106 protein-coding genes and 5 pseudogenes (1 of these 111 cut by a window edge) are annotated in these 113,878 nt (G+C 59.5%); 60 read left to right on the top strand and 51 right to left on the bottom strand.

The annotated features are described in order from the left end of the window. Window positions 1-504 carry the end of a zinc-dependent alcohol dehydrogenase family protein gene (locus DM373_RS06520; RefSeq protein WP_110992746.1) on the top strand. 507 nt of this gene lie to the left of the window's left edge, so only the last 504 of its 1,011 coding nucleotides appear in the window; its start codon lies off the left edge, out of view; its stop codon occupies window positions 502-504. A gap of 189 nt (window positions 505-693) precedes the next feature. Here the strand turns inward: DM373_RS06520 and DM373_RS06515 are convergent, their stop codons facing one another. Beyond that, complete coding sequence (locus tag DM373_RS06515; protein ID WP_110992745.1) at window positions 694-2,067, bottom strand: ATP-binding protein; 1,374 nt, start codon at window positions 2,065-2,067, stop codon at window positions 694-696. Continuing rightward, complete coding sequence (locus DM373_RS06510) at window positions 2,064-2,786, bottom strand: response regulator (protein ID WP_110992744.1); 723 nt, start codon at window positions 2,784-2,786, stop codon at window positions 2,064-2,066. The genes DM373_RS06515 and DM373_RS06510 overlap by 4 nt, the downstream gene beginning before the upstream one ends. Window positions 2,787-2,968: 182 nt before the next feature. Between DM373_RS06510 and DM373_RS06505 the strand changes: the two genes are divergently transcribed. Genes DM373_RS06505 through DM373_RS06485 form a run of 5 tightly spaced genes read left to right on the top strand, consistent with a single transcriptional unit; the run spans window position 2,969 to window position 8,921 of the window. Continuing rightward, window positions 2,969-5,296 carry a TonB-dependent receptor gene (locus DM373_RS06505; RefSeq protein WP_110992743.1) on the top strand — a complete coding sequence of 776 codons (2,328 nt, stop codon included), beginning with the start codon at window positions 2,969-2,971 and terminating at the stop codon, window positions 5,294-5,296. Next, window positions 5,296-5,976 carry a Fe2+-dependent dioxygenase gene (locus tag DM373_RS06500; RefSeq protein ID WP_110992742.1) on the top strand — a complete coding sequence of 227 codons (681 nt, stop codon included), beginning with the start codon at window positions 5,296-5,298 and terminating at the stop codon, window positions 5,974-5,976. Before DM373_RS06505 ends, DM373_RS06500 begins: the two co-directional genes overlap by 1 nt. Before the next feature lie 16 nt (window positions 5,977-5,992). Beyond that, complete coding sequence (locus DM373_RS06495) at window positions 5,993-7,105, top strand: ABC transporter substrate-binding protein (protein WP_110992741.1); 1,113 nt, start codon at window positions 5,993-5,995, stop codon at window positions 7,103-7,105. Then, a complete protein-coding gene (locus tag DM373_RS06490) occupies window positions 7,102-8,163 on the top strand; it encodes a FecCD family ABC transporter permease (protein ID WP_110992740.1) in 1,062 nt (353 codons plus the stop codon). The genes DM373_RS06495 and DM373_RS06490 overlap by 4 nt, the downstream gene beginning before the upstream one ends. Continuing rightward, window positions 8,160-8,921: an ABC transporter ATP-binding protein gene (locus DM373_RS06485; RefSeq protein ID WP_110992739.1), complete on the top strand. Its 762-nt coding sequence runs from the start codon at window positions 8,160-8,162 to the stop codon at window positions 8,919-8,921. Before DM373_RS06490 ends, DM373_RS06485 begins: the two co-directional genes overlap by 4 nt. A gap of 119 nt (window positions 8,922-9,040) precedes the next feature. Here the strand turns inward: DM373_RS06485 and DM373_RS06480 are convergent, their stop codons facing one another. Further along, the gene (locus DM373_RS06480; RefSeq protein WP_110992738.1) at window positions 9,041-9,757 is read right to left on the bottom strand and encodes a FadR/GntR family transcriptional regulator; all 717 of its coding nucleotides are present in this window, start codon (window positions 9,755-9,757) and stop codon (window positions 9,041-9,043) included. Window positions 9,758-10,083: 326 nt separating this feature from the next. Between DM373_RS06480 and DM373_RS06475 the strand changes: the two genes are divergently transcribed. The 5 genes from DM373_RS06475 (at window position 10,084) to DM373_RS06450 (ending at window position 15,828) form a co-directional block, all read left to right on the top strand. Then, window positions 10,084-11,421 carry an MFS transporter gene (locus DM373_RS06475; protein ID WP_110992737.1) on the top strand — a complete coding sequence of 446 codons (1,338 nt, stop codon included), beginning with the start codon at window positions 10,084-10,086 and terminating at the stop codon, window positions 11,419-11,421. Window positions 11,422-11,437: 16 nt separating this feature from the next. Further along, complete coding sequence (gudD, locus tag DM373_RS06470) at window positions 11,438-12,793, top strand: glucarate dehydratase (RefSeq protein ID WP_110992736.1); 1,356 nt, start codon at window positions 11,438-11,440, stop codon at window positions 12,791-12,793. A gap of 262 nt (window positions 12,794-13,055) precedes the next feature. Then, window positions 13,056-13,292 (top strand): hypothetical protein, encoded by a 237-nt coding sequence (locus DM373_RS06460; RefSeq protein ID WP_110992735.1) that lies wholly within the window; start codon window positions 13,056-13,058, stop codon window positions 13,290-13,292. Next, entirely contained in the window at window positions 13,273-14,664 is a 1,392-nt protein-coding gene (gene gabP, locus DM373_RS06455; RefSeq protein ID WP_110992734.1) for a GABA permease, read from the top strand. The genes DM373_RS06460 and gabP overlap by 20 nt, the downstream gene beginning before the upstream one ends. A gap of 129 nt (window positions 14,665-14,793) precedes the next feature. Further along, a complete protein-coding gene (locus DM373_RS06450; protein WP_110992733.1) occupies window positions 14,794-15,828 on the top strand; it encodes a PDDEXK nuclease domain-containing protein in 1,035 nt (344 codons plus the stop codon). On the opposite strand, the gene DM373_RS06445 is transcribed toward DM373_RS06450, so the two are convergent. Next, window positions 15,792-16,667, bottom strand: a complete 876-nt coding sequence (locus tag DM373_RS06445; RefSeq protein WP_110992732.1) for a LysR family transcriptional regulator — start codon at window positions 16,665-16,667, stop codon at window positions 15,792-15,794. The two genes, DM373_RS06450 and DM373_RS06445, sit on opposite strands and share 37 nt — an antisense overlap. Window positions 16,668-16,855: 188 nt before the next feature. On the opposite strand from DM373_RS06445, the gene DM373_RS06440 reads away from it, so the two are divergent. The 9 genes from DM373_RS06440 (at window position 16,856) to DM373_RS06405 (ending at window position 28,514) form a co-directional block, all read left to right on the top strand. Beyond that, window positions 16,856-18,394: an MFS transporter gene (locus DM373_RS06440; protein ID WP_110992731.1), complete on the top strand. Its 1,539-nt coding sequence runs from the start codon at window positions 16,856-16,858 to the stop codon at window positions 18,392-18,394. A gap of 11 nt (window positions 18,395-18,405) precedes the next feature. Further along, window positions 18,406-18,753: a hypothetical protein gene (locus DM373_RS28675; protein ID WP_157966813.1), complete on the top strand. Its 348-nt coding sequence runs from the start codon at window positions 18,406-18,408 to the stop codon at window positions 18,751-18,753. Between the two features lie 277 nt (window positions 18,754-19,030). Further along, window positions 19,031-20,080 carry a hypothetical protein gene (locus DM373_RS06435; protein WP_110992730.1) on the top strand — a complete coding sequence of 350 codons (1,050 nt, stop codon included), beginning with the start codon at window positions 19,031-19,033 and terminating at the stop codon, window positions 20,078-20,080. 112 nt (window positions 20,081-20,192) lie between these two features. Beyond that, window positions 20,193-22,298: an iron-containing redox enzyme family protein gene (locus DM373_RS06430; RefSeq protein ID WP_244215045.1), complete on the top strand. Its 2,106-nt coding sequence runs from the start codon at window positions 20,193-20,195 to the stop codon at window positions 22,296-22,298. Further along, window positions 22,295-24,133 carry a carbamoyltransferase family protein gene (locus DM373_RS06425; protein ID WP_110992729.1) on the top strand — a complete coding sequence of 613 codons (1,839 nt, stop codon included), beginning with the start codon at window positions 22,295-22,297 and terminating at the stop codon, window positions 24,131-24,133. Before DM373_RS06430 ends, DM373_RS06425 begins: the two co-directional genes overlap by 4 nt. 141 nt (window positions 24,134-24,274) lie before the next feature. Beyond that, complete coding sequence (locus DM373_RS06420; protein WP_110992728.1) at window positions 24,275-25,231, top strand: TauD/TfdA family dioxygenase; 957 nt, start codon at window positions 24,275-24,277, stop codon at window positions 25,229-25,231. Between the two features lie 39 nt (window positions 25,232-25,270). Next, the gene (locus tag DM373_RS06415) at window positions 25,271-26,527 is read left to right on the top strand and encodes an ATP-grasp domain-containing protein (protein ID WP_110992727.1); all 1,257 of its coding nucleotides are present in this window, start codon (window positions 25,271-25,273) and stop codon (window positions 26,525-26,527) included. Next, entirely contained in the window at window positions 26,524-27,723 is a 1,200-nt protein-coding gene (locus DM373_RS06410; protein WP_110992726.1) for an ATP-grasp domain-containing protein, read from the top strand. The genes DM373_RS06415 and DM373_RS06410 overlap by 4 nt, the downstream gene beginning before the upstream one ends. Before the next feature lie 164 nt (window positions 27,724-27,887). Continuing rightward, window positions 27,888-28,514, top strand: a complete 627-nt coding sequence (locus DM373_RS06405) for a LysE family translocator (RefSeq protein ID WP_110992725.1) — start codon at window positions 27,888-27,890, stop codon at window positions 28,512-28,514. 359 nt (window positions 28,515-28,873) lie between these two features. Here DM373_RS06405 and DM373_RS06400 read toward each other — a convergent pair whose 3' ends face one another. Both DM373_RS06400 and DM373_RS06395 read right to left on the bottom strand, forming a co-directional pair. After that, the gene (locus DM373_RS06400; protein WP_110992724.1) at window positions 28,874-30,742 is read right to left on the bottom strand and encodes a DUF2075 domain-containing protein; all 1,869 of its coding nucleotides are present in this window, start codon (window positions 30,740-30,742) and stop codon (window positions 28,874-28,876) included. A gap of 24 nt (window positions 30,743-30,766) precedes the next feature. After that, a complete protein-coding gene (locus DM373_RS06395; RefSeq protein WP_110992723.1) occupies window positions 30,767-31,150 on the bottom strand; it encodes a nucleotide pyrophosphohydrolase in 384 nt (127 codons plus the stop codon). Window positions 31,151-31,762: 612 nt separating this feature from the next. Between DM373_RS06395 and DM373_RS06390 the strand changes: the two genes are divergently transcribed. The 6 genes from DM373_RS06390 (at window position 31,763) to DM373_RS06370 (ending at window position 39,781) form a co-directional block, all read left to right on the top strand. Then, complete coding sequence (locus DM373_RS06390; protein WP_110992722.1) at window positions 31,763-33,277, top strand: DNA sulfur modification protein DndB; 1,515 nt, start codon at window positions 31,763-31,765, stop codon at window positions 33,275-33,277. A 546-nt stretch (window positions 33,278-33,823) separates the two neighbouring features. Next, complete coding sequence (locus tag DM373_RS06385; RefSeq protein ID WP_110992721.1) at window positions 33,824-35,626, top strand: KAP family P-loop NTPase fold protein; 1,803 nt, start codon at window positions 33,824-33,826, stop codon at window positions 35,624-35,626. Further along, window positions 35,626-36,381, top strand: coding sequence for a hypothetical protein (locus DM373_RS06380; protein ID WP_244215044.1), 756 nt, complete (start codon window positions 35,626-35,628; stop codon window positions 36,379-36,381). Before DM373_RS06385 ends, DM373_RS06380 begins: the two co-directional genes overlap by 1 nt. After that, window positions 36,351-37,688: a Qat anti-phage system QueC-like protein QatC gene (qatC, locus tag DM373_RS06375; protein WP_341866377.1), complete on the top strand. Its 1,338-nt coding sequence runs from the start codon at window positions 36,351-36,353 to the stop codon at window positions 37,686-37,688. Before DM373_RS06380 ends, qatC begins: the two co-directional genes overlap by 31 nt. Before the next feature lie 546 nt (window positions 37,689-38,234). Beyond that, on the top strand, window positions 38,235-38,903 hold the full coding sequence (locus DM373_RS28670) for a hypothetical protein (RefSeq protein WP_157966812.1): 669 nt from the start codon (window positions 38,235-38,237) through the stop codon (window positions 38,901-38,903). 56 nt (window positions 38,904-38,959) lie between these two features. Then, the gene (locus DM373_RS06370) at window positions 38,960-39,781 is read left to right on the top strand and encodes a hypothetical protein (RefSeq protein WP_110992719.1); all 822 of its coding nucleotides are present in this window, start codon (window positions 38,960-38,962) and stop codon (window positions 39,779-39,781) included. Window positions 39,782-39,952: 171 nt separating this feature from the next. Here DM373_RS06370 and DM373_RS06365 read toward each other — a convergent pair whose 3' ends face one another. The 3 genes and pseudogenes from DM373_RS06365 to DM373_RS06350 all read right to left on the bottom strand — a co-directional run. Beyond that, window positions 39,953-40,228, bottom strand: coding sequence for a hypothetical protein (locus DM373_RS06365; protein WP_110992718.1), 276 nt, complete (start codon window positions 40,226-40,228; stop codon window positions 39,953-39,955). Next, a pseudogene (locus DM373_RS06360) lies at window positions 40,225-40,920 on the bottom strand (integrase domain-containing protein); the annotation flags it as partial. The pseudogene DM373_RS06360 and the gene DM373_RS06365, both read right to left, overlap by 4 nt. 766 nt (window positions 40,921-41,686) lie before the next feature. Further along, a pseudogene (locus DM373_RS06350) lies at window positions 41,687-42,925 on the bottom strand (integrase domain-containing protein); the annotation flags it as partial. A 567-nt stretch (window positions 42,926-43,492) separates the two neighbouring features. Here DM373_RS06350 and DM373_RS06345 point away from each other — a divergent pair. Then, a complete protein-coding gene (locus DM373_RS06345; RefSeq protein WP_244215043.1) occupies window positions 43,493-43,882 on the top strand; it encodes an ATP-binding protein in 390 nt (129 codons plus the stop codon). Between the two features lie 298 nt (window positions 43,883-44,180). After that, window positions 44,181-47,294, top strand: a complete 3,114-nt coding sequence (locus DM373_RS06340) for a type I restriction endonuclease subunit R (RefSeq protein ID WP_244215042.1) — start codon at window positions 44,181-44,183, stop codon at window positions 47,292-47,294. A gap of 197 nt (window positions 47,295-47,491) precedes the next feature. Here the strand turns inward: DM373_RS06340 and DM373_RS06335 are convergent, their stop codons facing one another. Continuing rightward, window positions 47,492-48,409: a LysR substrate-binding domain-containing protein gene (locus tag DM373_RS06335; RefSeq protein WP_054882017.1), complete on the bottom strand. Its 918-nt coding sequence runs from the start codon at window positions 48,407-48,409 to the stop codon at window positions 47,492-47,494. Window positions 48,410-48,552: 143 nt separating this feature from the next. Here DM373_RS06335 and DM373_RS29590 point away from each other — a divergent pair. The 3 genes and pseudogenes from DM373_RS29590 to DM373_RS06320 all read left to right on the top strand — a co-directional run. Next, a pseudogene (locus DM373_RS29590) lies at window positions 48,553-48,669 on the top strand (hypothetical protein); the annotation flags it as partial. After that, the gene (locus DM373_RS06325) at window positions 48,635-50,200 is read left to right on the top strand and encodes a class I adenylate-forming enzyme family protein (protein WP_110992716.1); all 1,566 of its coding nucleotides are present in this window, start codon (window positions 48,635-48,637) and stop codon (window positions 50,198-50,200) included. The pseudogene DM373_RS29590 and the gene DM373_RS06325, both read left to right, overlap by 35 nt. Further along, on the top strand, window positions 50,197-51,189 hold the full coding sequence (locus tag DM373_RS06320) for a thioesterase, FlK family (RefSeq protein WP_054882014.1): 993 nt from the start codon (window positions 50,197-50,199) through the stop codon (window positions 51,187-51,189). Before DM373_RS06325 ends, DM373_RS06320 begins: the two co-directional genes overlap by 4 nt. A gap of 722 nt (window positions 51,190-51,911) precedes the next feature. Here the strand turns inward: DM373_RS06320 and DM373_RS06315 are convergent. Further along, complete coding sequence (locus DM373_RS06315) at window positions 51,912-52,730, bottom strand: hypothetical protein (protein WP_054882013.1); 819 nt, start codon at window positions 52,728-52,730, stop codon at window positions 51,912-51,914. Between the two features lie 109 nt (window positions 52,731-52,839). Beyond that, entirely contained in the window at window positions 52,840-53,193 is a 354-nt protein-coding gene (locus DM373_RS06310; protein WP_054882012.1) for a hypothetical protein, read from the bottom strand. A gap of 139 nt (window positions 53,194-53,332) precedes the next feature. Here DM373_RS06310 and DM373_RS06305 point away from each other — a divergent pair, with 139 nt between their 5' ends. After that, the gene (locus DM373_RS06305) at window positions 53,333-53,680 is read left to right on the top strand and encodes a helix-turn-helix domain-containing protein (protein ID WP_054882011.1); all 348 of its coding nucleotides are present in this window, start codon (window positions 53,333-53,335) and stop codon (window positions 53,678-53,680) included. Between the two features lie 9 nt (window positions 53,681-53,689). On the opposite strand, the gene DM373_RS06300 is transcribed toward DM373_RS06305, so the two are convergent. The 6 genes from DM373_RS06300 to DM373_RS29180 form a co-directional block, all read right to left on the bottom strand. Continuing rightward, window positions 53,690-54,013, bottom strand: a complete 324-nt coding sequence (locus DM373_RS06300) for a hypothetical protein (RefSeq protein WP_054882010.1) — start codon at window positions 54,011-54,013, stop codon at window positions 53,690-53,692. 66 nt (window positions 54,014-54,079) lie between these two features. Continuing rightward, window positions 54,080-54,292, bottom strand: coding sequence for a hypothetical protein (locus DM373_RS06295; RefSeq protein WP_054882009.1), 213 nt, complete (start codon window positions 54,290-54,292; stop codon window positions 54,080-54,082). 57 nt (window positions 54,293-54,349) lie between these two features. Beyond that, on the bottom strand, window positions 54,350-55,246 hold the full coding sequence (locus tag DM373_RS06290) for a recombination directionality factor (protein WP_054882008.1): 897 nt from the start codon (window positions 55,244-55,246) through the stop codon (window positions 54,350-54,352). A 90-nt stretch (window positions 55,247-55,336) separates the two neighbouring features. Next, window positions 55,337-56,338 (bottom strand): YqaJ viral recombinase family nuclease, encoded by a 1,002-nt coding sequence (locus DM373_RS06285; protein ID WP_054882007.1) that lies wholly within the window; start codon window positions 56,336-56,338, stop codon window positions 55,337-55,339. Between the two features lie 79 nt (window positions 56,339-56,417). Next, window positions 56,418-57,386: a DUF932 domain-containing protein gene (locus DM373_RS06280; protein WP_054882006.1), complete on the bottom strand. Its 969-nt coding sequence runs from the start codon at window positions 57,384-57,386 to the stop codon at window positions 56,418-56,420. A gap of 92 nt (window positions 57,387-57,478) precedes the next feature. Beyond that, complete coding sequence (locus DM373_RS29180; protein ID WP_174446962.1) at window positions 57,479-57,751, bottom strand: hypothetical protein; 273 nt, start codon at window positions 57,749-57,751, stop codon at window positions 57,479-57,481. Between the two features lie 277 nt (window positions 57,752-58,028). Here DM373_RS29180 and DM373_RS06270 point away from each other — a divergent pair, with 277 nt between their 5' ends. The 3 genes from DM373_RS06270 to DM373_RS06260 are packed head-to-tail and all read left to right on the top strand — an operon-like array spanning window position 58,029 to window position 60,771. Further along, window positions 58,029-59,021, top strand: a complete 993-nt coding sequence (locus tag DM373_RS06270) for a PD-(D/E)XK nuclease domain-containing protein (protein WP_054882004.1) — start codon at window positions 58,029-58,031, stop codon at window positions 59,019-59,021. Then, complete coding sequence (locus tag DM373_RS06265) at window positions 59,009-60,100, top strand: hypothetical protein (RefSeq protein ID WP_207939749.1); 1,092 nt, start codon at window positions 59,009-59,011, stop codon at window positions 60,098-60,100. Before DM373_RS06270 ends, DM373_RS06265 begins: the two co-directional genes overlap by 13 nt. Window positions 60,101-60,102: 2 nt before the next feature. After that, window positions 60,103-60,771 (top strand): hypothetical protein, encoded by a 669-nt coding sequence (locus DM373_RS06260; RefSeq protein ID WP_054882003.1) that lies wholly within the window; start codon window positions 60,103-60,105, stop codon window positions 60,769-60,771. A 198-nt stretch (window positions 60,772-60,969) separates the two neighbouring features. On the opposite strand, the gene DM373_RS06255 is transcribed toward DM373_RS06260, so the two are convergent. Beyond that, a complete protein-coding gene (locus tag DM373_RS06255) occupies window positions 60,970-62,226 on the bottom strand; it encodes an integrase domain-containing protein (protein WP_110992715.1) in 1,257 nt (418 codons plus the stop codon). Between the two features lie 1,064 nt (window positions 62,227-63,290). Between DM373_RS06255 and DM373_RS06250 the strand changes: the two genes are divergently transcribed. Next, window positions 63,291-65,864, top strand: a complete 2,574-nt coding sequence (locus DM373_RS06250; RefSeq protein WP_244215041.1) for a DEAD/DEAH box helicase — start codon at window positions 63,291-63,293, stop codon at window positions 65,862-65,864. Here DM373_RS06250 and DM373_RS29175 read toward each other — a convergent pair. Continuing rightward, window positions 65,773-66,354, bottom strand: a complete 582-nt coding sequence (locus DM373_RS29175) for a hypothetical protein (RefSeq protein ID WP_244215040.1) — start codon at window positions 66,352-66,354, stop codon at window positions 65,773-65,775. The two genes, DM373_RS06250 and DM373_RS29175, sit on opposite strands and share 92 nt — an antisense overlap. A 435-nt stretch (window positions 66,355-66,789) precedes the next feature. Here DM373_RS29175 and DM373_RS06240 point away from each other — a divergent pair, with 435 nt between their 5' ends. The 3 genes and pseudogenes from DM373_RS06240 to DM373_RS06225 form a co-directional block, all read left to right on the top strand. Continuing rightward, on the top strand, window positions 66,790-68,112 hold the full coding sequence (locus DM373_RS06240; RefSeq protein ID WP_049277574.1) for a methyl-accepting chemotaxis protein: 1,323 nt from the start codon (window positions 66,790-66,792) through the stop codon (window positions 68,110-68,112). A 74-nt stretch (window positions 68,113-68,186) separates the two neighbouring features. Beyond that, complete coding sequence (locus DM373_RS06235; protein WP_049277576.1) at window positions 68,187-69,431, top strand: cyclic di-GMP phosphodiesterase; 1,245 nt, start codon at window positions 68,187-68,189, stop codon at window positions 69,429-69,431. 150 nt (window positions 69,432-69,581) lie between these two features. Next, window positions 69,582-69,857: pseudogene (locus DM373_RS06225) on the top strand (putative ATP-dependent zinc protease); the annotation flags it as partial. On the opposite strand, the gene DM373_RS06220 reads toward DM373_RS06225, so the two are convergent. Continuing rightward, window positions 69,772-70,389 (bottom strand): recombinase family protein, encoded by a 618-nt coding sequence (locus DM373_RS06220; protein ID WP_049277571.1) that lies wholly within the window; start codon window positions 70,387-70,389, stop codon window positions 69,772-69,774. The pseudogene DM373_RS06225 and the gene DM373_RS06220 overlap by 86 nt on opposite strands. Before the next feature lie 193 nt (window positions 70,390-70,582). Here DM373_RS06220 and DM373_RS06215 point away from each other — a divergent pair, with 193 nt between their 5' ends. From DM373_RS06215 to DM373_RS06200, 4 genes are read left to right on the top strand one after another with little or no spacing between them, the layout of a single operon-like run. Then, window positions 70,583-72,265, top strand: a complete 1,683-nt coding sequence (locus tag DM373_RS06215; RefSeq protein ID WP_011494284.1) for a Mu transposase C-terminal domain-containing protein — start codon at window positions 70,583-70,585, stop codon at window positions 72,263-72,265. A 2-nt stretch (window positions 72,266-72,267) separates the two neighbouring features. Then, window positions 72,268-73,176, top strand: coding sequence for a TniB family NTP-binding protein (locus DM373_RS06210; protein WP_013741668.1), 909 nt, complete (start codon window positions 72,268-72,270; stop codon window positions 73,174-73,176). A 20-nt stretch (window positions 73,177-73,196) separates the two neighbouring features. After that, window positions 73,197-74,390: a TniQ family protein gene (locus tag DM373_RS06205; protein ID WP_176601418.1), complete on the top strand. Its 1,194-nt coding sequence runs from the start codon at window positions 73,197-73,199 to the stop codon at window positions 74,388-74,390. A 60-nt stretch (window positions 74,391-74,450) separates the two neighbouring features. Next, window positions 74,451-75,065 carry a recombinase family protein gene (locus tag DM373_RS06200; protein WP_000904941.1) on the top strand — a complete coding sequence of 205 codons (615 nt, stop codon included), beginning with the start codon at window positions 74,451-74,453 and terminating at the stop codon, window positions 75,063-75,065. A gap of 52 nt (window positions 75,066-75,117) precedes the next feature. Here DM373_RS06200 and merE (DM373_RS06195) read toward each other — a convergent pair whose 3' ends face one another. The 6 genes from merE (DM373_RS06195) to merT (DM373_RS06170) are packed head-to-tail and all read right to left on the bottom strand — an operon-like array spanning window position 75,118 to window position 78,265. After that, window positions 75,118-75,354: a broad-spectrum mercury transporter MerE gene (merE, locus tag DM373_RS06195; RefSeq protein WP_001087809.1), complete on the bottom strand. Its 237-nt coding sequence runs from the start codon at window positions 75,352-75,354 to the stop codon at window positions 75,118-75,120. After that, entirely contained in the window at window positions 75,351-75,716 is a 366-nt protein-coding gene (merD, locus tag DM373_RS06190; protein ID WP_003465059.1) for a mercury resistance co-regulator MerD, read from the bottom strand. The genes merE (DM373_RS06195) and merD (DM373_RS06190) overlap by 4 nt, the downstream gene beginning before the upstream one ends. 16 nt (window positions 75,717-75,732) lie before the next feature. Further along, window positions 75,733-77,379, bottom strand: coding sequence for a mercury(II) reductase (gene merA, locus DM373_RS06185; protein WP_000136268.1), 1,647 nt, complete (start codon window positions 77,377-77,379; stop codon window positions 75,733-75,735). Continuing rightward, on the bottom strand, window positions 77,376-77,621 hold the full coding sequence (merF, locus tag DM373_RS06180) for a mercury resistance system transport protein MerF (RefSeq protein ID WP_000654684.1): 246 nt from the start codon (window positions 77,619-77,621) through the stop codon (window positions 77,376-77,378). The genes merA (DM373_RS06185) and merF overlap by 4 nt, the downstream gene beginning before the upstream one ends. Before the next feature lie 2 nt (window positions 77,622-77,623). Next, the gene (merP, locus tag DM373_RS06175) at window positions 77,624-77,899 is read right to left on the bottom strand and encodes a mercury resistance system periplasmic binding protein MerP (RefSeq protein WP_000735441.1); all 276 of its coding nucleotides are present in this window, start codon (window positions 77,897-77,899) and stop codon (window positions 77,624-77,626) included. A gap of 15 nt (window positions 77,900-77,914) precedes the next feature. Then, on the bottom strand, window positions 77,915-78,265 hold the full coding sequence (merT, locus tag DM373_RS06170; protein WP_001294667.1) for a mercuric ion transporter MerT: 351 nt from the start codon (window positions 78,263-78,265) through the stop codon (window positions 77,915-77,917). Window positions 78,266-78,336: 71 nt separating this feature from the next. Here merT (DM373_RS06170) and merR (DM373_RS06165) point away from each other — a divergent pair, with 71 nt between their 5' ends. Both merR (DM373_RS06165) and DM373_RS06160 read left to right on the top strand, forming a co-directional pair. Then, window positions 78,337-78,771 (top strand): Hg(II)-responsive transcriptional regulator, encoded by a 435-nt coding sequence (gene merR, locus DM373_RS06165; protein ID WP_000429838.1) that lies wholly within the window; start codon window positions 78,337-78,339, stop codon window positions 78,769-78,771. 274 nt (window positions 78,772-79,045) lie between these two features. Then, window positions 79,046-79,564, top strand: coding sequence for a YkgB family protein (locus DM373_RS06160; RefSeq protein ID WP_003464991.1), 519 nt, complete (start codon window positions 79,046-79,048; stop codon window positions 79,562-79,564). Between the two features lie 29 nt (window positions 79,565-79,593). Here the strand turns inward: DM373_RS06160 and DM373_RS06155 are convergent, their stop codons facing one another. From DM373_RS06155 to DM373_RS06145, 3 genes are all read right to left on the bottom strand, one after another. Next, a complete protein-coding gene (locus tag DM373_RS06155) occupies window positions 79,594-80,439 on the bottom strand; it encodes an AraC family transcriptional regulator (RefSeq protein ID WP_003464995.1) in 846 nt (281 codons plus the stop codon). Window positions 80,440-80,675: 236 nt separating this feature from the next. Next, window positions 80,676-83,705 carry a Tn3 family transposase gene (locus DM373_RS06150; protein WP_024015041.1) on the bottom strand — a complete coding sequence of 1,010 codons (3,030 nt, stop codon included), beginning with the start codon at window positions 83,703-83,705 and terminating at the stop codon, window positions 80,676-80,678. Next, complete coding sequence (locus tag DM373_RS06145; RefSeq protein WP_010465829.1) at window positions 83,689-84,291, bottom strand: recombinase family protein; 603 nt, start codon at window positions 84,289-84,291, stop codon at window positions 83,689-83,691. The genes DM373_RS06150 and DM373_RS06145 overlap by 17 nt, the downstream gene beginning before the upstream one ends. A gap of 185 nt (window positions 84,292-84,476) precedes the next feature. Here DM373_RS06145 and DM373_RS06140 point away from each other — a divergent pair, with 185 nt between their 5' ends. Continuing rightward, entirely contained in the window at window positions 84,477-84,695 is a 219-nt protein-coding gene (locus DM373_RS06140; protein WP_004574529.1) for a co-regulatory protein PtrA N-terminal domain-containing protein, read from the top strand. A 152-nt stretch (window positions 84,696-84,847) separates the two neighbouring features. Here DM373_RS06140 and merR (DM373_RS06135) read toward each other — a convergent pair whose 3' ends face one another. Beyond that, window positions 84,848-85,267, bottom strand: a complete 420-nt coding sequence (gene merR, locus DM373_RS06135; protein WP_004574528.1) for an Hg(II)-responsive transcriptional regulator — start codon at window positions 85,265-85,267, stop codon at window positions 84,848-84,850. Between the two features lie 71 nt (window positions 85,268-85,338). On the opposite strand from merR (DM373_RS06135), the gene merT (DM373_RS06130) reads away from it, so the two are divergent. The 8 genes from merT (DM373_RS06130) to DM373_RS06095 all read left to right on the top strand — a co-directional run bounded on the left by merT (DM373_RS06130) (window position 85,339) and on the right by DM373_RS06095 (window position 89,484). Beyond that, window positions 85,339-85,689: a mercuric ion transporter MerT gene (merT, locus tag DM373_RS06130; protein ID WP_004574527.1), complete on the top strand. Its 351-nt coding sequence runs from the start codon at window positions 85,339-85,341 to the stop codon at window positions 85,687-85,689. A 13-nt stretch (window positions 85,690-85,702) separates the two neighbouring features. Next, complete coding sequence (merP, locus tag DM373_RS06125) at window positions 85,703-85,981, top strand: mercury resistance system periplasmic binding protein MerP (protein WP_004574526.1); 279 nt, start codon at window positions 85,703-85,705, stop codon at window positions 85,979-85,981. A 12-nt stretch (window positions 85,982-85,993) separates the two neighbouring features. Beyond that, a complete protein-coding gene (gene merC, locus DM373_RS06120) occupies window positions 85,994-86,425 on the top strand; it encodes an organomercurial transporter MerC (protein WP_004574525.1) in 432 nt (143 codons plus the stop codon). A 12-nt stretch (window positions 86,426-86,437) separates the two neighbouring features. Then, the gene (merA, locus tag DM373_RS06115; protein ID WP_004574524.1) at window positions 86,438-88,120 is read left to right on the top strand and encodes a mercury(II) reductase; all 1,683 of its coding nucleotides are present in this window, start codon (window positions 86,438-86,440) and stop codon (window positions 88,118-88,120) included. A 20-nt stretch (window positions 88,121-88,140) separates the two neighbouring features. Continuing rightward, entirely contained in the window at window positions 88,141-88,557 is a 417-nt protein-coding gene (locus DM373_RS06110; protein WP_004574523.1) for a hypothetical protein, read from the top strand. After that, the gene (gene merD, locus DM373_RS06105) at window positions 88,557-88,919 is read left to right on the top strand and encodes a mercuric resistance transcriptional repressor MerD (protein WP_004574522.1); all 363 of its coding nucleotides are present in this window, start codon (window positions 88,557-88,559) and stop codon (window positions 88,917-88,919) included. The genes DM373_RS06110 and merD (DM373_RS06105) overlap by 1 nt, the downstream gene beginning before the upstream one ends. Further along, entirely contained in the window at window positions 88,912-89,148 is a 237-nt protein-coding gene (merE, locus tag DM373_RS06100) for a broad-spectrum mercury transporter MerE (RefSeq protein ID WP_004574521.1), read from the top strand. The genes merD (DM373_RS06105) and merE (DM373_RS06100) overlap by 8 nt, the downstream gene beginning before the upstream one ends. Before the next feature lie 123 nt (window positions 89,149-89,271). Next, entirely contained in the window at window positions 89,272-89,484 is a 213-nt protein-coding gene (locus tag DM373_RS06095; RefSeq protein ID WP_004574520.1) for a DUF3330 domain-containing protein, read from the top strand. Window positions 89,485-89,621: 137 nt separating this feature from the next. Here the strand turns inward: DM373_RS06095 and DM373_RS06090 are convergent, their stop codons facing one another. The 3 genes from DM373_RS06090 to DM373_RS06080 are packed head-to-tail and all read right to left on the bottom strand — an operon-like array spanning window position 89,622 to window position 93,271. After that, complete coding sequence (locus DM373_RS06090; RefSeq protein ID WP_004574519.1) at window positions 89,622-92,618, bottom strand: Tn3 family transposase; 2,997 nt, start codon at window positions 92,616-92,618, stop codon at window positions 89,622-89,624. Between the two features lie 3 nt (window positions 92,619-92,621). After that, entirely contained in the window at window positions 92,622-93,032 is a 411-nt protein-coding gene (locus DM373_RS06085; RefSeq protein WP_110992714.1) for a putative toxin-antitoxin system toxin component, PIN family, read from the bottom strand. Beyond that, on the bottom strand, window positions 93,032-93,271 hold the full coding sequence (locus DM373_RS06080; protein WP_004574517.1) for a ribbon-helix-helix domain-containing protein: 240 nt from the start codon (window positions 93,269-93,271) through the stop codon (window positions 93,032-93,034). Before DM373_RS06080 ends, DM373_RS06085 begins: the two co-directional genes overlap by 1 nt. 201 nt (window positions 93,272-93,472) lie before the next feature. Between DM373_RS06080 and DM373_RS06075 the strand changes: the two genes are divergently transcribed. After that, entirely contained in the window at window positions 93,473-94,399 is a 927-nt protein-coding gene (locus DM373_RS06075) for a recombinase family protein (RefSeq protein ID WP_004574516.1), read from the top strand. A 110-nt stretch (window positions 94,400-94,509) separates the two neighbouring features. Continuing rightward, entirely contained in the window at window positions 94,510-94,884 is a 375-nt protein-coding gene (gene sdhC / locus DM373_RS06070; protein WP_005005993.1) for a succinate dehydrogenase, cytochrome b556 subunit, read from the top strand. A gap of 860 nt (window positions 94,885-95,744) precedes the next feature. Here the strand turns inward: sdhC and DM373_RS06060 are convergent. The 5 genes from DM373_RS06060 to DM373_RS06040 all read right to left on the bottom strand — a co-directional run bounded on the left by DM373_RS06060 (window position 95,745) and on the right by DM373_RS06040 (window position 98,642). Further along, window positions 95,745-96,011, bottom strand: a complete 267-nt coding sequence (locus DM373_RS06060; RefSeq protein ID WP_003464988.1) for a hypothetical protein — start codon at window positions 96,009-96,011, stop codon at window positions 95,745-95,747. 169 nt (window positions 96,012-96,180) lie between these two features. Then, on the bottom strand, window positions 96,181-96,462 hold the full coding sequence (locus tag DM373_RS06055) for a DUF427 domain-containing protein (RefSeq protein WP_003464986.1): 282 nt from the start codon (window positions 96,460-96,462) through the stop codon (window positions 96,181-96,183). Between the two features lie 67 nt (window positions 96,463-96,529). Continuing rightward, entirely contained in the window at window positions 96,530-96,802 is a 273-nt protein-coding gene (grxC, locus tag DM373_RS06050) for a glutaredoxin 3 (RefSeq protein WP_005005995.1), read from the bottom strand. Between the two features lie 453 nt (window positions 96,803-97,255). Next, window positions 97,256-98,002 (bottom strand): ferredoxin reductase, encoded by a 747-nt coding sequence (locus DM373_RS06045; protein ID WP_002118292.1) that lies wholly within the window; start codon window positions 98,000-98,002, stop codon window positions 97,256-97,258. Further along, window positions 97,995-98,642: a sulfite oxidase-like oxidoreductase gene (locus tag DM373_RS06040; protein ID WP_002118288.1), complete on the bottom strand. Its 648-nt coding sequence runs from the start codon at window positions 98,640-98,642 to the stop codon at window positions 97,995-97,997. The genes DM373_RS06045 and DM373_RS06040 overlap by 8 nt, the downstream gene beginning before the upstream one ends. A 422-nt stretch (window positions 98,643-99,064) precedes the next feature. Between DM373_RS06040 and DM373_RS06035 the strand changes: the two genes are divergently transcribed. Next, window positions 99,065-99,535 carry a TlpA family protein disulfide reductase gene (locus DM373_RS06035; RefSeq protein ID WP_003464979.1) on the top strand — a complete coding sequence of 157 codons (471 nt, stop codon included), beginning with the start codon at window positions 99,065-99,067 and terminating at the stop codon, window positions 99,533-99,535. Window positions 99,536-99,860: 325 nt separating this feature from the next. Here DM373_RS06035 and DM373_RS06025 read toward each other — a convergent pair whose 3' ends face one another. From DM373_RS06025 to DM373_RS06015, 3 genes are all read right to left on the bottom strand, one after another. Next, complete coding sequence (locus DM373_RS06025; RefSeq protein ID WP_010591688.1) at window positions 99,861-100,154, bottom strand: DUF1330 domain-containing protein; 294 nt, start codon at window positions 100,152-100,154, stop codon at window positions 99,861-99,863. A gap of 58 nt (window positions 100,155-100,212) precedes the next feature. Further along, a complete protein-coding gene (locus DM373_RS06020) occupies window positions 100,213-100,644 on the bottom strand; it encodes a GlcG/HbpS family heme-binding protein (protein ID WP_005006001.1) in 432 nt (143 codons plus the stop codon). Between the two features lie 72 nt (window positions 100,645-100,716). Further along, window positions 100,717-101,730, bottom strand: coding sequence for a zinc-binding alcohol dehydrogenase family protein (locus DM373_RS06015; RefSeq protein WP_002118279.1), 1,014 nt, complete (start codon window positions 101,728-101,730; stop codon window positions 100,717-100,719). A gap of 75 nt (window positions 101,731-101,805) precedes the next feature. On the opposite strand from DM373_RS06015, the gene DM373_RS29050 reads away from it, so the two are divergent. Further along, the gene (locus DM373_RS29050; RefSeq protein WP_016487060.1) at window positions 101,806-101,973 is read left to right on the top strand and encodes a hypothetical protein; all 168 of its coding nucleotides are present in this window, start codon (window positions 101,806-101,808) and stop codon (window positions 101,971-101,973) included. Window positions 101,974-102,177: 204 nt separating this feature from the next. On the opposite strand, the gene DM373_RS06010 is transcribed toward DM373_RS29050, so the two are convergent. The 7 genes from DM373_RS06010 to istA all read right to left on the bottom strand — a co-directional run bounded on the left by DM373_RS06010 (window position 102,178) and on the right by istA (window position 109,026). Continuing rightward, a complete protein-coding gene (locus DM373_RS06010) occupies window positions 102,178-103,146 on the bottom strand; it encodes a magnesium and cobalt transport protein CorA (protein ID WP_003464971.1) in 969 nt (322 codons plus the stop codon). Next, window positions 103,143-103,847 (bottom strand): glutathione S-transferase N-terminal domain-containing protein, encoded by a 705-nt coding sequence (locus DM373_RS06005; protein WP_003464969.1) that lies wholly within the window; start codon window positions 103,845-103,847, stop codon window positions 103,143-103,145. The genes DM373_RS06010 and DM373_RS06005 overlap by 4 nt, the downstream gene beginning before the upstream one ends. Window positions 103,848-103,987: 140 nt before the next feature. After that, window positions 103,988-104,527 carry a peptide-methionine (S)-S-oxide reductase MsrA gene (msrA, locus tag DM373_RS06000; protein ID WP_003464967.1) on the bottom strand — a complete coding sequence of 180 codons (540 nt, stop codon included), beginning with the start codon at window positions 104,525-104,527 and terminating at the stop codon, window positions 103,988-103,990. Window position 104,528: 1 nt separating this feature from the next. After that, the gene (gene msrB / locus DM373_RS05995) at window positions 104,529-104,972 is read right to left on the bottom strand and encodes a peptide-methionine (R)-S-oxide reductase MsrB (RefSeq protein ID WP_003464965.1); all 444 of its coding nucleotides are present in this window, start codon (window positions 104,970-104,972) and stop codon (window positions 104,529-104,531) included. A 282-nt stretch (window positions 104,973-105,254) separates the two neighbouring features. Continuing rightward, window positions 105,255-106,376, bottom strand: coding sequence for an ISAs1-like element ISPa60 family transposase (locus DM373_RS05990; protein WP_076611919.1), 1,122 nt, complete (start codon window positions 106,374-106,376; stop codon window positions 105,255-105,257). A 354-nt stretch (window positions 106,377-106,730) separates the two neighbouring features. Continuing rightward, a complete protein-coding gene (gene istB / locus DM373_RS05985; RefSeq protein WP_071890699.1) occupies window positions 106,731-107,534 on the bottom strand; it encodes an IS21-like element ISPst3 family helper ATPase IstB in 804 nt (267 codons plus the stop codon). Further along, complete coding sequence (gene istA, locus DM373_RS05980) at window positions 107,527-109,026, bottom strand: IS21-like element ISPst3 family transposase (protein ID WP_110992713.1); 1,500 nt, start codon at window positions 109,024-109,026, stop codon at window positions 107,527-107,529. The genes istB and istA overlap by 8 nt, the downstream gene beginning before the upstream one ends. A 117-nt stretch (window positions 109,027-109,143) precedes the next feature. Between istA and DM373_RS05975 the strand changes: the two are divergent. Continuing rightward, window positions 109,144-110,040 (top strand): annotated as a pseudogene (locus tag DM373_RS05975) (DEAD/DEAH box helicase); the annotation flags it as partial. 363 nt (window positions 110,041-110,403) lie between these two features. On the opposite strand, the gene DM373_RS05970 reads toward DM373_RS05975, so the two are convergent. Together DM373_RS05970 and DM373_RS05965 are read right to left on the bottom strand one after the other, a co-directional pair. Then, complete coding sequence (locus DM373_RS05970; RefSeq protein ID WP_003464945.1) at window positions 110,404-111,333, bottom strand: carbon-nitrogen hydrolase family protein; 930 nt, start codon at window positions 111,331-111,333, stop codon at window positions 110,404-110,406. A 26-nt stretch (window positions 111,334-111,359) separates the two neighbouring features. Further along, window positions 111,360-112,682, bottom strand: coding sequence for an MFS transporter (locus DM373_RS05965; RefSeq protein WP_049273832.1), 1,323 nt, complete (start codon window positions 112,680-112,682; stop codon window positions 111,360-111,362). An 80-nt stretch (window positions 112,683-112,762) separates the two neighbouring features. Between DM373_RS05965 and DM373_RS05960 the strand changes: the two genes are divergently transcribed. After that, entirely contained in the window at window positions 112,763-113,689 is a 927-nt protein-coding gene (locus tag DM373_RS05960) for a LysR family transcriptional regulator (RefSeq protein WP_003464940.1), read from the top strand. Window positions 113,690-113,878: the final 189 nt, after the last annotated feature.

Below are 113,878 nucleotides of genomic sequence, written 5' to 3'. Positions count from 1 at the left end.
GGCGGCGTTTCGATCTTTGCCCTGCAGTTCGCCAAGCTGGCCGGCGCCACGGTGATCGCCACCTCGTCCAGCGATGCCAAGCTCGAACGCCTCAAGGCGCTGGGCGCCGACCACCTGATCAACTACAAGACCACCCCGGCGTGGGGCGAGCAGGTGCGTGCGCTCACCGACAACCGCGGTGTCGATCATGTGATCGAAGTGGGCGGCCCGGCCACGCTCGAGCAATCGATGATCGCCGCACGCATTGGTGGCCATGTGTCGTTGATCGGTATCCTCACCGGCGTGGCCGGGCAGTTGCCGTTGGTTCAGGCGCTGGTGCGGCAGATTCGCCTGCAAGGGGTGCTGGTGGGTTGTCGCGAGCAGCAGCAGGCGATGGTTCGCGCTATCGATGCCAACGGCTTGCGGCCGGTGGTGGACAAGCACTTTGAGTTGGAGCAGATCGTCGAGGCGTTCAGGTATCAGGAGAGCAACAGGCATTTCGGCAAGATTTGCTTGAGTTGGTGAGCCCTAGAGCAGGGCTTTTGGGGCATGGGCAGTTTGGGTGTTCATCATGTGATCGCGTTTGGGCGATCAGGTGCTTGCCGATGGTTTTGCAGCGCCTATGAGATCGAGCGCCGCCCGCGCGGCGCTCGATCTCACAGGCGCTGCAACTCTGTCGACAAACACCAGCACCCCATCACCGCCCCCAACCCTTCACGCCCCACACACCCGAGGCAAATCCACAGTAACCAGCAACCCACCCCCCAATCGCGGCCCCAGTGTCAGCGAACCCCCATGGGCACTGGCGATACCGGCAGCAATGCTCAACCCCAGGCCATGCCCCCCACCACTGCGCGACGGGTCAACCTGATAGAACGGCTCCAACACCTGGCCCAGGTGCTCGCCGTCGATACCCGGCCCACGGTCACCCACCTGGATACGCAAGCGCTCCGGGCTATCGTGCACCTCGATATCCACAGGCCCCGGCGCATGCCGGTGGGCGTTGTCCAGCAGGTTCTGCAGGCAGCGGCGCAGGCCGCTGGCATGGGCGTTGAGCGGGCGGGCCTGGCCGTGCAGGCACAGCTCGCCACCGAGGTCTTCGAAGTCGGCCTGCAGGGCGCGCAGCAGCGCGTCGATATCCACAGGCTCGCGGGCATTTTCCAGCTCGCCACTGCGCAGGAAGTCCAGGCTGGCGGCCACCATGTCTTCCATCTGCTGCAGGTCAGCGCGAAAGCGCTGGCGCAGGTTCTCCTGCCCCAGCAGTTCGGTGCGCAGGCGCAGGCGGGTGATTGGCGTGCGCAGGTCGTGGGACACGGCGGCAAAGAAACGGGTGCGCTCGGCGATGCTGTCGATCAGCCGTTGCTGCATGGCGTTGAATGCCTGGGCCGCCTGGCGCACTTCCTGGGGGCCATCGAGGCTCAGCGGCGGGCGGTGGATATCCTGGCCCAGGGCTTCGGCGGCGGCGGCCATCTGCCTGAGCGGGCGCAGGGCGATACGCACCGCGATCAAGGCCAGCACCACCACCACCACGGTGCGCAGCAGGTAGATGCGCAGCAGGAAATCGAACACCAGCGAGCCGATCGAGGCGCTGCGCCAACCCTGGTCTTCGGTGCTTTGCAGGTACAGCACCTGGCCGTCGGGCAGGGTCAGCTCGACCACGCTGCGCACACTGGCCGGCGCCCCACGCATCAGCAGGCCGGCGCCACCGGGCTGGTTGTCGGGGGCGAGCAGTTGCAGGTGCAGCAGGCGCAGGGGCGCCGGCGCGCCGGTGCGTTCGCTGAGCAGCCGGCGCAGCAGTGCGTCCTGCTCGGGCGTCGCCTGGGCGAGCCCGGTCGGCGCTGCCGGCAACTGCTGCCAGCGCGACGACGTCATGCCTTCGAGCAACACCGGCAACTGCGCCGGCCGCTCGCGGGCCACCTGCAACAGGTCGGCAAGGCGCCCGGCGAGCAGGCGCAGGGGGATCTCCAGCACCTGGGTCTGGCGCACTTCGTACCAGATGCTGCTGGTGAGCAACTGCGAGGCGAGCATGCCACCGACCAGGATCAGCACCAGGCGGCCATGCAGCGAACGTGGCCAGCCGCGTTTCATTCGCTGGCCACGTCATTGACCGTGAGCATGTAACCCTCGTTGCGCACGGTGCGGATCAGCGCCGGGTTGCGCGGGTGGTCGCCCAGGTGCTGGCGCAGACGGCTGACGCACACATCGATGCTGCGGTCGAAGGGTTCGCGCTCGCGGTCGAATACATGGTTGAGCAAAAAATCGCGGCTCAGGGCGCGGTTGGGGTGCTGCAGGAACAGCCGCAGCAAGCGGTAATTGGAACTGCCCAGGCTGACCACCAGGCCATCGGGCGAGCGCAGCTGGCGGGTGGCGGTGTCCAGGCGCCAGCCGGCGAAGCGCAGCTGGCTGGCTTCGTCCACACGGGCACGCTCGGGGAAGCTCTGGGTCCGGCGCAGCACCACCTTGATCCGCGCCAGCAGCTCGCGCGGGTCGAACGGCTTGGCCAGGTAGTCGTCGGCGCCCATCTCCAGGCCGACGATGCGGTCCACCAGGGTGCCGCGGGCGGTCAGCATGATCACCGGGATATTGCTCTGCACCCGCAGCTCGCGGCACAGGGTCAGGCCGTCTTCGCCAGGCAGCATCAGGTCCAGCACCACCAGGTCGACCAGGCGTTCGGCCAGGCAGCGGCGCATGTCGCGGCCATGGGCCGCCACCGAAGTGCGCAGGCCGGCTTCTTCCAGGTAGAGGGACAGCAACTGGCGGATCTCGGGGTCGTCATCGACGATCAGGATGTGGTCGGGCTTGGACATGGGGCGGGCCTGTAGGTGGGTAGCGCAGGGCACCTTACACCGCGCTTGCCTCCACGAATGTAACGGAATGTGTTGGGCGACCGCCGGCCTGCCGCGCCGTACATTTGCGCACACAAGATGGCGTGGGGCCGTCATTAGAATCACGCCACTCAAATGCGACTGATTTTCTTTAAGGACTTCACATGCCCCACGCATCCTCCCCGCGCCTCCCGGCGACCCTGGCGCCGGCCTTCGGCCTGATGCTGGGCGCCTGCGCCCTGCCAGCCCTGGCCGACACGCTCGACCTGCCCGCCACCCGGGTGGACGGCAAGCAGGACCGCTACAAGGTCGACACGGTGACCTCGAGCAAGATCACCACGCCCTTGCTGGATGCGCCGCAGAGCATCAGCGTGGTGCCGCGCGCGGTGCTGGAGGAGCAGAACGCACAGAGCCTGCAGGACGTGTTGCGCAATGTGCCGGGCATCACCTTCATGTCGGGTGAGGGCAACCTGGGCTGGGGCGACCTGTTCTCTATTCGTGGTTTTGCCGCCGAGCAGAGCATGACCGTCGATGGCGTGCGCGACGCCGGCATGGCCAGCCGCAACGATACCTTCAACCTGGAGCAGGCCGAGGTCTACAAGGGCACCGGCTCCGTGGAGTCGGGCGTGTCGGCCGTGGGCGGCAGCGTCAACCTGGTCAGCAAGCGTGCGCACCTGGGTGATGCCGGCAAGCTCTCGGCCGGCATCGGCACGGACAACTACAAGCGCCTGACCGCCGACGTCAACCGCCAGCTCAATGACACCAGCGCCGTGCGCGTCAACCTGATGAAGCACTACAACGCGGTGTCCGAGCGCGACGAGGTGGACTACGACCGCTGGGGCCTGGCCACCTCGTTCGGTTTCGGCCTGGGCACCGACACTCGGCTGTGGCTCGATGCGTTCTACCAGAAAGACCGCAACACCCCCGATGGCGGCGTACCGATCCAGCGCGGCACCGATGGCAAGCGCATGCCGGGCGTCGACCGCGATGCCTGGTACGGCGATTCGAGCCTGTATACCCAACGCAGCGAAACCCGCTCGCTGACCGGCCTGTTCGAGCACGACTTCAGCGACGACCTGACCCTGCGCAACCAATTGCGCTGGCAGCAGACCGACAACTGGGCCGTGCTGTCGCCGGCCCGTTTCGTCGCCGCCAATGCCGACGGCAGCCGCACCTGCACCGGCACCCGCTGCGCCAGCCTGGGCTATGTCGGGCTGGGGCCGCGCAGCTCGATCAACGGCATCAGCGCCTACACCGACTACGCCAACAGCGCCAGTGGCTACGGCTACCTGCGCGGCAGCGACTTCGGCCTGTCCAAGCGCTACGAGATCGTCGACAACCAGACCGACCTGCGCTTCAACCTCGACACCGGTGGCATTCACCACGAGGCCGTGACGGGGGTCGAGCTGTACCGCGAAACCTACGGCGGCCTGCACAAGAGCATGAAGGTGCCGGACGGCTCGATGTTCTTCAACCTGTCCGACCCGGCCCACAGCTTTGCCTCGACCCGCACCGACAAGGGCTACGGCGACCCGCGCAGCGTCGTGAAGGACGCGGCCCTGTACGCTTCCGACACCCTCACCCTGGACCCGCAATGGCAACTGCTGCTGGCCCTGCGGTACGACCACTGGCAGGTCGACAGCGAGCGCTCCACCGGCAGCAGCAGTAGCCGCGACGATGCTTTTGGCGGGCGTGCCGGGGTGGTCTACAAGCCGCTGCCCAACGGCAGCATCTACCTGTCCTACAGCCAGGCCGCGCAGCCGTCGGCGGTGGGGGCCAGCACCAACAACCAGATCTACGGCGCGGCCAGCACCGAGGCCTACAAGCCGGCGGTATCGAAAACCTACGAGCTGGGCACCAAGTGGGAACTGCTCGACGAGCGCCTGAACCTGACTGCCGCGCTGTTTCGCACCGAGCTCGAAGACAGCTGGGAATACAGCGAGGGCGAGACCTCGCCGGTGCGTGCGCTGCCGGCCAAGCGGGTCGATGGCCTGGAACTGGGCCTGCAGGGGCAGCTCACCCAGCGCTGGTCGGCCTATGCCGGTTTCGCCGCGATGAAGAGCCGCCAGACCAAGGGCGCCAACAAGGGCGAGGAAGCCAAGAACGTCCCCGACCTGACCGCCAACCTGTGGACCACCTACGACCTCACCGACCAGCTCAGCGTCAGCTACGGGGCCGACTACGTGGGCCGGCGCCGCTACAGCGACAACAAGTACGTCGGCGGGCTGAACAACAACAGCAGCTACGCCAACGGCCCGACCGGGGTCTACACGGTCTACACCCGCGACCATGAGAAGGCGCCGTCCTACTGGTTGCACAGCCTGGCGGCGCGCTACAAGGTCGACAGCCAGACCACGCTCAACCTGAACGTGTCGAACCTGTTCAACACCTTCTACTACAGCCGCGTCGGCGCCTCGCTCGACGGCTTCCAGCTGTACGGCGTGCCGGGGGCCGGGCGCACCCTGACCGCCAGCGTGGATTACAGCTTCTGATGCTGGTGCAGATCGCAAACCTGTTCAGCGCCGACGAACTGCGCGAAGTGCGCCAGCAATTGCTGGCGCAGCCCTGGGTCGATGGCAAGGCCACGGCCGGTGTGCAGTCGGCCCAGGCCAAGCACAACCGCCAGCTGGACGAGGACGCCCCGGTCGCCCGTCAGCTGGGCGGGCTGATCCTGCAGCGGCTGTCGGACAACCCGCTGTTCATGTCCGCCGCCCTGCCCAAGCGCATCTACCCGCCACTGTTCAATCGCTATGGGGCGGGCGAGGGGTTCGGCTTTCACATCGACAACGCCATCCGCGGCATCAAGGGTGTGCGCGAGCGGGTGCGTACCGACCTGTCGGCGACCTTGTTCCTGGCTGAACCGGACAGCTACGACGGCGGTGAACTGGTGATCCGCGACACCTTCGGCGAGCGCCAGGTCAAGTTGCCGGCCGGGCACCTGGTGCTGTACCCGGGCAGCAGTGTGCACCGGGTGACGCCGGTGACCCGAGGCGAGCGGCTGGCGGCGTTTTTCTGGATCGAAAGCCTGGTGCGCGAGGACAGCCAGCGCAGTCTGCTGCTGGACATGGACGTGGCGATCCAGCGCCTGACCGCACAAAAGGCCGACGCCGGTTCGTTGCTGGAGCTGACCGGCGTGTACCACAACCTGCTCCGTCGCTGGGGCGACACCTGACCTTGGGAGGTCACCGATGATTCAACCCGCTTCCTGGCGGCGCCTGCTGGCGCTGCCCTTGATGCTCGGTGCCTGGCTGGGCCTGGCGCAACCGGCCAGTGCGGTGCAGGTCACCGATGTGCTCGGGCGCACGGTCACGGTCGCGCAAACGCCGCAGCGTATCGTGCTCGGCGAAGGCCGGCTGTTCTTCGCCCTGGCCTTGCTCGACCGCGACAACCCCTTCGGGCGGGTGGTCGGCTGGCAGAACGACATGCGTCTGCTCGACCCGCACACCTATGCGGCGTACGCCCAGCGCTATCCGCAGATCGGCAAGCTGCCGTTGATCGGCCAGGCCTCGGAGCAGAGCGTCAGCGCCGAGCAGATCCTGGCGTTGAAGCCAGACCTGGCGGTGTTCAGCATCGCCGGTGAGGGTCCGACCCAGCACAGCCCGGTGGCCGACCTGCTGGCCAAGGCCGGGGTGCCGGTGCTGTTCATCGACTTTCGCGTGCACCCGATCGAGAACACCCGGGTCAGCCTGCGTGCGCTCGGCACATTGCTCGACCGTGAACAGCAGGCCGAGCAATACCTGAGCCTGTATGACCGGCACCTGAAACAGGTCACCGATGCGGTGGCCGGGCTGCCCGACCGCCAGCGGCCGAAGGTCTTCCTCGAACTGCTGGCCGGGGTTTGGCAGGCGCCGGGGCACACCACTGGCAAGAGTGGGCTGGGCAGCCTGGTGGCGGCTGTCGGCGGGCATAACATCGGCGCCGATGTGGTGCCTGGCGCAGTGGGCGACGTGAGTGTCGAGTACGTGCTGCAGGCCGACCCCGATGTGTACATCGCCACCGGCAACCGTGCGCCGGGTGTGCTGCTGGGGGCCGGCGTGGCCACCGACACCGCGCGCCAGAGCCTGGCGCACATCACTGCCCGGCCCGAGTTCGCGCCGCTGCGGCCGATCCAGGCCGGGCAGGCTCATGGCTTGTGGCATGACTTCTACAACTCGCCGTTCAACATCCTTGCCATCGAAGCCATGGCGCGCTGGATTCATCCCGAGCGTTTCAAGGACCTCGACCCGCAGGCCACCCTGGCCGAGATCAATCGCCTGTTGAACATCGGCCTGGACGGCCAGTACTGGGTCGACGCCCGGTGACCGCGTTGGCGCAGGATGGCGCAGCCCTGGCGGCCGGGCGCTACCGGCGCCTGCTGTGGCGGCGCAGCGGGCTGGTGCTGGGGTTGGCGGCGCTGTTGCTGCTGTCGGTGATGCTGGACCTGGCCAGTGGCGCCTCGGGCATGGGCCTGGGGCAACTGCTGCACGGGCTGCTCGACCCCGCGACCCTGAGCGGCACCGAACGGGTGATCATCTGGAATGTGCGCTTGCCCTATTCGCTGATGGCGGTGTTGGTGGGGGCCGCGTTGGCCCTGGCCGGGGCCGAGATGCAGGCGATCCTCGACAACCCGCTGGCCAGCCCGTTCACCCTGGGCGTGTCGTCGGCGGCGGCACTCGGCGCGTCGCTGGCCATCGCCTATCCGCTGGGGGTGGCCTGGCTGGCGCCGGGCGTGCAGGTGACGCTGATGGCGTTCGTTTTCGCCTGCCTGTCGGTGGTGTTGCTGCAGGCCATGGCGCGGCTGCGCGGCGCCGGCGTCGAGAGCCTGGTGCTGTTCGGCATTGCCCTGGTGTTCAGTTGCAATGCGCTGGTGTCGCTGCTGCAACTGCTGGCGACTGAGGACGTGCTGCAGCAGTTGGTGTTCTGGACCCTGGGCAGCGTGGCCAGGGCCGACTGGCAGAAGCTCGGCATCCTCGCCTTGGTGCTGGCCGTGTTGTTGCCCTTCTCGCTGCGCGCAGCGCCGGCCATGACCCTGCTGCGCATGGGCGAGGAGCGGGCGCGCAGCTTTGGTGTCGATACCCGGCGCCTGCGTTTCGCCTCGCTGGTGCGCATCAGCCTGCTGTCGGCCACGGCCGTGGCCTTCGTCGGCACCATCGGTTTCGTCGGCCTGGTGGGGCCGCATATCGCCCGTTTGCTGGTGGGCGAGGATCAGCGCTTCCTGCTGCCGGCGAGTGCGCTGGTGGGTGCGCTGCTGCTGTCGCTGTCGTCGATTGCCAGCAAGCTGATCCTGCCCGGGGTGATCGTGCCGGTGGGCATCGTCACCGCGCTGGTGGGGGTGCCGGTGTTCGTGGTGCTGGTGTTCCGCCGGGGGAGAAACCTGTGAGCCTGTCGATCGATCGATTGTCGGTGGCGTATGGCGCACGGCAGGTACTGCACCAGGTCAGCTTGCCTGCGTTGCCGGCCGGCAGCCTGGTGGCGCTGGTAGGGCCGAACGGCGCGGGCAAGTCGACCTTGCTGCGGGCGTTGGCGGGGCTTGAACCCATGCAGGGTTCGCTGACGCTGGACGGTGATGAGGTGACCCGGCTGGGCGTTGCCGAGCGCTCGCGACGGCTGGCCTATATGCCCCAGCAACTGCCCCCGGGGATCGCCCTGGGGGTGCTGGAAAGCATCATCGTCGGTTTGCGCGTGGGCGGGGCCGACAACCCGCTGGGTACGGCGTTCGAGGCGCTGCGCCGGTTGGGGATCGAGCACCTGGCCGAGCAGCCGTTGGCCAGCTTGTCCGGGGGGCAGCGGCAACTGGTGGCGCTGGCTCAACTGCTGGCGCGCAACCCTCGGGTGTTGCTGCTGGACGAGCCTACCAGCGCGCTGGACCTGCATTACCAGTTGCGGGTGATGGATGCGCTGCGTGAGCGGGTTGTCGCCCATCGCTTGCTGGCGGTGGCGGTGCTGCACGACATCAACCTCGCGGCCAGCCATGCCGACTGGCTGGTGGTGCTCAGTGCGGGGCGGGTGGTGGCCTGCGGTACACCGGAGCAGGTGCTGGTGCCGGGGTTGCTGGCCGAGGTGTATGGCGTCGAGGCGCGGGTGGAGCGCTGTTCGCGGGGGCGTTTGCAGGTGTTGGTGGATCGGGCCTTGAGGTGAGCTGTGCGGGCCCTGTCGCGGGGCAAGTCGCATCGGCGCACCGCCGCTCCCACGACATGCTGTGAGCTGCCCCAAGGCAGCGTGGGAGCGGGCTTGCCCCGCGATAGGGCCCGAGCGGATTACACAGGTGCTTGATCCGGCACCAGCCGGTCCCGGCTGTTGGACAGGTGCAAACACATCGCCGCCCGCGCGGCGTCCGGGTCCTGGCGGCGGATGGCATTGAGGATCGCCTCGTGTTCCAGGTTGGCCAGGTACGCCTGCCTTGCCAGCCTGGCCCCGGCGCGGTCGGCCTGGGCCAGGCGGTTGCGCGGGATCAGCGCGCTGCCCAGGTGCGCCATCATCTCGCCGAAGTACAGGTTGCCGGTGGCCTCGGCGATCAGCAGGTGGAAGCGCCGGTCGGCTTCGATGCAGCTGTCGCCGGCGGCGGCCAGGTCTTGATAGTCGTCCAGGGCCTGGCGCATCTGCGCCAGGTGCCGATCGGTGCGGCGCAAGGCGGCCAGCGCGGCAGCCTGGCCTTCCAGGCCGATGCGCAGCTCCAGCAGGTCACGCACGCTGGCGGCGCTTTCGGCGCCTACTCGCAGGCCGGCCTGGGCCTGGCGTTCGATGACGAAGGTGCCGATGCCATGGCGCGGCTCCACCAGGCCCGAGGCCTGCAACTTGGACAGCGCCTCACGGACCACGGTGCGGCTGATGCCGTGTTCACGCACCAGGGTGTTTTCCGAGGGCAAGCGGTCGCCGGGCCTGAAGGTGCCCAGCAGGATCTGCTGGGTCAGGCTGGAGACCAGGTCGTGGGCGCGGCTGTGGCCGCGTTTGCGCGGGGTGTCTTGGGTGTTCATGCGGGGCTCGCTGAGGCGCCGGTACAAGTGGCTGGCCGATCAGCCGAGCCTAGCAGGCTTGCTTGTACGACAAGTTAAAAAACTGAAAATAATTTACCCCATCAACCGGCCGCCGTTATTTGCGGATGGGTGACTTGTTTTTATCTTTTCGCTGCTTTTAGGCGTTTTATCTACTTGTATTTTGCTTTTTTCCGGCTGTTTGCGATCTTGTCGTACAACTTTGCGACGCCTATGATTCGCTCACCTGGATGTCAGACAACAGGGTGTTTGCCAGATGCCCCGACCTCCATCGACCCGCACAAAAACAATTAGTGGGAGAAACACCTGTGAACCACACCCTCGATCCGTCCGCCGGGCGCGATGCCGTGCTGACCAGCGCGGTGGCCAAGGTCAAGCGCCACGTCCTGCCGCTGTTCGTCATCATGTTCATCGTCAACTACCTGGACCGCGTCAACATCGGCTTCGTCCGCCCGCACCTGGAGAGTGACCTGGGTATCAGCGCGGCGGCCTTTGGCTTCGGCGCCGGGCTGTTCTTCATCGGTTACGCGCTATTCGAAGTACCGTCGAACATGCTGTTGCAGAAGGTCGGCGCACGCCTGTGGCTGACCCGCATCATGTTCACCTGGGGCCTGGTGGCCACGGCCATGGCCTTCGTGCAGAACGAAACCCAGTTCTACGTGCTGCGCTTTCTGCTGGGGGTTGCCGAGGCCGGGTTCTTCCCCGGGGTGATCTACTACTTCACCCGCTGGCTGCCGGCCGCCGAACGCGGCAAGGCCATCGCCATCTTCCTCAGCGGCTCGGCCGTGGCCTCGTTGATCTCCGGGCCGTTGGCCGGGGCATTGATGCAGATCCAGGGCATGGGCCTGCACGGCTGGCAATGGATGCTGTTCATCGAAGGCATGGCCTCGGTGGCGCTGTGCTTCTTCGTGTTCTTCTGGCTCGACTCCAAACCCCATGACGCCAAGTGGCTGAGCCGCGAAGAGCAGGACGCACTGGTGGCGGCCATCGACCAGGAGCAGCGCGAGCGCGAGGCGGGCGGGGTGGTCAAGGCGTCGTCCTGGAGCCTGCTCAAGGACCGCCAGATCCTGCTGTTCTGCCTGATCTACTTCTGCATCCAGCTGACCATCTATGCCGCGACCTTCTGGCTGCCGAGCATCATCAAGCGTATGGGCGATCTCAGCGACCTGCAGGTGGGCTTCTTCAACTCCATCCCCTGGCTGATCTCGATCATCGCCATGTACAGCTTCGCTGCCTGCGCCCGGCGCTGGCGCTTCCAGCAGGCCTGGGTGGCGGCGGCGCTGCTGGTGGCGGCTACCGGGATGTTCATGTCCACCACCGGCGGGCCGGTGTTCGCCTTCGTCGCCGTGTGCTTTGCGGCCATCGGTTTCAAGGCCGCCTCGTCGCTGTTCTGGCCAATCCCCCAGGGCTACCTGGATGCACGGATCGCCGCGGCGGTGATCGCCCTGATCAACTCGGTGGGCAACCTCGGCGGCTTCGTCGCCCCCACCACCTTCGGCCTGCTGGAGCAGCAGACCGGCTCGATCCAGGGCGGTTTGTACGGCCTGGCGGTGACCTCGGTAGTGGCCGCCATTGCGGTGTTCTTCGTCCGTACCCGCGCCAAGGGCGCGCCTGCCCAAGACCTCAAGGCCGCCTCGGCCAACTGATCGCGAGAGAGATTCCATGAACATGCACAGCACTCCACAGGTTCAACACGCCACCCCGGTAGTCACCGACCTGCGCGTGGTCCCGGTGGCCGGCCACGACAGCATGCTGCTCAACCTCAGTGGCGCCCATGGCCCGTACTTCACCCGCAACATCGTGGTGCTGCGCGACAGCGCCGGCAACACTGGCCTGGGCGAGGTGCCGGGCGGCGAGAAGATTCGCCAGACCCTCGAAGACGCCCGCAGCCTTGTGGTCGGCCAGCCGATCGGCCACTACCAGCGCGTGCTCAACGCCATGCGCCAGACCTTCGCCGGCCGCGATGCCGGCGGGCGCGGCCTGCAGACCTTCGACCTGCGCATCACCGTGCATGCAGTGACCGCCATCGAATCGGCACTGCTCGACTTGCTCGGCCAGCACCTTAATGTGCCGATGGCAGCCCTGCTGGGCGAAGGCCAGCAACGCGATGCGGTGAAGATGCTGGGTTACCTGTTCTATATCGGTGACCGCCATAAGACCGACCTGGCCTATCGCAACGAGGCCGACTCGGACGATGACTGGTTCCGTGTACGCCACGAAAAGGCCCTGACCCCAGAGGCGGTGGTGCGCCTGGCCGAGGCGGCCAGGCAGCGTTATGGCTTCAGCGACTTCAAGCTCAAGGGCGGCGTGCTGCGCGGCGAAGAAGAAATGGAGGCGGTGACGGCGCTGGCCGAACGCTTCCCCGAGGCGCGCATCACCCTCGACCCCAACGGTGCCTGGTCGCTGAAAGAGGCCATCGCCCTGTGCCGCGACAAGCATGATGTGCTGGCCTACGCCGAAGACCCGTGCGGCGCCGAGAACGGCTACTCGGGCCGTGAAGTGATGGCCGAGTTCCGCCGCGCCACCGGCCTGCCCACCGCCACCAACATGATCGCCACCGACTGGCGGCAGATGGGCCATGCGATCCAGTCGCAGGCAGTGGACATTCCGCTGGCCGACCCGCACTTCTGGACCCTGCAGGGCTCTGTGCGGGTGGCGCAGATGTGCCACGACTGGGGCCTGACCTGGGGCTCGCATTCGAACAACCACTTCGACATCTCGCTGGCGATGTTCACTCAGGTGGGGGCGGCGGCGCCGGGCGAGATCACCGCACTCGATACTCACTGGATCTGGCAGGACGGCCAGCGCCTGACCCGCAACCCGCTGCGTATCATCGACGGCCATGTGCGGGTGCCGGCGCGGCCGGGCCTGGGCGTGGAACTGGATGAAGATCAGTTGGCCAAGGCCCATGAGTGCTACCGCAACATGGGGCTGGGGGCGCGGGATGACAGCGTGGCGATGCAGTACCTGGTGCCGGGCTGGACCTTCGACAACAAGAAGCCTTGCCTGGTGCGTTGATTTCTGTGCGGGCCTCATCGCTGGCAAGCCAGCTCCCACAGGTTCAGCGCAAACCCTGCGGGAGCCGGCTTGCCGGCGATGAGGCCAGACATGACCACACAACAGTTCCCTGCTGCCATCCGACACCCGCGTGTCGGTCAGGCGTAGGCAGACGCCTGTGCAGCACCGCCCCGGGAGACCGGGGCTTTTTTGTGGGCGCCTGGCCCATGTCGTTTCCAGGCAAGCCAATCACGACATCTGACGGGATCGGGCACGGGGTGTCGTGATCGCGAACCTGCGGGACGTTCTCGAACAATTTCCCCGTGCCCCGCGCGGCTTAAATAACCCCCGGATCGTTCGGTGCGTGGCGCTGCAAAAGCGTGAAGAAGTTCAACAACAGCGCCTGAGCGACGTGTCATTCTTATTGTTTTTCAAGGAGATGCTTTTTCGCCTGTACCTGCCCGTCCCTTCCTTGTGTCAGCAAAAAGAGAACAAGATCAATGAGCACCGTGGGATCTGATGGCAACCTTGCACAAGGTTTCAAGCCGCGTCATGTAACGATGCTGTCCATCGCCGGCATCATCGGCGCCGGGCTTTTCGTAGGTTCCGGGCACGCCATCGCGGCGGCCGGGCCCGCCACCATTCTTTCTTATTTCGTCGCCGGCACCTTGGTGGTGCTGGTCATGCGCATGCTCGGCGAAATGGCCGTGGCACACCCCGACACCGGGTCGTTCTCCACCTACGCCGACCAGGCCATCGGCCGCTGGGCCGGCTACACCATCGGCTGGCTGTACTGGTGGTTCTGGGTGCTGGTGATCCCCATCGAGGCCCTGGCCGCGGGGCATGTGCTCAACGCCTGGTTCCCCCAGGTAGATAGTTGGATCTTCGCCCTGGCCTCGGTGCTGCTGTTGGCCTGCACCAACCTGTTCAGCGTGGCCAAGTACGGCGAGTTCGAGTTCTGGTTCGCAATCCTCAAGGTCACGGCGATCCTCGGCTTCATCGGCCTGGGCTTCGCCGCGCTGATGGGCTGGCTGCCCAACCGCGAGGTCAGCGGCTTGAGCACGCTGATGGCCGAGCACGGCGGCTTCACGCCCAAGGGCTGGTCGGCGGTGATCGGCGCCTTCATCACCGTGATGTTCAGCTTCATCGGCACCGAGGCGGTGACCATCGCCGCGTCCGAATCCAGCGACCCTGCGCGCAACATTGCCAAGGCCACTCGCTCGGTGATCTGGCGCATCAGCACCTTCTATATCCTGTCGATCTTCGTGATCATCTCGGTGGTGCCGTGGAACGACCCGCAGCTGGCAGTGGTGGGTTCGTACCAGCGTGCACTGGAAATCATGAACATCCCCAACGCCGCGTTGATGGTCGATTTCGTGGTGCTGATCGCGGTGACCAGCTGCATGAACTCGTCGATCTACATCGCCTCGCGGATGATGTACTCGCTGGCCAAGCGCGGCGATGCCCCGGCGATGCTCAAGGGCACCTCGAGAGTCGGCGTGCCGCGAGCGGCGGTGTTCGGCAGCACCCTGATCGGTGCGGCCATCGCCATCCTCAACTACTTCGCACCCAAGGGCGTGTTCGAGTTCCTGCTGGCCAGCTCCGGCGCCATTGCCTTGCTGGTGTATCTGGTGATCGCCATTTCGCAGCTGCGCATGCGTGGCCGCCTGGAGCGTGAAAACGCCAACCTCAAGTTCAAGATGTGGCTGTTCCCCTGGCTGACCTGGGCGGTGATCATCTTCATCAGCTGCGCGCTGGGGGTGATGATGTTCACCGAGGAGCACCGGGCCGAGGTGAGCGCCACGCTGGGGCTGGCCATCGTGATTTCGTTCCTGGGGATCGTGACCACGCGGGGGCATGCGCAGGCGGTGGGGGCGCGGTCGATGGGCTGATGGCTGTGCGGTGAACGAGAGGGCGCCACTGGGCGCCCTCTTTGCGTTTTGCAACAGTTGCGTTGTCAGCCACTGTGATGAATGCCCATAGACTCTTGCGCTCATTGATCATCGCCAGGGAGTCGCCGCATGAATACCGAGTCTCAAGATGCAACCGCGTCCGTAACCGCCGATACGCGCTTCGCTGAAGTGATTGCACTGATCCAGACGGCTCGCCAGCGCGCGGCCCAGGCGGTGAATACCCAACTGATCGAGTTGCATTGGCAGGTAGGGGCATACATCAGTCGCAAGCTGGAGGACGCCGAATGGGGTGACGGTGTGGTCAGCCAATTGGCGGATCATCTGGCGCTGACCCAGCCAGGGTTGAGAGGTTTTACCCGGCGGAACCTGTTCCGCATGCGTCAGTTTTATGAGGTCTATCGTGGGCATGAGGAGAAAGTGTCAGCACTGCTGACACAAGTTCCGTGGACCCAAAACCTGATCATCCTCAGCCAGTGCAAACTCCCCGAAGAACGTGAGTTCTACTTGCGTATGGCCGCACAGGAGAAGTGGTCGAGCCGTGAGCTTGAGCGCCAACTCAAGGCCGCGCTGTTCGAGCGCAGCATGACGCAACCTGCCAAGGCATCGGCCGCGCTCACCCAGGCCCATCCGGCGGCCCTGGAGGTGTTCCGCGATGCCTACATGATCGAGTTTCTCGGCCTGCCGGGCGGCCACGCCGAGGCCGACCTGCACCAGGGGTTGCTCGGCCGCCTCAAGGACTTCCTGGTCGAGCTGGGCCGCGACTTCTGCTTCGTCGGCTCGCACTACCCGTTGCAAGTGGGCGGCCGTGACTTTGCCCTTGACCTGTTGTTCTTCCATCGTGGCCTCAATTGCCTGGTGGCCATTGAACTGAAGGTGGGGCGCTTCGAACCCGAGTACCTGGGCAAGCTGGATTTCTATCTCGAAGCCCTCGACCGCAACGAACGCAAAGCCCACGAGAACCCCGCCATCGGCGTGCTGCTGTGCGCCAGCAAGGACGATGAAGTGGTCGAGTACGCACTTAACCGCAGCCTGTCCCCCGCGCTGATCGCCGAGTACCAGACTCGCCTGCCGGACAAGGCCCTGCTGCAGGCCAAGCTGCAGGAGTTCTACGCGCTGGGTGCCGAGCGCACCGCCTCGATATAGCGGGCGACGGCCGGTGATTTCTCGAAGCGCCGGTGCAACAGGCTCAACCACGAACTCGCCCGGCAATCTTCGACAGGCCGGTAGTTCACCTGCGGCAAGTTGATCCGCCGCACGACTGATTCCGGCACCAGCGCCACGCCCTGGCCCAGCGATACCAGGGTGATCACCGCCACCAGGCTGCCCGGCTGCGGGCCCAGGCGCGGGACGAAACCACCCTGTGCGGCGACCTCCAGGGTGCCGGAGATCTGCTCGGGGAGGATGAAGGTTTCATTGGCCAGGCGCTTGGCCGGGAGCTGCTTGAGCTCGTTCAGGCGCGAGCCGGCGGGCAGCGCCAACACGAAACCTTCTTCATGCAGGGGAATCGCCTCCAGCCCGTCCGGCAGCTCCATCGGCGAGCGTACGTAGGCCAGGTCCAGCTGGCCGTCGAGCACCTGCGTGGGCAGCGCATCCATGGGCGCCTCGCGGATATTCAGATGCACGCCGGGGTGGGCGTCACTGAAGCGGGTCACTTGCTGTTGCAAGGTGCCGGAGTAGGCCGCCGAAGCCACATAGCCCAGCTCGATGCGCCCGCTGTCGCCACGCGCGGCGCGCTGCGCGCTGAGTTGCGCGGCGTCGAACTGGCGCACCGCCTGCTCGGCTTCCACCCGCAATGCTTCGCCCGCGGCGGTCAGGCGTACCTCGCGCTGGCTGCGCTGGAACAGCAGCACACCCAGCGCTTTCTCCATGTCCTGGATCTGCCGGCTGAGGGTGGGCGGGGCGATGCCCAACTGCTCGGCGGCACGGGTGAAATGGCCGTGGCGAGCGACGCTGAGAAAGTAGCGGAAGTGGCGGATTTCCATGGGGCCTCGTTAGCCGGGGGCTAATGACGCAGGACGTGGCGGCTAACAAGCCCGGCGGCCGGCGGCGTTATGGTGAGGGCAACACTACAAGGCTGGCGTCGCGGCGGCAAAGCCCGATGACCGGTCGAGCCTCGATGCCATCGCGGGGCATCTCGTGGACCGCGATGGCGCCCCTCTGGAGCCTTGCCATGTCCACCCCCGCTTCTGCGCGATTCACCCTGTTCACGGCCTCGGCCGTGTGCGCCCTGATCATCCTCGACACCAACATCGTCGCTGTCAGCCTGCCCAGCATCGCCCGCGACCTGTCCGGCTCATTCGCCGACATCGAATGGGTGGTCAGCGCCTACCTGCTGGCCTTCGCCGCCTGCCTGCTGCCCGCCGGCAGCCTGGCCGACCGCTTTGGCCGACGGCGCATGCTGCTGCTCGGGTTGGCACTGTTCGCCCTGGCTTCCCTGGCCTGCGGTGCTGCGCCGAACCTGCTGTGGCTCGACCTGGCCCGTGCCGGCAAAGGGGTGGGCGCCGCGCTGTTGCTCACCGCTGCCCTGGCCGCCATCGGCCACCGCTTCCATGAGCCACAGGAGCGCCTGCGCGCCTGGGCTTTCTGGGGCGCCTGCATGGGCGCCACCATCACCTTCGCACCGTTGCTCGGCGGCCTGATCGCCAGCACCCTGGGCTGGCGCTGGATCTTCTACATCAATCTGCCGCTGGTGGCCGTGTTGGCGCTGATGGTGCTGCGCAGCGTCGAAGAGTCCCGCGACAGCGCCGCCGCCCGGCTCGACCCGCTGGGCAGCCTGACCTTCGCCGGTAGCCTGGGCTACCTGATCTGGGCGCTGATCGACGCCAACCGGGTCGGCTGGGACAGCGCCCCCACCCTGGGCCGCCTGGTGATCGCAGCCTTTTTGTTCGGCCTGTTCGTGATGGTCGAGCGCAGCCAGGCCCGGCCGATGATCGATCTGCAATTGATGCGCAGCGGGCGCTTCATCGGCGCCTTGCTGGGCATGTTCGCCTACGCCGCGTGTGCCCAGGTGATGATGACCTTGTTGCCGCTGTACCTGCAGAACGGCCTGCAATTGTCGGCGCTCGAAGCGGGGGCGGGGATGTTGCCGTTTGCCGTGGCGATGCTGCTGACGCCGCGGTTGGGCATGCGCCTGGCGGCGAGGTTGAGTGCGGCGCAGGTATTCGCGCTGGGGCTGCTGCTGGTCGGGACTGGCAACCTGGCCTGCGCGTGGGCGGTCGGGCAGGGTGGATATGGTTCTTTTGCCCTGGCCAGCCTGGTGCTGGGCGCTGGCGCCGGATTGCTCAATGGCGACACGCAGAAAAACATCATGGCCTGCGTGCCCCGTGAGCGTACTGGCATGGCCTCGGGGTTGAGCACTACCACCCGCTTTGGCGCGATCGTCCTGGCCATCGGCGTGCTCGGTGGCGTCCTGGCGGCACGTAGCGGGCAGTTGCTGCGCGAGGCCATGGCCGGCCTGGCGCCACAGGCGATGGGGGCGGTGGGGGAGATGGCCGCGCGCGTGGCTGCGGGGGACTTGCAGGCGGCGCTGGCGCTGCTTGAGCCTGGGTTGCGTGAGGCCGCGGCGCCGCTGGCGCGGCAAGCGTTCATAGGCGGATTCGAAGCAGCCTTGCAGAGCGCAGGTATCACAGCCCTGGTATTTGCCCTGGTGGTGGGCGTGTTGCTTGCTCGGCCGCTGCCGAATCTGCCAGCGACATTGGCGGCCGATTAAGGCAGGACGGCTTGGTCCGCTGGCTGGTGCAGGGTGTTGGCCTGGGCATCAAGGAATGGCCAACGGATGGTTTACTACCCGTTCGTCATGTTGGCGGCATTCGGCCATCAACTCATAAATACAGTTTTCGATGGGGTGGTTATTCATCTGGATGGTTACGCCTATGCACTGAGCGTGAACTTTCCATTAATTCGATGAAATGCGAGTTTCGACGTATTGACAGGCGCTGCCTGCTGCCTAAAATCGGTGGCCTGAGCGTCACTTCGGTAGGAACCGAAGAAAATATAAAAAGGAATAATGATAATGCTTGGAAGTCTTTTGCGGCACCTTGGAATAAATACGACGACATCCAGCATTGATTTTCTCGCACGGATCGCGGCCCATCACGCCTCCTTTTCGCCGCACGCCGCTACTTAATTAATCCTGCCCTTTGAGCAATTGCACACGTACTTCATGTGAGAAGTCGTGAGGCTGCTCTGTACCTGAAACTCTATTTGTCCGGCCCATGTTGGGTCGTGGCTTTCGGGTATTCGGTATTTGTAAAAAGTATCTTGATACTTTGACGGCTTATGTTCGCCTTGAATAAGGCGGGGCCGTAAACGGAATGAACTGTTATTCAATGGAGTGGCCTGAACCATGTTCAAGAGTCGTAAGCCCGTCGCGCTTGACGATCCATCCCTCGAACGCGTCAAACTGACACCGCAGATGCTTGACTACGACCGTTTCGCCAACCGTGGTCGTTCCCAGTACCTGCCCTATGTGATGAGTTTCAATGCCGCCGGCTACCAGAGTGCGTCGATCAACACCGACCGCCTGGGCTTTCGCTTCGCCCATGATCGTCAAGGGCGGGCGATCAGCGCGGGCCAACTGGAGGCCTGCGCCGGCGGGCCGGTGAATCTGCTGGTTGGGGCCTCGCCGGCCCTGGGCTACGGGGCTTCCAGCGATGCGGCCTCGGTGGTCAGCCGGCTCGCGGCGCACGATCCCGATGGCACGCCCTGGCTGAACTTCGCGGGCCATTGCTTCAATGCGACCCAGGAGCTGATGCTGTTCATGCTGCATATGCACAGGCTGCCGAAGATCAAGCGGATCGTGGTCATGGGCGGCTTCAACACCCTGGTGATGGCGCGCCTGCCGGAGTTTGTCCGTGGCGAATTGCCGGCCTTCTATTTCTGCGGCGAATATTACGAAAAGTTCGACGAAATTGCCGAAGAGCACGGGGCGAAACTACCGCCTGCGAAACTTCCGAAGTGGCCGAATGAAACCACGGCGGTGCCACCGATTGCGCAGACGTTGGCGCACGCCACGCAGGAAACCCTGCGTTGCCTGACGACCTGGAAACATTTGGCCGATTCATTGGGGGCGCAACTCTCCTTCGTCATGCAGCCATTGGCTACCTGGGTGCGAAGCCCCTGCGCAGAAGAGCAAAAGCTGTTCGACGAACTTGACCGTATTTCCCGGCTGGGCACCTGGCAGCAATTATATGGCGATATTTCCGATGCAACGGTAGCAGAACGCTATGCGGATAACCTCGCCTCCGGGTGTCACGCCTTGAATATACCGTTCGGTAACTTGGTGCACGATTTGCGGGCGCGCCCGGCCGATGAATGGTTCTTTGTCGACCGTGCCCACTTTACCGACCTTGGCAACGATGTAGTGGCCCAGGCCATTCATCGCCATCTGCAATGACGCGAGAGGAATAGAACATGTTCAAACGTATTCGTCAGGCCTTGGGTTCGCTTTTTAAACGCAAAAAGAAGTCCAAGAAGAAAAACAATTCCTCCATTTATCCGATGCACTGATGAACAGGCATCGGCAGTTATTTTCCAGCCTGCTCGGCGCCGAGTCGGGTGAACAGGCGCGGCGTTTGTTTACGCCCTCCAGCCTGCGTGCCTGTCTCGAGACCGTACCCGAGGCGCAGGTGCTCGACGTCGACTTTGCCTGCCCCGAAGCGCTGGCCGGGCTGGCTGAAGACGCCTCTGGGCGCCTGGGCAAGATCGCCGAGGACTGGCAACGGCTGCTGGCGAGCAGTGACGCGGGCGAGGTCGCCGTGCTGCGGGCCAAGGCCGTGCGCGAAGCCGCGCCGCTGCTGGTCGGCAGCCAGCACCTGATACATGCCGTGTGCGCCAGCTGGAACAACGAAGCGCCCTACGCGATGGCGATGCTGAGGATTCATGCGGCGGATGTCGGCGGCGGGCTGCCGGGCGCCAGCCGCATCCAGCGCTATCGCGAGCTGTTGCGTGAGCTGGCACCGGCCGACGCTGGCGAGGATCCCCAGTACATCGGCGATGACAGCAGTGTCTGCGACGGCGCGTTCAATCTGGCGGCGATGCTGGTGGTGCTCGGGCATTTTCCCGAGTCGCTGTTGCCGCAGATCCTGGGCGCCAACCTGTACCTGCGCCACTGCGGGTTGTTGCCGATGTTCGCCGGCATCGCCGAGGGGCAACCGACGCTGACGCGGTTGCTCGACCTGCGGCGCGACCCGGCGGGCTCTGCGCAGGACCTGGCGCAGTTGGCCGAGACGGCGGTGCGCGAGTACCTCGCCCAGGCCGGGCCGTCGGCCCAGGAGGGCGTGCGCCAGGGCTACCGCTGGGTGCGCTGGCAGATCGAGACGGCCAACAGCGCGCTGCTCGCCGTGCTGGAACGCTGGCTCGATCCGCGCGAGGCAGCACGTGACCTGATCACCCGGCGGCGCCCGGACGCCTGCCAGTACCACGAGAAAACCCGGCTGAACAAAGTGGCCATGCGGCCTTTGCTGGAGGCGGATGATTCGCTGCAGTTTCTCGACCACCTGGCTGCCAGTGCCTACGTGCGTGCCGGCAAGCCGCAAAACAGCCCGTTGCTGACCACGCTGGTTTCGCCGCGGGGCAAGATGTTCCGGATTTTCAGCCGTGACGATCTCGCCATCCTCGAGCGCTGGATCGCCGGGCTGCCCTATGCCGACCAACCAGCGCCACAGCCGGCGCGCACGCTGTGGCGCGATGACGGCCTGCTCGCCGGAGCGCTGTGCGACGAGGTCGAGGCGCCGACGCTGGCGGTCAGCCTGGCGCCGCGCCAGGCGTACACCCGGCTGCTGCACGTGGAGTTGACGCCGGCCGAAGAGAACCACGCCCGGCACTACGTGAACCGCTGGCTGGTCAGGGCGGCGCGGGGTGCGGCCAAGGGCCGTTGCCCATTGCCTGAACGTTGGGCGCCCGGGGTGTTGCGCGAGTGGTTGCAGCATCAGCATGCCCTGTCGAACCAGGCGCTGGAGCAGCCCCAGGACCTGCCCAGCCGCGAGGAGGTGGTGGCCGACATCATCGCCCTGGCGCCGTTGACCATGATCGACGGCGCCTGGCTGGCCGGTTTTGCCCATCCGGCGCTGGCCGCTTCGACCTTTGGCAGCCGCTTGTTCGAGACGCTCTACGACGAGTTGGGCAATGGCATCGAGGCGCAGAACCATCCGGTGATCTATCGCCAGCTGTTGCGGGCGGTGCATGGCGAGCTGCCGGCCACGGCCGCGCCGGGCTATGCCGCGGCCGAGTGCTTCGCCGACGAAGATTTCGAGTTGCCGGTGTTCTGGCTGGCCATCGGCCGCTACCCGCAAACCTATTGCCCGGAAATCCTCGGGCTCAATCTGGCCATGGAGCTGTCCGGCGTCGGCGGTGGGTACCGACAGACCCACAAGGCGTTGGTCGCCTATGGCTATCCGACCCTGTTCGTCGACCTGCACAACGCCATCGACAACATATCGACCGGGCACAGCGCCTGGGCCGCCGCCAGCCTCGACGCCTACCTGAGTGCCTTTGCTGCAAGCGAGCGGGAAGAACTATGGACGCGGATCCGCAGCGGATTCGTGGCGCTCAATCCACCCAGGGAGGAAACCATGCTGGACAAATTCAAGGACAGAATGAGGTCGCTGCTATGACCTGCACACTCGGCATTTCCGCGTTCTACCACGACAGCGCCGCTTCGCTGGTGATCGATGGTCGGGTGGTCGCCGCCGCCCAGGAGGAGCGTTTCAGCCGGATCCGTCACGATCCGGGGTTCCCGCGCCAGGCCGTTGCCTATGTGCTGGCCGAAGCGGGGCTGCGCCTGGATCAGGTCGACCACGTGGCCTACTACGAGGACCCGGCTTTGAAGTTCCGCCGGGTGTTGTCCACCGCAGCGGTGGCCGGTCTGTCGGCGGTCGGTACCTACGCCCCGGTGCTCGGCGACTGGCTCACCACCAAGCGGCGCATGGACCGTGAGGTGCAGCGCCACCTGCGGGACATGGGCGATCGCCCTGGCCGGCGCATCGACGTGCATGGGCACCACGCGTCCCACGCCGCCTCGGCCTTCTTCCCCAGCCCGTTCGAACGTGCGGCGGTGCTGTGCATCGACAGCGTCGGCGAGTGGGCGAGCACCACGATCTGGCATGGCACGCCGAACGGGCTTGAGAAGGTAGCCGAACTGTCCTTCCCGCACTCGCTCGGCCTGCTCTACTCGGCGTTCACCTACTTCTGCGGTTTCAAGGTGGACTCCGGGGAGTACAAGCTCATGGGCCTGGCGCCCTATGGCAAGCCGGTCTATGCCGACCGGATCCTGGCCGAACTGATCGATGTGAAGGCCGATGGCAGCTTCCGTCTGGACTGGACCAAGTTCGAGTTCATACGCGGCGAGGTGATGACCGGCGAGGCGTTCGTACGCCTGTTCGGCGGCCCGCGGCGGTTGCCGGAGGCGCCGTTGACCGAGCGCGAGTTCGACCTCGCCGCCTCGGTGCAGAAGGTCACCGAACTGATCGTTTCGCGCCTGGCCAAGACCGCCCGCGAACTGACCGGCGAGCGCCACCTGTGCATGGCCGGTGGGGTTGCCCTCAACTGCGTGGCCAACGGCGTGGTCTCCCGCGAGCGCACCTTCGAGCGCCTGTGGATACAACCGGCCGCCGGTGACGCCGGCGGCTCGCTGGGGGCTGCGCTGCTGAGCGATCGTCGCCACCGCCAGGTCACCCAGCGCGAACTGCCCGAAGCGGTGGACGGCATGAGCGGCTCGCTGCTCGGGCCGCAATACAGCGCCGAGCAGATTCGTGCCGAGCTGGACCAGTGCGGCGCGGTCTACCACCAGCTGAGCCAGGAGGAATTCGACCACCGGGTGATCCTGAGCATGGAAGAAGGTGGCGTGGTGGGCTGGTTCCAGGGCCGCATGGAGTTCGGCCCGCGTTCGCTCGGCAACCGTTCGATCCTGGGCGACCCGCGGCGCTCGGACACGCAGTCGACGATGAACCTGCGCATCAAGTTCCGCGAGTCGTTCCGCCCCTTCGCGCCGGTGGTGCTGGAGGAGCGTGCGGGCGAATGCTTCGACATCGTCGAGGAAAGCCCCTACATGCTGGTGGTCTCGCCGGTCGCCCAGGCGATCCGCAAGACCGTGCCGTCGTACCAGGCCCAGCTGACCGGCATCGACCTGCTCAAGGTGGTGCGCAGCGACCTGCCGGCGATCACCCATGTCGATTTCTCGGCGCGGGTGCAGACGGTGGACCGCGAGCGCAATCCGCGTTTTCGCGCGTTGCTGGAACGCTTTCACCAACGCACCGGCTGCCCGGTGCTGGTCAACACCTCGTTCAACGTGCGTGGCGAACCCATCGTCAACACGCCGTTCGAGGCTTACCGCTGCTTCATGCGCACCAACATGGACGTGTTGGCGATCGGTGATTTCTACCTTGAGAAAGCCGAGCAGCCGTTGTTCGAGGAAGCGGTCGACTGGCGCGAGACCGTGCCGCTGGACTGAGCATTTCATCTACTAGGGAAGGTGCAACATGGACTACGTACTGCTCTACCTGATCTTGCCACTCGGTTTCTTCATCCGGCGCAGCGCGCGTTTCGCCCATCGTCCGGACCCCAAGGCCGCCTCCTACCTGAAGCGCCAATCATGAGCCTGATGGCGTTGGACGTGCACCAGGCCTCGGTGGTCCAGGTGCTGAGCGTGAGCGACAGCGATCTCTCGGGCCTGGCGGCCTGCCGTGAACGCCTCGCGAGCATGCCCCACCGCGCCGACGATGTCGGCGTGGTGGGCGCGGACTGGCTGCGCTCGATGCTCGGCACGGCCACGGTCGACGCGATCCGCGCCTTCGCCGACAGCAGCTACAAAGCGCTGCTGTTGCGCGGTGTGGGGTTGTCCACCGAGGTGCAGTCGCCGATCAACGGTTTTCTGCCGGACGCCCAGTGCGTGCTGGATTTCGACCTGCTGCACTTCGGCATGCTGAACCTGTTGGGCGTGCGCTCCCATGCCGTGGAGTACGAGAACCTCGGCAAGCTGGTCAGGAACGTGGTGCCGGTGCCGGGTGCGGCCGGCACTACCAGCTCCTGGGGCGCGGACGTGGAGTTCTCATGGCACACCGACAACCCCAACTGGCCGTTCGACGACCAGGCCAGCGATGTCACCCGCAGCGTGCCGAACTACCTGGCCTTCATCGCCGTGCGCAACCAGGAGCGGGCGTCCACCGACATCGTCTGCGTCGACCACGTGCTATCGCGGTTGCCCGCCTGGGTGATCGACTGCCTCAGCCGGCCGGCCTTCGCCTTCGGCGCGCCGGCGTCCAACGAAGGCTATGACGGCGAGCAACGGGTGATGCCGATCCTGGAGCACGGTACCAACGGTTATCGGCTGCGTTTCGACGACGGCATCGTCAGCGCCACCGAGGACGACGCCAAGGCCGCACTGACGCTGCTGCGCCAGGTGCTCAAAGGCGTACAGGGCATCGAGCTGGTACTGCAGCCCGGTGACTTCTTCATCTTCAAGAACGCCCGCGTGCTGCATCGACGCAAGGCCTTCAAACCCATGCCCGATGGCCAGGCGCGTTGGTTGCGTCGGGTCTACGGCAGCTGAATCCTTTCCCGCAATCCTGACTACGAACAGGGAGTTTCCATGAACAAGCGTATTGCAGTCATCGGTGGTCGTCCGGCGCCAATCCATGGTGCCAAGGCACTGGGTATCGACGTGGTGCTGGTGCACCAGCAGGGCGACTACGAGCAAGAGATCGTCGCCCATTGCGAGCAGGTGGTGCATGCCCGCATCGACGATGCCGAGGCGATCATCAAGGTGCTCGAGCCGCTGCACCGCGAGCGGCCGTTCGACCGCATCATCACCACCACCGAGGTGGCGGGCGAGTCCACCGGCAAGGTGGTCGACCACTTCAAGCTGACCGGTGTCTCCTACAAGACCGCGCACCTGCTCAAGGACAAGGTGGCCATGCGCAAGCTGCTGGCCGATCACGACCTGAGCCCGGTGGCCTATCGCCAGGTCGCCTGCGCCCAGGACGCCATCGAGTTCGTCGCCGAGCATGGCCGCTCGGTGCTCAAGCCCGCCGAGGGCGTGGCCAGCCTGCACATCCACCCCTGCGACGATGCCGCCTCCGCCAGCAAGGCCTGGCAGGCGCTGCAGGATGCCGAGGTGCGCAACATCATCATCGAGGAATACCTGGACGGCCCGGTGGTCAGCGTCGACTCCTTCTCGTTCAAGCGTCGTCACCTGCCGATCGGCTACTCCCAGTACCGCATGAACGACAAGTACGTCGAGTGGGAAGTCAGCACGCCGAGCACCGATGCCAAGAAGTGGCTCAAGGAGCTCAAGGAGATGACCTGCCGCCTGCTCGACGCCGTGGAGCTGGAAGAGGGGCCGTCGCACAGCGAGTTCGTGCTGACCGCCAAGGGCCCGCGGGTGCTCGAGTCCCACGCACGCCTGGCCGGTTCCGGTGCTCCGGAGCTGGTGCGTCGTGCCTTCGGCCTGGACCTGAACCGCATGTTCCTGACCGTGCCCCTGGGCATCGACGAGCTGCCGCTGGAGTCGCCGGAGCCCAAGGCTGGCGCGGCGATCCAGTTCTTCGTGCCGACCCCGGGCAAGGTGCGCAAGGTCGAGCTCGACCTGAAACCCGATGTCGACGTGCGTCACACTCGCCCGGGCGAGACGCCGCTGGTGTTCCTGCCATTCCTGTTCGAGCTTGGCGAGGCCCAGCGCGCGGTGGTGATTCAGAAACACGAAGGCGATGTGATCCCGCCGCTGGATACCGTGGCCGACTGCGTGTCCGGCTATGTGCTGGCCACCGGCACCTCGCGTGAAGACGCGGTGCGCATCGGCGACGAACTGGTCGAGGCCGTGCACTTCATCGTGGAGCCCAAGGCATGAGCTATGTGCTCTGCCTGCATCGCTGGGTAGGGCGCCAGGCACTCTACGACCAGTACGAGCTGCCGGCAGGCACGGTGATTCGGGCGATCTGTACGCCCGAGTCGCTGGGCTCGCTGCCCAGCGAACGGCTGGCGTCGAGCGCGACGCTGGCCTCGCTGGACGATGCCGCGGCGGTGATGGCCGAGGCCGAGCGGGTGATTGCTCTGCATGGCGTGCCGCAGCGGGTGGTGGCGTTGAACGAGGGCGACCTGCTCAGCGCCGCGACCATTCGTGAGCGTTGGGGCATTGTCGGTGATCCGGTTGGCTGGATTGAGCGCTTTCGCGACAAGCTGGTCATGCTTGAAGCGGCCGGGCGGCAGTCGGCGATCGACGTGCTGCCGGCGGTGGCGGCGGATGATCAGCGGGCCGTGGACCGACTGCTGGCCGAGCACGGCTACCCGTTGGTGCTCAAGCCCCGCTTCGGCACCGCCAGCCGGGGCGTGCGGATCCTGCGCGAGCCGCAGGACCTGGCGCTGCTGCAGGCACCGCAGCAGGAGCCGATGATGGTCCAGGTGTTCTGCCCGGCGCCGATTCTGCATGTCGATGGCTGGTGGGACGGGCAGCAGGTGGTGGTGCTCACCGCTTCGCGCTATGTGAACAGTTGCGCCGATTTCGGGCCGGACAGCCCGCTGGGCAGCATCGAGCTGGAAGAGGGGGAGGACGAGCGGCGCATCGCCAGCCGAGTGGCCGAGCTGCTCATGGCCTTTGCCGCCGGGCGCGACATCGTCTTCCACCTGGAGCTGTTCGATGACGGTGACGCCTTGCGTTTTCTCGAGATCGGGGCGCGGGTCGGTGGCGCCGAGATTCCCTTCCTGTGGCGCGAGGTGCGCGACATCGACCTGGTGGGCATCGCCTGGGAGTTGCAGACCGAAGCCTCCAGCCGCCATCGCGAGCACGCCCGCAGCCGCAGCCGGGAAGGGCGCCCGCTGCATGGCGAGCGCGGTGCCTGGGTGATCGGCCGGCGCGGCAGCACGCCCCGGAACACACTGGATACCCTGTACTGGGCCCAGCCGCAGAACCTGGAGCGCAATGCCAGTGGTGTCTACGAAGGCGCGAGCACCCGCCTGCGCCTGCGCAGCTTCGACCGCCGCGCGCTGGTGCGCGATGTGGAGGCGATCTTCGAGCAATTGGCGCAATCGTGGAGTGCGCAATCGTGAGGACAGCAGTGTGGTAGTCTCGATCGCCGGGTTGCCGGCCCATGTGAACATTGACGAGCGCGTGGTCCGACCGGTTGCCCAGCCTGCCTTGTACCAAGGCGAACCGGGTTGGCGCGCAGCGCCGTCGGAACGTAACTCGACCCTGAGCGAAGGAGTACGTTGAGATGCCGTTGGAGAACTTGATTGGGGTGGCGATCATCGCCTTGGGCATGGTCCTGACCCCGGGGCCGAACATGGTCTACCTGACGTCGAGGGCCATCTCCCAGGGGCGCCTGGCCGGGATGATCTCGCTGGCGGGGGTGGCACTAGGGTTCATCTGTTACCTGGTGGCGTCGGGGCTGGGGTTGTCGGCGCTGTTCAAGGCGGTGCCGGTGGCGTATGACGTGGTGCGCATTGCCGGTGCGTTCTACCTGGGCTACCTGGCCTGGAACATGATCCGCGGCGCGTCGCCCTTCGAGGCCCGCGAGCTGCCACCGCATTCGCCGCGCAAGCTGTTTACCATGGGGTTGGTGACCAACCTGCTCAATCCGAAGATTGCGTTGATGTATTCGGCGTTGATTCCGCAGTTTATTGATCCGACGGCGGGGTCGACGTTGCATCAGTACATGCAGTTGGGGATGGTGCAGATTGGGATTGCGGTGACGGTGAATGGGTTGATTGTGTTGGCGGCGGCGCGGGTTAGTCGGTTTCTTATGGCACGGCCGAAGGCGATGCGGACCCAGCGGTGGGTATCGGGGGGGGTGTTGGGGGTGTTTGCTGTCGACATACTGTTGCGTAAGCCGTTGGCTTGAGGCTGGGGTGGGGCGGCTCTTGAGGGGGCTGCCCTGGGGAATCTGTGGGATGCGGTGGGTTGGGATGGATCAGAATTTAGGTATAAAAAAAGACGCCCGAGGGCGTCTTTTTTTGGATTTGGTGGGCCGGGGTAATTTGACGCCGGTCGGTATCTATCTGTTTTGGCTGGTAAATAATTTTTTGGTCAACTTACTTGGAATACCAGTTGGAACGCTGCGTGGTCTGGATTCCGATGGACGGTGCTTTTTGAGAACCGGCCCCGAAAACGAATCGGGGCCGAATCTATAAAGCAAATGGTCATCCAGTTGATCGTTGCCCCTGCGCTTGCCGGTACAGGGGCTCCTAGCAAACGATACCGTCAATGATTGCCGTGTTGGCTAAGCCGACTCTCGAAGTATTGCGCCGTCTCTTTGTCGGTGCAGTACAGGTAGCAACCCTTCATCCCCCGTGTCATCAGGGTTCGGTATGTATTTTTGATGATCAGGTCTGTTTCACTTTTCGCGAGGGTAGGTTGCTCTTTCATCATTTTTTTCCAGCCGCGAATCGATTTATCGTGCTTGTCGCGCTCATCCGGGGATGTCACTACCTGACCGTCACGCACGACCAGATCTGGTCCGATAATTACCCCGACGTAGTCGACTTCCAAACCTTGGCAGGTATGAATGCAGCCAACCTGCTCGATGGAGTTTTCAGCGATGATCCATAGGCTGCCATCCTGATCCAGGTTCCATTGGCGTTTGTAGTCACCAATCACGATATCAGCAGCGGTGGGGTCTTTCTTGCTCAACCAAGGCCAGCAATAGCCCGCGACCACACGAGCTTTGTTCCCGTGGTTTTTCTCGTTGATTGCGTCATGCATCGCCTGAGGTGAGTCGAACACCTTAAACTCGTACTCTTGGGTCTCAAGCGTCGGATTTGCCGTCGAGCGAATGCCTAGCGTGTCATCCAGCCATGCCAGGTAACCGTCAGAACCACTGCAGCGAAACTGCGAAGACAGCACGTGTTCTTCAACCACAGCACCCTTGGCTTTCGCAAAGGCGCGTATCGCCTGCTTGCTGCCGATATCGCTCAAGGTTACACGCTGGTCCTCATCAATAAAGAAAATGGAGCATTTCGCTGAGTCAATCAGCTCCTTGATCTGGTTTTCCCCAAGGTTTCCATAAAGCCCGCTTTTCTCATTTAGCCGGTGAGCTTCGTCCACGATGAGCGCATCGAATGTGTTGGGCTCAGTGTCGATGAATGCCCCAGAGCCTGAAAAGAAATTCGAGAAATGGCTGCGCTTGATGGTGCCAACCAGTTTGCTTTCGTAGACCTTGCGAGGGGCAGCATTCTTGGAGACGTATTTGCTCATCAGCTTCAATTCGGTGAGCTTCACCAGCAGATTGATAGCCAGGACAGTCTTTCCGGTGCCCGGCCCACCTTCGATGATCATCACCCTTGGTGCTTGGTCCGAGGCCTCGCTTGCCGCCGCCAGCGCCGACTCAAAAATTGCTTTCTGATCGTCAATCAATACGAACTCGGGTTTGCCTTTCATCAACCCCCCGAGGGCTTCGGCTAGCGCCTTGGATGGGCGAATTTTTCCTTCGGACAGCTCGTAAAGCACCTCTTTGTTGTCGCCATGGCTTATATGCTTTTTCAGAAAACTTCTGAGTTTACTGAGCTCTTCCGGGCCTTTCAGAAACAGCGGAGCCTTGCTGATGTGGGGCTCATAGTGGGCTGAATCTATGACCCCGTCACTGACGTAGTTATGGAGGTAGGCACACGGACGGATTTCGATGCTTTTGTCATACACCGCCTCGTTGAAGCCTTCCAGCAGCGCTGCATAGGACCATACCTGATAGGACGGGTGAATGGTCTCAATGAGGCCGCCACCCAATGCCGTTTTGACGATGGCGTCTTTGGTTGTGGCGTTGGCCTTGCTCCATTGCTTCAGCTCGATCAGTACGGCCTTTTTTGCCTGATTTTCGTCGCGACCGGTGAGTAGAAAGTCGATTCGCTTCGACGACTGCGGAATGTGCAACTCAATGGCCAGGCCTGCATCGCTCGGGAGCCCCTCATCTCTAAGGACCTTGGCCATGTACGTCAGAGACCCTTGCCATGACCTGATTTCCGAGGAGCCAACGTTCTTGCCGGTAGCGTCCTTGTAATGCCTGAGGATCACCTCCTCAATGTCATCGTTATCGTTGTCTTTAAGAAATTGCTGTTTGGTCGCAGCGTAAACGATCACGGGTTGTCCTTAGGTGCGTGTTGGTCAGAGTCGGTCGTACTTTTTGCTGCTGCTTCTTGCTTTATCCACGGGGTATTTCTGGCCGTTCGAGACGAGTTTCCGTGTAACCGCCTCGTTGAGGTCGATACCGAGCACGCTGCTCAGGCGAACCAGGTACATCAGTACGTCCGCCAGTTCATCCTTGACGGCTTGGCCGATTTCGGGGTCTGTTGCGGCGGAGATCGAGTCGGCATCGCTCATCCATTGGAAAATCTCGCACAGCTCGCCTACCTCTCCAGTGAGAGCAAGGATGAGATTCTTGGGGGAGTGGAACTGTTGCCAGTCGCGATCATCTGCGAACCGCTGTAGGGAGGCGGCTAGCTTCACTACGTCAACTAGTGACGCGGATGAGCTGTCGGAGTCATTCACGGGGTTATCTCTTGGGCATCGGTGGTGAAAATGTGTAGGAAATCCGGCCATGGATTGTAAGAGATTTTGCTGCGTTCGCAGTTTTTTGTGTCTTGCCTAGCCTGCCGAATTGCTTGCCTCGTTCGCTATCCACATTGAGGCCGGCGGCCGCTCGTGCTTGTAAAGCAGGTGGACGAGCCAGTTAAGCTGATTCGGTAGCCGAAGGCCTACACTGGCAGATTTTCAAATGGTGGGCTGAACAGCTCAAGAAGGTGGATGCCCAAACCCTGTCCGCAAATCGAGCCATGATCGGGAAAGTGAGCAAAAAGTGGTGAGGCCCGCCTCGGGCCCTTCCCAAACCTGCCCCATGCTCGACTACAGCAGCCGCTTGGGAGCCTAGGTTGCTCTGAGCCAATCAATGGTGGTGCCTAGTTCCTTCTGGCCGGATGCATCGCAATCGTCAAAAGTGAAACCACAAAATCATCAGTGCGGCTGTGATTTTTCGCGCCAGGCGGAGGTTTTTTACTTTGGGTTTATAGTTTTTATGTGCCAGGCCGTTGACATTTCTTGGTTTTGGAGCTGAAATCTGAGCCAGGCGGTGCTCCTGCACCCCAATCAATTGGAGTGCACGACATGACTGATGGCAAGCGGTACGGACTCGAGCAGCTTAAGAAGACTGGCGGACGGGGGACGATCACCCTACCCATGTTGTCTGGCTTCAACATGGGGAACCAAACTCTGAACATCACCATGACGATGTCCACATTCCGTGATGTAGCGCTAGTAGCTAACGAAGCCAGAATAATTTCTATGGGCGAAGGGCCGGAGCAGATTGCACAGCGCCAACTCATTCCGGATCATGCTAAAAAACTGGCCATCTACATTCTTCGCGGCCTCCTTGCTAGCGTTAAGGCTCGCTGGGGTCTAGACGGCAAGCACCTGCCCGACTGCCTGCACGATATTCTCGCTGAGCTGGGTGAGGGCCCATATCAGGCACTTCAGCCGTTCACGGCGAACATTCGCAATATCCAAGATACCGGTCTTGAGTTTGAGGACACGCCTAGCGGTGTAGTCCTTCATCTCCACAAGACCCAAAAGCTGTTCGTGGTAGATGGTCAGCACAGGCTCCGGGCAGGGGAGCTCGTTCATGACTGGCTTAACGGACTCCTCACCAATGCGAAGTACCCGAAAAAGGGACTTTGGATAGGTGAAAGTCAAGAGGTTACCTCCGAAGAGTTGGAGTTGTGGACTGCGGCAATGACTGAATTTGGTCAGCACTTTACTGTAGATGTGACTGTACATCTTGGCCTGGACCCAGAGCAGGAGCGCCAACTTTTCCACGACCTTAACGTACTCGGGAAAAAACCGTCTTCCGCACAGTCGTTGGCATTCGACGCAGCTAACCCGGTAAGCCGATACGTGAGTGAGCATCTGGCGCCTGACGGAAAAGTCCATGGACTTCGTGTGGTGGACACCGGCCACAAGAAGTCTGGAGTAAAACTGGACGGCCCCGCAATTTTTCGCGACGACCTTGTCAGTACCTGTTCAATCCTCTTTCGTGGTGCCTTTAACCAGTCTGGTATTACTCCACTCGACGTGATAGGGGCTGAGGAATATGCGAACCATTTCTGGGGCGCAATTGCCAAACAGCCAACATGGGGAGAGCCCGCATGGGATAAAATTACACTTCTCTCCCAGGCTACAATGCTCAAAGCCATGGCCTTCTTGGTTCGGTCCTTTCACAATGGAGAGGAGGCGCGTGACCAGAAGGCTGCGCATGCCAAACGTGACGCAATCATTGAGGCAATTTCTAATCACGAAGTGGACTTCGCGCATGCAAACCAACTATGGCGTGTTTACCTGATGAGTCCTCAACAACGCGAAAATCTTTTCCCAGGGATCGAGGGCTACATTACGCCGGATGCGGCTCGTAAGCCTTACGGTATCTGGGATGAAGATAATAACCGCCTTCAACTGGGGCCAAACACTCGAGACATCACCAGGTATCTTGCTGACCTCGTCCGCTACCTGCTCCGGGATAAGGTCGGTTTGGAGCCTAGACCTGGACTTTTGACCCTCAAGAAGAAACTTGCTGAGGCTGAATCCGAAAAACTCGCGGGAACCAAGATCGTCGACGCCACGGCCTAGGCCTTAGAAACCCAATTACATGTCATGTAACAGGCTCCATGCCTGACACCAGCTTAAGGGCCCCCTATGTGGGCGCCCTTACCGCTTTCGAGCACGCTTTAAGGTTCGTGACCTCAAGCCAAGCATATTAGGAATGTGGAGCCGCTGAGTACCAGCTTCTGGCTGGTTGCTGCCCCTCCCAAGTGGCGGCTTTGGGTCGAGAGCTTGCGACCTTGACGGGCTGCTATCGACCCATAGCAAGCCGCTCGGGGCATGGCATCAATAGATCGATATCTGCCTGCCGTTGGGATCAGTAAGGGATTCAAGGGCCCACGGCTAACGACCTCCGCGCAGCAGTTATTCCGGTGATGCTCACACGCATATCTACGTGTCGTAATGAGCGTTTAAGACGTGATTCTCCAAGCATGTCACGATGCTGTCGAAATGGTGGCGTTCGTGAAGATTTTGACGAATGATAACGCTCTGGATCTTGGCTAGATCTGCGCTGCTCAGTTTCCCTGCTCATCAGCGCGTGCCAAGGAGGCAATCACAAGCAAGGAGGCTCTGATGTGGGCTGATGTCGATACGAATAAAGATTTCCTGAATTACTCAGAGGTTGCAGATCTCGTGGTCGACGTCATCCGCGATCCGACCATGCGGCCAGTTACGGTAGGCGTTTTCGGCTCTTGGGGAACTGGGAAATCTACGCTGTTGAACCTAATTGAGGGTGGATTGATTCCACCCGACGCCACGTCTAATTTCATTGTGGTTCGATTCGACGCTTGGCTTTATCAAGGCTATGACGACTCACGTGCAGCGCTGATGGAGGTCATCGCATCGACGCTCATCGAAGCAGCTCAGAAGTCGGAATCCGTTCTTCCAAAAGCCAAAAAGCTTTTTTCGCGCGTGAACAAGATGCGTGCTTTGGGCTTTTTGGTTGAAGGCAGTGCGTTAGCGATGGGTATGCCAGCGTTCGGCCTCGGTGCAAAGGGTGTGGAAGCACTGAGTAAAGTATTCTCGGGGGATGTTGATGGCGAGGCAATAGAAACTCTGAGAGAGGATGGCGCCAAAGCCAAAGACCACCTAGTTGGGATTCTAGGTGAGGACAAACAACAGACCCCGCCTCAGCAAATTGCCGCCTTTCGTTCCGAATTTTCTGATGTCCTGACCGGTCTTAACAAGACGCTGGTTGTGTTCGTTGACAACCTGGATCGCTGTCTGCCTAAACAGACTATTCACACTCTGGAGGCTTTACGGCTTTTCTTGTTCATGAACCATACGGCATTCGTCGTCGCGGCTGACGAAGATATGGTCCGCCACTCTGTGAGCGAGCATTTTAAGGATCCGGACGACCGGCACATAACCGACTACTTGGACAAGCTTATTCAGGTACCTGTGCGTGTACCGATGCTAGGCGTGCAGGAGGTAAGAGCTTACCTTTTCCTGCTCTTCGCGTCGGCTGGAGACAAGGTGGCCGCTGAGCAAGTAGAAGCCCTTCGAGCCGGTCTTGAAGATAATCTCCGTAAAGCTTGGAAGGATGAGCCCGTCAGCACCGAAAAAGCGTTAGGGCTGCTGGGTGAAGGTGTACCTATTGAAGTTAAGGAGGCTTTCCCTATTGCTGACCGAATGGCACCGATGCTTGCCAACTCAGCATCCGTACTTGGCAATCCACGGATCGTGAAACGGATGCTTAACGTAGTACGCATGCGGGTTCGTGTCGCGAAGATGCGCGGAATGCCAGTAAACGAGGCTCTGATCGCTAAGATCGCTTTATTTGAACGCTGTATGGATGAAAAAGCAGTCTCTCACCTTTATTCGGTAATCAATAGCGCTGCTGGTGGCAAGCCTGAGATTCTTGCCACCCTCGAAGGGCTTGTCGAGAACACCGCCGAGTTCGAGACTGCGTGTCCGGATGTATGGAAGACAAAGGAAAATCTGCTAAAGGATTGGATTTGCCTTGAGCCTTCGCTGTCTGCCGAGGACTTGCGACCCATTGTATACCTGAGCCGTGAGACAACTCCGTTGAGGGTTCTTCGTGCCGGTTTGTCCTCAGAAGCTGCGGAAGCTCTTGCAATACTTAAGCGGGTCACTAATACATCATCACCCTCAGCGAAATCAGCCTTGCAAGCGATACCTTCAAATGAACAAGTCGCAGTTATGGTCCAGCTCATTGAGTCGATGCGAACCCATTCTGATTGGTCCAGCAAGGCCGCAGGTTTTGATGGTGCTCAGCTCCTTGCAGATAAGTCTCAAGAAGCAGGGGCGCTTCTATCCGACTTTATCCACACGGTCATGCCTGGCAAGCTCAAACCTTGGATGAACACTAGAGTCAAAGACAAGCGCTGGTTCAAGTCGCTGGAGCGGAAGTGATGGGAACCTCCACATCGAGTAAGGGCCCTGGTGGCAATTCTCCTTATATTCCTGGTTGGGTAGATACCGATGGGCAGCCACCTATACCGGAAGCCCCGCCACAGAGGTTTAAAGACTTTCGCACCAATTTGGGCAGATTCGTTTCTAGCGGAGACGGTTCCTACCTACGCGCTGCTATAGGTAGCTATGCCGGAGGAGCAACCGGTGGCAGCGGGGTTGGTTCTGCGCGATTTGGCTCAATGGCTGGAGCAGGCGGTGCGCTGTTCGGTGCAATGGCGGCTCTCCGGGAAGGACAGTCACCGCCTGGAATGGATCTAGCTTTACTGAATGGTCAAGACACCGACATAGCGATAGACATGATCGTTCAAGCGTTGACTCCTGAGGATGGTGACTCGGATCGAGTCCGAGTGGCAATGAATGAGGCCCTATCGGAATGTCTTGATGGCTATGACGAGTTCGATTTCGAGAACATATCGGACGAGATGTTGGTTCAGATGATGGTTGTGTATGTCACCAAATGCGTGTTTGGCCAAGTGGTTTTGGACTCTAACGATGCGTTCGCCAAAGCCGACACACCCAACAAGGTGGAACAAGCCGAAAAAGACCTTTATTCACTCGTTGAGTCAGTCACGGACAAACACATGCGACCTCTTCTTTCGGGAAGTTTAAAGTCATTTTCCAATGTTCATATTCAAAATATTCAGCTAGCTGCCATACGGGAAGTGTGGAGCGAGTGGGAGAGGTATCAAGAGTGACTGACTTAATTTTCAATCATGATGCAGACCTTCTCCCGCCACCCTCTGATAGAACTATTCCGGTGTTGATGTACGGGGTTCGTCCTCCATCACCTGGGACCTGCTCTATTGGTGGCCCTGTTCGAGCGGCAGTCCGTCGCTTGGGGGCCCCAGTCCATCGCACTGGGTTCGACTTGCTCACTATTGCCATGGCAGTCACCGCGGCAGATACATTTGTCGACAAGGCTACCGCCGATGATGGCTGGGCTCGCGATCTTCATCTGACCATCCCAATTGCAGATCCTGAACTTTGGCAACGTGCTGTACCTTTGCTAGAGAAAGCCCTCCACTTTCTCAGTGGAGATATTTGGAGTATCACGTTGTTGCCCGATGGGCCTAGGCAGCTCAAGCCTCAGAATCGTGGCCATATTACGGTTATGGCGGGCCATGACTGTGTGAGCCTTTTTTCCGGTGGAATGGACAGCGGAATAGGGGCTTTGGACTTGTTAGCGAATGGTCGTCGGCCCTTGTTGATTAGCCACTCCTACCGAGGAGATTCCGAAAAGCAAATATTTGTCCGCGACCACCTCCCAGTGAAGGTGTCCAGGTTCGCTGCGCTTGCACACCCAGTATCGCATCTTGGCAGACCTACCGATGTGCAAATGCGAACCCGCAGCTTTAACTTCCTTGCCTATGGCGCATTGGTTGGAGCAACGCTAGCCCAATTGCGAGTTACAAGCACGCCGGTCGAGCTATTCGTTCCTGAAAATGGGCTAATTGCCTTGAACCCGCCAATGACGCCGCGCAGGATAGGCGCCCTCAGCACCAGAACAACTCACCCTCATTTTCTGGGCTTGTTCCAGCAAATTTTAGATGCGGTCGGGCTTCCGGTACGAGTGACCAATCCTTACTCGCTGAAAACCAAGGGCGAGATGCTTGTTGAGTGTATAGATCAAGAAAATTTGAATATCCTTGCTGTAGAAACGGTCTCGTGCGGGAAATGGAAGCGGTCTCATCAGCAGTGTGGCAAATGTGTTCCCTGTATAATCAGACGAGCGTCATTTCACGCTGCTGGAATGCCCGATACCACCAAGTACCATGCCAAAGGTAAGGACCTCAAAGCTGTCATCAGGGATGCTAAAGCAAGGGATGATCTGATGGCTATGATTCTCGCAGCCCGCAGGCTGCCCGTGGAGAATGTTGCTAAGTGGGCCTCTCACGCGGGACCATTGCCTCTCCAGCGGCAAGCTAGGGACCAACTCCTTGGAGTAGCTAGAAGGGGTATGGAGGAGGTGAAGCGCTACCTCGAAACTCAGGGTCTGGTCTGATTTTTACTATAGATTTGGAGGCACAGGTGCTCTGGCTATCTTCACGAGAATAATGTGGTGAATTGCCCATGATTTCCTAGCCATATTTGACTGGGTACTTTGGCCGATTTCTGCCTGTCGCAACCGGCCGCTTTTGCCAACTGGTACTGACAATAATCGACCCAAAGCTATAACTGGCAAAGACCGCAAAGGCAGTGTGCCGTTTGTGGACGCTTACCAGCAGTTTCCGAGATTGAGACCGGAAAGAATACCAGACGAAACCACCACTCTGCGGGAAATGCTCGGCAGTTTAAGAGCATCCCTAGCACGGTCGAAGCGAAAAGAGTCCTTTCGGCTCGCTTCTTAGAAATATCCACATAGTTATACTCTTACAGAAGTGTCCGTATGGGTCCAATTCCAGCTAGTTCAGAAATCCCTCGTCGTCCGACCTGATTTCCGTGAGCACGCCAATCCTGCAAGCTGGGAGTCAGGTCACTCATAGTGAGATGATTACGTAGCGGTTGTTCACACAGGGAGAGAGAAGTGGTCAAAAAGCAGAGCTCGAACATGGGTATAACCGAGGAATACTGGGCTGGCCTTAGTGAGGATAGAAAGGTTTTGTGGAGGTGTGTTAGTGGGGTTGTTACTTTCTTTGCTGCTTTCTTTATCACTAAGACGGGCGTCGTTCAATTTGACATTCTGATGGCTTTAGTCGCTTTATTGTTTCGTTGGTCGATTATTGAAAGCCAACGATCTCGTGCGCGGCATAGCGTGAAAATGCGGAGAATTTTAGCTAGATGTTCAGTAATGCTTGGGATTGGAAGTGTGTTTTTGGCCGCTATGTTGTATTTTATTAGTGCGGTTATATTTGCTATGGCTAGTACTATCAGTACGACCAGCTTTCCTGTGCTGGAAGCCCGTTATGGGGTTGTTGTAAGGGATGGTGTTACGGTTACAGTTTTACTTGTTGGGTGCTATGCTGCGTCGAGGGTGTTTCGTGATCTAGACTTGATAGGGGCTTTTTATCGGCTGCCTCGCGCGATGTTGATAAAGCTTATCGTTTTAAGGGATTTTGATTTTAAGGGTGGAGTAGGTTTTGTTCGTTTTGAGTTAGGGGTGATGTTGTGGACAGTGTTTACTGTCGCAGCCATCTCGGTAATGGCTAGTGGAATAATCGAGTTTCTACGGGCGATTCGTGATGCCTGGTTTTTAGCTGGGGGCTCGGGAGCTGCATAATTATTAATTATCCTGTGTGATGTCAGGTAAGTCGTAATTTTTTTGTGGAGTTATTGATGTCGAATGCTACGTCGGAGCTGACCACTGAAAAGGTCAAGGTTAGTCAGACAATATCTGCCTTGCTCTACACGGCGATACTTGGTTTTATAGTATTTCTGGTGGCGTGCGGGTATGCTGAAGATAAACCTGATACTGCGCTTTTCCTTATGATGTTCTTTGTTCTTGCTGGGTTGTACGTTTTCGTTGCAACGATCGAAATCACAATTCTGCAGCATCTTATCGGTCTGAGAGCATCATTGTCCGCGTGGTTGCTTTTGCTTGCGTATTTTACTTATGTGGCAAAAGCTCAGGCTATGGCGGAAATAAATGCAATATTTCACGCTGATGCTTCTTTATTCCCTATGACGTTGTTTGCGACTACTGCGCTACAAGTCGTTGATATGTTGCTTTGGCCGGTATTGGTGGCTTCTGTTGTCACGCTCGTCATTACATATTTGTGGCGTAATGATTTTGCAGGCTCGCATGATGGGGTAGCCATTCTGCTCACACTATTAGTGGGGGCGGGCGCGCAGATTGTTTTCGCAGCTATGGTATGGGGGTGGGTGGCCACAAGTGATCAGAAAAAGGCCACTATTTACCGGGTAGCGCATTTCGCTGATTTCAACGCTTCGTTTCGATGTGAAGGTGTGAATGATGCGGAGTATAGTGTTGTATTTGCGAACCCTGAAAGAACAAAGGTCCTTGTAGCGCCAAAAATATCTGAGTTCTATGTAGGGCCCTCTCGTGCTCAATGGCTGCAACCTATCAATATTCCGGAAGAGTTTCCACTGTTGCCTTGCTCATCCGTAGCGGAACTTCAAATCCGGTACATCAACTGAAGTGCTTTGCGCACTGCGATCCTCTTAGCCATCAGCTGCAAGCAGGTGATCTGCGAGCTGCCGACGTAGGCGAAGAAGGTCACTTGGGCCGAGTGTTGTTGCCGATCCTCCATGACCCTCGCGCGGTCGGGAGGTTTTCACACAGCCTGGGCCGATAGCAGGCGGTCTGATTCAGTGATTGAAACACCATGTTTTTTGTAAACGACGAGCGAGCAGCCGCACGGTCAGAAAATAGTAGTACCTTGTCGAATCGCTGCGTTGATTTAGGCTGTGCTCAAGAAACCAAGCTACGTGCTTTTTCTGCCAAGCCCAAGGCGTCTGAAGCTGCCAGCGTTCGGCAATTTCAGCTTGGATGATTTTTGCCTGCCGCAAATGGCGTTGCCGCGTCGCGTGTGATCCGGTCAGCACGCCGGCCAAGAACAATTCCATATCGAATGGTTTACTCATGTGCATCCTCCAATGTAGGACCCGACAACATCGATCCGACCGTGCCCCAGTTCGTAGCTGATTTGCCTCCGGGCCTCACGATCAAGGTTCCTGTCTAACTGGCGACAGCGGCCGCCATTGATAGGCGCGCGGTGCAGGGTGATCTGCTCATAGCGCTCACATGCGTACGCCGCACGGAGCTCATGGAAGCCTCTGAGGTTGTGGACATGCAGAATGGCCCGCGCAGGGCGAATGATTTCTTGCAGAAGATCCACGTAGCTTTCGTGTGGCGCAATTAGGTTACGGCTACCTGCAGGCGACACCTGCCGTGCAAACCCAAGGGCACCTCGAACATGGTCGTTCAGCGCAATCCAACGTGGCGCTGAGGCACCGGCGCGGCCACCTTTGGTGCCGTCCTGAATGTTGATCCTGCCTAGGTCGTTAGCCTCACTGCTTAGCCTTGGTAGGTCAGCCAAGATGGCCTCGCGCAAGCGCATGCCGGTGGCTCGGGCCAACAGAACAATTGCGGCGACCCGTAGCTGATGTTGGCGAAAAAGTGCATCGACGATCTGTTTAACCTTTGCGCGGTCTTGGCCCAGGGGCACCGACTGTCGAACCCCGCTGCGCTGCATACCCAACCCCTTGCTCGGGCTGGGCAATTTCACACATTGATCACCGCGAAGCGCTGCCATGGTCCTGTTAACGCTGGATACCGGTGGGCGGGTGGAGGCTGCATTGGCTGACGAGACCAGTGCCGCGAGATCTTGAGCCAGGTACAAGCAGCAATGCGATGACCGGGGCATGCCTGACTGTCAGTCAGATGCAGTCCATTCCCTGGTCTGCGGCACCATCATCTACATGGCTGTTGCTGGTGACATCGGCGTTTGTCACGCCGATTGTCACGAGGGGGAATGCCGCAAAGCCACGTGCGATCAGGACTGCAGCAGTAGTAAGAGTGCCCGTCTCTTTCCAGAAGAAAGAGACGGGCACAGGTTGGCGCAAGATTCGGCCAAGCGGATAGGTTGCTGCAGGGCAGCGAGGTACGGTGTATCTGGCGCACGAGCGCTATATGTGTAAGAGCATCCATCACATGGGTAGTGACCGGGCGAGCTGCCGGATGCGAATCGCCCTTGGGGAGAACCACCGCGGAAGCGGCGTGACCTTTAAGGTTCGGGTCACCTGGGATGCTGTCATCGACAGCGCTTGCACGGCCAGTTCTACGCCTGTGGATAAACCCGGTCAAGGGCCGAAATTCAGTGCCCTTGAGGACATGAAAGGCGGTTATCCACCGGTGGAATTCCGTGGTAAATCCCAGACAACGTCGCGGCTTCTAGCTTTTCAAAATGAGGTCCATCCAAACAGGGCGGCTTTGCAGCCCTGTTTGGATGGACCCGCGCTGACAAGCAGATAAACGAGGCTGCTTTCCCTGAGTCTTGAACGTTCAGTTGCTGTCGCCGCCGTTACTGCGCCTGTATAGCGCTAGCGGATCGGCACCACGTTCTTGTCTCTGACTTGGCCATACGCTGAGGCAAGCAAGCTACCGATCGCGGCTTTCTGTATGTACTCACTCCACCAAGCCATCATCGGTCGCCGACGTTCAATGTAGTCGGCTCGGTTGTAGGCGCTGCGCACCTCATCCTTGTCGACATGCGCCAGTGCGACCTCAATGAGTTCCGGGTCCCACCCATGCTCATTCAAGATGGTGCTGGCCATCGAGCGCATGCCGTGGCTGACCAACCGATCTTGGTAGCCCATACGTTTTAACGCCATGTTGGCGGTTTGGCTATTGGCGTGGGTACGTGGATTTCTATCGGCCGGGAAGACGTACTCGCGATGACCGCTGTGAGTCTTCAGTGACTCCAGCAGTGCGACGGCGTGATCACTCAACGGGATGCTGTGTGGGCGGCGCTTCTTCATTCTTTCCGCAGGGATGGTCCAGACACGCCTTTCAAAGTCGATGTCTGCCCAGCGAGTGGTCGCCGCCTCGGCGGGGCGAGTCATCGTGTGCAACTGCCATTCGATCAGGCAGCGGGTGGTGCGTTTGATGCTGGCATTCGCGATCTCCAGCATGAGCTCGGGTAGTTCTTCGGGCGGAAGCGCAGCCATGTTCTCTTTCTTAGGCTTCTTGAAAACCGCCCGGATCCCGCTGAGCGGGTTGGCGAAGATCAGACCGGAATTTACACCGTAGGTCATAATCTCGTTTAGCCGCTGGCTAAGCCGTTTGACCGTCTCCAGGCTGCCTTTCGCTTCTATTGGTCGAAGCAATGCGATCACCACCGGCGCGGTGATTTTCACCAGTGGTGTCATCCTCAAGTCGGGGAACACATGCAGCGTGAGCGACCGCCTGATGTCCTCGGCGTAGACCGGGGTGACCGAGTCTTTCTTGAGTTCGAACCAGGCGGCGGCCACGTTCTCTAAGGTATGTTCCGTTTCTGCCCGTTTGGCTTCATTCAACGTATTGCGCTGCACCTTCGGATCGATGCCTTGGGCGAGCAGCTCGCGTGCATCGACTGCCATCTTTCGTGCGTTTGCCAGTGACAGTTCGGGATAGGTCCCGAAGCCGATGTTGATGCGCTTTTTGGTCACCGGTTCGCGGTAGTTGAAATTCCACAGCAACGAGCCGTTGCTGTGTACCCGGAGCTGCAAACCGTCACCGTCTGTGAGGACGTAATCCTTGGACGCGGGTTTGACTCCCTTGGGCTGTCGATCGGAGAGGCGGAGGTTTGAGCAGGCCTGAGATTGTCCTCAGGCACTGATTCGGTATTCCAAGGATTAGCATCGGGTGAGCTGGGATACCGTCTGGAATATCCGAACGGCTGGAACTCAAAAACTCTCGAAAGACCGTAAAGGCGCTGGAGGCCTCGTATTTACTGGTTTACAGGCACAAAAAAAGACGTCCGTGGACGTCTTTTTTTGATCATTTGGTGGGCCGGGGTAATCTGAACAGGTAACGTAAGCTGTTGATTTTAAAATACTATATCGGTTTAGTTTTTGTGTTGGAATGCCATTTGGAATGCCGATAGGATTTGCTTGGTACCTTGGGGCGTCTTGATGGGGTGCTATTGCTATATCGCTCCTCTATCACTTAGACGTTAGCCGGTAAGTGAAGCGCTGAGGCTGCGCAGGTAAAGCGTCCTCCGAGATTTCGTCATTCTGCGTACCCGGTTTTGATTTCTCGGTGGCTTGCGCGGTATTCCTTCAGGTCAGATTGCTGGATCTTAGGCTGGCTGGCTGGCTCAGACCGACCTCGGGCTCAGCATCTCACGCTTTGCTACTGCGGCGGAGATGGCCTCCTGGATTGCACGCATTGGCATCTGCGAAGAACGGGGTAGCGGCGTGGACAAGGTGGTTTCCGATACGGAACTCTATCAATTGCCACCGCCGCGCTGGGAGCGCCCTGATGGCTCTCTACGGGTCGTACTGTTCGCTCACCGAGCACTCAAGGACATGGACAAGCAGGAGCGGGTATATGCCTGCTATCTGCATGCTTGCCTGCGTTATGTGCTGCGTGACCCGATGACTAATACGACGCTGCGTGAACGCTTTGGAATCGATGCCAAAAACAGTGCGATGGCATCGCGGATCATTAGGGACGCAAAAGAGGTACAGGTTATTAAGCCGTATGAAGAGGGGCAGTCCAACAAAAACTCACGCTATCTGCCCTACTGGGCTTGAGTGGCGTTGTATTTGACGGGTATTTGATTCGTCGTCTGGTGGGCGGCATATTTTCAAGGCTAAAGCCTCTAAATCAGTACGCTTGCGGCTTTAGCCTGATATTTTTTGTATTTGATGGGTATTTGACTGGTTGCTCAGCTTGTCGGCACCGAGCACTAGACGAACTCAAGACCAACTTTAGACAAGCTGCCTCTCTCAGATAGGGGCCGGCCAGACGAAGGATCGCCCTATGAGCCACATCCACCACGAATGCGAACTCGAACGCCATATCGTCGAGCAACTGGCTGCTGCTGGTTGGTTGGTCGGCAAGTCCGCCGACTATGACGCGGCGCGGGCGCTGTTCCCTGATGATGTGCTCGGTTGGCTGGAGGAAAGCCAGCCGCAGGTCATGGTCAAGCTGCAGACCATGAACGGTACTGGCACTCGCGATGTGGTGCTGGATCGGCTGGTTAAACAACTGGAAAACAAGGTCGATGGCGGAACGGTGAATGTGCTGCGTTACGGCTTCGCCGTGGCCGGTGGCGGCACCTTAGCCATGAGCCAGGGGTTACCGGAGGATGATCGCAACGAGACGGTGATTCAGCGCTATGCGGCCAACCGCCTGCGCGTGGTACCGCAGCTGCGTTACTCGTTGGACAAGACCGACGAGATCGATCTAGCCTTCTTTATCAACGGCATTCCAGTGGCCACGGTGGAGCTGAAGACCGACTTCACCCAGTCGGTTGAGGCTGCCATGCAGCAGTACCGGATGGATCGCAAACCGGAGCGCAAGAGTGGCGGGTTTGAGCCGCTGCTGACCTTCAAGCGTGGTGCAGTGGTGCATTTCGCCATGAGCGACAGCGACATCCGCATGACCACCAAACTGGCCGGGGATTCGACTTTCTTTCTGCCGTTCAACCGGGGAAACGATGGCGCGGCGGGCAACCCACCCGGCGACAATGGCAGCTACCCGGTGAGCTACCTTTGGAAGCGGGTGCTGCAGAAGGACAACTGGCTGCACATCTTCCATCGCTTTGTGTTGCAAGAACGTAAGGAAGCCCAGGATTTGAACGGCAAGACCTACTTCAAGGAAGGTCTGATTTTCCCGCGCTTCCATCAATGGGAAGGCGTAACCAAGATGATCGACGCAGTGCGCATCGAGGGTGCCGGACAGCCCTATCTGATCCAGCACAGTGCCGGCTCGGGCAAGACTAATACCATTGCCTGGACGGCGCATTCGTTGATCCGTGTGCGTCGCCCGGATGGCGAGCCGTACTTCCATAGCGTGATCGTGGTCACTGACCGCCAGGTGCTGGATCAGCAGTTGCAGGATGCCATCCAGCAAATCGAGCACCAGGTAGGGGTGGTGTGCGCCATCGACCGCCAGCAATCCAGTCTGCCGAAGAGCCAGCAGTTGGCTAAGGCGATGCTAGGCGGCGTGCCGATCATCGTCTGTACCTTGCAGACTTTCCCCTATGCACAAAAGGCCATTCTTGGGGAAACCAGCCTGCGTGATCGCCGCTTTGCCATCATCATCGACGAGGCGCACAGCTCCACTGGCGGCAGTACCGCCGATGACCTGCGCTATGTGCTGACCGGGCAGAGTGAGGACGAGTGGGACAAACTGAGCAAAGAGGAGCGTTTATCGGTATGGCAGTCATCGCGTAGCCGACCGGGCAATGCCAGCTATTTTGCCTTTACCGCCACGCCCAAGCATTCGACCCTAAGTTTGTTTGGCCGCCCGCGAAATGCGGCGCAGCCGGTGAACCAGGAAAATCCTCCGGCACCGTTTCACCTTTACACCATGCAGCAGGCCATCGAGGAAGGCTTTATCCTTGATGTGCTGAAAAACTACACCGGCTATAACGTGGCGTTCAAAATCGGCAGCGAGTTTGTCGACGACAAGCGTGTGGACGAGAAGAGTGCCCGGCGCAAGCTGGCCAAGTGGCTGTCACTGAATCCGGTGAACGTGGGGCAGAAGGTCGAGCTGATCGTCGAGCACTTCCGCAAGAACGTTGCACACCTGCTCGGTGGTCAGGCCAAGGCCATGGTGGTGACTAGCTCGCGTGCCGCTGCGGTGAAGTATCACCTGGCGCTGCTGGACTACTGCCAGCGCAAGGGCTACGACAACGTGCAGGCGATGGTGGCGTTCTCCGGTGAGGTGCCCAATAGCGATGTGCAGGAAACCGGCCTGCCTGCGGATCATCAGTTCAGCGAGACCAACTTGAACCCCGGCCTCAATGGCCGCGATATGCGAAAGGTGTTCGACACCCCGGACTATCGGGTGATGATCGTCGCCAACAAGTACCAGACCGGCTTCGACCAACCCAAGCTGGTGGCCATGTACCTGGACAAAAAAATATCGGGTGTGGAGGCGGTGCAGACGCTGTCGCGGCTGAATCGAACCTTTCCTGGCAAGGACAAGACCTACGTCATCGACTTTGCTAACGAGGCAGAAGAGATCCTGGCAGCGTTCAAGACCTTCTACCGTGATGCTCAGGTGGCCGATATTCAGGACCCGAACATTGTCTACGACATCAAGCAGCGCTTGGATGGCATGTTCATCTATGAGGTCGCTGAGGTCGAAGCGTTTGGCGAAGCCATCGTGAATCGCAATGTCACGCATCAGAAGCTTTATTCGCTGACTCAATCAGCCACCGACCGTTTCAACGGCAAGCTAAAGACCCTCAACGATGCCATCGACCAGTGGGAAAAGGCCTGGGAGGCCGCTCACGACAATGGTGACGAAAAGGGGATGGAGTACGCCGACGTACAAAGGGCGGAGTACTGCATGGCCCGTGATGAATTGATGATCTTCAGTGAGAGCCTGACCAAGTTCGTCCGCACCTATGAGTACATCGCTCAGTTGGTGGAGTTCGGCGACCCAGCGCTGGAAGCGTTTGCCAGCTATGCACGGCTGTTGCGTAAACGCTTGAAGGGCATCAGTGCCGAACAGGTGGACCTGGGTGATCTCAAGCTCAGCCACTACAAAATCAGAAAAGGCGAGGGGCTGGGTGGGCTTTCAGCCGTGGGCGAAACGCCCGAGCTATATGGCATTACCGACAACGGCCTGCGCGACGCGCGCGACCGCGAGAAAAAATACCTCACCGAGTTGATCGAAAAACTTAACAACGCCTTCGGCAAGGACATCACCGATACCGATCAGGTGGCCTTTGCCGTGCATGTGTCCGAGAAGCTGCGTGGCGATACCGTGGTCATGGCCCAGGTGCAAAACAACACCCTGGATCAGGCGATGAAGGCTGACCTGCCGAGCAAAGCCATCCAGGCCATTGCCAGTGCCATGAGCAGCCACACTAGCATGGCGACCAAGCTATTGAGCGACGAATCCACGCGGGATGTGTTCCTGACGGTGGTGTATGAGTTGCTGAAGAAAGATGCTGGGGCTGATCTGCTCGGTTCGGCGCGGACTTAAGCGGCAACAGCCAAAAGAAAAAAAGAAAAACGAGATTGAGGCAGGCAGGAGGCTCAGTAGCCCCCTGTTCGCTTCATGCCGTTTATTCGATTTTGGTTGACTGACCTCCTCAAGGCGTGAAGCTGCCGTTCACCAGCGGAAAAATGCTCCGCAACGGACTGTTGAATATAGCTCAGCGGAGAAATCAAAAAACCTCATCAGATCGTCGAGGTTTCAAGCGTATCGGCTTCATTGAACAGTTCGCGCATCACTACCACAAAAGCGTCAGCCGGACGGGACGGCTTCTGGGTTTGCGACGAGGCGATCACGACTCGTTGCGGTGGGATGCTAGCGTCAAATGGGCGACACACGATGGGTCGCCCATCGTAGCTCAAGTCTCCAGCTGGTCGAGTGACGAGAATCGACACTCCGTGCCCATGTGCCACGAGTGAGCGCACCATTTCCACCGAGCGCAACTCCATAATGACATTGGGCTCTACACCACCCGAGCGGAACAGTGACAGGAAATAGTCGCGACTGTGAGGCAGGTCTAGAAGGATGAAGGGCTCGGTTTGCAAATCCTGAATGCACAAGTTGGCTTTTGCTGCCAGATGATGCCCTTCGGGCAGCAGCACATAAGGTGATTGCAGTCCCACCGCCTGTAGCTTGACCTTACGAGCCAGGTTCATGTCATAGATCAGCGCTAAATCAAGGGTGCCGCGCTCCACCCGTTCGATCAGTTCCTCGGTGTCACCTTCGACAATGGCGACTCGTACCTCAGGAAAGCGCTGCTTGAAGCGCTCGACCATGGTGGGGACATGACGCGCGCCCAACGTTGCAAAGCAGCCAACCGAAAGGTCCCCCACCACGCTATCAGTCTCCTTGGCAGAGAGCTGCGCGGCACTTTGCAGTAGCTGCCGAGCTTGCTGATAACGGCGGGTTCCGGCGGAGCTGAGTTCGATTCCTTTGCCTGGAATCCTCACGAACAAGCGCTCATCCCATAGGGCTTCCAACTCCGCAATCGCGTTTGATATCGAGGGTTGGGACACACTCAGCGACTTGGCCGCATTGACGGTACTTCGACATTGGGCCGCTGCTACAAAATATTCGATTTGCCGAAGGCTGAAGTGAATCATTATTTTTAATTCGCAGTATCAAAAGTGCATATTTTTAATTATATACCCAGCTGCTTATCCTCAGTCCATCCACAGCCTGTGTCCTTCCAAAAAACGCGCTGATCTGGCGCAGATGCTGCACTAACAATATCGAGGATTCGCCCATGGCTCGTTCAACTGCGCCTGTTGCACCGAGGTCGGTGATTGAAACCCGCTCCATCGATTACATACCGGAAAACGAGCGCCATGGCAGCGCATTCGGTCAATTCACACTATGGCTGGCCGGACAAGGAGGCGCTCGTATTTGACTCCACACCTCAGCGGCTGACCTTCAGCCAATGGTTGCTTGCTTCCCAGACACTGGCTTGTGCCTTGCGGCGGTGCGGGATTCAACCCGGCAGCTCGGTGGCATTGTGGGCGGAAAATAGAATCGAATGGCCAATCGCGCAGGTCGCCATTGCTGCCATTGGTGCGGTGCTGGTGCCGGTTAATACGCACTTTCGCGAGGACGACCTCCTGCATGTGCTGGACCACAGTCAGTCGGTGGCGATCTTGCTTTCCGCGCGCTTTCGGTCCAGTGACTATCTGACCATGACACTGGACACTCGCAACCGGTTACCCATTCTGCGCGACGTGATTTGCTTCGACGAACCTGAGCTTCACGCTGAGAGTTGCTGGAGTTACGCGGCACTGATGAGCGAAGGGCCGGAGTTGCCATTTCAGGCTTGGCCCTGGTCGCCTCGCGAGTTGGCCAGCATCCAGTACACCTCCGGCACCACAGGGCGGCCAAAGGGCGCTGAATTGTGCTTCGAAGGAATGTTGATGAATGCACGAGGCACCGTCGCGCGGCTGGCGGTTACTGCCGAGGATCGCTGGACTTCCATCATTCCGCTATTCCACTGCGCGGGCTGCATTATGAATGTGCTCTCAGCGCTGGCCGCAGGGGCCACGTATGTGGGGGTCAGTGCCTTCGATGCCGAGCGAATGTTGCGCCTCGTGGAGGCCGAGCGCTGTACGCTGCTGACGGGCGTTCCTACCTCTTATCTGGCCATGCTGGAGCACCCGCGACGAATACAATACGACCTTTCTTCGTTGCGGGCGGGCACTTGCGGTGGCGCAGATTGCGACCCGGCCTTGCTCGAACGCTGCGCTTCTGCGTTCCCGATTCCAGGCCTGGTGCAGGTGTACGGCCAGACCGAAGCCAGCACCCTTATCGCTTTGGACAGTTGCGAGAGTGCCCAGCGATTCACTACCGCGGGCATGCCATTGCCAGGCATGCAGGTGCGCGTGTGTGATCCGGACAACGGCCAGGTGCTGGCCTGCGGTGAGACCGGGCAGGTTCAGGTGCGCGGACCCATGGTGATGCTCGGCTATCATCGTGACCCGCTGGAGACTGCTCGCTGTATCGACCTCGATGGCTGGATGCAGACGGGGGATCTCGGACGCGTTACCGCCGACGGCCGAGTGGAGCTTGTGGGTGGACGGTTACGCGACATGATCATCCGCGGTGGCGAGAACATCTACCCGGTGGAGGTGGAGAACCTGCTACGCGCCCACCCGGCTATCACCGAAATCGCTGTATTTGCCATGCCGGATCCTTTCTACGGCGAAGTGGTCGCCGCGGCGGTCGAGCTGGGTGGGGCGCTCTCCGCTGCGCAGGTGAAGCAGGCGTGTGCCGGAAAAATCGCTGGGTTCAAGCATCCGTCCAGGGTGTTCAAGGTCAGCCAATGGCCCATGACGTCCAGTGGGAAAATACTCAAGCGCGAGCTGAAAGCCCAAGCCATGGCGATGCAGTTGGAGGAGTTACCATGAGCACACCGATCCTCGGCCATCAGCATCACTGCGCATTCGTACCAGGGCTTCAACAAACGGCTGCCGCCATCGGCAATGCCGGGGTGCAGGTGGTATCTACGCCGGCACTTATTGCTCTGCTGGAGGAAACGGCGGGCAGTGGCGTTCAGGCTTTCTGCGTTCCGGGATGGGGCACGGTTGGCACTAAAGTGGATATTGCGCATTTGAGCCCGGCCTGGCCGGGCATTGAGGTGCAGTGCGAAGCCGTGCTGGAGTCGACCAAGGACCGCACGTTGAGTTTCGCGGTGAGCGCGAGCCAACAAGGACGGTTAGTGATGCGCGGCCATCACGAACGAGTGATGGTCGACCTCAGCCGCTTCTCCATGCCGCAACCGATCAGCGCGGGCGAGCCAATTGAGTTTTTTTTCGATTTTCACAGTCCATGGTGCTACCTGGCTATGCCGCGCTTGCGAGAAATCGCCGCTGCCCATGGTCGAGCGATTCATTGGCGGCCCATGCACTTGGCCAACCTGATCGATCACATCGGGGGGCGGCGACCACTGGAAGCATCGCCAGCATTTGTGCGGTGGTTTCAGCAGGATTTGCAGGATTGGGCTCGACTGAGACGCTTGACGCTAAGCTACCACCCTCAGTTCCCATTGCGACCTTCCCGAGCTTTGCGTTGCAGCCTGTATGCAATCGAGAAGGGAAAGGGCGCGGAGTTCATCTTCAACGTGATGCGAGCTTACTGGACTGAAAGCCGGGATATCAGCGACCTGGACATCCTCGGTGATCTGGCGGTTGCGGCAGGCCTGGACCGAAGTGCAACTATACAGGCTGCTTCCGATGAGCGATTCAAGCTGGCACTGGAGGCTAACAACGATCAAGCGGTGCAGCTAGGCGTTTTCGGTGCGCCGACCGTCATCGCCGATTCGAAGCTGTTCTGGGGGAATGATCGGCTGGAAATGATGGGGGATTATCTAGCGCAGAGTAACGGTCAGAACAATTAATCTCTGGCGATGGAGGAGCGCTGAATCAGCCTTAAAGTGCGAAGGTCTCTGTATTGCATCATTTGACGAGCCGCTCCTCGGTTCATACACGGGGGCAAGTCGAGTGACTGCTATTGGCCGATTCTGTTGAAAAAGTCGGTTTTCCAGACTCCCCCATGCTGATCGCTGAAAACGCTTTTTTTGCGCGTCGCCACGCGAAATCTGAGCCCCGAATCCTCTGCTCAAAGTGAAGATTTCAATCTCACGCGCGTACTTTTCTGCCGAGAAAACCATGGCCGACTTTTTCAACAGAATCGGCCGTTCTCTGCCGACCCTGGTTACAAAACGTGCCGGTTAAATCCGATGCAATCGGTGGTTAGAACGACTGCAAATGACTGGTCGGGTCGAATGCAAACGGGTGTGGCAGTTTAGAGAACCACCGTATACGGCGGCGAGTCTGCGAGATTTTGGAAGGGGGGAGAGCGAGCGTTCAAGGAGCGTGCTCGGCGTTTACGCGTAGTGCTTTAGTCGGCTACGAATATCTCTCTGGCGATTGATCTCATAAAGGCTACTGCTTAAAGTGGTCCTCGCCATTGCGATTGACTGGACAGGCGATGCGATTATGCCCTTTGTCAAAAATAAAAACTGAAGTGAAGTCAATAGGGGGGCGTAAAGCCCCCTACCTCAGGACTAGCAAGGAGACCGTTTTGGCCCGTGCGTCTGTGCAGCTGTGCTCAGGCTTGTTATTGCAACAGATAGCCCATCGGCTGGTCATCTTTGTCGAAGCAGAGAATGGTTTCGCAGTGGCCGCCTAGCTGATCGGCATTCGATTCGCTGATGTCGGGCAACCATTTACCCAGTTCTGCGATTGGAACCCTCTTCTCGTTGATGTAGCAATCGTCGTCAGCGCGTGGGTTGCACCAAGCACTCTTCACGTCTGGCCATTCGGATTGGGCAGCGACCGTTTTTTGCACATTTCTCTTGGATGGCAGGTGTTGACCATTGTTTAGGTCAGTAAGGTACTGCTTGTAGCTGCCAACGTAATACTCGCCAAACAGGTTCTGTATCGTGCTTTCAGGTGCGCCAGCCGCTTCGTAAAAGCTATGGAGCAATTTCCCCGCCTCTACGTAGCTGAGGCGATCTTGGCCTTTGGCGGGGCCGCTGTCCAAGCGATAGGCGACTGGCTTGCCATCGGTGCTCTGGTCAATGTAGTACCAGAGAGACAGGCGATACGGGATATCGGCTGACCAGTGGCCGACAATGTTTCCGCCGCCATCCCGGCAGTTCCCTTTGATGCAGCGCCCAGAAAACTGATTCGAATAGATAACATCCTGCTGGCGCTTTTCGTCCCAGATCTTCACGTCACGAGGCTGGTAGTACCAAACGCATTGAAGGCTGTAGTTTTTGTCCATTCCATTGGTGAATTCCTTGATTCCACAAGGAATGGCTTGGGGCAAGCCTTCCATTGTTTGCTCGCTAGGGAAATAAAGTCCCAGGCCCTGGTAGGCGCTGGCGGTCATTGAAGTGATCGACAAGACAATAACGCTGATTATTTTTTGCATGAGATAGTTCCCTCTATGGTTTAAGTGAGCGCAGGGCGAGCGGAGCAGTCAATTTGTAATGACTGCTCCTTTTCGTGATAGGAGATGCTCGTTCAGATCGGAGTAAGCGTTATTTCTTGTATCGGACGGTCAGTTTCTTATTGACGTAGTCCTTTACGATTTCGTAATCGGGGTTGTAGGTGACGAGCGCATGACCGACGCCTGCCGCAACAGTGAATGCCGCCAGAGTTAATGTTGCTGGTGCTGACATTACGGTGGCTGCCGCTCCAAGCGCCCCACCGTGCATTGCTGCACCTTTCAGGTCGCTTACTACGCGGCACTTCATTCCCATGCTTTCAATCTTAGTTTCGACAAGTTTGATACCTGCCATGAAATTGCCCCTGAGGCCATGGATCTCGAAGGACGCTTTGCTTTTCACGAGACCTTCAATTTGCGCTTCATTCAGACCGGTTACGACGATCATGGCTTTTCTGAGCTCCCTGCAAGAGATAGTGTTTTAGAGAAAAAGTCGTATATCAACCTTTTGGGTTGAGTCTCGGTTTGGTAAGTCCTTCATGTCAATAGGTTGATGACCAACCATCCAAGTTGAATTGGAGGGTGGCATGTCAAAAACCGAATCGAAGCAGCTGGCGGAGCTTGTTGGTCAAGCAATTGCTCGCCAGCGGTCTCGTTGCAAGCTGAGTCAGGAGCAGGTTGCGGAAAAGCTTGGGATTGGAAGCGAGGCCGTATCCCGTATCGAGCGTGGGATCGTCATGCCTAACATCGAGCGTTTGGTCGAACTGGCGGAAATTTTTGGCTGTGAAACCGCCGACTTGCTGACGGCGGGCAGTTCACGCCCAGAAGACCAGGCGCGCAGGCTCTACGATTTGCTGTCCACGCTGGATACGGATGACCGCGCACTCGTCATGGGTGTGGTGGAGCGTCTTGTTGACCGGCTCGGTCGTGACTGAGTTGCTATTTTACGGCGGCTGAGGCGCTTGCTCAGAAGCTTCCTTCACCGCTTCACCGAATAAAGCGCCGCAGCGCAGGCACAGACAGTCGAAGCCTGCGAAGTGATATTTGGCGACATCCTCAGCCAATCGCAGCGCCGATGGGTAAGTCGGTGCGATGGCGGCCAGCCCACTCAGTAGCGAGTTGTATCCGAGGCGATCCTGCGTGCCCTGATTCGTGTCCTGAACTCCTCGTAGCGCGCCATCGGCCAGGCCGGCCAGCAGGGCAATGCCTCTTGCGGCCTCCTGGGTCAGGACGGCTCTTGAGTCGCAGATCAAACATTGTCTGATCATCGTTCATTCTCCTGATGGGTTAAGTGCGGCCATTCCCTGTCTGGCCGCTCATAAAGGTTGCTGAGGTCACCCCTGCGATGTGGGACTTCTCGTGGGATTGTCCTGGCCGGATGCGCGCAGCAGCTTGCACAGGCGGTTCAGAATCCAGCACGCAAGGACTACGGCGACCAGCAACGGCGGGAAACGCAGCATTAGCAGAATGCTCAGCACCAGTACGCCTGCTGCAGCCAGCGCCCCGATGAAAATGAATAGGCAGAATAGAAATCGAAGCAGGGTCATGACGGCTCTCCGAAAGAGCCTGCCTGGCCGATGCATTCAGTCCAGGCAGGAGTGGTATCAGTTGGCGTGCGAGGCGAGCGCTTCCAGCTTGCCCGCGAGTGAGTTGGGTGCCGGTTGCGGTTCGTCACTCTGGGCAGCGCCGGTGGCGGCATCCGTGCTCGAATAAAACTCCTCGATCACGGCGCCACCGTCTTCCTCACTGTCCTCGAACGCCCCGTTGCCGAGCCCATGCTTCGCTGCGCTGTCCAATGAGGCCTGATCGAAGCCCGCAGATTGCCGGGCTTCATCGAGCTGCCGAGCGGCGAACAATGCTTCCTCCATGCTCATGCCGCTGCGCACGGTGATATCGACGTAGAAGATCGGCGTGCCGTGGCTTTGCCGGGTGGACTTGCCGCGCAAACGCAGTTCCAGCGGCAGGCAGGCCAGGCGCTTGCCCGAGATGGCTTGGAAGTAATGCAGCCGAGCGGCCAGAGTGCGGATGCTATTGAAGCCGGTGGTACGGAACACGAAGCTGCCCAGCGGATCGTCATCACCGATGAGTACGTTCAGCCGACCATAAGGCTTGCAGGCCCCCCCTTTGGCCAATGGACACGCATCTGGCGAGGGGCAGGGCAGTGACTGCATGCCGTCTTGAGTGGCACGCTTGCAGGTCTCGCCATTGCCCACGCACAACGGCCTGCCAGACTGCCGGTCGAACAGGGTGTAGTCGGCCCGGAAATTCAGTTCCGGTTCGTTGAACAATAGGCGTACAGGAATGCTGCGCAGCTTGTCTTCCTTACTCGGGCGCAGTTCGTCGTTGAGTGGGTGTAGCAGCCAGCCATCCCTGCTTTGCACCTGGGATGTGATGGTGAACTGATCATCTTTCTCCGGCAGGCGTTTACCGTTTTTCTCGATGACTTTGCCGATGGAGATGCGTCCGAGCAAAGGGGGCGTCAGGGCTAAGCCTTTCAACATGATGGTTCTCCTGGAAATGAAAAAAAGGCCAGCCACACAGGGCGAACTGAATGGACTGGCCAAGGGGGAGGGAAGTGAGAGGTAGCGGAATCAGTTGATCAGGAAGCGGCGACTGCCTTCCTTGGTTTTGGCGTAGCGAACCTGCAGGTAAGGTTTCTCTTTCAGTAGGCGCTCGACATCGAGCACGGTACTGCCCTTGGATTTCTTCCAGCTGATATATCCGCTGGAGAACTCCGCTCGGGTGGCCTCGCCGATGGCTTGCTGCAGCATCTGCTTGAGTTGGGCCTCGCGCGTTTCTTTCTCGCCGATGGATTGGCGCACGGCCTTGAGCTCTAAGTAGGCCGCAGCCAATCCTGCATGGCCGCTGAAGTCGACGGTCTGACCGTTGTCCTCCGGGTACAAGCAGCGCAAAGCCGCCTCGGCCGATGCACTGCCGTCGACTGGCGGCGGGGTATCGGTTTCCACGTAGTTCCAGAACTTACGCTCCAGTTCGATCAGGCGGGCGATCATCTGCTCATCTCGCTCGATGCGATGGATCTCCAGGTGCTGACCGCCGAGCAGCACCGCCACATCTGCCGCCTGCTTGCCGGTGACTGCGAGTTGGTGCATCACTTGCAGTTCTACATATTCGGGTACGCCTTCCTTCCAGAGGCGTGCCCCGTTTATGCCGGCGGTCTTGCATTCGAGGATCTGCACGTCGTCTGCGCCGATTACCTCGCGGTCGATGTTGGCTAGCATCCAGGACAACTCGGGATTCGGATGCTGCAGTACGGCATTGATACGACGTACCCGGTTGCCGCTGCGTTTGCTGTAATGCCAGGCCACGATGGGCTCCAGCACATTGCCCCAGTAGGCTGGACTCTCATCATCCTGCGGGTCGAGCTTGGGAAGTGATGCATCTCGACCGGTTTTCTCCAGCCACAGTTCCAGCTGGGACTTGTACGGATTGAGGCCGACGGCGGCGGCAGCATCCGAGCTGCCGATGCCTTGCTTGCGCACCGCGAGCCAATCTTCACGAGGCAGGTCCTTGGTGCTGATCAGGCGCAGCGCTGGACGAGCCTTGCTAGTGCTGCGCAACGGAGTAGCGTTCATAGCGTTCACCTTGCAGAAATACAAACGCCTGATCAGCAACCAGGCTGATCGGGCGTTATGGGGTGGAGGAAGTAACCGGTTAGGCGACAAGTTGCAGTGCGGTGTCCAGCGCACGTTGTTTGATCTGGGCCCCTTGGCCGAACCACGCCGAGTCCATGCGGTACTCATTGCTACGGGCGCGACGTTCGTGGTCGACGTACTCAGTTACGGCATTGAGCAGGCCCCAGGCGGTACCGCGAGCCGAGTTCAGCTGACTGCCTCGGCCGCGACCTTCGTACAGCTCCTGAACCTTTCGCAGGGCACGTTCATTGGGCAGTACCTCTGGCAGTGCGCCGGTCGGATTGGTCTCGCACAGCACGTTCATAAAGAAGCCCAGCGCCTCATGCCACTGCACTTTGCGTTCGGCCAGCGCACGCATGCGGTACATAAAGTCGTCCCATTGCGAGACGGCGATTCCGAGCTGCTTCTTTACTGCCTTCGGGTCGAAGCGGGTGTTGTGCGGCACCTTGATCGCGCGGCTGGTGCCGTCCAAGGCGATGGTCAAGGTGTTGTTGCAGACCACGCGTACGGTAGTGGGTGTTGCCGTGGTGGCCAGGGTGCCGTCGCAGGACGTGGCCAGCAGCAGGTAACCGTTGACCTGATCGTTACCCTTGAGCGCAGCACCTTGACCGGTACGCGCCAACGCCCAGAACTTGCGACCACCTTTGAGTACCCCCGCAGTCTCCAGCGCGTAGCCGGAGACCTCGGTGAGGTCACGATAAAACTCCAAAACTTCCCGAGGCTGCACGGTGTGGTAGCGCTGGGAAACCACCGACAGCGGTGCTTTGGTGTCCGAACGGAAGAGCACCTTCTGCTCGGGGAAGGAATGGATCGCGCCCAGGTGGCCGACGGTCTCTGATTTGAAGAGGACGGGGCTTTCCTGGATCGCCCAGTCCATGCCGGCTTCGCGTTGCCAAACTTCGATGGGTTGCTTTTGAGTGAGCTGATTGCCCAGGCCATGCCAGGGAGTTTCGCCAGCATAGGCCATAGTTTCGATGAGATGAGCCATGGTTGTAATTCCTTTAGGTGCAAGCCGGCATAAAGCGCCACGCAGAGCGCAGCACCGTCCGGACGTAATAAATAGAAGGGAAGTTGACTTGGTTAGGTCGGGAGGTTGAAGCGGTGACCACATAGCAAGCAGAGGTTGTGGGCTAGGACGTGGCGATCGAGCGACTCACCCAGTTGGGCGCCGAGAGCACAGCCGCCGACACCGCCGGCCAACCCGCCGAGGATGGCACCCGATACCGAACCGAGTGTGATACCGACAGGGCCGGCGATAGCGCCAATAAGCGCGCCCGCTTGGCCTCCAGCTAGCGCAGCACTGACGCCGCGCGCAGCACCACCCACGGTGCCGATGGCCGCGCCGACTTTCATGGCGTGATGGAAAGAAGCGACTTTGGGGGAATGACAGCGAGGACACTGCAATGACATGGGGCGAACCTCCTTGATGGTGTAGTCAAGGTGGTTATGTAGTGTTAAGTATTTTTCGAGTCGGATTTTTAAGTTAGGCCTACAGTGAGGGTATTGGTTAAGCGCAATTAATCGACTTAATGCGAAGTAGTGGCAGCGGGCTTCTACACGCCTTTGATCCTGTTATGCTGGCTCCTCATTCTCTGGTCTGAGAGCCAGGATCGATTGCTTAGGAGGAGCCATGTCGGAAACCGTAAACGTTGGTGAGATTGCCGAGAAGCTTTCAGTCGATATCTTCAGCAGCTTCTTTTGGCAGATGAAGGGCAAGTGGAACGAGAATTTTGACTGCCACTGTCCTTCTCACCTGGGTAGCGACGACAAGCCGAAGACAAAACACCCTGGCGATGCCATCTTCTACTATGAAGACCCCTACCTCGGCAGTACGATCTACTTGCACACCGACCTCAAAGCCTACAAAAAAGAAAGCATCGGCAAGCAAAAGCTGCGCGACGCCTTCAAGTCTTTGGCGATCACCGTCGAGTGCGCCAGGGATTCAGACTCCTGGCGAAATACTTTCGCAATTACTGACTGCGGCAACTATGAAGTTCGCGGGCTTCTCTTCGTGCACAACCATGATCACGGTTATGAGAAACCATTTTACAGTCTGATTGAAAAAATTGGCTTTGACTCAATCTCGATACCGCCCAATGTCTATCTTCACTACCTTGGGCCGCATGACATCAATCGTCTCTTTACTATTGCCAACGATATGATTCGCCTGACGAGTCAGAAGAAGATGTCCAGTGAGTACACCTTTTACTATCCTGACCTAGTATTGCGTCGGCGGCAGGGGGACGTGTGGGGACAACCGGCAACTATTGAAGCGCTTACCAGCCCTTACTTGATTGTCCAGCACAAAGGTACGGACAAGACCGAACCAGGTTACGTGGTGTACTACAATCGCCCGGGCGCCTCGCATACTGAGTTCGAATATTTTTTGGACAGTCTGTCGCGATATCAGATGTTGGAGTCTGGCAAGTCAGTTCAGATTCGGGTCACAGTGCCTAGTACCGACCCTCAGATGGTAGCGAACTTCAAAGCCGCTAAAGAGAGATACGCCAAGGCTTGGGGCTTCGATCCGATTCGGGAAACCGTTCTTAACGCGATCAGCTTTGAGGCGGTGACTGCAGTGACTGACTCGTATAATCCAGGTTGGATGGGGTGGCGCAATTGAAGAAAAGGACTTTCGGCCCAGCCATGTACTATGCGTCGGACAAAAATGTCTTCGATGCTCTGATTCAGCATCGGGTGGACTCCCCCACCTTGGCCGTGCTCTTCGAGCGCCGCAACATGATTGTCTCCAAAAAGACTCCGAGAGACGATCTGGCTGAGTATTTCTCTCGTCTTCCTCATGACTACTACGACCACAAGATCATATCGGAGAAACTGGGCATTCTTCCTCGAAGGGAGCGCACTACCTCTATGGATCTTGTTGGTACCATTGATCCCGAGGAGCTTAAGTTCGCTCTTGAAGAGATCAAGAAGCAAATCGTTGCCAATGGAGATATCGCACATATTGTTAGGAGTGGTAATGATTTTTCTCTGAGGATCCAGTATTCACTCATTGATTACAAGAAAACTGAATTTGCGCAGCAGCAGATAAAAGATGGGGTTGTCGAGTTTATTAAGACTGCTGAAGGCTATTTGATCAACAACGCACAGAACGAATTTATGAGCTCTGTGCGGGATGAAATTGTAGCGAAGGTGGACTCGGTAGTACCCGATGAAATTGAGCGCGTCACGGTAAACCTGTATGACGTGATTGATCCAAAGATGAGAACGCGTTTCTTTATTGAACTCAGTACAAGCCTAGAGGGCTTCAGTCGTCGCGATGTTTCAGACGTTTATGTATATAAGCCGAAGATAAACGCCGACGATGAGGGGCTAGCCTCTGATGAGCACGAAACACATATCGAAAAAGTATTGCTCAAAGGTAATGGTATAACACGATCTTCCTTGCTTCTTGATCTTGTACATGAAGATGCATTCTATATATTCAAGATGTGTTGGACTGCGCAGCGAGTCCTTGGCAATGGAGATGTAATTAGCGTGGAGGTTTTGTTTGCAGATCCAATAAGCTGCACAGACTTCTCGATCCTGATCAAGTCTGTATACCCATACGTAGATGGCAAACTAGGCAAAAGGCGCGCGCCCTTGAAAGCTGAGATTGACTCAATGTCCAGGTTGATTGAGAAAACTGCACGTGAACAGATGCAGAAGCTTAGGGCTGAATGCACTCAAGGAGATGAGTAACTATGATTTCACGCTACAAGTGGTATCAGGTTCGCCTACCCTACTCTGTGGCTGAGTTCTTCACCAAACTACGAGACGTAGGTTACGACAATGCCAGCACAACAGGCTTTCTGTGCGACGCAAGCGAGTCGACCTTTCGCTATATCTGGCCATCTACTATCAATGCTGTCCGCCTGGATAGTGATGGGAATTATGAGTATCAGCAGGTCGCTACCGTCAACTCCCAGTATGTTACTGTCCTCAACGAGGGCTTCACCATCTTCCGGATTGAGAGTCCAGCAAGGTCAATACGTGAAATGTTGAACGCGCTGGAGGCTGCTGTGGGGTTTGGCTTTGCTTGTGAGCAGATCGTCATCAGTGACAGGTTGGTACAGGCGGCCTTGGAAAAAGCCACTAGCAAAACCCTAAACAGCCTGAAAGTTTCAGGAGCGATTCCTAGAGCCAATTCGCTCGCTCGGATTGAGTTGGCATCCAAAGAGGGTATCAATACAGAGAATGTGAAACTACTGGGGTTAGCTGATTTCCTAGTTGAAGCTGCCTCCTATGAAGTCGTCTACAAAGGAGTTAAAGGCCAGATAGGGTTTTCACGTTCAGCCGCCTGTAAGATCAGCGGCCCACTCACGCCATTTATCTTGAGCAGTATCGAGAACGCCCTGCAGGCGAAACGCTAGATCAGCTAGGGATGATCTGGTATTACTCCAGGGCTATATTTATTTCCCTTGAAAGTTTGAGTGAATCCAATGAGCTCGTTCCTGTTTCGCTTTTGGCATACTCAGAGAAAATCTATGGCCGTGCGGTTCCTATCCAAAGGTTGAATTTCAAGCAAAGATCGGGAGGGGCTTGGCTCCTCTCGGTAGGAGGCCCTTTGATCAGCGTATCGAAACAACGTTTTTATCTCGAATTTCTCTGATTGCCGACGCAGATAGGTTGCCGGTAGCAGCCTGTTGGATGTGTTCGCTCCACCAGGCCATCATTGGACGTCTGCGTTCTATATATTCGGCTCGGTTATAGGCGCTGCGGACCTCGTCTTTATCTACGTGGGCAAGCGCAACCTCGATCAACTCAGGATCCCAGCCGTGTTCGTTGAGAATAGTGCTAGCCATTGAGCGCATGCCATGGCTCACCAACCGACCTTCGAAGCCCATGCGCTTTAGCGCCATGTTGGCGGTCTGGCTGTTGCAATGGGTTCGAGGGTCTCGGTCGGCAGGAAATACATACTCCCGGTGTCCGCTGTATGGTTTGATTGCCTCCAGCAGTGCCAGTGCTTGATCTGTGAGCGGCACGATATGTATGCGGCGTTTCTTCATGCGCTCAGCAGGAATCGTCCAGATCTTCTTCTCGAAGTCGATGTCCGCCCAGCGAGTGGTGGCTGCCTCTGCTGGGCGGGTCATGGTGTTGAGCTGCCATTCGATAAGGCAGCGCGTGGTCCTTTTTATGCTGGCATTGGCAATTGCCACCATGAGTTCTTTCAGCTCATCGGGAGCAAGCGCCGCCATATTCTTCTTTTTCGGCTTCTTGAAGACGGATCGAATCCCACTAAGCGGGTTTGCGTGAATCAGTCCCGAGTTGACCCCGTAGGTCATGATCTCGTTGAGTCGCTGTGATAGCCGTTTAACTGTTTCAAGACTACCTTTGGTTTCGAGTGGCCGAAGCAGGTTGATGACTTGTGGTGCGCTGATGGCTGAGATCGGTGTGGTGCCCAAATCCGGAAAAACGTGCAACGTCAACGAGCGCCAGATGTCCTCGGCATAAGCTGGTGTCACTGCATCCCTCTTCAGTTCGTACCAGGACGTCGCAACATTCTGAAATGTGTACTCAGTTTCAGCTTGCTTTGCTTGCAGCACTACATCTCGTTGCTCTTTAGGATCGAGGCCTTGGGCAAGTACTTCCCTCGCTGCAATGGAGCCCTTTCGTGCCTGCGCTAACGAGACTTCAGGGAAGGTACCTAAGCCCATGTTGATCCGCTTCTTCGTCACGGGGTGTCGATAGTTGAAGTTCCATAGCTTAGAGCCATTGCTTCTCACTCGCATTTGAAGTCCGCCGCCGTCAAACAGGACGTAGTCCTTTTCAGAAGGCTTGGCAGATTTGATTTTGAGCTCAGAGAGGCGAGTAGCTTGTGCGCACATTGGCATTCCAGGATGGGATTTGGCATTCCAAAAATTAGCACTTATGGGCTTGGAATGCCATTTGGAATGCCAGAAAGCGTGGCTGCTCATGGATGTCCGTGGACGCAGATGGCGCTGAAAGCCCCGTATTTACTGGTTTTCAGGCACAAAAAAAGACGTCCGTGGACGTCTTTAGATGTAAGTTTGGTGGAGCCGGGGGGATTTAAAATCTATACATAAGATATTGTTTTAAATGGATTTATTTATAGATTTATTATTATATGCCCCCATAGGTGCCCCCGTGCACGTATTTCCGATGAGCGGCTATTTGAGGAGTTGAACTGGCGTCCTGAATTATCATTTTGCGACCGGGCGAGGCCAGTCAACCACCAGGGAGCATTCAATAGAGTCGGTCGTGTACGGCATAATCTCGGTTATCAGGCCAGGAGGGTTTGATGGCCAGCTCAGACCGGGTGCTGGGTAGATGTCAGGTCACGCGGTTGGGTTTTTTCCGCGGTAGCGCACCATGGGCTCATCTAGGACGATTTGAGCTGAGGTGCGGTATGAGACACTCGATGGTTACCTGCCACAACTGTGGCAAAGCGATGGTTCCGAGAGCGTCATATAGCCGTGGTTTCAGGGGGTATTCGCCTTCGTCCAATCATTGCCCCTTTTGCCTGAGTGAGAACTGGCACGGCGGAAATCCAGGGTTAGGGGCTCGGCTGTTCGCTTTGGTTGGCCTGGCTCTTGGTGTTCTGGCCTGCGTGTTGGTAGGAGCTTTTCTGTTCAAGGTGCAGTGGTGGCTTGGTGTCGAAGGACAGTGGCCTCTATTGACGCTGGGTACATGTGCTGTGTCTGTTAGCGCGGGATACCATTTCTACAACTGGTTTGTTGATTGCTGACCGGTGATCATGCTGTGGAAGGCAGCAATCGGCCAGAAGCGGCCTCTACAGTTCGACAACTCTGCGCCGGAGCTCGACCGGTCTGGTCCTTATGTCTAAGGCGGTCAGGTCATGCAGGCGGTAGAGGCGTGCTACCATTTCGCCACCCTAGCCAGAAGCCCTTTCTACTCTCAGGTAATCGCCATGGACGACGTAGTGATAACGCATTCGGATGTGTACCAGAGCTGGCAAAACCATCTCTTCAATTTCAGTCTCGACGATCCCAGGACGAACGCACCCGGGCTGCGAAAGCCGCAACTGGCTGCGCTTTATGCCACCCTGGGGCACCTGGTGGTCGACCCCTCCTCGACCGCTACAGTGGTCATGCCCACCGGCACAGGGAAGACCGACACCATGCTCGCGCTGATCATCGCTGCGAGGATGGCTAGAACATTGATCCTGGTTCCCTCGGACGCCCTCAGGACGCAGTTAGTGGGCAAGTGCACGGAGATGAAGACGCTTCGTACCGTGGGGGCAGTATCGGACACGGCGCGCAATCCCATTGTTGCAGCCATCGATTCGAAGCTGTCTGAGGAGCAGGTTGCTGAATTGGCTACTGCCAACATCATTGTGGCCACTCCCCAGGCTTTGCTGTTATTTGAGGACGCCGCCTTGGGGGCACTGGTGAACATGTGCAGTCACTTGATGATCGATGAGGCTCACCATGTCGCGGCAGCCAGTTGGAACCGAATCAAAACAGCCTTCAGGGGCAAACCTTGTATTCAGTTCACAGCGACGCCATTCCGGGAGGATGGTCTGGCTCTGGCTGGCAAGATCATCTTCAACTACCCGCTTCGGGATGCGCAGCTTGACGGCTATTTCAAAGGTATCGAGTTCCATCCGGTACGAGAGTACAACCTCAAACTGTCCGATCAGGCCATCGCAGACAAGGCCGTTGAGCTGCTCAGGACTGACCTCAAGGCCGGCTTCAACCATTTAATGATGGTGCGGGCCAAGTCGCACAAGCGGGCGACAGACCTGTTTGAAATTTATAAGCAGCACGCCGACCTCACGCCAGTGTTGATCCACAGCAAGGTGCCGAACCAAGCCAGGGTAATGGCGGAGATCGTCAAGAAAAAGCACCGGATCATCGTCTGCGTGGACATGCTTGGCGAAGGTTTCGATCTGCCCGAGCTCAAAATCGCCGCCATTCATGATCAACACCAAAGCCCTGCGGTGACGCTTCAGTTCATTGGCCGGCTGACGAGGGTAGATGCGGCCCTTGGTGATGCCAAGTTCGTGGCAAACATCGCTAACCAGAAGACCGACCACCAAATGGCAGCCCTTTATAAGGAGAGTGCTGACTGGGGTGCAGTCATTCGCGACGTGAGCGAGCAAAAGGTCAGCCGGGAAATTGAGAAGGCGGACTTCAACGAGCAGTTTGCCGATGGGGACGATGCCCAAGTGATTTTTGGGCTGAACCCGAACCCCAAAATCAGCGCCGTGGCGTATCACGTCTCCCCCAACGACTGGACACCACAGCGTGCGCAGGGTCTGGATGGGCGTAGAGAGACACTGCAGTACATCTCGATCAACGACCAGGCCGATACAGTCATTGTAGTGACTCGGCGAGAGACGCTGGTTGGGTGGGCTCAGACCGAAGAAATCGTCGACACCAACTGGAATCTGTACATCGCTTTCTATAACAAGGCGCAGAAAACCCTCTTCCTTCACGCCTCAGGTGACGACACCCAGGCAACTCGCTTTCTCAACCTGGTGGCCAAAGACCCTCGTCGCATCAATGGTGAGCCGACCTTCCGTACGCTTCACGATATCAAGCTTATGAAGCTGCAGAACGTTGGCCTATCCCGCGCGCGGAAAGACCTGCGGTTCACGATGCACGTGGGGCGCGATATCAATCAAGTGATCAACGACATCGAGACGGGCAACGCGACAAAATCCAACATCTTCGCCACCGGTTTTGAGGATGGAGAACGAACCACCGTGGGCTGCTCGCACAAAGGCAAGATCTGGGAGATGAACTCCTCTCCGATCAACTATTGGGTCGAGTGGTGCAAGCGCATGTCGGTCAAGCTCAACGACGACACCATCGATCCTGCCGACGTACTCAAAAATGTCATGCGTGTTGAGCAAATCAGGGGCAGATGGCCAGAAGGCCTGTTTTACGCCGACTGGCCTGTGTCGATTGCGATCGAAAACGAGCAAAGGATCTCGCTTTATTTTCAGGGAGAGACCTTCAACCTTCTCGATGTCGAGCTTGGTAAGCCTGAATACAACGGCGCGCGGACGCTGGATATTCCCGTCTTGGTTGCGGGTAACGACGGTGGGGAACGTCGCCTCACTACCATCGCAGTCAAGTTGTTGGAGGACGGATACAAGACCTCTTGCCCTGGTGTGAAGATCCTTTACCCACACGAAATGCCATTGGACTCATACTTGGATGGAGAGCCGCTTGTATTGCTCAAGGTTGACGGTTCCATGGTGCAGGGCAACTACCGTCAGTACTCGCTCAACAGCGTGGATGTAAAACTGCCTGCCGGCTTGCTCGAACCCTGGAATTGGGGAACGACGAAAATCCATCAAGAGTCCATGCGTGCGGAGCGACGTACGGACTCCGTACAAGGCTTCACCTTCGCCAAGATCGCTGACGACTACTCGATCGTCTTCAACGATGATGGCAAAGGCGAAATCGCTGACCTGGTGGCAATCCGGGAATCCGTGCATAGCTTGGAAAGCCAAGACGGCTACCGACGTTAGCCGCTGCGCCTTTCCAGTGCCCATTAGTTGCGAAGCCCATCACTACATATACAGTCTCAAGCAGGCCCGACACGCTTTGCAGTGGGAGATTTCCTTGGTATGTCTGGATATAGAGCTCTTCCCCGTACTCCCTCACCAATTTTTTATTGACGAATTCCAAGATGTCTACCTCATGAGACTCGTTGGCATAAGCACTAAACTGCGCCCATTGCTGGTCGTGGATCATGGCCTCGTGCTGACTGAGAAGCCCGCGCCGCACTGCCTCCCTGAGAATTGCCGAACCGGCCTTGGTCAAGTCCCGATCAAAATGTGCGTGGAAACTCTGCTTCATGGTCATTCCTCCATTCAGCTCAGGTGCTGAGCTGCTGAAGGAAATGTTGAGCGAGGAAAAATATTCTGGGGTTCGGTTTCGGTCGCTTTCAGCGCCTGAAATTGACGAGCGCATCCGTCCAATAAACGGTCGTTTTTGGTACGCCGATTCCAGTGTCATTTTCAGAAGTCGATTGCACCTAAGGTCAGAAGTCGATTGCACTACTGAGGAAGCCCTCGCTGTTGCGGACTCATGGGCTGGCACGAGAGGATCTCTATAGGTCATGTACATCCGAGCCCCACCCCACCACTCGCAAATTTGTAGGCAAAGGTGTGTCAGGAAAATGAGTAACCTGACGCTAGTCAATCTGGGGTACTGACAGCTATGGCATGCCGCCAGATGGACATTTCATGCTAATAGCGTCTTGCAGGACACGAGTGGTAGCAAATAGACACTAATAGTCGTTGCATAAACTTCCAACATTCAGCATCTTGCAACGGTAACCATGGACGGAGACATTGAGCCGCTTACACCGATGAGCAAGGTTTTTTGGTTGGCAAGCGCGATCACTATGGACGGACTTTCATCGGTTTCCACTTCAGAGCTATTGCCATCGTGCTATTCAATTCTAATAAAAAAAATATCAGCGCCCTGCAACAAACCATCGCCCAGCAAGCCAGTCTGCTCGAAGCCATCAACCGCTCCATGGCGGTAGTCGAATTCGACCTCAATGGCATCGTCCTCCGGGCCAACGACAACTTTTTAAAGACCATGGGCTATCGCCTGGAGCAAGTGCTCGGCCAGCCGCACCGCCAATTCTGCACGCCTGCCTATGCCCGCAGTGGCGAGTACTCACAATTATGGTCCCGTCTCAACGCCGGCCAGTTCGAGTCGGGCACCTTCGAGCGAATTGCCGGCAATGGCCAGACGATCTGGCTGGAAGCCAGCTATAACCCGGTCAAGGACGAGCTTGGTAACGTGGTGAAGGTGGTTAAGTATGCCCTTGACGTCACCTTGTGGGTACAACAGGAGAGTGAAGCCAAAAATAAGTTGCAGGCCATAGACCGGTCCATGGCCATCATCGAGTTCAATCTGGACGGCAGCATTATTGACGCCAACCAGAACTTCTTGGATGTGGTCGGTTACAGTCTGGCCGAACTCAAGGGCAAACATCACAAACTGTTCTGCCGTCCAGCACTGGCCAACGGCAGCGAGTACCAGGACTTCTGGCGACGCCTGAATCAGGGCGAGTTTTTCAGTGGGCAATTCGAACGGGTAGGCAAGCGCGGGCAAACCTTGTGGCTGGAAGCTAACTACAACCCGGTGTATGACGCTAGCGGACGGTTATGCAAAGTGGTGAAGTTTGCTACAGACATCACCGCCAAGATGGAGAAGCATGCGCAGGACGCTCAGAGCGCTAGCGAGGCGTATCACATCTCGGTCGAGACACGCCAAGCGGCTGAACATGGCTCCACGGTGATCCAACAAGCAGCGAGTGAAATGCGGGAGATTGCCTCGAATATCGAAGGTTCGTCAGCCCTCATCACCAAACTTGGCGAACGCTCCGAGCAGATCACCACCATCGTCAACACCATCCGCGGAATTGCCGATCAGACCAACCTGTTGGCTTTGAACGCTGCTATCGAAGCCGCTCGAGCGGGTGAACAAGGTCGCGGCTTTGCGGTGGTGGCCGATGAAGTCCGTCAGTTGGCCGCACGCACCAGTGGCTCGACGGCGGAGATTTCCGGGATGATTGGCATGATCCAGAACGAAACACAGCTAGCCATCAAGAGCATGGAAGGCACCCGTGACCGGGCCACTAAAGGCGTCGACCTGGCGGATCAGGCGGGCGCGGTGATCCAGCAAATTAGCGACGGTGCCAGCAATGCGGTGCAGGCGGTGAGTATGCTGGCCAAGGAGCATGGTCATACCCGGTAGAACTCACGAACAGCCGGATCATCGGCACTGCGCATAACAGACGTGTGGTCAAATCCTATGGGGAGATCTTCATCGTGCTGAAACGTATCGCGGTTACCGAGGTCCGCCTCGGCATGTACATCCATGAGCTTTGTGGTTCATGGATGGACCACCCTTTCTGGAGAGCGCGTTGGTTGCTCCATAGCGAGCACGATCGACAGCGCATCCTCAAATCCAATGTGACGACGCTATGGATCGACACCAGCAAGGGGCAGGACACTGCCCAAGGCCAGGCAAGCAATACGCTCGAAGAAGTTGAGGTTGAAACCGAAGCCCGATTGCTAGCCGTGGACAACACGGCGCTGCCGCCTCTAGCCGGGATGACTGAAGAGCTGTCACGTGCCCTCAAGCTCTGCGCCCGCTCCAAAGTCGCCATTGTCGAGATGTTCAACGAGGCGCGCATGGGCCAAGCTATCAACTTGGAGCACGTCGCGGCGCTGGTGGAGGAAGTTTCCGACTCGGTACTGCGTCACCCCAATGCCTTAATCAGCCTGGCACGTCTGAAGACTTCCGCCGAATACACCTACATGCACTCTGTGGCGGTGTGTGCATTGATGATTGCCCTGGCCCGCCAGCTTGGCCTGTCGGCCGACCAAGTCCGGGAGGCAGGCTTGGCCGGCCTCCTGCACGACATCGGCAAGGTGTCCATACCGGATGCGATCCTCAATAAGCCTGACAAACTGACCGACGCCGAGTTCAGCATCATGCGCAGCCATCCCAGAGCGGGCGGCAGGATGTTGCTGAAAAGCCGCCAGGTCAGCGCGCTCACGCTCGACGTTTGCCTGCACCATCATGAGAAGGTCGATGGCTCCGGCTACCCCTATCGCCTGGTCGGTGAGCAAATCAGTCTGTTCGCGCGCATGGGCGCGGTGTGTGACGTGTATGACGCGATCACGTCGGAGCGCCCCTACAAGAGGGGCTGGGATCCCGCCATAGCGATTCGCAAGATGGCTGAATGGAAGGGACACTTCGACGACCAGGTGTTCCAGGCCTTCGTCAAGTCGGTGGGCATCTACCCGGTTGGCGCCTTGGTGCGCTTAGAAAGTGGGCGTCTCGGCGTCATCATGGAGCAGCACAAGAGTTCACTGCTGACACCCATGGTCAAGGTGTTCTTCTCGACCCGCACGAAAATGCCCATTGCCCAGGAACTGGTTGATCTTAGCAAACTGGCCGGTCGTGACAAGATCGTCGGCCGCGAGTCGGCTAGCGACTGGGGTTTCAAGAACATCGAGGAGCTATGGTCGGGCCTCCCCGCCAGCAAGAGGTCGCATTTCGATTAAACATCGACGGCAATCGCGTCGTGAGGACCAACGCGACAACCGCCTGCTTTGCCTGCCATACCTCACAAAAAGATCACGGCTATGTGTTCAGCCGCTTGCGTGACTGAGGGTGAACCATAATGGACAGAAGGTAAAACAACTTGTCCGTTCGAGCATAAGGTTGAGCGTAATTTAAAAGTCCGGGGTGCCGGTGGCGCCGAGCACCAACCGGTGGTGCAGATGACTATTTGCATTGGAGACCAGATCTATAACGAGCAGTTCTCCTTGAAGAATCAAGGCAAGATGAACTACCCCGTTCTGATCGGGCGTCATACTCTTGAGAATCAGGATTCTGAGCAACTCATTGGGCTCTCTCCAGTAGTTTCGCTCCGTCACGCCGCAGCTCGCCCTTGGGCGAGACATGTCGATAGAGCGTCTGACGGGTAATATCCAGCTCTTCACACAAATCCGACACCTTGGTTTCCGGCTGTCCCATGGCCGCCATCGCTAGGCGTAGTTTGGCAGCGGTCATCTTGAACGGGCGCCCCCCTTTCCTGCCGCGAGCACGCGCCGAGACGAGCCCGGCGACCGTCCGCTCAGAAATCAACTCCCGCTCGAACTCTGCCAGTGCCGCGAAAATCCCGAACACCAGCTTTCCCGCCGCAGTAGTAGTGTCGATGGCCGCACCGTGGCCGGTAAGCACCTTCAGTCCTACGCTACGCGCGGTAAGGTCGTGGACAGTGTTAATTAAGTGGCGAAGGTTACGCCCTAGTCGATCGAGCTTCCAAACCACCAAGGTATCGCCTTCACGCAGGGCCTTCAGACACGCGGCCAATCCGGGCCGATCATCTTTCCGTCCCGAAGCCATGTCCTCATACAGATGTGCAGCTGCCACTCCGGCAGCAATCAAAGCATCTTGTTGCAGAGTAATTGTCTGGGAGCCGTCTGCCTTCGATACCCGCATGTAGCCGATCAGCATACCGCCCCCATTGTCACAAATACGTTCGATTATGTGACAGTTTGCATCGGGATGTCATTTTCAGAAGACGACTGCACCAATCAACGAGACATGAAGCCTGCTGTGCATACGGCTCCTGACAGCCCGATATCAGGACTCCTCTGCACGAAACTCGTCTATGCTCAATACTCGTGTGCACCAAAGCGAGGCGAGCATGGCGACCGATACCGTACCGATTGCCGAGCGCGGCGTAGCCACCCTGTCAGAACAGGCATGGGAGCGTGCTCGCTGCCGCGCGGAGATCATTGGGCCGTTGGCGCAGTCGGAGACGGTCGGGCATGAAGCGGCCGACGCAGCAGCCCAGGCGCTGGGTCTGTCCCGGCGGCAGGTCTACGTCCTGATCCGCCGTGCCCGGCAAGGTTCGGGGCTGGTCACTGATTTGGCTCTTGGACAGTCGAGCGGTGGCAAAGGTAAAGGCCGCTTGCCGGAGTCGGTCGAACGAATCATCCGCGAGCTACTGCAAAAGCGCTTCCTGACCAAGCAGAAGCGCAGCTTGGCGGCGTTCCACCGTGAAGTTGCGCGGGTGTGCAAGCTGCAAAAGCTGCGGATGCCGGCGCGCAACACGGTCGCGTTGCGGATCGCCAGCCTTGATCCACTCAAGACCACTCGACTTCGGGAAGGCCAGGATGCGTCCCGCATCCTGCAAGGTGTTGGCGGTGTTCCTCCGCCAGTCTCCGCACCGCTGGAGCAGGTACAGATCGACCACACAGTCATCGACCTGATCGTGGTGGACGAGCGCGACCGGCAACCGATTGGCCGTCCGTACCTGACCCTCGCCATCGACGTGTTCACCCGCTGCGTGGTTGGCATGGTGGTCACGTTAGAAGCGCCATCTGCCGTCTCGGTCGGCCTGTGCCTCGCACACGCCGGTTGCGACAAGCGCCCTTGGTTGGAAAGGTTGGACGTGGAAATGGACTGGCCGATGAGCGGCAAGCCCGCGCTGCTCTACCTGGACAACGCGGCCGAATTCAAGAGCGAGGCGCTACGCCGTGGCTGCGAGCAGCATGGCATCCGGTTGGACTATCGGCCTCTCGGGCAGCCGCACTATGGCGGCATCGTGGAACGGATCATCGGCACGGCGATGCAAATGATCCACGACGAATTGCCGGGGACGACCTTCTCCAACCCTGACCAGCGCGGGGAATACGCCTCCGAGAAGATGGCCGCCCTGACACTGCGCGAGCTGGAACGCTGGCTCGCATTGGCGGTTGGCACCTATCACGGCTCCGTGCACAACGGCCTGCTCCAACCGCCGGCCGCACGCTGGGCCGAAGCTGTCGCGCGTACCGGCGTTCCAACCGTCATCACTCGCACCACGGCTTTTCTGGTCGATTTCCTGCCCGTCCTCCGCCGCACCCTGACCCGCACTGGCTTCGTCATCGACCACATCCACTACTACGCCGATGCGCTCAAGCCGTGGATAGCTCGGCGCGACCGCCTGCCTGCGTTCCTGATCCGGCGCGACCCACGCGACATCAGCCGCATTTGGGTGCTGGAGCCGGAGGGGCAGCACTATCTGGAAATTCCATACCGTACCTTGTCGCACCCGGCTGTCACCCTCTGGGAACAACGGCAGGCGCTGGCGAAATTGCGGCAGCAAGGGCGCGAACAGGTGGATGAGTCGGCGCTGTTCCGCATGATCGGGCAGATGCGCGAAATCGTGACCACTGCGCAGAAAGCCACGCGCAAGGCGCGGCGCGACGCGGATCGACGCCAGCATCTCAAGTCAACGGAACAACCTGTCAAAACCACGCCACCAGCGGACACGGACATGGCAGACCCGCAGGCGGACAACCAGCCACCTGCCAAACCGTTCGACCAGATTGAGGAGTGGTAGCCGTGGACGAATATCCCATCATCGACCTGTCCCACCTGCTGCCGGCGGCCCAGGGCTTGGCCCGTCTCCCGGCGGACGAGCGCATCCATCGCCTTCGCGCCGACCGCTGGATCGGCTATCCGCGAGCAGTCGAGGCGTTGAACCGGCTGGAAGCCCTGTATACGTGGCCAAACAAACAACGCATGCCCAACCTGCTGTTGGTCGGTCCAACCAACAACGGCAAGTCGATGATCGTCGAGAAGTTCCGCCGCGCCCACCCGGCCAGCTCCGACGCCGACCAGGAGCACATCCCGGTATTGGTCGTGCAGATGCCGTCCGAGCCATCGGTGATCCGCTTCTACGTCGCGCTGCTCGCGGCGATGGGAGCACCATTGCGACCGCGCCCACGGCTGCCGGAAATAGAGCAACTGGCGCTGACACTGCTGCGCAAGCTCGGTGTGCGTTTGCTGGTGATCGACGAGCTGCACAACGTCCTGGCCGGCAACAGCGTCAACCGCCGGGAATTCCTCAACCTGCTGCGCTTCCTCGGCAACGAATTGCGCATCCCGCTGGTCGGTGTGGGCACACGCGACGCCTACCTGGCCATCCGCTCGGATGACCAGTTGGAAAATCGCTTCGAGCCGATGATGCTGCCGGTGTGGGAGGCCAACGACGATTGCTGTTCACTGCTGGCCAGCTTCGCGGCTTCGCTCCCGCTGCGGCGACCTTCGTCGATTGCCACGCTGGACATGGCTCGCTACCTGCTCACGCGCAGCGAGGGCACTATTGGCGAGCTGGCGCACCTTTTGATGGCGGCGGCCGTGGCCGCCGTGGAGAGTGGTGAGGAAGCGATCAACCACCGCACGCTCAGCATGGCCGATTACACCGGTCCCAGCGAGCGGCGGCGGCAATTCGAGCGGGAACTGATGTGAAGCCAGCGCCACGCTGGCCACTGCATCCGGCACCCAGGGAAGCCGAAGCCCTGTCTTCGTGGCTCAACCGCGTGGCCCTTTGCTATCACATGGAAGTGTCCGAGCTGCTGGAGCACGATCTTGGTCACGGCCAGGTTGATGACCTGGACACCGCGCCACCACTGGCGCTGCTGGCGATGCTCTCCCAGCGGAGCGGTATCGAGCTGGATCGGCTGCGCTGCATGAGTTTCGCCGGCTGGGTGCCTTGGCTACTGGACAGCCTTGATGATCAGATTCCAGCCGCATTGGAAACCTATGCGTTCCAGCTCTCGGTACTGCTGCCGAGACTCCGCCGTAAGACGCGATCCATCACGAGCTGGCGTGCCTGGCTGCCCACCCAACCGATACACCGCGCCTGTCCGCTCTGCCTGAACGATCCGGAGAACCAAGCCGTACTGCTCGCGTGGAAGCTGCCCCTGATGCTGAGCTGCCCACTGCATGGCTGCTGGCTGGAATCCTATTGGGGCGTGCCAGGGCGGTTTCTCGGCTGGGAGAACGCCGACGCCGAACCGCGCACTGCCAGCGACGCGATTGCGGCGATGGACCAGCGTACCTGGCAGGCACTGACGACCGGCCACGTGGAGTTGCCGCGCCGACGCATCCACGCCGGATTGTGGTTTAGGCTGCTACGCACGCTGCTCGATGAGCTGAACACCCCGCTTTCGACGTGCGGCACCTACGCGGGGTATCTCCGCCAAATCTGGGAATGCTGCGGGCATCCGCTGCGTGCTGGGCAAAGTCTGTGGCGACCGTATGAAACCCTGAACCCGGCAGTACGGTTGCAGATGCTGGAGGCGGCGGCAACGGCAATCAGCTTGATTGAGGTGAGGGATATAAGCCCGCCAGGCGAGCACGCAAAGCTATTCTGGTCCGAGCCCCAAACCGGGTTCACCAGTGGCCTGCCGGCGAAAGCGCCGAAGCCCGAACCCGTCGATCACTGGCAGCGTGCAATCCAGGCCATTGATGAGGCCATCATTGAAGCACGACACAACCCCGAGACGGCACGCTCGCTGTTCGCGTTGGCTTCCTATGGTCGGCGCGACCCCGCTTCCTTGGAACAGTTGCGCGCCACCTTCGCGAAGGAAGGCATCCCCCCGGAATTTCTGTCACATTATGAGCCTAGCCTACCCTTTGCATGCCTTAGACAGAATGACGGGTTAAGTGACAAATTTTGACGTGCAGAGCTTCCCGATGCAAACTGTCACATAATCGAACGTATATGTGACAGGTACGACATGCTGATAGGCTACATGCGGGTATCGAAGGCGGACGGCTCCCAGGCTACCGATTTGCAGCGCGACGCGCTGATTGCCGCCGGGGTCGATCCAGTACATCTTTACGAGGACCAGGCATCCGGCATGCGCGAGGATCGGCCCGGCTTGACGAGCTGCCTGAAGGCGTTGCGAACTGGCGACACACTGGTCGTGTGGAAACTGGATCGGCTCGGACGCGACCTGCGACATCTCATCAACACCGTGCACGACCTGACTGGGCGCGGCATCGGCTTGAAGGTATTAACCGGGCACGGCGCGGCCATCGACACCACGACCGCCGCCGGCAAGCTGGTCTTTGGCATCTTCGCCGCCCTGGCCGAGTTCGAGCGCGAGTTGATCGCGGAGCGCACGATTGCCGGCCTAGCCTCGGCCCGCGCGCGCGGGCGGAAAGGCGGCCGGCCGTTCAAGATGACCGCCGCCAAGCTGCGGCTGGCGATGGCGGCAATGGGTCAGCCAGAGACCAAGGTCGGCGACCTGTGCCAGGAACTTGGCGTCACGCGGCAGACCCTGTATCGGCATGTTTCACCCAAGGGTGAGCTACGTCCAGATGGCGAGAAGCTACTCAGCCGAATTTGATGCCGGCATGAGGCAACGTAGCGACAGCGTGGTTTGTCTCAATGGGAAGCGCTCATGATCGATCTTTGAAGGCCCGCAGCAGTCGTGTCACAGACAGGACGAACAAACCGGTCAGCGTGAGGGCTGCGATACCCCAGTACTCTCCGATGAACGCGCCGGCCGTCGTGCCGGCCAGCACAATGGCGAGAATCGGCAAATGGCAGGGACAGGTGAGCACGGCCAGCGCGCCCCACAGGTAGCCGGTGATCGGTTTGTGCGTCTCGGACGGCAAGCGCTCGGGGCTGTTCATGGCAGACTCTCCGCGTGCTGTGCCGGCTCGGTCGGCATGGTGGCCAACTGCACCTCCAGATCGGCCAACGCTTCGCGCCGACGCTCGACGAACTGACGCAGAACGGCAAGCTGCGCGGCCGCTTCATCGCCGTCCGCAGCATCCAGCGCCCGGCACAGCCGCGCCAGCGCGTCCAGGCCGATGCCCGCCTCGAAGGCCGCCCGCACGAAGCACAGCCGTTGCAAGGCGGCATCATCGAACAGGCCATAGCCGCCCGGGGTGCACGCCACCGGACGCAGCAATCCGCGCAGCAGGTAGTCGCGCACGATATGCACGCTCACCCCGGCATCAAGGGCCAGCCGGGACACGGTGTAGGCGCTCATTGAAAACCTCCTTTTTTTATCCAGCGCAGCAGGAAAGCTGCTTCACGTCCTTGTTGAAGGTCTGCGCCGCAAGCTTCAACCCCTCGACCATTGTCAGGTAGGGGAACAACTGGTCGGCCAGTTCCTGCACCGTCATGCGGTTGCGGATGGCGAGCACCGCCGTCTGGATCAGTTCGCCCGCTTCCGGGGCCACCGCCTGCACGCCGATGAGCCGTCCGCTACCTTCCTCGATGACCAGCTTGATGAAGCCGCGTGTGTCGAAGTTGGCAAGCGCTCGCGGAACGTTGTCGAGTGTCAGCGTGCGACTGTCGGTCTCGATGCCATCGTGGTGCGCTTCCGCCTCGCTGTAGCCCACGGTGGCGACTTGCGGGTCGGTGAACACCACTGCCGGCATCGCGGTCAGATTGAGGGCTGCGTCGCCGCCGGTCATGTTGATCGCGGCACGGGTGCCGGCGGCCGCTGCCACGTAGACGAACTGCGGCTGGTCGGTGCAGTCGCCGGCCGCGTAGATGTTCGGGTTGCTCGTGCGCATGCCTTGGTCGATAACGATGGCCCCTTGCGCATTGACAGTGACCCCCGCCGCGTCCAGCGCGAGGCTGCGCGTATTCGGTGCCCGACCGGTGGCAACCAGCAACTTGTCAGCGCGCAATTCACCGTGTCCGGTGGTCAGCACGAATTCGCCGTTCACATGGGCGACCTGGCTGGCTTGCGTGTGCTCCAGCACCTCGATGCCCTCGGCGCGGAAAGCGGCTGTCACGGCCTCGCCGATGGCCGGGTCTTCCCGGAAGAACAAGGTGCTGCGTGCCAGGATCGTGACCTGGCTGCCGAGCCGGGCAAAGGCTTGCGCCAGTTCCAACGCCACCACCGACGAACCGATCACGGCCAGGCGTGCGGGAATGGTGTCGCTGACAAGCGCTTCGGTGGAAGTCCAGTAGGGTGACTCTTTCAGGCCCGGAATCGGCGGCACGGCCGGACTGGCACCGGTGGCGACCAGGCAGCGGTCGAACGTTACCTCGCGCTCGCCACCCTCGTTCAAACGGACGACCAGGCTCTGGTCGTCCTTGAAACGCGCTTCACCGTGCAAAACGGTGATGGCTGGATTGCCGTCCAGGATGCCTTCGTATTTGGCGTGCCGCAGTTCATCGACACGGGCCTGCTGCTGGGCCAGCAGTTTGCTGCGGTCAATCGCAGGCACAGTTGCCGCAATACCGCCGTCGAACGGACTTTCCCGGCGCAGATGGGCAATATGGGCAGCGCGGATCATGATCTTGGACGGCACACAGCCGATATTGACGCAGGTGCCGCCGATGGTGCCGCGTTCGATCAGCGTGACCGTCGCGCCTTGCTCGACGGCCTTCAGCGCCGCCGCCATCGCGGCCCCGCCGCTGCCAATGATGGCGATATGCAAACCGGCGCCCTCAAGTGCATCACGGATTTTTGGTTCATCTTTGAAATCACCAACCCGGATCGAGCCTTGATAACCCAATGCGGCGATGGCGGCCAGCAGTTGGTTGTGGCTCACGGCGGTGTCTGCCATGACTTGCGCGCGGCTTTCTGGATAGGACACCACAGCGGCATTCACGCCGGGAATCTTTTCCAAAGCATCTTTGACATGGGTGGCGCAGGATGTGCAGGTCATGCCATTCACGGTGATTTCGGTCATTTTTTTACTCCATTGAATTTCGGGGTGCAGCAGGCATCGGCTTGGCGTTTTCGTTGGATGGCGTAGATGGTCAAGCCGATGAAAATCGCCAGCGCAGGCAGCAGCACATAGTCCAGATAGCCGGTCAGCGCGGACAAGCCGACCACACCGAGCAAAATGACCAGAACAGGGGTGAAGCAACACAGCGCCACGAGGGTTGTGCCAATGATGCTGACCCGCAGCAGTGTCTTCGGGTCTTTCATGATCAGTTCTTGACTGATGATGGGTAGCCCGCATCCTCGGTAGCCTTGGTCAGTTTCTGCACGCTGGTCTTGGCATCATCGAAGGTGACCACCGCTTCGCGCGTCTCGAAGGTCACGTCAACTTTACTGACGCCATCGACCTTGGAAATCGCCTTCTTGACAGTGATCGGACAGGCCGAGCAGGTCATGCCCGGTACGGACAGCGTAACGGTCTGGGTGGCGGCCCACACGGGGGCAACAACGGCAGCGAGGGCAAGGGCGGAAAGCAGCTTTTTCATGGTGAACTCCTGTGATCAATAGAAAAATGGCACGACGTAGGGAAATCCGAGCGCGACCAAAACCAGCACGGCCACGCCCCAGAAAATGAGCTTGTAAGTAGCTCGCACTTGGGGAATCGCGCAAACCTCACCCGGTTTGCAGGCGGCTGACGGCCGGTAGATGCGCCGCCAGGCGAAGAACAACGCCACCAGCGCCACGCCGATAAAGATGGGGCGATAGGGTTCCAACACCGTCAAGTTGCCGATCCAAGCGCCGCTGAACCCCAAGGCGATCAGAACCAGCGGCCCGAGGCAGCAAGCCGAGGCGAGGATGGCGGCCAGCCCGCCAGTGAAGAGCGCGCCGCGCCCGTTTTGAGGTTCAGACATACGTTTGTCCTTTCGAATCTGAATTGGATAGCTTAAGCTTACTTCCGTAGTTATGTACGGAGTCAAGCGATATGGAAAACAATTTGGAGAACCTGACCATTGGCGTTTTCGCCAGGACGGCCGGGGTCAATGTGGAGACCATCCGGTTCTATCAGCGCAAGGGCTTGCTCCCGGAACCGGACAAGCCTTACGGCAGCATTCGCCGCTATGGCGAGACGGATGTAACGCGGGTGCGCTTCGTGAAATCAGCCCAGCGGTTGGGCTTCAGCCTGGATGAGATCGCCGAGCTGCTGCGGCTGGAGGATGGCACCCATTGCGAGGAAGCCAGCAGCCTGGCCGAGCACAAGCTCAAGGACGTGCGCGAGAGGATGGCTGACCTGGCGCGCATGGAGGCCGTGCTGTCTGATTTGGTGTGCGCCTGCCATGCGCGGAAGGGGAACGTTTCCTGCCCGCTGATTGCGTCACTGCAAGGGAAGAAAGAACCGCGCAGTGCGGACGCGGTGTAGCCCGAGGGAACTACGCCTTAGCGTGCTTTATTTTCCGTTTTCTGAGGCGACTCCTTCATCGACCTATGTAAAACGACTCCTTTATCGAAATAGTGCACTCATCGCTCTCCACGGCGATCCCTTCATCGCGAATTGCACCGCCCAAGACGATCTGCACTGAAATCAATACTTTCTGATGCCTCTTGATTAGAGATGCCAGCCATAATAATCTCATCGCCAACGCATACGGCGTTCGGCAGCCAACACACTCTCACTCACTACTGGAAGCTCAGACATGAAAACCATAGGCATTGAAAACTCGAAGTCCAGCGTACAGGCCCACTTAACGCTTGGAACCAAAACTATGGGGCTAGGTATCTATGGCGCGTACTTGGCTCTCGCTATTATTTACTTCTGGTTCGGCGGCATGAAATTTACCCACTACGAGGCCGAGGGCCTGGTTCCACTGGTGAGCAACAGCCCGCTTTTGGGATGGGTGTATAGCATTTTTTCGGTCGACATGTTCTCCAGCCTGCTCGGCATACTAGAGATTTCGATCGGCACTCTGATCGCAGGCCGCATGCTGTCGCCCAAACTATCCGTGGTAGGAGGCGCTCTGTCTGCAGGCCTGTTCTTCACAACCCTTAGCTTTATGTTTTCCACTCCGGGCGTCATTGAGCCTAGTTTAGGGTTTCCGGCGATTTCCGTTGCGCCAGGTCAGTTTCTGCTTAAAGACTTAGGGTTGCTTGCTGTTTCGATATTTGTGGCAGGCCATTCGCTGGTTGAACTGGAAAAACGTAAAATTAATGCATAATTTTTTCAATGGCTTAAGGCAGTAATGCCTTAGGCCTTTTTGCCATCATTTTCCCCCGCCAGATCTTTCAACCAGTCACGAGGGCTCAACCCCGTCTTGCGTCTAAATGCGCGAGACAGCGCCGAAGGACTTTCGTAGCCGACTTGAGCTGCAATCAGCGTAATCGAGCGCCCTTCTCGCATCAGCTTCTGAGCCAGGCTAACTCGCCAACTCAACAAATAATCAGCAGGCGTCTGTCCGATGACACTCTTGAAATGCACGGCATACGCAGCGCGTGACATATTTGACTCACTGGCCAGCTCTGCTATTGACCAGGCATGTTCCGGGGAGTTGTGCATCTGTAAAAGCGATCGGGCAAGCCGCATGTCGGCCAGTCCAGCCATCATTCCGGTGCGCAACTGGTGATGATCGAGCAGGTAACGGAGCAACAGAATGATTAGGAGCTCAAATAAGCGCTCAAGCGCGGCTTCCCTTCCACAATGCACATTTGCCGCCTCGGCAAACATCCACTCCAACGTGTCTGCCAGCATGGGCAGATCATCGAGTGCGAGCACCAAACAGTCCGGTAATGAAGCCGACAAAGGATTATCAATTCCGCCCTCAAACTCCATGGAAGCACACAACAACTTTGCGCCATCGGACTCACCCGCAAACAATTGATGCTTGGCGGGGCGTGGCATAAAAATCAAGCTAGGGCGAGTGAGCTGCAAATCCTTGCGATCGGGACCAAGCAACGTCACGCTGCCGGCCTGAAGCAGATGGATATAACCTCGCCGCTCGGCGCCATCGTAAGATGCAGAGCCGCATAGGTCGCCGTCATAGAACAGATTGGCCCGCACGCCGAACCGCGAGAGCAAATTAGACAAACGATCCATTGGCCGATCCTTGACGAGTCAGAACGCACAGACCATACCATCTGCGTTGTCGTTCAGTGCCTGTAGCGAACATGCCGGCGTAAATCAGCCAACGGATAAAGTGATCACTGAGCAGCTCAGCCTCCCTTTCCAGTTCGGCTGTTAAAAAAACAACACCGTTGTTTGAAAGCACCAGCAAATCAAGTGCTCACTCTTCTATTTTACGGGGTTGTACGCCGGAATCCCAGAAATTTCCGTCAGCCCAGCTCCAGTCCCGCCACGAGCGCATCCAGGTCGATGAACTTGCCGTCAGTCTGGAAGGTGTAATGCCCGTTCAGCAGGATGTGCCGCCAGGCCGCTGGCGACATCTGCGTGATCAACGCCAGCGCCTTGGCATTGCCAGCTGCCTCGTACTTCGTCAGCAGCAGGGACAGGATCGCCGAGTTGTAGAAGATGATCGCGTTGCCGATCAGCCTGGCGCACTGGTTGCTGATCTCGATTTCGATGTCGGTGCGGCCGGTCAATTCCTTCTTCCCACCGACTTGGGCGATGGTCGAGCGTAGCTGGTGATAGGACTCAATGCGGTTCTGCGAGCGGTGAACATTACGCTCCAGTTGCGGGTCGCGCAGGTAGCGCAGTGTGTAGATACTGCGGATGAGCTTGTCGAACTCGAAGATTGCGCGCCGCGTCGGGTTCGGCGCCGTATAGGTGCACAGCTTGCGGATCAGCGTGCCCTGCGTCATTTCCTTCAGGCCCAGTGTGGCGACGATTCGGTCGATGTTCGCCTTCTCACCGACGATGAGTTGCCGGTCGATCTGGCCAGCCGGCCGGATCAGGCATTTCTCGTACAATGCCAGATCATCGGCGCAATACAGCTCCTGCAACTGGTCGTCGAGGTCGGTGAAGCGCGGCTCGAAACGAAGTCCGAACCAGTGCAGGATGGCGAAGTTGGCCTTGTTGATGCTGTGCATGTCGCCGGTGATCGCGCTCGGCACGATGTCCGACGTGTTGCGGTACCAGATGTCGAACACGTGGTGAGCCTCGTACTCGTGTGCGCCTATCAGGTAGCCGTTCAACGGCACGTGATTGCACAGCAGCGTGTAGGCGACGACGCCCTTGCCGCGGCCGAAATATTTGCGCGAGTAGCGCGCCTTCACAGTTGGTCGCTCGACGCCGAATTTCTGCCCATCAACGGCACCGTACAACGAATCGAGGTCGAACGAGTAATGCGGGAAGATCGGCAGTGCGGCGATGGCGTTGCTGATGCAATCGTTGGCCACATGTAGCGTCGCCTGGCGCAGGTACTGCTGGTAGGTACTCTCCAGGACGTGGTACGGGATGTCGCTGGTACGTGCCATAACCTGGTTGCCGTGGTTCATGGCTTGGGCAATGATCACCGCCATCAGACTGTCGGCGTCGGCTACCTTCTTCGCATAGCGTGGCTGCAATGGTGTCAGCGCCGACAGGAACTGGCACTGGCCGTTGACGAAGCGAAACACGTCGGCGACATCGCAGTATGGCAGTTGCTCGTAGAGAGCTTGCTCGCGCGCCTTCTGGTTCTCCCCCTTGGGCTTGCGCCAGGTCAGTCTCTGCGTGTCCTTGTCGTATTCCAGGTGCGTCAGCTTGCCCTGTTTCAGCTCGCGATTGAACGCCACCCATTGCGCACGCAACTCGGTCGCCAGTGCATCGAGCTGGGCACTGACCGGCTGCCGCAGGAAGGGGATGTCCATCTGCGCGAGCACGGCGGCTTTCTCGTCCATCGAAACCAACTCGTCGGACAAATGCCGGTGCTGCAAGCTATCGTCAATGTAGAGCTCGCCCGCCTGGAAGCGTTTCCTGACCTGACGGTAAAGCCAGAATTCGTAACGATCGGCATGCAGGCCTGTCGGCGTGCCTTCGGCATCGAACATCAGCAGGTACGGACGCAAGCGTTTCGGCAGCGTTGCCGCCGGACATTCGTCGAGTGGCCGTTGTGATAGGCGCTGCTGCTTGGCGAACACGCTCTTGGCCCAAGTCAGCGCCGCGAGCCATGGGTTATCGGGGGCCGTGCCGGCGAAGTCGAGCGCGACGTACAGCGGCCGTAGATGGCGTCGAATGCGTTCGGCCAGGCCGTCCACCGCCTGCCAGTGCAGCGCCAGTTTGTTCAGTGGCTTGACGCTCATGCGCTGCGCCGTGTTTTGCAGCAATTCCCTGGACATGATTTTGTAGGCGCGTTGGCGCACCTCGCCGAACGGCGTCGGATCGGCCACGCTGTCGTCCACGTACAGCGACAGCAGGCGGCCAACCTGCGGCGTTTCCTGATGGCGTCGCAGCTGTTCGGCGACAAAGGACTGTTTCGCACCCGTGCGGCTCTCGTCCTCAAGTTTTTTCATGTGGAAGGCCATCGCGTCGACCAGGTTGTCGGTGAGCTGCCGGTAACGTACCCAGGCATAGCACAGCAGGTAGAGCCGGGTCTGCTCCGCCTTCAGGTGGCGCAGGTCATGGACGGTATAGAAGTTCGCCAGGCTCGCGTAGTACAGCAGGTTCTGCTGCGAGATGCCGAGCTTGGGCAGCAGCGCCTTGGCGATCCCGTGCAAGGACTTCAGCGTGGCGCGCTTCTCGCGCTCCCCTGCCATCTGACGCCAGCCGAAATCTTTAGCGTCCTGCTTGAGCGCTGCCAGTTGAGACAGGGTGTCGTCACGCACCAGGAGCTGGCCCAGCGCAGCTTTGGCCGATTCGTCCAACACTTCTGCCAGCAAGCCGCCCAAGCGCCTGCGTTCGGTGGACAGGGCTTCACTGACCAGCTCTTGTAAGGTGGTGTGGCCGGGCCGGATGATTTTGTGCTCGCTGAGCCAAACGATCAGTTCGGCGGCCACGAATCCTGGCATTACGTCGCGCCGCACGATCTGTTCAGCCTGCTGTGCCAGTTGCGGCAGGAAGCTAGCCGCCCACGACCGGTAGCCGAACAGTTCGGCGATCTGACCCCTCTGGCTGTAGTGCTCATGCTTGGTGATCGCCTTGCGTTCGAACGCTTCGCCGTGGAAATAGCGACTCAGCACGAAGGCGCAATCGTCCTCGACCTCATGCCAATCGAAGCGGAAGAAAGCATGCTTGGCCTTGAAGTAGCCGATCTGCAAGACGCAATAGACTTGGGCCTGCAGGCTAGGCCGGCTGCTGGCGAACGCCAGTTCAGATTCGGCCAACGCCAGGTATTCCAGCCGCTGAGCATCGTCGAAGTCCGGTAGGCCGTACAAGGCTTCCTGCTCTGCGTCAGAAAAGACGGTGAGTAGCTTATTCTTGTTGCTCATCGACCGTCCTTCCCGCACCACGCCAACCTGCTCGCGTCAATGTTTCGATCAACGTAGTGCGCTTGACATTGAAGTTGCGGCACACCGCCGCCTTAGACATGCCGCCATCGAGCGCGGCGACGATGGCGTCCAGCTTCTCACCAGTGATCGCCTGCGGCCGGCCGCCGATCCGGCCGCGTTTGCGTGCGGCGGCCAAGCCCGCGACGACGCGCTCCTGAATCAAGGCGCGCTCGTACTGCGCGAGCGCACCGAACACCTGGAACAGGAATTCGCCCGAGGGCGTCGTAGTGTCCAGGTTCTCTGTCAGCGAGCGGAACGCCACCCGCTTGTCCTTGAGCGAAGTCACAATGGCGAGCAGGTGCGACAGCGAGCGACCGAGCCGGTCGAGTTTCCACACCACCAGCACATCGCCGGCTCGAACGAACTCAAGCGCCCGCGCCAAGCCGGCACGGTCATCCTTCGCGCCAGAGGCACGATCCTCAAACAGGTGACGCGGATCGACGCCGGCGGCGAGCAGCGCGTCGCGCTGCAAGTCCGTGCTCTGGCGGTCGGAGTCCGACGACACGCGCATGTAGCCAACCAACATAGGCGGATAACCATCAAAAACAGGTTTCGGGGTTTGGGGAGCAACGGAACAGAAAGTGCACTTAAGCCCTGCCATTTCCTCTCAGCGCCATAATCCAGGACCTTCATCTCCATCTCTCCTTGATTCCGTACTTAACTACGGAGATAGAGTCGGCTCGTGGGTAGAAAACCCGAGAGGAGGCTGTTATGAAATACCTAAGACTACTGCTGATAGTTGGTGCGACTCTGCTGTCATCCACCGTATGGGCCGAGAGCGGGAGCGACCGTTCAATCGAGCGAATCGCCGCTATGCGCGACAAGGCTGAGGCGGCCTTGGTGGCGGAAACCGCCAAGAAGATTGAGCAACTGGGGGCCACGGCGGCTGGCCGGGTCGAGGCGCAGCCCGGCTGTCCGCCTGCAAAGTAGAACATGAGCTGCTGATGCAGTACTAACCTGTGGCCTATGCAAGTGCTCCTTTGGCCATTCAGCGGCGCTCAATGAGCGCCGCTGTTTTGCCAAGCGCAAGCCGACCCCGGAGGTGCCTCACGCATCGGGAAATCCTCGGTTAACGCGCGGAGTCAGCGCAGTTCCTTTTCCCCCTGCAGCGAAACGATCAGCGGACAGGAAACCGTCCCGTGGCTCGCACAACAATCGTGAACCAGCCGCGCCAACACCGACTCGATCCGCCGCAGATCCGCGAGTTTCCCCCGCACATCCTCGAGCTTCTGCTCGGCGAGCACGCGCGCTTCGTCGCAGTGAGCGCCGTCATCCAATCGCAACAGCCCGGCCACCTCATCGAGGCTGAAGCCCAGTCGTTGCGCGGATTTGACGAATTTCACCCGGGCCACGTCCGCCTCGCCGTAGCGGCGAATGCTGCCGTAGGGCTTGTCCGGTTCGGGCAACAGCCCCTTGCGTTGATAGAACCGGATGGTTTCCACGTTGACCCCGGCCGCCTTGGCGAAGGCGCCGATGGTCAGGCTTTCCACAGTGTTTTCCATACTGCTTGACTCCGTACTTGACTACGGAAGTAACCTTAAACCATCGCTCACATGCTCGAAAGGAGAAATGCATGTCTGAACCATCAAACGGGCGCGCCCCTCTTGTCGCCGGGGGGCTTGCGGCGATTCTCGCCTCGACTTGCTGTCTTGGGCCGCTGGTTCTGATCGCACTGGGATTCAGCGGGGCCTGGATCGGCAACCTGACCGTGCTGGAACCTTACCGCCCGCTCTTCATCGGTGCGGCGTTAGTCGCGCTGTTCTTCGCCTGGCGACGCATTTTCCGCCCGGCTCAAGTCTGCAAACCGGGTGAGGTCTGCGCCGTGCCCCAGGTACGCACCACCTACAAGCTGCTGTTCGGGCTGGTAACGGCCTTGGTGCTGGTCGCGCTCGGCTTCCCCTACATCCTTCCCTTGTTCTACTGATCAGGAGTCCGCCATGAAAAAACTGCTTGCATCCTTCGCCCTCGCCACCCTAGTCGCCGCACCTGCCTGGGCGGCCACGCAGACCGTCACTCTGGCGGTGCCGGGCATGACCTGCGCCGCTTGCCCGATCACGGTGAAGAAGGCGCTGACCAAGGTCGAGGGCGTGACCAAGGCCGAGGTGAGCTATGAGAACCGCGAGGCCATCGTCACCTTCGATGATGCCAAGACCAATGTCCAGGCGCTGACTAAGGCGACCGAGGACGCCGGCTACCCGTCCAGCGTCAAGCAGTAGGCGGGCATTCCGATGGCAAACCCTTTCAATTTGTTCACGCGGATCGGTGACAAAGCCGGGTCCGTTGGCGTGCTGATTTCTGCCATAGGCTGTGCCTCGTGTTTCCCCGCCCTTGCCGGTCTGGGGGCCGCGATCGGTCTGGGCTTTCTGAGCCAGTGGGAAGGCCTGTTCATCACCACGCTGCTGCCGTTATTTGCCGGGCTGGCCCTGCTCGTCAATGCCCTCGGCGGGTTCAGTCACCGGCAGTGGCGACGCGCTGCGCCTGGCCTGATCGGCCCGGCCCTGGTGCTGATAGCGGTGTATTTGATGCTGGCTCACGGCTGGCGGAGCGGCTGGCTGCTCTATATCGGCCTGGCCCTCATGTTTGGGGTGTCCATCTGGGATCTCGTGTCGCCCGCCCACCGCCGTTGCTCCCCGACGTCCTGTCCGACTCCGCCAAAATGAAGGAATAACACTATGACCAAACTACAAATCGTCGGCATGACCTGCGCCTCCTGTGTCGAGCATGTGAAAGAGGCCTTGGAGAAGATCCCCGGCGTGCATCGGGCGGATGTTTCCTACGCCAGCGGGAAGGCCGAACTGAAGGTCGACGAGGGCGTAAGCCGTGAACAGATGCAGGCCGCCGTCGAGGCCCTGGGGTATCGAGCGGCGTTCGAAGACGCCACGGCACCTACCCGCTCAGGCCTGCTCGACAAGGCGCGGGGCTGGTTGAGCGGCAGCATTGGCGCCGGGAAAGATGGCGACAGGCTCCACGTGGCGGTCATCGGCAGCGGTGGCGCCGCCATGGCGGCCGCGCTCAAGGCGGTGGAAGGCGGTGCGCGCGTCACCCTGATCGAGCGCGGCATCATCGGCGGCACCTGCGTCAACGTTGGCTGCGTGCCCTCCAAGATCATGATTCGCGCCGCGCATGTGGCCCATCTGCGGCGCGAGAGCCCGTTCGACGCCGGACTGTCCACCACGAGCCTGACCGTCCTGCGCGAGCGGTTGCTCGCCCAGCAACAGGGTCGTGTCGACGAACTGCGCCACGCCAAGTACGAAGGCATTCTGGAGAGCACGCCGGCGATCACCCTGGTACGCGGCACCGCCCGTTTCCAGGACGGCCGCACGCTCAGCGTGGAACTGGCCGAGGGCGGCGAGCGCATCGTCGCCTTCGACCGCTGCCTGATCGCCACCGGCGCGAGCCCGGCCGTTCTACCGATTCCCGGACTCAAGGACACCCCGTACTGGACCTCGGACGAGGCGCTGGCGAGCGACACCATTCCTAAGCGGCTCGCCGTGATCGGCTCCTCGGTGGTGGCGGTGGAACTGGCGCAGGCCTTTGCCCGGCTGGGCAGCAAGGTCACGGTCCTGGCACGCAGCACGTTGTTCTTCCGCGAAGATCCGGCCATCGGTGAAGCGCTGACGGCAGCCTTCCGTATGGAGGGCATCGAAGTGCTGGAACACACGCAAGCCAGCCAGGTGTCCCACGTCGACGGCGAGTTCATCCTGAGCACCAATCATGGCGAGCTGCATGCCGACCGACTACTCGTCGCCACCGGCCGCACGCCCAACACCCAAGGCATGAATCTGCAAGGCGCCGGCGTGAAGCTGGACGAACGCGGTGCCATCCAGATCGACTCGGGCATGCGCACCAGTGCCCCGGATATCTATGCGGCCGGCGACTGTACCGACCAGCCGCAGTTCGTCTACGTGGCGGCGGCCGCAGGCACCCGTGCGGCGCTCAACATGACCGGCGGCGAGGCGAAGCTCAATCTCGACGCCATGCCGGCCGTGGTGTTCACCGATCCGCAGGTGGCCACCGTGGGCTACAGCGAAGCGGAGGCGCACCACGCCGGCATCGAGACCGACAGCCGCACCTTGACCCTGGATAACGTGCCACGCGCACTGGCCAACTTCGACACGCGGGGTTTCATCAAGCTGGTCATCGAGGAAGGTAGCGGACGGCTCATCGGCGTGCAGGCGGTGGCCCCGGAGGCGGGCGAACTGATCCAGACCGCCGCCATCGCCATCCGGGCGCGGATGACGGTGCAGGAACTGGCCGACCAGTTGTTCCCCTACCTGACGATGGTCGAGGGGCTGAAGCTCGCGGCGCAAACCTTCGCCAAGGACGTCAAGCAGCTGTCCTGCTGCGCCGGGTAATGAGCGCGCGAGGTTGAAGCATGAACGACACGGCAAGCGATCTCGGCAGTCGCGACAGCCTGCGCAAGACCTGGCAGGTAATCAGCTTATGGGGGCTGCCTGCCGTCGTGGCGACCATAGCGCTTGTTCTGGCGGATCGACGCCCTGCGTTGTTCCTGGCAGCGAGCGCCGCGCTACTCGTGATGGGCGGCGCCTGCCTGGTCAACGCCGCGCGCTGTCGCCGCCTTCACTGCTACATCACCGGGCCGTATTTCCTGATGCTCGCGCTGGGTGCGCTGCTGGCTTATGGGTTTGCCCCAAACGGCGAGTATCACTCCCGGCTGTGGTTGCTCCTGGCACTAGGGGTTACGCCATTGCTCATCTGGCTACCTGAACGCCTAGCCGGAAGGAAATATCTGAGCGCCCTAGTTTGCGGGGAAGACCGGGAGTGTCGGTGATGAATGCCTACACCATATCCAGACTGGCCGAGGACGCGGGCGTCAGCGTGCATGTGGTGCGCGACTATGTGCTGCGTGGCTTGCTGCACCCCGCGCGGCGCACGGAGAGCGGTTACGGCATTTTCGATGAGCGGTCCCTGGCGCGTCTGCGCTTCGTGCGCGCCGCCTTCGAGTCTGGTATCGGGCTCGACGAATTGGCACGGCTCTGCCGGGCGCTCGATGCGGACGATGGCGCCGACTTGATCGGCTGCGTCGAGTGCCTGCTCCGGCTAGTCACGGCACGGCAGGCGGCCTTAGCCGCAGTGGCAACCCAGCTGGCCGGGCTGACTCATTGCGCCGGCGAAGGTTCTGCCTATGCGTAACGCCGATCACGTTGAGTCAAGCAAGGTCTTCCGCTGGCGTGCTTACACCTGGGGCGTGCTCGCCGCGCTCACCTGCCCTTGCCATCTGCCGGTGCTGGCATTGCTGCTTTCGGGGACAGCGGCCGGCGCGTTCGTCAGCGAGCAGTGGAGCCTCGCGACGCTCGTGCTGGCGGTTTTCTTCATCCTCTTCCTGCGAGCGGCATTGCAGGCCTTTCGGAAGCGACCGTGACCCGCTCGGAGCACGGCGCGACCACCACTGCCGAGTTGGGCAGGGAGGCTGCAGGTCGATCGGCGCTCAGTCACGGGGGGAAAGCGTTGCTAGGTTTTCTTGGACGATGGAGGAACCCCCATCATGAACACAAACAACACCTCCACCATCAGCTGCTGCGAATGCTGCAAGGACATTCCCCTTGACGCCGCACTGACGCCGGAAGGTTCCGAGTATGTCGTGCACTTCTGTGGCCTGGAGTGCTATCAGCGTTTCATGTCGCGAGCAGATAAGAGGGCGGCATCCGAGCCTGATCACCCCTGCACACAAAAGGTCAGTACCCGTCAGGACGGCTAATTCGCGCTGCACCGGAAAAGTGGCTCTTGCTGGTCGCAGAAAGCGTGAGCCCGAGGACTCCGTCAGTCGCAATCCGTCTGAGCTGGAAGTGGCATCGAGTGCGGTGCCCGGCCGATTTCGAACCCAGGCCGTTACACCTACTGGTCGTCGTCCGGATTGCGCAGCGGCCGCAGTTCGCCGCGGGTAACCTCTTCCGGCACCGCGAAGGAGTAACGGCCCAGCATGTTGATGTGCTCGTGGATCAGTGGCGAGAGCCGCGCGACATCCTCCTCCAGCACCGGGTAGCCGTGCTGCCTGAGCCGTTCTACGGCCGCCGTCATGTAGAGGGTGTTCCACAGCACGATGATGTTCACCACCAGGCCGAGGGCGCCGAGCTGGTCCTCCTGGCCTTCGCGGTAGCGCTGGCGCAGCTCGCCGCGTTTGCCGTGGAACACGGCGCGGGCCAGGCTGTGGCGGCCTTCGCCCCGGTTCAGCTGGGTCAGGGTGGCGCGGCGCTTGGACTCGTCGTCGATGTAGGTCAGGGTGTGCAAGGTCTTCTCGATGCGACCGAACTCAGCCAGCGCCTGGGCCAGGCGGGTGGGACGATCCCCTGTTTGCAGGGTGCGCATGATGCCGGTGGCCGGCACTCGGCCGAGCTTGAGCGAGCCGGCCAGGCGTAGCAGGTCGTCCCAGTGCTCGGCGATCAGATCGAGCTTGACCGACTGCCGGGCCAGGCCGTTGAGTTTGCCGTAATCCGCCTCCGGGCGCGTGCGCCAGAAACGGGTACCGCCGACGTCGGCCAGGCGCGGGCTGAAGTGGTAGCCGAGCAGGCGGAACAGCCCAAACACCACATCGCTGTAGGCCCCGGTGTCGGTCATGATCTGCGTCGGCTGCAACTCGGTCTGCTGTTCCAGCACCACGGCCAGCAGCACCAGGCTGTCGCGCAGGGTGCCGGGCACGGTGATGGCGTTGAGGCCGGAGAACTGATCGGAAATCAAGTTGTACCAGGTGACGCCCCGGCCGGTGCCGAAATACTTCGGGTTGGGGCCAGCATGCACGGTGCGCACCGGTACCACGAAGCGCATGCCATCGGCGGAGGCGACCTCGCCGCCGCCCCAGACCTGGGCCAGCTCCAGTTGGCTCTGCGCCCCCACCAGAATGGCGTTTGCCACTGACAGCGTGTCGTCACGGATATAGTTCTGGCTGACCCAGGACAGCCGGTCGCGGCGTAGCGCCTGATTGTCGGTGCGGATCAGCGGCTCCAGGCCGGTGTTGCAGGCCCCACCCAGCAGCACCGCGCAGAGGCTGGTGACCAGGTTGTCGGCCCGCGCATTGCGCTCGGACACATGGGTGAAGGCCTCGGCGAAGCCGGTGCGAGCGGCGATTTCCAAGAGGATTTCCGGCAGATCGACACGCGGCATCAGATCAGCCACGGCTGCTCGCAGTTGCAGCAGCGAGTTCGGCTCCTCCAGCTTGTCCAGTGTGCCGAGCGAGAGCTCGGTCTTGCCCTCGGCGTTCTCGCTCAGCTGGATCGCGGGGTTGTCGGGTAGGCGGGCCGCGACCGCCTGCCAGGTCGCATCCAACTCGGCGCTCAGCGCATCCAAGGTGGTGCCGGCGTCAATGGTCAGGCCCAGCGAGCGGCAGATGATCGGCCGCGCCGCCAGCCATTCGGCACCGTCGAGCAGGCCGAGACGCGGGTCGGCATAGCGCCAACTGGGCGAGACGAACACGTCGCGCCGGCGCAGGGCCGTGCGCAGCGCATCGAGCGTGCAGAACACATAGGCGCCCATGTCGAGGGAGCCATCCTCGCGGGTAATGTGCTTCTGCCAAGCCTTGGCCACGATCTCCTGCGGCGCGTCATCCTCCGGTTTCCGGCGGGGCAGGTTCAGCTGCAACCAATCCAGGCCGGCGACCACGCCTTTGCCGGCCGGGCTGAAGCCGAAGCGGATGTGCTTGAGCAGGTCGGGCAGGAAACGGCGCACACTGCGGTAGCGCGCCTCCAGGGCGAGAAAATACACATCGTCAACCGGGCGGATCAGCGCATTGACATCTTCCAGGGCTTTCTCCAGCGAGGCCCTCGGCAGGTCGTTGAACAGCCGGGCGCGCACGTTGTCATCGCTGATTGAGCTGTCCAGCACGACCTTGCACGCGGCGGCGAGCGTCGCCGCCGAGCGATCCAGGTCTTTCAGGCTGCGCATGCGGGCTTTCTTGTCGGCCTTCTCCGCGTTGCTGAACAGGTCGCGTAACAGCGCTTCCAGGACCTCCAGGGCGTCGTCGTGCGCGGTGGCCTCCAGGCACAGGGCGAACGCCACCAGTGTCGCCATCCGCCGCGACGCCGGCAGCCGGTTGATCGCCGTGACCTTGGCGGTGTTGGCGAAGCGAGCCAGGGCCGCGATACGGCTGGGCGGGATGTGCGCCGCCGCTGGCAAGGCGATGCCGATGCCGCGCACGTCATCAAGCCGGCGCAGCGCCCGAATCAGTGCGGGGCCACTGACCATCACCGGGCCGGAGCGCAGTTGATCCAGCCGGGAACTGCGGTTGCCTTCGGCGACCAGCAGCAAGTCCTGTAGCTGCTGCCGTTGCGCCTCGCTCACACTGCGGCCAAGGGTTAGCCAGAGGCGTTCTTCGACCCGGCTGCGCAGTTGGGCGATGAACCGTTCCAGAACGGTGACGCCGGGCAGTAAAACCTTGTGCGTCAGCAACCAGGTCGTCGCCCGATTGAACAACTCGCCAGGACGATCTGTCCCTGTCCAACAGAGCGCATACAGCCAGCGGGCAAGTCGAAAGCCGACGCTGGAATCAGCAAACACCCGATAGCCGTAACGCTCCTGAATCTCGGCGGCATGACGTTGACGTTGGCGGGTTTCGGCATAGGCCAGGATACAAGTTGGATCGGTAATGCCTAACTGGCGACTGAGCGCTTGCAGCACCTCTTGGGGGACGGCTGAAAAGTCGTCGGGAAAAGTGCCCAGGTAGCGGATGCTGGTCAGTTGGGTGGCGTAGCCAAGGCGGTTGTGCTCGCCGCGCAGCGGTAGGAGGATTTTGTGGTCGTCGTCGCTCAGGTGGAAGTAGCGTTCCAGCTCCTCACGACTGGGGGCATCGACATAGCGGCCAAAACCGTCGCGTTGCTCCTGGGTCAGAAAACCGACCGGCATCGATCACAGCACCTCGGCGCAGAACACGGCGGGCATGACAATCCGCGTGCGTTCGATGTGCCCGCGTTGCAGCAGGCCGGCGCGGCGATCACCGGTCACCAGGTAGTCCGCATCGCCTGCCAGGGCCATGGCCAGCAGAAACGAGTCATCCGGATCATCGGCTTCGACCTCGATGGTCAGACGCTCCAGTACCACAGCCCGTTGCAGGTTATTGATCATGGCTCCCACTTTGGCGGGCTGAAGGATGGCCTGGAGCTTGGGGTAGCGGCTGGCTCGGCGGATTTCATCGAGCTGCATCCGCGAGGTCACTACCTCGAAACGCGCCGCCCGCCAGGCACGGTAGATCGCATCGGGCGCGCCATGCGGCGAGATCAGTGCGCTGAACAGGATGTTGGTATCCAACACGACCCGCATCAGCGCTTACGTGCCCAGTCGAGCGCTTCGTCAACCGCTTCGGTCAGCTCTGCCTCGCTCAGATGGGCATTAGCGGCCTTGGCCTGTTCGGCCGTCAGTTCCAGGATGTGGGCCCGCACCGCCTCTTCAATGAAGCGCGACAGGTCGCCTTTCCGGCCACCGCCCTGGCTGGCCAGAAACATCCGAAGCGACTGGTCGGTGTCGGCCGAGACGGCGACATTCCAGCGAATCGTATTCATGGCGTTCCCCGCTAGTAGGTGTTTGTGTGTTTATACGCCAATCACAAAGGGCTATGCAATGGTTCAAAAAAACCTTCGTTTTGCCGAACTTTAAGTGGACAGGAATCGGCTGGTTAACCTACCTGCGCTACGGTTCAAATAACTGGTACGCTTAATCAAAGTTCAACTATTACTAACGTAGTCGAGTAAACGGTACTTTTGATGAAGATCGGTTATGCGCGGGTGAGCACTCGGGATCAGAACGCCGACCTCCAGGTCGATGCCCTGAAACAGGCCGGGTGCGAACGCATCTATCAAGACATCGCCAGCGGCGCGAAAAGCGCCCGGCCGGAGTTGGACAAGTTGCTAGCCCATGTTCGAGCGGGCGACACCGTGGTGATCTGGAAGCTGGATCGCCTCGGGCGCTCCCTCAAACACCTGGTCGAGCTGGTCGGCGAGCTGGCAGAGCGCAAGGTCGGCTTGCAGAGCCTGAATGACCCAATCGACACCACCCACGCCCAAGGTCGCTTGGTGTTCAACCTGTTTGCCTCGCTGGCCGAGTTCGAGCGCGAGCTGATCCGCGAGCGGACTCAGGCGGGTTTGTCGGCCGCGCGGGCGCGGGGCCGGATCGGTGGCCGTCCCAAGGGCCTCCCAGCCAAGGCCGAGGCCACCTCCATGGCGGCCGAGACGCTGTACCGCGAGGGCCGCCTGAGCGTCAGCGCCATCGGCGAGAAGTTACACATCTCCAAGAGCACGCTGTACAGCTACCTGCGCCATCGTGGTGTTGAGATCGGCGCACACCAGAAGAGCGCCCAGCCGCGAGGTCAGCAACGCAATGTCGCGTCGCCGGCAGAGCCCGCCGCCGAGCAGGTGGCCACCGTCACGCTGCGCCTGGCGGTGGTGAACAACAGCAAGTTCGTTCGCGGCCGGAAACGGGCCAAGGAAAATATCGAGCGCTACTGCTTGGAGCCCTACAGTATGAAACGGCTGGAGTCGGGCAACTACGAACTGGCCATTCCGTATCGGAGCGACGATGAGCTGGACAAGACCGTGCATGACTTGCTGACCGAGATCAGCCAGGAAGCCGACATGCGCAACTGCTTTATCGAAGCCGATGCCTGGGAAGAAGGCTCTGAACGGCGCTGGTAGGGCTTAAGTGCACTTTCTGTTCCATTGCTCCCCAAACCCCAGTTACAGCTGCTATGATGAATGAGATCGAAAACTGAAATCCCCCACTAGAATTGTTGACTGGAGTCAAAATGAATAAAAAGCGGCCGGTTAATCTTGATATTCGAACCATTCAGCTTCCTCTCACGGCGCTTACATCGATTCTGCACCGGATTTCAGGAATTATGCTCTTTATTTTTCTGGGACTGATACTGTATATGCTGAGCAAATCGTTGGAGTCAGAAAAGGGTTTTAATGAAGTCAAGGAGATTTTTTCTTCACCTTTCGGCAAAGTTAGTTTCTGGTTGGTATACTCTTCATTTATTTATCATCTCGTAGCCGGAATTCGACACCTAGTTATGGATGTGGGTGTTGGTCATACTTTGAAAGGCAGCAATCGCGCCTCTACTATTGTTTTAGTAGTGTCGGGTGTTTTAATGGTTGCTGGCGCCGTATGGATTTGGTAGCTGTGGAGTCGTAATGCGTATTTACAAGGACTAAAAGCGTCCTTTAAAGCTAACTTACGAAAGTATTTATAATCGACGGTTCACGCTTAAACGGTTGAATCCTTTCGGGCTTCCGAATAGCTGTTAGCTGAAAGCTATCATGAGCTAAGTTTTCTGTGCATCATCAAATGTGTTAATGGGAGCGCCATAGTACTAGGTACAAATATGGCTCTAGGACAATGTTAGATGTTTTGGATTTTGAGGCGGATCGCTCTTATCGAAGATCGTCTAATTCGCTCTGAAGCGCAGGTTTTTTGAAACTATCACCTGGTTGGCACACTGTGCGAATCAACATCAGATATGAGAAAGCCAATCAGGTGAACACTACCCTCGAGGGCTCATCTGTCCAGTTAAAGCCTCGAGTCTTTCTGGGTGCGCAAAAGACAAGAAGGTTATATGGGAAAATTATGAGGCCTGGATACCATGCGTCATGGGCGTGCCGATGCTGTGAGTGACAGAGCGAGAAGCAAGTGAAAGTCCCTGAAGTAGGGGCGGGATGCGCCCGAGTGGCATTTTTTGTCTTAAGGTAGATCGCGTAGCTGTTCTTCAGAATAATCTTCAGAGCGTTGACGACAGCCATCGCTGTGCATTCCTCAAGAATAGAATGTGTCGGAAGGGTGGCGTCATTGGTGTTAGTCATCGCTTAGGATTTCTCAATCTGGCTTACACGGGCGCCTGTACCGATATCCCCGCGGATGGCGACGTATCGATGTTGAATTCCTCGCCAGACGAAGTGCAATGAGCTGCGGCTATAGGCTTGCGCAGCCTTAGATAGCCGGCCGTCGCAGGCGCGCCGGTTGGCCGGGATCTTCTTCTGCCCGTCAGGTGTCCGGTCGGAACTCCAGCACGAACGCTACGACCTTTTCGGCGGACATTTCGCACGGCTTCAACAATGTCCTATCTGATGTAACGCGGAAGAGGTTGAAGCTGACAATGTCAGTCCCGTCCAACTCCCTGGCGAACAGACTGTTGCGACGTCCGTCCCCAGATCGCCGGACGATCAAGCTGAAACGCCGGCCTTCATAAGTCCCTTCTCTGTATCCCTCCGCAAGCTTCGCGAAAGCGGCATCGAACTCGGAATGCTCCATGTCATCCATCCTTATTGATAGAACAGAGGCGCGGCGGGTGCGAGACCGCCAGTGCCGGGTCGCGCTAAGGTGCCGGGCAGATTCCTGCAGCCGACGAGGCCCGGGGTGGGCAGGATAATTGAGATGTCGGCGCCCGCATGGCTATCAGCGAAGTCGTCCGTCCAGTCTGCTAGGCAACGTCCACGCCTTTCCAGAAAGCGATGTAATCCCGGATACCCTCGGCATCCGGAGTGGGGGCGGGATAGGTCCAAGCGGCGTTCACGTTGAGCGCGTCACCCGCGCGAACATGAAAGAAGCGCGCGGCGCCTTTGATCGGACAGACAGATGTGTGCGGGCTCATCTCAAGCAGGCTCAGGTCGACTCCTGACGGTGGGAAGTAGTGATTTCCCTCGACGATGACTGTTTCGTCGCTTGTGGCGATAGTAGTGTCTTTCCAGATGGCTGAGACCAACGGACTCTCCTTTTGTATTCATCAACCGGCGAAGGCTCGCGGGCTGGCTGCCCCAAGCCGCACCTCCTCAGGTGGCAGGCGGGTTGCGTCCGAGAAGTTTGTCGAGCTCGCCTCTGACATCGAGCGCGAATAGCTCATCGGAGCCACCGATAAGGGTGCCATTGATGAAGATCTGCGGCACGGAGCTTCGCCCCGACGCTTCCGCCATGGCCTGCCGGTGAGCCGGATCCGCCTCAATATCGAGCTCCTTCCATCGCACGCCCTTTTCCTTGAGGAGCGCCTTCGCTCGGCGGCAGAACGGGCACCAATTCGTGGTGTACAGCAATACATCAGTTGTCATATTGCATCTCCGGCAGTTGCACGCGGATCGCTGTCATGGCGTTGATCTCCAATTCGCGGCGTTCAAAGATGGCGACTGCACCTTGGCCGACATCGGAGCAGATGCTGACGATTGGCCGCTATCCAGGCGACATGGCCCAAAGTGCTTTCACCGCCAGGCAGAGGCCGCACGCGCCTCCTGTAGCGCCGAGCCGATGCTCTAAGGTAACCGAGCCTCGATTGGGACGGAAGCGGTCCCGCTCGAATCGCCCATCATGCTGGTCGAGCATATCAGGACGACGGATAGTGCAGGAACTTTCAAATTGAGCTTGATGTCGAGCCAGGTATCGCGAGCGAAGGCGTTCTAGAGGCCGGGGGGTACGAAGACTGTGTTCGGCAAAACGGTTCACGTTGATCGCCAAAGCTTCCCAGGGCGCACGTCTACGATCGGCGCGACGTGAGATAGCTCGCGCCGCTAGCCCCCGTAGCGCTCCGTCTTGATGATGGAGGCGTCCAAGCCCGCCAGCAGCGCGCTATCGGTTGCGATGTTGACGAATCCGTTAGACCCGCAGACGAACACTTGCGTCGGCTTTCCCTGAAGCCTGGTTAGAATTTCTTGGACCATCATGCCGTCGATCCGTCGCGCAAAGTCCGATGCGCGAACCGGTTTCTCGCGCGTAATCGCGAGCGCCAGGACGAACGCCGGATCGCTGATTTCGATGCAATGAAGTTCTTCTGAGAAGAGAACGTCCTCGGCGGTTCGTGCGGACAGGAGCAACGCTGTCGGAACGGCTTGGGCCAATGCGCGGCGCTGCCGGATCATTGCCATCAACGGCACGAGGCCGGAGCCTCCCCCGATCAACAGAACCGGATCTATGGCAGGCTCAGGCCAAAGGAAATGGCCACCGAGCGGACCGCGAACTTCGATTTCGTCACCAATCGCCGCGATGTCGTGAAAAAACGGCGAAACTTCGGCATCCGGCATGCGCTCGATAGCTATCTCGACGATCGGGGTCGAAACTGCCGATGACGCGATCGAGTAGCTGCGCATTGCACTGTAGCCGTCGGGCGCGGTCAGCCGGATATCGACGTGCTGACCTGCGGTGTGCGCGAACGGCTTGCTCAACCGAAGGAAGAAGCTCTTGATACTCGGTGTTTGCTGGATGATGTCGTCGATCACGCATGATTGCCACGAACGGACTTGCGCTTCGTTTTCAGTCATGGGTGTATCGTTGTTCGCGCCACGGATCGCCGTAGATGTGATAGCCGTGCAGCTCCCAAAAGCCGGCCTCGTCACGCGTCGTGAATTGCAGCGCATTCACCCATTTGGCGGATTTCCAGAAGTAAAGGTGCGGCACTAGAAGACGCGCCGGCCCCCCATGATCGCGGGAAAGTGGCTTGCCCGCATAACTGAGGGCGACCATCGCTTTCCCGGAAAGCAGATCCGTCAGAGGGACGTTTGTCGAATAATTATCGTAGCAGTGCGCCAAGACGAAATCGGTAGGCCGATCAAGCTCTGCATCTGCAAGGATGTCTTCAATGAGTACACCCTCCCAAACGGTATCCAGTTTGGACCAAGAGGTGACGCAGTGAATATCCTTTGTCACCTGGGTCTTTGGTAGAGTGTTGAATTCGCCCCAATTCCACGTTTTGACGGGCTTCGGACCAATTTTGACTGTGAATTTCCAGTCGGAGGGCTCTACCCTCGGCGTAGGGCCGGCCGACAGAACAGGGAAATCCTCCACCAGATGCTGACCTGGCGGAATCCGATCGGACTGGTCGCCTGAACCGCGACCGGTGAAACCTCTGGTGACCATAGTGACCCCTCTTGCTCGATACGGCAGACCGAAGCCGGCCTTCATTTCAGTACTCTGCGTAAAGCATTTGCCCGCACATCCGCCGAATAAGCCAATCGACTAAAAATCAGATACAGATGCTCTATCATCGTAAAAAATCGCGTATCGAACATAGCGTCAGGCCAGCATGATTCCCAATACCCAATGGCTATAGGGTAGATAACCCCAAGGCTGCGTACGCTGATCTGCGGTATGCGGAGCGGAAGTTGCAGGTTCGCTCTCAAACGGATGGGCAGCGTGCAAAGCTCAAGGCTCACCAGCGCATGGTTGCCCAGTTCGCGCTCGCCGGCAGCTTGAGTATATTAAGGACGAAATGTCGATCTGATCTATTCTGGCTTCAGGAAATAGGGAAAATAAGGTCGGACGTTCGCGCACCGTCGCGACGCGCGATCATCCACTAAGCTTCTGTATCGGGGTTGGAGGATCAGATGAACGAGATCGAACGACAAGCGCCTGAGCTGCGGGTGCAAAAATGGATTGGCAAAGATGGGGAAAGTATCGCGCCGTTCAAACTGTCAGATATCGGGCCCGGCCCGAAAATCTTGTTTGCCTTCCAGCATTGGTGCCAAGGTTGCCATTTGCATGGGTTTCCGACGCTACAAAAGTTGCATGCAGCGTTGAGCTCAAAAGACGTGGGGTTCGCAGTGATCCAGACCGTCTTCGAAGGAACGCATGAGAATACCTTCGAGAAGTTGCGCGTGAACCAGCTCAAGTATGAGCTTCCTATCGTTTTCGGTCACGACGAGCAACCGACCGGCTCGCCGTTTCCAACCTTCATGGAAGACTACCGCACACGAGGAACTCCGTGGTTTACGGTTATCGACGCTGGCGGTAGCATTGTTTTCTCGGACTTCCATCTCGACGCGGAGCGACTAGTGAAGCAACTTGAGCAAGGTTAATCGTTGGAAGGTGGGCAATCATCCTGATTGCCACCCATCCCCTGATGCCCACTACAGGCGTTGCGCGCTGTAACTCTGTTGATCAGCGTGCGAAAACCCGGATCCGGATAGGAGGAGCGTCAACGATTGAATCAATCCGTTGGGAGAGGGCGGCTCCGCTCCGTCAGCTCGGCAATAGATAACCCATTCTCGCCGAGCAACTCTCTGATCCGATCGACGATATGAGCCCCTAGCGCCGCTGTCTTGGTCCCCCCCACAGATTCCCAAGATGCGAGTTCACACGCCGATACCTCGTGGTCAGCGCCGAAGTGCTTCTGTCGGTATGTCACCGCCGCCCTTCAATGATAAAGGCGCGGTAACGGGAACCGGCAAAGCGTTGAGCAGCGATGGTTTGGTAGGCGGGACTGTCATACCAGTCGCGAGCGGCCTGCATCGTCGGGAAACGCAAGATTACGGCCCCTTCGATGGGCGGCCCCTCCAAATGCTGGATCGCGCCATAAGCGGCGAGAAAGGTAACGTCGTGACCATCGAACGATGGTCCGACGCCTGCAGAATAGGTTGCGAGTGCATGTGGGTCGCTGGTTTCTTCCCGCGTAAAGACGACGAACGCTTCCATCATTAGGCCTCTCAAAGGTTGGATCTGTTGGCCATTACCACCGGTGATGGCCTCACAGTCGTCAGGCTGGCAACTGGAACCCGATTTTCATGAGTGCCTCGACGCACGCATCCTGATCCTGCTGATAGTTGCCTCCGGAGATGCCTATGCCGCCGATCAACTTCCCATCCTCCAGAATCGGATAACCGCCGCCGACAGCGACCATCCGAGGGCGATAGGCTAGCGGCGCCACTTTTGGATCGTTGGTCACATAGTCGTTCCAGACATGGGTCGGGAACCCAAACGAGGCGGAACTCCAGGCCTTGTCGATGGCAACATCGACGGTAAGGAACGGCGCATCGTCGGTGCGCTCGAACGCGCGCAGGTTACCGGTGGCGTCGACGACGGCGACGGCAGCCGGGATGCCGATGGCACGGGCCGCAGCGAGCGCCGCGTCGATGAGGGCGACTGCGGTTTCGCGGTTGATCGAGGCGGTGGCAATAGATTTGGTCATGGGATTCTCATCGCTGGGGCATAACCCGTTCGGCTTTTTGAGGTTGGACAAGATGTTTGGCGATCGCGGTCGTTAGAAGCCTTCGAGGACGATCTTGCCTTTAGCCGCGCCACTTTCGATCAGTGCATGCACCGTCTTCAGATTGGCGGCATTGATCGGCGACAGTCGCCGGGTCAGCGTCGTGCGGATTTTGCCGTCGTCAACCAGCGCTGCCATCGCATCCAGAATCTCGCCCTGCTCATTCATGTCGGGCGTGCCGTAGATCGACCGCGTGAACATCAGCTCGTGGTGGATCGACACCGCCTTGCGCTTGAAAACCATGATATCGAATGCCTTGGGATCGTCGATCAGTCCGAACCGTCCTTGTGGGGCGATCAGTTCGGCGATGTCGGCGACATGTTGCTCGGTATGTGTGGTCGAAAAGACGAAAGCGGGAGCACCGATGCCGAGTTCGGCGATCTGTGGCGCGAGCGGACGAGAATGGTCGATGACGTGGTGAGCTCCAAGCCCTCTTACCCACTCTTGGGTTTCCGGTCGAGAGGCTGTGGCGATGACGGTGAGGTCCGTGCGCTGTCGCGCGATCTGGACGGCGATCGACCCAACCCCGCCCGCGCCACCGATGATGAGGATCGCCTCCGCCGCACCGGGTACGGGCTTCGCCACGTCCAGGCGGTCGAACATCGCCTCCCAGGCCGTCAACGTCGTCAGCGGCAGCGCCGCCGCTTCCGCCCAGGAGAGCGACGCAGGTTTGTGACCGACAATCCGGGCGTCGACGAGATGGAACTCCGCATTGGTACCGGGCCGTGTGATCGATCCGGCATAATAGACCTCGTCGCCTAACTCGAACTGCGTGACGTCGGGGCCGACCTCGCGCACAATCCCGGCGGCATCCCATCCCAGCACCTTCCAATCGCCATCTGCCGGCGGCGTGCTGTTGCGGACCTTGTAGTCGACCGGGTTGACCGAGACGGCCTTCACCTCAACCAGGATATCGTATCCTGCAGCGACAGGCCGAGGCAGATTGATGTCGACCAGCGCGGCATCCGCGGCGATGGGTCCCGGAACCTTGTAACCAATGGCTTTCATAAATGTCTCCAGCTTGCTTGATCGGATGACGCGAATGCTCGTTAGTCAACTTCTTCTACATTGAGGTCCCGACTCTTGAACTGGGTCGCGGTAGCAGATTTCATCGAACACGTCGATCAACAGGCCCTTATGCTCGGTCGCCGGATCGGTGATCGCGTAGAGGGTGGAGGCGTTATCGCCATCATCACCGCTTCCGAGGCGAAACGCCGCGTCGACGCAGATGCCGCACGGACCGATGGTTGATCCTGGCTCGAGATCGACGAGATTGCTGTCCTTGACGCGCTATTCGCGGTCTTAGCCCTTGGCGATGAAGGACTGAACTGCTTGTAGAGCGTCGGTCAGCTGCTATGTCATGGACGCACCTTCATCTTGAGTTGGATTGGACAAGCTTCCGTATAAGGCCCGCTGTAACCGTCAGATGACGGCGAAGAAAACGATGGGCAGTATTCACAGCCACTTAGCCTTCTTGAAGCGCACAAATAGGAAAACGCACGATATCGCTATCACTCCGAGCACGACAAAGTATCCGTAGGCCGTGTCCAGCTCCGGCATGTGCTTAAAGTTCATGCCGTATATTCCAGCGATCGCCGTCGGGACTGCCAGTATTGCCGCCCAAGCCGCCAGCTGGCGGGTGATCACCCCCGTCCTTTGCGCTTCAAGAAGGCTGCTGGCCTCAAAGACCGTGGACAGGACAAGCAGGAGGCCGTCGACCATGGACTGCACGCGGTGGACATGGTCCGCGACGTCGTGGAAATATGGTGTCATTTCGGCGCTGATGCAGGGAAAGTGGCCGCGAACGAGCTTTCGCACCAGCTCGGCCATAGCCCCGAGCGTGCGCTGGAACCGCGTGAGTTCGGACCTTAGTTCGAAGATTCGCGCCACCTCTTCTGGCCCGAGGAAATCGTGCAGCGACCGTCGCTCCATCGCCAGGACGTCGTCCTCGATCATTTCGAAGATGGGCAGATACTGGTCGACCACGCGATGCAAGATCGCGTGCAGCACATAGTCGACACCCTTGCCGAACTGCGTCGGCGATGCCTCGAGTTGCTCCCGAAGTTTGCCCAGCGCTCCGGCATTGCCGTGCCGCACGGTGATAAGGTGATTGTGACCGGTGAAGATCGCCATCTTGCCGTAGCTGATCCGGTCGCCGACCAGCTCGGCGGTCTGCGCGACGACGTACAACTCATCGTTGTAGACCTCGAGCTTGGGCGGGCACAGCGGGTGCATCGCGTTGTCGATCGCCAACGGATGAAGATTATATGTCCTTTGGATCGCGAGTAGTTCCTCGGGGGTGGGTTCGCTAAGCGCGATCCAGCAGAAGCCCGAGCGACTCTCGCCCAACTTGACGTGCTCATCGAGCGCGATTTCGCGAACTCGCTTGCCTTCGTTGTAATAATAGGCGGCGATGATGCTCATGCTGGCCTCGCGGGAATGTGGAGGCCACGCTGGACGGCCGGTCGAGCCAGCCCGCGTCCAAGCCATGCGCGGACGTTCGAAAAGCTGCTGAGGCCAAGGATGTCACCCGCAGCGTAGAATTCCACCAGCGCATTCACCCAGCCGAGCGTCGCGATGTCCGCGATCGAATAGTCGTCGACGATCCAGTCGCGGCCTTCCAGCCGGCGATCCAGAATCCCCAGCAGACGCGTGGATTCGTCGATAAAGCGCTGTTGCGGCCGCTTGTCCTCATAGTCCTTGCCGCCAAATCGCAGGAAGAAGCCGAGCTGACCGAACATCGGCCCGATGGCCGACATCTGAAAGAACACCCACGCTAGGGTCTCGTAACGCTGGCCTGGTTCGGTGGAGATGAACTGACCCGTCTTGTCGGCCAGATAGAGGAGGATCGCACCGGATTCCCATAAGGCGATGGGTCTACCGTCAGGGCCAGCCGGATCGATGATCGCCGGTATGCGTCCGTTCGGGTTCAGCGACACGAACGCCGGATCCTTCGACTCGTTGTTCGAGATGTCGATCAGGTGGGGCTCGTACGCCAGGCCAGTCTCCTCAAGCATGATCGAGACCTTGACGCCATTGGGCGTAGGGGCTGCGTAGAGTTGCAGGCGATCGGGATGAGATGCCGGCCAGCGCTGCGTGATCGGAAAGGACGAGAGGTCTGGCATAAATCTGCGATCCTGGTGTTGCGATGGCGACTGACTGGAACGAGCCGTCACTCTGAAGTAGGGTTCGATGACCGCGTCGCTGAACGACGCGGTCACGAAGATTGCGGACCGGATCGGCGCAGTGGCAACGGCAGTGAAGCCTATTCCGCCGCGGTCCCGGCCGCTGGCTGTACGTCGTCAACCTTTTGGCGCTTCGGAAGCACCCAGCCGGGACGGACGAAGTGGCAGGTGTAGCCGCCCGGGCGCTTCTCCAGATAATCCTGGTGATCGGGCTCGGCCTCCCAGAACTCGCCGACCGGCTGGACCTCGGTCACCACTTTGCCATCCCACAGCCCCGAGGCATCCACATCGGCGATCGTATCCTCGGCGACGCGCTTCTGCTCCTCGTCGACATAATAGATGCCCGACCGGTAGGAGAGCCCACGATCATTGCCCTGGCGGTTCAGCGTCGTCGGATCGTGGATCTGGAAGAAGAATTCCAGGATGTTCCGGTAGCTCGTCACTGTCGGGTCGAAGACAATCTCGATCCCCTCGGCATGCGTGCCGTGATTACGATACGTGGCGTTCGGAATATCGCCGCCCGTGTAACCCACACGGGTCGAGATGATGCCGGGCCGCTTGCGGATCAGATCCTGCATGCCCCAGAAACATCCTCCTGCGAGAACAGCGCGCTGATGCATGTTAAGCCTCCTCTACTTGATCGAGATATTCACCGTATCCCTCGGACTCCATCTCGTCGCGCGGGATGAAGCGAAGGGACGCTGAGTTGATGCAGTACCGCAGACCGCCGCGGTCGGAAGGACCATCGGGGAACACATGGCCGAGATGACTGTCTGCGTGTACTGACCTGACCTCCGTCCGGACCATGCCGTGTGCGCTGTCCCGCACCTCGTTCACGTTTGCCGAAACGATCGGCTTGGTGAAGCTGGGCCAGCCAGTACCCGAATCGAACTTGTCCGTCGAAGCGAACAGTGGCTCTCCCGACACTATGTCGACGTAGATGCCAGGCTCCTTGTTGTCGTTGTACTCGCCCGTGAAGGGCCTTTCGGTGCCCGCCTCCTGGGTAATTCGGTGTTGCTCGGGAGTCAGGTGGTCGATTGCTGTCTGTGACTTTTCAAACTTCATTACAGTCTCCAATACTTATCTAGAGGGCCAGGCACGCTACCGCTAATTTTTTATGTCTCCTGATTTGCTCCTACAATGGTAGTGGGATGGCAAACGAGGTTTTACTAAGTGTTGGAAAATTAGAGATTTAAATTTCGCGTCTATTAGTTCTAGCGCAACTGAGTGGTTAAGCAAGTACGTAATCAGTAAATATTAAAAAAATAACACAAAAGCACGATTATATAATACAGTGTCAGTGTTTTATGATAATCAACAACGCCTGTCAAGGCAATCGCATGAAGCTCACCTGAGACCTAATAGTTCAGCCCGATAATCATCAGAGGTTGCAGCAATCAGCCTTCGTGCCTTGATGCCACCCTTGCGCTTGACCGGATCCAACCGGATCAAATTCAATGTAAGTTGCTTGAGAACGGCCATGTTGTGGGCAGCATGCCCGGTTCGGATCCGCATCTGATCGTCACCAAAAATGACATCCATGCACCAGTGGACGCGGTTCTCCACGCCCCAGTGCGCCCTGATGGCATGTGCGATGCGCTCTGCATCCGGAGCAAGACTGCTGATGTAGTAACGGCGCTCCAGGCTGGTCTGGTTGCCCACAGTCCGCTCGGACTCCAGCATCACGAAAGTGCGCAGTCCTGGCCAGCGTTCTGGCTGTGGCAGGCACTGGAGTTGGTCGAAAACATGGCTGCGACGAACCTCCAGCCGGCCATGGTCCTTCTCGACATGCTCGAAGTGCGCATGGGGTACCCGGGCAGGATCGCCGTCCAAAAAGGTGTCAGCGAAGTCATCGATCGCTTCGGCCAGCTTCGGCTGGTTTCCCTTGATGGCCAGCAGATAGTGCGCCCCGCGATCGAGAATGGCCTGTGCAATGTCCGGCTGGGTACCCATGGCATCGATCGTCACGGTGCAGCCCTCAAGCGCCAGTGTGGCCAGCAGCTCAGGAATGGCGGTCTTCTCGTTGGACTTCTGGGAGGTCGCCCTCTGCCCGAGAATCAGCCCTGAATCAGCCGCAAAAGCGCTGACCAGGTGCAACGGGGCCGTGTTTTTCTTGCCGGAGCGGCGACTGGTCTTGCCGTCTAGGGCAACCACTTGCGGAGAAAGGGCCGGTAGGATCGCCGCAACCCAACAGCGGAAGGCCTGCTCGAACTCCTCTGGATCGATCAGGCTGAATAGCCGTCCAAAGGTGTCGTGTGAGGGAATGCCGTGGGGTAGTTTCAGAATACGGCGGAACCAGTCCAGCCGCTGCTCAGCCCAGAGTTCGATTTCGATGAAGGTGTCAGCGCCGGCAAGCACGCCGCAGATAGCCACGACCAGTGTTTCGACCAGGTCGTGACGAATCTTGCCCTGCTGACGGGGATCATTGATGGCGACCAGAACATCGGAGATTGGTATGTGATGCGACATTGCAGGGCATCCTGAGTAGAGAGGCGCTCAGGATGCCCGCTGGGAAAGGACTCATTCAAATCGGCAGGCGTTCATGCGATTGCCCTGCAACGCCTGTTTAGATGCTGGTAGATGCGAATTTTTTGGCGTACAGTCAAAATTTTCTGATGGTTGCTTAGTGTGTTGGCGCTGATGGAAAATTGACCCACCCTGCCGATTGAAATTTGACCCAGGGCGGATTGCTGATTTTGTTACCAGCAACTGTGGATAAGTCTACCAGCGCAGCTGCTGTTGCCCCCACTCCTTCGCTAGCCCAGTTCAGTTGTTTAAGACCTGCCACACGCAGCCATGTAGCAGGCCGTCGTCGCCATGAAATCAGAACGGCTCATCGTCCTCCGGTTCCTGGCCGCCCTTACGCTTTCGCTCCCGTGATTTGATCTTGGCCTGGGCCGCCAAGCTACTGTGTTGCAGGCGATAGGACTCGTTACCGGTTTCGACGATGTGGCAGTGGTGGGTCAGCCGATCCAGCAGGGCGGTGGTCATCTTGGCGTCGCCGAACACGCTCGACCATTCGGCGAAGCTCAGGTTGGTGGTGATCACCACGCTGGTGTGTTCGTACAGCTTGGATAGCAGGTGAAACAGCAACGCACCGCCGGCCTGGCTGAAGGGCAGATAACCCAGTTCGTCGAGGATGACCAGATCCATGCGCAGCAGAGCTTGGGCGATCCGCCCGGCTTTGCCGTCGTGCTTTTCGCGCTCCAGCAGATTGACCAGATCGACCGTGGAGTAGAAGCGCACGCGCTTGCCGTGCCGGGTGATGCCGGACACGGCCAGCGCAGTGGCCAGGTGGGTTTTACCGGTGCCAGGCCCACCGATCAGCACCACGTTCTGCGCGGTGTCGGTAAAGGCCAGACTGGCCAGTTCGCTGATCAAACGAGCGTCTGCGCTGGAGGCGCTGAAGTCGAAGCCGGCCAGATCGCGGTGCATCGGCAGCTTGGCCATGTTCATCTGGTGGCTCACCGAGCGCATGGCGCGATCTGTGTGCTCTTGTTCCAGCAGGTGTTCGAGCAGCCACTTGGACGAGGCTGTGTTCGACTCACCCTGTGCAGTTAACTCCGCCAAGGCCGTGGCCATGCCGTGCAGGCGCAGCTCCTTGAGTTCCGCCATCAAATCACGCATGACCGACCTCCTCGGCCTGGCCACGCAGGCGGTCGTAGCGCGCCGTGTTAGCGACGGGGGCTTCCTTGAGCGACAAGTGGGTTTCGACGCTGGGTGGTGGTTCGGATGCTGTCAGCCGTGCCACGACATTGAGGATGTGTTCGGCGCTCAGGCTGCCGCTCTCCAGTACCAGCTCAACGGCTACCAGCACGGCATCGAGTCCGGCGACCGGTACGGCAGCCAGGACTTGCGCCATGATCCGGTCACCGCCGGCATGACGCCCCAGACCGTGCTTAAGCTGACGCAGCGGCGCCGGCAGATCAGCAAAGGGCGCGCCGTTGCGCAGCGCACCGGGCTTGCGTTCGATCAGCGGGAGGTAGTGCTGCCAGTCATAGCTGACCTGGTCGCGATCCAGCAAGCGGACATGGCTGGCGATCAGCGCGTCGTCAGCCACCACCTCGATTCGCGTCGGATACAAACGGCTGCTGACCCACTTACCCGCGTACTCACACGGCACCGAGTAGCGGTTGCGCCCGACGCTGACCAGGCAGGTGCTGGAGACCCGCGCAGGCCGCTCGACGTAACCGTCGAATGGCGCTGGCACAGGCATCAGTTCAGCGCGCTCCAACTCCAGCACTTCGGCCACACTCAGCCCGCTGTATTGAGGGTGCGTCAGCTCGTTCCAAAGCGCGCGGCAGCGCTGGCCCAGCCAGGCATTGAGTTCCTCGAAGGAGTGAAACTGGCAGTCCTGGGCGTCTAGCCAGATACGCCTGCGGCTGTCTTGCACGTTCTTTTCAACGATGCCCTTTTCCCAACCAGCGGCGACGTTGCAGAAGTCCGGATCGAACAGGTAATGCGCGCACATCACCGCAAAGCGTGCATTCACCGCCCGGCCTTTGCCCTTATTGACCTTGTCGACGGCCGTCTTCATGTTGTCGTAGATGCCCCGGCGCGGCACGCCGCCCAAGGCGCCGAACGAGCGTGTATGGGCGTCAAATAACATCTCATGGCCCTGGCTCGGATACGCCACAAGCCAGAACGCACGGCTGGCACACAGCTTCAGATGTGCCACCTGCATACGCCGGTAAATGCCGCCGACCAGCAAGCCTTCCTCGCTCCAGTCAAACTGAAACGCCTCGCCAAGAGCAAAGGTCAGCGGCACAAAGGCCTGCGACGCCTTGCCCTGTCCCCCTCGCCAGGCACGGATAAACGCGGTGAGCTGGCTGTAGCCACCGTCATAACCTTCGGCTTTGATTTGCGCCAACAGCGCCTTGGCACTGCGCCGCTGTTGCTTGGGGCGCAGCGAATCGGCTTTTAGCGCCTGCTCTAGCGTGGCGTGAAAAGGGCTGAGTTTGTTAAAGATCGCGCGGCGTTGGTACACCGGCTGCTTGGCCTCAGGTGCTCTGACCCACTTGCGAATCGTGTTGCGCGCCAGCCCGGTGCGCTTGGCTATCTCATGCAGCGACAGCTTGTCGCGGAAATACATCCGCCGAATTTTGCCCATCATTTCCATACTGATCACCCTGTGTTCTCCTGCTCAAAAATTGAGCAGAAGCAGTTGAACACCTGGGTCAGTTTTCAGTCGGCAGAACAGCCTCTACTGGGTCAGTTTTCGGTCAGCGGCAACACCCTGGCCCGCTACTCGTCCCCCGAGGGACACCTGATCTGCGACTACCGCTATGGCCTGAGGGAGGCCATTGCCGACGGGGTGTGCCGCGCGCCCCGCATCGTCCTTCTCGATAACCAGAAGGTGAAGCTAACTGAAGAACTGGAGACCGAGAGCACCGTCAGGCTGTTCCCCAGCATCGCCAAGCTGCTTGGTGAATCCCCCGTCACCTTCGAAGAGCTGTTGCGCCATGACGAGGTGATCGACCAACTGCTCGGCCTGGGATGCGCCAAGCTGGATGAGCTTCGCCAGATCAAGCCGGATGCAGCCGGCCTGGTGGTCGCCACCGATATTGAGCACGCCCAGCAGATTGTCCAGGCTCTGGAAGCCAGCGGGGAAGGTTGCCGCGTAGTGACCAACCGGACTCCGAATGCCCAACAGGTGATCAATGCGTTCAGGCACAGTGATTGCCGCTGGATCGTCGCTGTTGGGATGATCAGCGAGGGTACGGATATCCCCCGCCTGCAGGTGTGCTGCTACCTCAGCCGCATCCGTACTGAGCTGCACTACCGGCAAGTCCTGGGGCGCGTGCTGCGGCGGATGGGCGAGTCCGATGATCAGGCTTGGCTGTTCATGCTGGCGGAGCCAACATTGCGGCGCTTTGCGGAGCGCATTGCGGATGATCTGCCGGATGACCTGGCAGTGCTGAGCCGGGTGAAGATGCCCGCTGCCTCTTCTGGTTCGATGGCTGGTGGGATGGGGGCTACCTGCGATATCGATGGCTGCGGTGGAGGCGAGGCCGGGCAAAGTCTTGGTGCAGGTTTGGCGGGTGCCTACTCGCTGGGGGATTTTGCTGCTGAGCCGAGCTATCAGGTCAGTTTTTCTCAGCACTATCGGCAGTTGTTGTTGGCTTGCCTCTGATGGTCGGTAAGCAGTTAGCCCCAACTAGGGTGAGGCTGCCCGAAGTCTGACCGAGCCAACACAGGCCAGTCACCAGCCTTTCACCAATTCCGCGCCGAGCGGCCCAATGCGCTCTCGGGGCGTTCAGCTATTCGCGAAAGGCATCTCTTGGCCGATAGCTGGTCCGCTTTGTGCCACAAGCGGACGTTAAGTCGGTGAGTTATCTGTCTTGGCAAATCGGTTTGGGCCTAAGCCCTCGCTACACAGGAAATGGCGGCAACAACCTGGCCAGCAATAAAAAGCCGCCTTGCGGCGGCTCTATCCCTAAAGCAGTCATGCCCAAACTGGACGGTCAAAGGGAGGATTTCACTAAACAGGCTCTACTTATCGCTCCAGGGTTACCGGGGCCTGCGGGGCAATGTTCACCTTGAGTTCAAAGATGTCCGGCCGGGCATAATGGCCGACGACATCAAAGTCCAAGTTGGCTTGGCTAAGCAGATCCATATTGAGGTCTGCATAGATTTCTGTCTCGCAGTCGAACACCGGCCCTGCCAGTACTTCTCCGAGCGGACTTACAACCATGCTGCCCCCTCGCATCACGTAATCGTCCTCGTTGAACTCCAGGCCGAATGCATCGCGGTGCTGTTGTGGGTATTCACCAAGACGGATTGCCTGGCAGGCTGACAACACATAAACACGCCCTTCAAGAGCAATGTGCACCATGGAGCTGGCCCAGGACGGACGGTCATCTGCTGTCGGGGCGCAGTAGATCTGAACACCCTGGGCATACATGGCCTGGCGTAGTGCTGGCATGTAGTTCTCCCAGCAAATCACGCTCCCCAGGACGCCAAAATCAGTTTCTACAGGCTCGATTGTCGAGCCATCACCGAAGCCCCAAATTAGTCGTTCCTGGCCGGTGGGCATCAGCTTGCGGTGGTAACCGGCAATACCCCGGCCTGGGGCGATGGTGACCGCGGTGCAGTAAAGGGTGCGACCGAAGCGCTCGATTACACCAATCACAGTGGTAACCCCTGTGTGCTCGACACTTTCAGCAAGCAATGCCAGTTCCGGCCCATCCAGCGTCACAGCCCCATCGACATAGCGTTGGTACAGCTCACGCCCGCTGATGCTGCGATTACCCACTACGCTACCGAAAGCTATCCCCTTGGGATATCCGCCAATGAACGCTTCAGGGAATACGGCCAGCCTTGCACCTTGATCTGCTACGCGCCGCAGAATTGTGGAAGCCTTTTCAACGCTGGCTGCAGGATCATAAGGAACAGAGGCGGCCTGGATGACTGCAATTTTGGTCATGAAAAACTCCTGAGGGCAGTAAGAACCTAGAAACGTGTGATGTCGTTGTCGCGGGTTTCCGGCAAGGTCTTCCACAGCACGATGAGGCATGCCAGCGAGACGGCTGCTAGATAGGCGGCAGGGATGTTCGCGTCGCCAGCCTGGCTAATCAGGGCGGCGGCAATGAAGGGGCCTGGGCCTGCGAGTGTCGCCAGGGCCAGGTTGTGACCGAGCGCTGCTCCCGTGGAGCGGATGGACGCTGGAAAGACTTCAACCAGCAGCACCACATCCATCACCGCAGTTACAGCCACAAGTAGTCCCAGAACGATCAATCCTGCGAGGATTGCCACTGGGTTGCCGGTGTTGAGCAGCAGGAAGATTGGATAGGCCAGTACAGAGAGTGCGGCAGCAGCACTGAGCAGCAGCTTGCGTCGCCCGATGCTGTCGCTGAGCCGGCCGATCAGTGGATTGGCAATGACATAGACAACCAGCGCGATGCTGCACAGCCATAGTGCATTGCTTCGTGGTAGCCCAACGGTAGTGACCAGGTGGTTATTGGCGTAGGTGATGAAGTAGTAGAGCGAGACGCCGAACAGCGCTGAGAAGGCGAAAGTAGTGATGAAGGCGCGACGGTGTACAGACTTGCTCGGTGCTTCGAACTGTTGTGAATCGCGTTGACGTACCAGCTCTTCATACACGGGGGTATCACCCAGCTTCCGGCGGATGAAGATGGCGATACCGGTCATCACGATGGAGGCAACGAATGGGATCCGCCAGCCCCAGGACGCCAGTTGCTGGTCATCGAGTGTTGAGGTGAGGCTCGCGGCGGTGAACGTACCAAACAAGAAGGCCAAGCCAGCCGTTCCAGTGATAACGCTGGCTGCCGTCGCGCGGCGGTTGGACGGAGCACTCTCTACGATGTAGATACCTGCGCTAGACCATTCGCCCCCTACCATCATGCCTTGCACGAAACGCATGACGATCAGCAAGACAGGTGCAGCGATACCGATTGCCTCATAGGTGGGCAAAAGTCCGATGATCGTGGTGCACACACCCATACCGAAGACAGTGATGATAAGCACCGCGCGGCGACCGAGGCGGTCACCGATGGGCCCCAGAATCAATGCTCCAAATGGTCGCGATACGAAGCCTACGGCGAACACTGCCAGCGACGACAGCAGCGATACACCTGGGGCGCTAGAGGGGAAGAACAACATACCGATCACGGCAGCGAAGTAGCCGTAGATGGCGAAGTCGAACCACTCCATGAAGTTGCCGATACCCACCGCGATTGCACGCTTGCGAATGTCTGACTGCTCACCCTTGGTATGGATACTGCTTGGATTTACTTTTTTATTAATTGCGTCCACGGTGCTCCCCAGCTTTTCTTAGGTGTGTATGGGCAGCAGACTATGAATCCTCTCGGCCGCAGAGCAAACGATTAGAAAATATGAGCCGGATTAGTGTACGTAATATCTCGAGAATTGATCTGAACCTGCTGCTGACGTTCCACTGCCTGATGACCGAGCGCAGTGCCACCCGAGCCTCGGCCATGCTGCATGTGACCCAGGGGGCAGTTAGCTCGGCGTTGCGTCGTTTGCGTGAGCATTTCGGAGATGAGCTCTTTATCCGCACCGCTTCCGGAATGCAGCCAACCCGTAGGGCGATGGAGCTGGCGCCGAAGATCGCCGAGGCCCTTACGTCTATCTCAGGCGTGCTTGGGGCAGAGCCGGATTTCTCCGCACACGACTCGAGCTACATTTTCAACATCGGTCTGTCCGATGATATTGAGGCCTATCTCGCTCCGCGGATCGTTAACGCCGCAGCGGATCAGGGGCTGGGAGTGAGCTTTTCGTTCCATCAGAGCAACAGCTCACTGTGGAAACAGTCGCTACAAGATCCGGACATGGATCTAGTGATTTGCAGCGAGCCGAAAGACTTCAGCAGCGGGTATTCATCCAAGGTGCTGTTTTCCTCGTCATACTCCTGCTTGTACCTGCCTGGCGCAGACAACGCAGGCACACCTATCGGCCTGGAGGAGTACTTCGAGGCAAGCCATGTGCGAGTTTCCTATGACGGCCGCCGCGGCTTTATCGACGACATGTTCGAAGCGGCGGGCTATTCGAGGCGTGTTATAGCCTCATTCACCCACTTCAGTGGCGCGCTCACCACGTTGATCAGCAGCGGCGCGATAGCCACAATTCCCACGTTCGCCGCCGAGAGCTATTCGGCCATGACTCGGCTAAGTATTTGTCCGGCGCCGATTCCGGTTCCATCATTTCGATGCTTCATGGTTTGGGACATTGCCAAGAACAGTAAGCCTCAGCACGAATGGCTGCGGCTATTCATCGGGCAGCTGACACAGAAGCTTGCTTAGACTTGGTCGCAGGTAGCCAGGAGTTACGGGAAAAAGGGGGCGGATTTATTGGAATCATCGACCGCTTCTGACCGATTTGTGCCGGTCGTCAAGGACCGCTTCGGATCACTCTCAACCGGATCGCGGGCCAGCTGATTTGCTAAAAACCCGCGCCAAACTCAACGAAGGATTTCGCATGATCCGTTTTTT

This window comes from Pseudomonas sichuanensis, from assembly GCF_003231305.1.
In the GTDB taxonomy this organism is placed as follows: domain Bacteria; phylum Pseudomonadota; class Gammaproteobacteria; order Pseudomonadales; family Pseudomonadaceae; genus Aquipseudomonas; species Aquipseudomonas sichuanensis.
The sequence above is the reverse complement of the archived record's forward strand: the minus strand, read 5'-3'. Positions and strand labels throughout refer to the sequence as shown.

Bases quoted from the DNA above. Each gene is read 5' to 3' on its own strand.
- DM373_RS06040 (WP_002118288.1), bottom strand. From the start codon at position 98,642: ATGAAGGCCGGCTTCGGTCTGCCGTATCGAGCAAGAGGGGTCACTATG.
- DM373_RS06260 (WP_054882003.1), top strand. From the start codon at position 60,103: ATGATTTCACGCTACAAGTGGTATCAGGTTCGCCTACCCTACTCTGTG.
- grxC (WP_005005995.1), bottom strand. From the start codon at position 96,802: ATGACAACTGATGTATTGCTGTACACCACGAATTGGTGCCCGTTCTGC.
- DM373_RS06365 (WP_110992718.1), bottom strand. From the start codon at position 40,228: ATGAGTAAACCATTCGATATGGAATTGTTCTTGGCCGGCGTGCTGACC.
- gudD (WP_110992736.1), top strand. From the start codon at position 11,438: ATGAACATGCACAGCACTCCACAGGTTCAACACGCCACCCCGGTAGTC.
- DM373_RS29180 (WP_174446962.1), bottom strand. From the start codon at position 57,751: ATGAAAGTCGGCGCGGCCATCGGCACCGTGGGTGGTGCTGCGCGCGGC.
- DM373_RS06080 (WP_004574517.1), bottom strand. From the start codon at position 93,271: ATGAATACGATTCGCTGGAATGTCGCCGTCTCGGCCGACACCGACCAG.
- DM373_RS05970 (WP_003464945.1), bottom strand. From the start codon at position 111,333: ATGACCAAAATTGCAGTCATCCAGGCCGCCTCTGTTCCTTATGATCCT.
- DM373_RS05990 (WP_076611919.1), bottom strand. From the start codon at position 106,376: ATGTCGCATCACATACCAATCTCCGATGTTCTGGTCGCCATCAATGAT.
- DM373_RS06005 (WP_003464969.1), bottom strand. From the start codon at position 103,847: ATGCCAGACCTCTCGTCCTTTCCGATCACGCAGCGCTGGCCGGCATCT.
- msrB (WP_003464965.1), bottom strand. From the start codon at position 104,972: ATGAAGTTTGAAAAGTCACAGACAGCAATCGACCACCTGACTCCCGAG.
- DM373_RS06310 (WP_054882012.1), bottom strand. From the start codon at position 53,193: ATGATCGTCGTAACCGGTCTGAATGAAGCGCAAATTGAAGGTCTCGTG.
- DM373_RS06140 (WP_004574529.1), top strand. From the start codon at position 84,477: ATGAAATACCTAAGACTACTGCTGATAGTTGGTGCGACTCTGCTGTCA.
- DM373_RS06495 (WP_110992741.1), top strand. From the start codon at position 5,993: ATGATTCAACCCGCTTCCTGGCGGCGCCTGCTGGCGCTGCCCTTGATG.
- DM373_RS06450 (WP_110992733.1), top strand. From the start codon at position 14,794: ATGAATACCGAGTCTCAAGATGCAACCGCGTCCGTAACCGCCGATACG.
- DM373_RS06015 (WP_002118279.1), bottom strand. From the start codon at position 101,730: ATGAAAGCCATTGGTTACAAGGTTCCGGGACCCATCGCCGCGGATGCC.
- DM373_RS06380 (WP_244215044.1), top strand. From the start codon at position 35,626: ATGGGAACCTCCACATCGAGTAAGGGCCCTGGTGGCAATTCTCCTTAT.
- DM373_RS06200 (WP_000904941.1), top strand. From the start codon at position 74,451: ATGCTGATAGGCTACATGCGGGTATCGAAGGCGGACGGCTCCCAGGCT.
- merA (WP_000136268.1), bottom strand. From the start codon at position 77,379: ATGACCGAAATCACCGTGAATGGCATGACCTGCACATCCTGCGCCACC.
- DM373_RS29175 (WP_244215040.1), bottom strand. From the start codon at position 66,354: ATGACACTGGAATCGGCGTACCAAAAACGACCGTTTATTGGACGGATG.
- DM373_RS06270 (WP_054882004.1), top strand. From the start codon at position 58,029: ATGTCGGAAACCGTAAACGTTGGTGAGATTGCCGAGAAGCTTTCAGTC.
- DM373_RS06345 (WP_244215043.1), top strand. From the start codon at position 43,493: ATGGCCTCCTGGATTGCACGCATTGGCATCTGCGAAGAACGGGGTAGC.
- merP (WP_000735441.1), bottom strand. From the start codon at position 77,899: ATGAAAAAGCTGCTTTCCGCCCTTGCCCTCGCTGCCGTTGTTGCCCCC.
- DM373_RS06045 (WP_002118292.1), bottom strand. From the start codon at position 98,002: ATGACTGAAAACGAAGCGCAAGTCCGTTCGTGGCAATCATGCGTGATC.
- DM373_RS06405 (WP_110992725.1), top strand. From the start codon at position 27,888: ATGCCGTTGGAGAACTTGATTGGGGTGGCGATCATCGCCTTGGGCATG.
- DM373_RS06505 (WP_110992743.1), top strand. From the start codon at position 2,969: ATGCCCCACGCATCCTCCCCGCGCCTCCCGGCGACCCTGGCGCCGGCC.
- merR (WP_004574528.1), bottom strand. From the start codon at position 85,267: ATGGAAAACACTGTGGAAAGCCTGACCATCGGCGCCTTCGCCAAGGCG.
- merD (WP_003465059.1), bottom strand. From the start codon at position 75,716: ATGAGCGCCTACACCGTGTCCCGGCTGGCCCTTGATGCCGGGGTGAGC.
- DM373_RS06445 (WP_110992732.1), bottom strand. From the start codon at position 16,667: ATGGAAATCCGCCACTTCCGCTACTTTCTCAGCGTCGCTCGCCACGGC.
- DM373_RS06480 (WP_110992738.1), bottom strand. From the start codon at position 9,757: ATGAACACCCAAGACACCCCGCGCAAACGCGGCCACAGCCGCGCCCAC.
- DM373_RS06255 (WP_110992715.1), bottom strand. From the start codon at position 62,226: ATGTGCGCACAAGCTACTCGCCTCTCTGAGCTCAAAATCAAATCTGCC.
- DM373_RS06415 (WP_110992727.1), top strand. From the start codon at position 25,271: ATGAACAAGCGTATTGCAGTCATCGGTGGTCGTCCGGCGCCAATCCAT.
- DM373_RS06425 (WP_110992729.1), top strand. From the start codon at position 22,295: ATGACCTGCACACTCGGCATTTCCGCGTTCTACCACGACAGCGCCGCT.
- DM373_RS06095 (WP_004574520.1), top strand. From the start codon at position 89,272: ATGAACACAAACAACACCTCCACCATCAGCTGCTGCGAATGCTGCAAG.
- DM373_RS06320 (WP_054882014.1), top strand. From the start codon at position 50,197: ATGAGCACACCGATCCTCGGCCATCAGCATCACTGCGCATTCGTACCA.
- gabP (WP_110992734.1), top strand. From the start codon at position 13,273: ATGAGCACCGTGGGATCTGATGGCAACCTTGCACAAGGTTTCAAGCCG.
- DM373_RS06510 (WP_110992744.1), bottom strand. From the start codon at position 2,786: ATGTCCAAGCCCGACCACATCCTGATCGTCGATGACGACCCCGAGATC.
- merR (WP_000429838.1), top strand. From the start codon at position 78,337: ATGGAAAACAATTTGGAGAACCTGACCATTGGCGTTTTCGCCAGGACG.
- DM373_RS06010 (WP_003464971.1), bottom strand. From the start codon at position 103,146: ATGAGCATCATCGCCGCCTATTATTACAACGAAGGCAAGCGAGTTCGC.
- DM373_RS06325 (WP_110992716.1), top strand. From the start codon at position 48,635: ATGGCAGCGCATTCGGTCAATTCACACTATGGCTGGCCGGACAAGGAG.
- DM373_RS06295 (WP_054882009.1), bottom strand. From the start codon at position 54,292: ATGACCCTGCTTCGATTTCTATTCTGCCTATTCATTTTCATCGGGGCG.
- istB (WP_071890699.1), bottom strand. From the start codon at position 107,534: ATGCGTGATTTGATGGCGGAACTCAAGGAGCTGCGCCTGCACGGCATG.
- merE (WP_001087809.1), bottom strand. From the start codon at position 75,354: ATGAACAGCCCCGAGCGCTTGCCGTCCGAGACGCACAAACCGATCACC.
- istA (WP_110992713.1), bottom strand. From the start codon at position 109,026: ATGGAAATGATGGGCAAAATTCGGCGGATGTATTTCCGCGACAAGCTG.
- DM373_RS06085 (WP_110992714.1), bottom strand. From the start codon at position 93,032: ATGCGGGTCGTGTTGGATACCAACATCCTGTTCAGCGCACTGATCTCG.
- DM373_RS06390 (WP_110992722.1), top strand. From the start codon at position 31,763: ATGACTGATGGCAAGCGGTACGGACTCGAGCAGCTTAAGAAGACTGGC.
- DM373_RS06335 (WP_054882017.1), bottom strand. From the start codon at position 48,409: ATGATTCACTTCAGCCTTCGGCAAATCGAATATTTTGTAGCAGCGGCC.
- DM373_RS06410 (WP_110992726.1), top strand. From the start codon at position 26,524: ATGAGCTATGTGCTCTGCCTGCATCGCTGGGTAGGGCGCCAGGCACTC.
- DM373_RS06160 (WP_003464991.1), top strand. From the start codon at position 79,046: ATGAAAACCATAGGCATTGAAAACTCGAAGTCCAGCGTACAGGCCCAC.
- DM373_RS06250 (WP_244215041.1), top strand. From the start codon at position 63,291: ATGGACGACGTAGTGATAACGCATTCGGATGTGTACCAGAGCTGGCAA.
- DM373_RS06090 (WP_004574519.1), bottom strand. From the start codon at position 92,618: ATGCCGGTCGGTTTTCTGACCCAGGAGCAACGCGACGGTTTTGGCCGC.
- merF (WP_000654684.1), bottom strand. From the start codon at position 77,621: ATGAAAGACCCGAAGACACTGCTGCGGGTCAGCATCATTGGCACAACC.
- merA (WP_004574524.1), top strand. From the start codon at position 86,438: ATGACCAAACTACAAATCGTCGGCATGACCTGCGCCTCCTGTGTCGAG.
- merE (WP_004574521.1), top strand. From the start codon at position 88,912: ATGCGTAACGCCGATCACGTTGAGTCAAGCAAGGTCTTCCGCTGGCGT.
- DM373_RS06290 (WP_054882008.1), bottom strand. From the start codon at position 55,246: ATGTTGAAAGGCTTAGCCCTGACGCCCCCTTTGCTCGGACGCATCTCC.
- DM373_RS06315 (WP_054882013.1), bottom strand. From the start codon at position 52,730: ATGCAAAAAATAATCAGCGTTATTGTCTTGTCGATCACTTCAATGACC.
- DM373_RS06385 (WP_110992721.1), top strand. From the start codon at position 33,824: ATGTGGGCTGATGTCGATACGAATAAAGATTTCCTGAATTACTCAGAG.
- DM373_RS06285 (WP_054882007.1), bottom strand. From the start codon at position 56,338: ATGAACGCTACTCCGTTGCGCAGCACTAGCAAGGCTCGTCCAGCGCTG.
- DM373_RS06430 (WP_244215045.1), top strand. From the start codon at position 20,193: ATGAACAGGCATCGGCAGTTATTTTCCAGCCTGCTCGGCGCCGAGTCG.
- DM373_RS06515 (WP_110992745.1), bottom strand. From the start codon at position 2,067: ATGAAACGCGGCTGGCCACGTTCGCTGCATGGCCGCCTGGTGCTGATC.
- DM373_RS06280 (WP_054882006.1), bottom strand. From the start codon at position 57,386: ATGGCTCATCTCATCGAAACTATGGCCTATGCTGGCGAAACTCCCTGG.
- merT (WP_004574527.1), top strand. From the start codon at position 85,339: ATGTCTGAACCATCAAACGGGCGCGCCCCTCTTGTCGCCGGGGGGCTT.
- DM373_RS06145 (WP_010465829.1), bottom strand. From the start codon at position 84,291: ATGTTGGTTGGCTACATGCGCGTGTCGTCGGACTCCGACCGCCAGAGC.
- DM373_RS06035 (WP_003464979.1), top strand. From the start codon at position 99,065: ATGAACGAGATCGAACGACAAGCGCCTGAGCTGCGGGTGCAAAAATGG.
- msrA (WP_003464967.1), bottom strand. From the start codon at position 104,527: ATGCATCAGCGCGCTGTTCTCGCAGGAGGATGTTTCTGGGGCATGCAG.
- merP (WP_004574526.1), top strand. From the start codon at position 85,703: ATGAAAAAACTGCTTGCATCCTTCGCCCTCGCCACCCTAGTCGCCGCA.
- DM373_RS06435 (WP_110992730.1), top strand. From the start codon at position 19,031: ATGTTCAAGAGTCGTAAGCCCGTCGCGCTTGACGATCCATCCCTCGAA.
- DM373_RS06155 (WP_003464995.1), bottom strand. From the start codon at position 80,439: ATGGATCGTTTGTCTAATTTGCTCTCGCGGTTCGGCGTGCGGGCCAAT.
- DM373_RS06110 (WP_004574523.1), top strand. From the start codon at position 88,141: ATGAACGACACGGCAAGCGATCTCGGCAGTCGCGACAGCCTGCGCAAG.
- merT (WP_001294667.1), bottom strand. From the start codon at position 78,265: ATGTCTGAACCTCAAAACGGGCGCGGCGCGCTCTTCACTGGCGGGCTG.
- DM373_RS06025 (WP_010591688.1), bottom strand. From the start codon at position 100,154: ATGATGGAAGCGTTCGTCGTCTTTACGCGGGAAGAAACCAGCGACCCA.
- DM373_RS06300 (WP_054882010.1), bottom strand. From the start codon at position 54,013: ATGATCAGACAATGTTTGATCTGCGACTCAAGAGCCGTCCTGACCCAG.
- DM373_RS06220 (WP_049277571.1), bottom strand. From the start codon at position 70,389: ATGCTGATCGGCTACATGCGGGTATCGAAGGCAGACGGCTCCCAGACA.
- DM373_RS28670 (WP_157966812.1), top strand. From the start codon at position 38,235: ATGGGTATAACCGAGGAATACTGGGCTGGCCTTAGTGAGGATAGAAAG.
- merC (WP_004574525.1), top strand. From the start codon at position 85,994: ATGGCAAACCCTTTCAATTTGTTCACGCGGATCGGTGACAAAGCCGGG.
- DM373_RS06060 (WP_003464988.1), bottom strand. From the start codon at position 96,011: ATGGAGCATTCCGAGTTCGATGCCGCTTTCGCGAAGCTTGCGGAGGGA.
- sdhC (WP_005005993.1), top strand. From the start codon at position 94,510: ATGAATAAAAAGCGGCCGGTTAATCTTGATATTCGAACCATTCAGCTT.
- DM373_RS06500 (WP_110992742.1), top strand. From the start codon at position 5,296: ATGCTGGTGCAGATCGCAAACCTGTTCAGCGCCGACGAACTGCGCGAA.
- DM373_RS06420 (WP_110992728.1), top strand. From the start codon at position 24,275: ATGAGCCTGATGGCGTTGGACGTGCACCAGGCCTCGGTGGTCCAGGTG.
- DM373_RS05960 (WP_003464940.1), top strand. From the start codon at position 112,763: ATGAGCCGGATTAGTGTACGTAATATCTCGAGAATTGATCTGAACCTG.
- DM373_RS06370 (WP_110992719.1), top strand. From the start codon at position 38,960: ATGTCGAATGCTACGTCGGAGCTGACCACTGAAAAGGTCAAGGTTAGT.
- DM373_RS06075 (WP_004574516.1), top strand. From the start codon at position 93,473: ATGAAGATCGGTTATGCGCGGGTGAGCACTCGGGATCAGAACGCCGAC.
- merD (WP_004574522.1), top strand. From the start codon at position 88,557: ATGAATGCCTACACCATATCCAGACTGGCCGAGGACGCGGGCGTCAGC.
- DM373_RS06215 (WP_011494284.1), top strand. From the start codon at position 70,583: ATGGCGACCGATACCGTACCGATTGCCGAGCGCGGCGTAGCCACCCTG.
- DM373_RS06150 (WP_024015041.1), bottom strand. From the start codon at position 83,705: ATGAGCAACAAGAATAAGCTACTCACCGTCTTTTCTGACGCAGAGCAG.
- DM373_RS06305 (WP_054882011.1), top strand. From the start codon at position 53,333: ATGTCAAAAACCGAATCGAAGCAGCTGGCGGAGCTTGTTGGTCAAGCA.
- DM373_RS06440 (WP_110992731.1), top strand. From the start codon at position 16,856: ATGTCCACCCCCGCTTCTGCGCGATTCACCCTGTTCACGGCCTCGGCC.
- DM373_RS06020 (WP_005006001.1), bottom strand. From the start codon at position 100,644: ATGACCAAATCTATTGCCACCGCCTCGATCAACCGCGAAACCGCAGTC.